At 53.3% G+C, this 115,343-nt stretch carries 103 protein-coding genes, 2 tRNA genes and 3 pseudogenes (1 of these 108 cut by a window edge); 47 read left to right on the top strand and 61 right to left on the bottom strand.

Annotated features, from left to right (window positions below; translation table 11 throughout):
• The 12 genes from JOD55_RS02890 to JOD55_RS02835 all read left to right on the top strand — a co-directional run.
• Window positions 1–250, top strand: the end of a protein-coding gene (locus JOD55_RS02890) for an HSP90 family protein (protein WP_204398480.1). Its footprint begins 1,685 nt before the window's first position; only the last 250 of its 1,935 coding nucleotides appear in the window; its start codon lies beyond the left edge, outside the window; the stop codon is at window positions 248–250.
• Window positions 251–255: 5 nt separating this feature from the next.
• Window positions 256–2,283, top strand: coding sequence for a hypothetical protein (locus tag JOD55_RS02885; RefSeq protein ID WP_204398479.1), 2,028 nt, complete (start codon window positions 256–258; stop codon window positions 2,281–2,283).
• A gap of 149 nt (window positions 2,284–2,432) precedes the next feature.
• Window positions 2,433–3,266 carry an ABC transporter ATP-binding protein gene (locus JOD55_RS02880; protein WP_239538945.1) on the top strand — a complete coding sequence of 278 codons (834 nt, stop codon included), beginning with the start codon at window positions 2,433–2,435 and terminating at the stop codon, window positions 3,264–3,266.
• On the top strand, window positions 3,263–4,018 hold the full coding sequence (locus JOD55_RS02875; protein ID WP_204398477.1) for an ABC transporter permease: 756 nt from the start codon (window positions 3,263–3,265) through the stop codon (window positions 4,016–4,018). The genes JOD55_RS02880 and JOD55_RS02875 overlap by 4 nt, the downstream gene beginning before the upstream one ends.
• 9 nt (window positions 4,019–4,027) lie before the next feature.
• Window positions 4,028–5,170 (top strand): sensor histidine kinase, encoded by a 1,143-nt coding sequence (locus JOD55_RS02870; protein ID WP_204398476.1) that lies wholly within the window; start codon window positions 4,028–4,030, stop codon window positions 5,168–5,170.
• A gap of 16 nt (window positions 5,171–5,186) precedes the next feature.
• Window positions 5,187–5,894 (top strand): response regulator transcription factor, encoded by a 708-nt coding sequence (locus JOD55_RS02865; protein WP_204398475.1) that lies wholly within the window; start codon window positions 5,187–5,189, stop codon window positions 5,892–5,894.
• A gap of 71 nt (window positions 5,895–5,965) precedes the next feature.
• On the top strand, window positions 5,966–6,265 hold the full coding sequence (locus tag JOD55_RS02860) for an ArsR/SmtB family transcription factor (protein WP_204398474.1): 300 nt from the start codon (window positions 5,966–5,968) through the stop codon (window positions 6,263–6,265).
• A complete protein-coding gene (locus JOD55_RS02855) occupies window positions 6,258–6,554 on the top strand; it encodes a hypothetical protein (protein ID WP_204398472.1) in 297 nt (98 codons plus the stop codon). The genes JOD55_RS02860 and JOD55_RS02855 overlap by 8 nt, the downstream gene beginning before the upstream one ends.
• Before the next feature lie 535 nt (window positions 6,555–7,089).
• A complete protein-coding gene (gene ahpC / locus JOD55_RS02850) occupies window positions 7,090–7,653 on the top strand; it encodes an alkyl hydroperoxide reductase subunit C (protein ID WP_131279280.1) in 564 nt (187 codons plus the stop codon).
• Window positions 7,653–9,197, top strand: a complete 1,545-nt coding sequence (gene ahpF / locus JOD55_RS02845) for an alkyl hydroperoxide reductase subunit F (RefSeq protein WP_204398470.1) — start codon at window positions 7,653–7,655, stop codon at window positions 9,195–9,197. Before ahpC ends, ahpF begins: the two co-directional genes overlap by 1 nt.
• A gap of 146 nt (window positions 9,198–9,343) precedes the next feature.
• Complete coding sequence (locus tag JOD55_RS02840) at window positions 9,344–9,706, top strand: TetR/AcrR family transcriptional regulator (protein ID WP_204398468.1); 363 nt, start codon at window positions 9,344–9,346, stop codon at window positions 9,704–9,706.
• A 220-nt stretch (window positions 9,707–9,926) separates the two neighbouring features.
• Window positions 9,927–10,286 carry a hypothetical protein gene (locus tag JOD55_RS02835; protein WP_204398466.1) on the top strand — a complete coding sequence of 120 codons (360 nt, stop codon included), beginning with the start codon at window positions 9,927–9,929 and terminating at the stop codon, window positions 10,284–10,286.
• Between the two features lie 257 nt (window positions 10,287–10,543).
• Here the strand turns inward: JOD55_RS02835 and JOD55_RS09310 are convergent, their stop codons facing one another.
• The gene (locus JOD55_RS09310; RefSeq protein WP_338022182.1) at window positions 10,544–10,873 is read right to left on the bottom strand and encodes an antitoxin; all 330 of its coding nucleotides are present in this window, start codon (window positions 10,871–10,873) and stop codon (window positions 10,544–10,546) included.
• 416 nt (window positions 10,874–11,289) lie between these two features.
• Between JOD55_RS09310 and JOD55_RS02825 the strand changes: the two genes are divergently transcribed.
• Genes JOD55_RS02825 through JOD55_RS02815 form a run of 3 tightly spaced genes read left to right on the top strand, consistent with a single transcriptional unit; the run spans window position 11,290 to window position 14,491 of the window.
• Window positions 11,290–12,861: a PTS transporter subunit EIIC gene (locus JOD55_RS02825; protein WP_204398464.1), complete on the top strand. Its 1,572-nt coding sequence runs from the start codon at window positions 11,290–11,292 to the stop codon at window positions 12,859–12,861.
• Between the two features lie 11 nt (window positions 12,862–12,872).
• Complete coding sequence (locus tag JOD55_RS02820) at window positions 12,873–13,358, top strand: glucose PTS transporter subunit IIA (protein WP_204398462.1); 486 nt, start codon at window positions 12,873–12,875, stop codon at window positions 13,356–13,358.
• A 5-nt stretch (window positions 13,359–13,363) separates the two neighbouring features.
• On the top strand, window positions 13,364–14,491 hold the full coding sequence (locus JOD55_RS02815) for a PRD domain-containing protein (protein ID WP_204398460.1): 1,128 nt from the start codon (window positions 13,364–13,366) through the stop codon (window positions 14,489–14,491).
• 209 nt (window positions 14,492–14,700) lie between these two features.
• On the opposite strand, the gene JOD55_RS02810 is transcribed toward JOD55_RS02815, so the two are convergent.
• The 5 genes from JOD55_RS02810 to JOD55_RS02790 all read right to left on the bottom strand — a co-directional run bounded on the left by JOD55_RS02810 (window position 14,701) and on the right by JOD55_RS02790 (window position 20,374).
• Window positions 14,701–15,708 carry an Abi family protein gene (locus JOD55_RS02810; protein ID WP_204398454.1) on the bottom strand — a complete coding sequence of 336 codons (1,008 nt, stop codon included), beginning with the start codon at window positions 15,706–15,708 and terminating at the stop codon, window positions 14,701–14,703.
• 273 nt (window positions 15,709–15,981) lie between these two features.
• Window positions 15,982–17,091 (bottom strand): GIY-YIG nuclease family protein, encoded by a 1,110-nt coding sequence (locus tag JOD55_RS02805; protein ID WP_204398453.1) that lies wholly within the window; start codon window positions 17,089–17,091, stop codon window positions 15,982–15,984.
• Window positions 17,092–17,155: 64 nt separating this feature from the next.
• On the bottom strand, window positions 17,156–18,112 hold the full coding sequence (locus tag JOD55_RS02800) for an Abi family protein (RefSeq protein ID WP_204398452.1): 957 nt from the start codon (window positions 18,110–18,112) through the stop codon (window positions 17,156–17,158).
• 109 nt (window positions 18,113–18,221) lie between these two features.
• Window positions 18,222–19,397 carry an ADP-ribosylglycohydrolase family protein gene (locus tag JOD55_RS02795; RefSeq protein WP_204398451.1) on the bottom strand — a complete coding sequence of 392 codons (1,176 nt, stop codon included), beginning with the start codon at window positions 19,395–19,397 and terminating at the stop codon, window positions 18,222–18,224.
• A gap of 239 nt (window positions 19,398–19,636) precedes the next feature.
• Window positions 19,637–20,374, bottom strand: coding sequence for a hypothetical protein (locus tag JOD55_RS02790; protein WP_204398450.1), 738 nt, complete (start codon window positions 20,372–20,374; stop codon window positions 19,637–19,639).
• A gap of 165 nt (window positions 20,375–20,539) precedes the next feature.
• On the opposite strand from JOD55_RS02790, the gene JOD55_RS02785 reads away from it, so the two are divergent.
• Complete coding sequence (locus tag JOD55_RS02785) at window positions 20,540–21,082, top strand: hypothetical protein (protein ID WP_204398449.1); 543 nt, start codon at window positions 20,540–20,542, stop codon at window positions 21,080–21,082.
• A 47-nt stretch (window positions 21,083–21,129) separates the two neighbouring features.
• Here the strand turns inward: JOD55_RS02785 and JOD55_RS02780 are convergent, their stop codons facing one another.
• From JOD55_RS02780 to JOD55_RS02770, 3 genes are read right to left on the bottom strand one after another with little or no spacing between them, the layout of a single operon-like run.
• Window positions 21,130–23,394, bottom strand: a complete 2,265-nt coding sequence (locus tag JOD55_RS02780; RefSeq protein ID WP_204398447.1) for a phage/plasmid primase, P4 family — start codon at window positions 23,392–23,394, stop codon at window positions 21,130–21,132.
• Window positions 23,391–23,834: a DUF7768 domain-containing protein gene (locus JOD55_RS02775; protein ID WP_204398445.1), complete on the bottom strand. Its 444-nt coding sequence runs from the start codon at window positions 23,832–23,834 to the stop codon at window positions 23,391–23,393. Before JOD55_RS02775 ends, JOD55_RS02780 begins: the two co-directional genes overlap by 4 nt.
• A complete protein-coding gene (locus tag JOD55_RS02770) occupies window positions 23,831–24,598 on the bottom strand; it encodes a phage antirepressor (protein WP_204398444.1) in 768 nt (255 codons plus the stop codon). Before JOD55_RS02770 ends, JOD55_RS02775 begins: the two co-directional genes overlap by 4 nt.
• A gap of 259 nt (window positions 24,599–24,857) precedes the next feature.
• Here JOD55_RS02770 and JOD55_RS02765 point away from each other — a divergent pair, with 259 nt between their 5' ends.
• Entirely contained in the window at window positions 24,858–25,613 is a 756-nt protein-coding gene (locus tag JOD55_RS02765) for a uracil-DNA glycosylase family protein (RefSeq protein WP_204398443.1), read from the top strand.
• Here JOD55_RS02765 and JOD55_RS09415 read toward each other — a convergent pair.
• The 8 genes from JOD55_RS09415 to JOD55_RS02730 all read right to left on the bottom strand — a co-directional run bounded on the left by JOD55_RS09415 (window position 25,598) and on the right by JOD55_RS02730 (window position 30,915).
• The gene (locus tag JOD55_RS09415) at window positions 25,598–26,662 is read right to left on the bottom strand and encodes a DNA polymerase (protein WP_476693086.1); all 1,065 of its coding nucleotides are present in this window, start codon (window positions 26,660–26,662) and stop codon (window positions 25,598–25,600) included. The two genes, JOD55_RS02765 and JOD55_RS09415, sit on opposite strands and share 16 nt — an antisense overlap.
• On the bottom strand, window positions 26,659–27,558 hold the full coding sequence (locus JOD55_RS09410) for a hypothetical protein (RefSeq protein ID WP_476693085.1): 900 nt from the start codon (window positions 27,556–27,558) through the stop codon (window positions 26,659–26,661). The genes JOD55_RS09415 and JOD55_RS09410 overlap by 4 nt, the downstream gene beginning before the upstream one ends.
• Before the next feature lie 76 nt (window positions 27,559–27,634).
• Window positions 27,635–27,844: a DUF1049 domain-containing protein gene (locus tag JOD55_RS02755; protein WP_204398442.1), complete on the bottom strand. Its 210-nt coding sequence runs from the start codon at window positions 27,842–27,844 to the stop codon at window positions 27,635–27,637.
• Window positions 27,845–27,861: 17 nt separating this feature from the next.
• The gene (locus JOD55_RS02750) at window positions 27,862–28,419 is read right to left on the bottom strand and encodes a DUF2815 family protein (protein WP_204398441.1); all 558 of its coding nucleotides are present in this window, start codon (window positions 28,417–28,419) and stop codon (window positions 27,862–27,864) included.
• A gap of 18 nt (window positions 28,420–28,437) precedes the next feature.
• A complete protein-coding gene (locus tag JOD55_RS02745; protein ID WP_476693084.1) occupies window positions 28,438–29,583 on the bottom strand; it encodes a DUF2800 domain-containing protein in 1,146 nt (381 codons plus the stop codon).
• On the bottom strand, window positions 29,576–29,986 hold the full coding sequence (locus tag JOD55_RS02740; protein WP_204398439.1) for a hypothetical protein: 411 nt from the start codon (window positions 29,984–29,986) through the stop codon (window positions 29,576–29,578). Before JOD55_RS02740 ends, JOD55_RS02745 begins: the two co-directional genes overlap by 8 nt.
• A complete protein-coding gene (locus tag JOD55_RS02735; protein ID WP_204398437.1) occupies window positions 29,983–30,225 on the bottom strand; it encodes a hypothetical protein in 243 nt (80 codons plus the stop codon). The genes JOD55_RS02740 and JOD55_RS02735 overlap by 4 nt, the downstream gene beginning before the upstream one ends.
• Window positions 30,226–30,288: 63 nt before the next feature.
• The gene (locus JOD55_RS02730) at window positions 30,289–30,915 is read right to left on the bottom strand and encodes an RNA polymerase sigma factor (protein WP_204398435.1); all 627 of its coding nucleotides are present in this window, start codon (window positions 30,913–30,915) and stop codon (window positions 30,289–30,291) included.
• A gap of 403 nt (window positions 30,916–31,318) precedes the next feature.
• On the opposite strand from JOD55_RS02730, the gene JOD55_RS02725 reads away from it, so the two are divergent.
• The 12 genes from JOD55_RS02725 to JOD55_RS02675 all read left to right on the top strand — a co-directional run bounded on the left by JOD55_RS02725 (window position 31,319) and on the right by JOD55_RS02675 (window position 45,349).
• Complete coding sequence (locus tag JOD55_RS02725; RefSeq protein WP_338022249.1) at window positions 31,319–32,560, top strand: ABC-three component system protein; 1,242 nt, start codon at window positions 31,319–31,321, stop codon at window positions 32,558–32,560.
• Window positions 32,547–32,780: an ABC-three component system middle component 7 gene (locus JOD55_RS02720; RefSeq protein ID WP_204398431.1), complete on the top strand. Its 234-nt coding sequence runs from the start codon at window positions 32,547–32,549 to the stop codon at window positions 32,778–32,780. Before JOD55_RS02725 ends, JOD55_RS02720 begins: the two co-directional genes overlap by 14 nt.
• Entirely contained in the window at window positions 32,764–34,422 is a 1,659-nt protein-coding gene (locus tag JOD55_RS02715) for a DUF2326 domain-containing protein (protein WP_204398429.1), read from the top strand. Before JOD55_RS02720 ends, JOD55_RS02715 begins: the two co-directional genes overlap by 17 nt.
• Window positions 34,415–34,657, top strand: coding sequence for a helix-turn-helix domain-containing protein (locus tag JOD55_RS02710; RefSeq protein WP_338022181.1), 243 nt, complete (start codon window positions 34,415–34,417; stop codon window positions 34,655–34,657). The genes JOD55_RS02715 and JOD55_RS02710 overlap by 8 nt, the downstream gene beginning before the upstream one ends.
• Before the next feature lie 12 nt (window positions 34,658–34,669).
• Entirely contained in the window at window positions 34,670–36,754 is a 2,085-nt protein-coding gene (locus JOD55_RS02705; protein WP_204398427.1) for a type I restriction-modification system subunit M, read from the top strand.
• Complete coding sequence (locus tag JOD55_RS02700; protein ID WP_204398425.1) at window positions 36,751–37,671, top strand: restriction endonuclease subunit S domain-containing protein; 921 nt, start codon at window positions 36,751–36,753, stop codon at window positions 37,669–37,671. Before JOD55_RS02705 ends, JOD55_RS02700 begins: the two co-directional genes overlap by 4 nt.
• A gap of 32 nt (window positions 37,672–37,703) precedes the next feature.
• On the top strand, window positions 37,704–38,087 hold the full coding sequence (locus JOD55_RS09395; RefSeq protein ID WP_204398423.1) for a restriction endonuclease subunit S: 384 nt from the start codon (window positions 37,704–37,706) through the stop codon (window positions 38,085–38,087).
• On the top strand, window positions 38,084–41,098 hold the full coding sequence (locus JOD55_RS02690) for a type I restriction endonuclease subunit R (protein ID WP_204398421.1): 3,015 nt from the start codon (window positions 38,084–38,086) through the stop codon (window positions 41,096–41,098). The genes JOD55_RS09395 and JOD55_RS02690 overlap by 4 nt, the downstream gene beginning before the upstream one ends.
• 199 nt (window positions 41,099–41,297) lie before the next feature.
• Window positions 41,298–41,609: a hypothetical protein gene (locus JOD55_RS09050; RefSeq protein WP_239538944.1), complete on the top strand. Its 312-nt coding sequence runs from the start codon at window positions 41,298–41,300 to the stop codon at window positions 41,607–41,609.
• 51 nt (window positions 41,610–41,660) lie between these two features.
• On the top strand, window positions 41,661–43,577 hold the full coding sequence (locus JOD55_RS02685) for a type ISP restriction/modification enzyme (protein WP_239538943.1): 1,917 nt from the start codon (window positions 41,661–41,663) through the stop codon (window positions 43,575–43,577).
• A complete protein-coding gene (locus JOD55_RS02680; protein ID WP_204398419.1) occupies window positions 43,577–44,530 on the top strand; it encodes a toll/interleukin-1 receptor domain-containing protein in 954 nt (317 codons plus the stop codon). The genes JOD55_RS02685 and JOD55_RS02680 overlap by 1 nt, the downstream gene beginning before the upstream one ends.
• 144 nt (window positions 44,531–44,674) lie before the next feature.
• A complete protein-coding gene (locus JOD55_RS02675) occupies window positions 44,675–45,349 on the top strand; it encodes a GIY-YIG nuclease family protein (protein WP_204398418.1) in 675 nt (224 codons plus the stop codon).
• Window positions 45,350–45,425: 76 nt separating this feature from the next.
• Here the strand turns inward: JOD55_RS02675 and JOD55_RS02670 are convergent, their stop codons facing one another.
• The 3 genes from JOD55_RS02670 to JOD55_RS02660 all read right to left on the bottom strand — a co-directional run bounded on the left by JOD55_RS02670 (window position 45,426) and on the right by JOD55_RS02660 (window position 50,581).
• On the bottom strand, window positions 45,426–45,752 hold the full coding sequence (locus tag JOD55_RS02670) for a hypothetical protein (RefSeq protein WP_204398417.1): 327 nt from the start codon (window positions 45,750–45,752) through the stop codon (window positions 45,426–45,428).
• Between the two features lie 208 nt (window positions 45,753–45,960).
• Entirely contained in the window at window positions 45,961–47,559 is a 1,599-nt protein-coding gene (locus tag JOD55_RS02665; protein ID WP_204398416.1) for an ATP-binding protein, read from the bottom strand.
• A gap of 250 nt (window positions 47,560–47,809) precedes the next feature.
• Window positions 47,810–50,581: a TIGR03773 family transporter-associated surface protein gene (locus tag JOD55_RS02660; RefSeq protein WP_204398415.1), complete on the bottom strand. Its 2,772-nt coding sequence runs from the start codon at window positions 50,579–50,581 to the stop codon at window positions 47,810–47,812.
• A 185-nt stretch (window positions 50,582–50,766) separates the two neighbouring features.
• Here JOD55_RS02660 and JOD55_RS02655 point away from each other — a divergent pair, with 185 nt between their 5' ends.
• Window positions 50,767–51,999: a S66 family peptidase gene (locus JOD55_RS02655; RefSeq protein WP_204398414.1), complete on the top strand. Its 1,233-nt coding sequence runs from the start codon at window positions 50,767–50,769 to the stop codon at window positions 51,997–51,999.
• 265 nt (window positions 52,000–52,264) lie between these two features.
• Here the strand turns inward: JOD55_RS02655 and JOD55_RS02650 are convergent, their stop codons facing one another.
• The 3 genes from JOD55_RS02650 to JOD55_RS02640 form a co-directional block, all read right to left on the bottom strand.
• Window positions 52,265–52,813, bottom strand: coding sequence for a YagU family protein (locus JOD55_RS02650; protein ID WP_420827020.1), 549 nt, complete (start codon window positions 52,811–52,813; stop codon window positions 52,265–52,267).
• Window positions 52,814–52,964: 151 nt separating this feature from the next.
• Window positions 52,965–53,837, bottom strand: coding sequence for a patatin-like phospholipase family protein (locus JOD55_RS02645; protein WP_204398411.1), 873 nt, complete (start codon window positions 53,835–53,837; stop codon window positions 52,965–52,967).
• Between the two features lie 96 nt (window positions 53,838–53,933).
• Window positions 53,934–54,674, bottom strand: coding sequence for a S1 family peptidase (locus JOD55_RS02640; protein WP_204398405.1), 741 nt, complete (start codon window positions 54,672–54,674; stop codon window positions 53,934–53,936).
• A gap of 327 nt (window positions 54,675–55,001) precedes the next feature.
• Here JOD55_RS02640 and JOD55_RS02635 point away from each other — a divergent pair, with 327 nt between their 5' ends.
• Complete coding sequence (locus JOD55_RS02635) at window positions 55,002–55,238, top strand: hypothetical protein (RefSeq protein ID WP_204398404.1); 237 nt, start codon at window positions 55,002–55,004, stop codon at window positions 55,236–55,238.
• A gap of 126 nt (window positions 55,239–55,364) precedes the next feature.
• Here the strand turns inward: JOD55_RS02635 and JOD55_RS02630 are convergent, their stop codons facing one another.
• From JOD55_RS02630 to iolC, 7 genes are all read right to left on the bottom strand, one after another.
• A complete protein-coding gene (locus JOD55_RS02630; RefSeq protein WP_204399686.1) occupies window positions 55,365–56,474 on the bottom strand; it encodes a zinc-binding dehydrogenase in 1,110 nt (369 codons plus the stop codon).
• A 461-nt stretch (window positions 56,475–56,935) separates the two neighbouring features.
• Complete coding sequence (locus tag JOD55_RS02625; protein ID WP_204398403.1) at window positions 56,936–58,555, bottom strand: MFS transporter; 1,620 nt, start codon at window positions 58,553–58,555, stop codon at window positions 56,936–56,938.
• Window positions 58,556–58,811: 256 nt separating this feature from the next.
• Window positions 58,812–60,305, bottom strand: a complete 1,494-nt coding sequence (locus JOD55_RS02620; RefSeq protein WP_204398402.1) for a CoA-acylating methylmalonate-semialdehyde dehydrogenase — start codon at window positions 60,303–60,305, stop codon at window positions 58,812–58,814.
• A gap of 159 nt (window positions 60,306–60,464) precedes the next feature.
• Window positions 60,465–62,360: a 3D-(3,5/4)-trihydroxycyclohexane-1,2-dione acylhydrolase (decyclizing) gene (gene iolD, locus JOD55_RS02615; RefSeq protein WP_204398400.1), complete on the bottom strand. Its 1,896-nt coding sequence runs from the start codon at window positions 62,358–62,360 to the stop codon at window positions 60,465–60,467.
• 1 nt (window position 62,361) lies between these two features.
• The gene (gene iolB / locus JOD55_RS02610) at window positions 62,362–63,294 is read right to left on the bottom strand and encodes a 5-deoxy-glucuronate isomerase (RefSeq protein ID WP_204398398.1); all 933 of its coding nucleotides are present in this window, start codon (window positions 63,292–63,294) and stop codon (window positions 62,362–62,364) included.
• A complete protein-coding gene (locus JOD55_RS02605) occupies window positions 63,291–64,160 on the bottom strand; it encodes a Cgl0159 family (beta/alpha)8-fold protein (RefSeq protein WP_204398389.1) in 870 nt (289 codons plus the stop codon). Before JOD55_RS02605 ends, iolB begins: the two co-directional genes overlap by 4 nt.
• 22 nt (window positions 64,161–64,182) lie before the next feature.
• Window positions 64,183–65,166 (bottom strand): 5-dehydro-2-deoxygluconokinase, encoded by a 984-nt coding sequence (iolC, locus tag JOD55_RS02600; RefSeq protein ID WP_204398387.1) that lies wholly within the window; start codon window positions 65,164–65,166, stop codon window positions 64,183–64,185.
• A 217-nt stretch (window positions 65,167–65,383) separates the two neighbouring features.
• On the opposite strand from iolC, the gene JOD55_RS02595 reads away from it, so the two are divergent.
• From JOD55_RS02595 to JOD55_RS02580, 4 genes are all read left to right on the top strand, one after another.
• Window positions 65,384–66,157: a GntR family transcriptional regulator gene (locus tag JOD55_RS02595; protein WP_204398385.1), complete on the top strand. Its 774-nt coding sequence runs from the start codon at window positions 65,384–65,386 to the stop codon at window positions 66,155–66,157.
• A gap of 115 nt (window positions 66,158–66,272) precedes the next feature.
• A complete protein-coding gene (locus JOD55_RS02590; RefSeq protein WP_204398383.1) occupies window positions 66,273–67,352 on the top strand; it encodes a transaldolase family protein in 1,080 nt (359 codons plus the stop codon).
• A 47-nt stretch (window positions 67,353–67,399) separates the two neighbouring features.
• Window positions 67,400–68,386 carry an inositol 2-dehydrogenase gene (gene iolG / locus JOD55_RS02585; protein WP_204398381.1) on the top strand — a complete coding sequence of 329 codons (987 nt, stop codon included), beginning with the start codon at window positions 67,400–67,402 and terminating at the stop codon, window positions 68,384–68,386.
• A 152-nt stretch (window positions 68,387–68,538) separates the two neighbouring features.
• Window positions 68,539–69,399 (top strand): sugar phosphate isomerase/epimerase family protein, encoded by an 861-nt coding sequence (locus tag JOD55_RS02580; protein WP_204398379.1) that lies wholly within the window; start codon window positions 68,539–68,541, stop codon window positions 69,397–69,399.
• Between the two features lie 207 nt (window positions 69,400–69,606).
• Here JOD55_RS02580 and JOD55_RS02575 read toward each other — a convergent pair whose 3' ends face one another.
• From JOD55_RS02575 to JOD55_RS02525, 11 genes and pseudogenes are all read right to left on the bottom strand, one after another.
• Complete coding sequence (locus tag JOD55_RS02575; RefSeq protein ID WP_204398377.1) at window positions 69,607–70,386, bottom strand: N-acetylmuramoyl-L-alanine amidase; 780 nt, start codon at window positions 70,384–70,386, stop codon at window positions 69,607–69,609.
• 37 nt (window positions 70,387–70,423) lie between these two features.
• Window positions 70,424–71,776 carry an anaerobic C4-dicarboxylate transporter family protein gene (locus JOD55_RS02570; protein WP_204398375.1) on the bottom strand — a complete coding sequence of 451 codons (1,353 nt, stop codon included), beginning with the start codon at window positions 71,774–71,776 and terminating at the stop codon, window positions 70,424–70,426.
• A 289-nt stretch (window positions 71,777–72,065) separates the two neighbouring features.
• Window positions 72,066–72,974, bottom strand: a complete 909-nt coding sequence (locus JOD55_RS02565) for a recombinase family protein (RefSeq protein WP_239538941.1) — start codon at window positions 72,972–72,974, stop codon at window positions 72,066–72,068.
• A gap of 54 nt (window positions 72,975–73,028) precedes the next feature.
• Window positions 73,029–73,262, bottom strand: a pseudogene (locus tag JOD55_RS02560) (hypothetical protein); the annotation flags it as partial.
• A gap of 33 nt (window positions 73,263–73,295) precedes the next feature.
• A pseudogene (locus JOD55_RS02555) lies at window positions 73,296–73,693 on the bottom strand (transposase); the annotation flags it as partial.
• Window positions 73,694–73,966: 273 nt separating this feature from the next.
• A complete protein-coding gene (locus JOD55_RS02550) occupies window positions 73,967–74,680 on the bottom strand; it encodes a TorD/DmsD family molecular chaperone (RefSeq protein ID WP_204398373.1) in 714 nt (237 codons plus the stop codon).
• A 25-nt stretch (window positions 74,681–74,705) separates the two neighbouring features.
• The gene (locus JOD55_RS09390; protein ID WP_239539063.1) at window positions 74,706–75,314 is read right to left on the bottom strand and encodes a 4Fe-4S dicluster domain-containing protein; all 609 of its coding nucleotides are present in this window, start codon (window positions 75,312–75,314) and stop codon (window positions 74,706–74,708) included.
• Between the two features lie 13 nt (window positions 75,315–75,327).
• Complete coding sequence (locus tag JOD55_RS02540) at window positions 75,328–77,670, bottom strand: molybdopterin-containing oxidoreductase family protein (RefSeq protein ID WP_204398369.1); 2,343 nt, start codon at window positions 77,668–77,670, stop codon at window positions 75,328–75,330.
• Entirely contained in the window at window positions 77,663–78,790 is a 1,128-nt protein-coding gene (locus JOD55_RS02535) for a polysulfide reductase NrfD family protein (protein ID WP_204398362.1), read from the bottom strand. The genes JOD55_RS02540 and JOD55_RS02535 overlap by 8 nt, the downstream gene beginning before the upstream one ends.
• 2 nt (window positions 78,791–78,792) lie before the next feature.
• Window positions 78,793–78,957, bottom strand: a complete 165-nt coding sequence (locus JOD55_RS02530) for a hypothetical protein (protein WP_204398353.1) — start codon at window positions 78,955–78,957, stop codon at window positions 78,793–78,795.
• Window positions 78,958–79,222: 265 nt separating this feature from the next.
• A pseudogene (locus JOD55_RS02525) lies at window positions 79,223–79,514 on the bottom strand (integrase core domain-containing protein); the annotation flags it as partial.
• Between JOD55_RS02525 and JOD55_RS02520 the strand changes: the two are divergent.
• Window positions 79,495–79,878 carry a type I restriction enzyme endonuclease domain-containing protein gene (locus tag JOD55_RS02520; protein ID WP_338022180.1) on the top strand — a complete coding sequence of 128 codons (384 nt, stop codon included), beginning with the start codon at window positions 79,495–79,497 and terminating at the stop codon, window positions 79,876–79,878. The pseudogene JOD55_RS02525 and the gene JOD55_RS02520 overlap by 20 nt on opposite strands.
• Before the next feature lie 38 nt (window positions 79,879–79,916).
• Window positions 79,917–80,555 (top strand): abortive infection family protein, encoded by a 639-nt coding sequence (locus tag JOD55_RS02515; RefSeq protein ID WP_204398345.1) that lies wholly within the window; start codon window positions 79,917–79,919, stop codon window positions 80,553–80,555.
• 225 nt (window positions 80,556–80,780) lie between these two features.
• On the opposite strand, the gene JOD55_RS02510 is transcribed toward JOD55_RS02515, so the two are convergent.
• The 3 genes from JOD55_RS02510 to JOD55_RS02500 all read right to left on the bottom strand — a co-directional run bounded on the left by JOD55_RS02510 (window position 80,781) and on the right by JOD55_RS02500 (window position 83,699).
• Window positions 80,781–80,856, bottom strand: a tRNA-Ala gene (locus JOD55_RS02510).
• Between the two features lie 159 nt (window positions 80,857–81,015).
• Complete coding sequence (locus tag JOD55_RS02505) at window positions 81,016–82,203, bottom strand: hypothetical protein (protein ID WP_204398343.1); 1,188 nt, start codon at window positions 82,201–82,203, stop codon at window positions 81,016–81,018.
• A 284-nt stretch (window positions 82,204–82,487) separates the two neighbouring features.
• Complete coding sequence (locus JOD55_RS02500; protein WP_204398341.1) at window positions 82,488–83,699, bottom strand: molybdopterin molybdotransferase MoeA; 1,212 nt, start codon at window positions 83,697–83,699, stop codon at window positions 82,488–82,490.
• Between the two features lie 97 nt (window positions 83,700–83,796).
• On the opposite strand from JOD55_RS02500, the gene JOD55_RS02495 reads away from it, so the two are divergent.
• The 3 genes from JOD55_RS02495 to mscL all read left to right on the top strand — a co-directional run bounded on the left by JOD55_RS02495 (window position 83,797) and on the right by mscL (window position 85,995).
• Entirely contained in the window at window positions 83,797–84,426 is a 630-nt protein-coding gene (locus JOD55_RS02495) for a 5-formyltetrahydrofolate cyclo-ligase (RefSeq protein ID WP_204398339.1), read from the top strand.
• Between the two features lie 306 nt (window positions 84,427–84,732).
• Window positions 84,733–85,485, top strand: coding sequence for an SAF domain-containing protein (locus tag JOD55_RS02490; protein ID WP_204398337.1), 753 nt, complete (start codon window positions 84,733–84,735; stop codon window positions 85,483–85,485).
• Between the two features lie 102 nt (window positions 85,486–85,587).
• On the top strand, window positions 85,588–85,995 hold the full coding sequence (gene mscL / locus JOD55_RS02485; protein ID WP_204398335.1) for a large conductance mechanosensitive channel protein MscL: 408 nt from the start codon (window positions 85,588–85,590) through the stop codon (window positions 85,993–85,995).
• Window positions 85,996–86,026: 31 nt separating this feature from the next.
• Here the strand turns inward: mscL and JOD55_RS02480 are convergent, their stop codons facing one another.
• The 7 genes from JOD55_RS02480 to JOD55_RS02450 all read right to left on the bottom strand — a co-directional run bounded on the left by JOD55_RS02480 (window position 86,027) and on the right by JOD55_RS02450 (window position 95,801).
• The gene (locus tag JOD55_RS02480) at window positions 86,027–86,293 is read right to left on the bottom strand and encodes a hypothetical protein (protein WP_204398333.1); all 267 of its coding nucleotides are present in this window, start codon (window positions 86,291–86,293) and stop codon (window positions 86,027–86,029) included.
• Entirely contained in the window at window positions 86,271–90,962 is a 4,692-nt protein-coding gene (locus JOD55_RS02475; protein ID WP_204398331.1) for a hypothetical protein, read from the bottom strand. Before JOD55_RS02475 ends, JOD55_RS02480 begins: the two co-directional genes overlap by 23 nt.
• 123 nt (window positions 90,963–91,085) lie before the next feature.
• Window positions 91,086–92,354: an ATP-binding protein gene (locus JOD55_RS02470; RefSeq protein ID WP_338022179.1), complete on the bottom strand. Its 1,269-nt coding sequence runs from the start codon at window positions 92,352–92,354 to the stop codon at window positions 91,086–91,088.
• 429 nt (window positions 92,355–92,783) lie between these two features.
• Window positions 92,784–92,856, bottom strand: a tRNA-Arg gene (locus tag JOD55_RS02465).
• Window positions 92,857–92,941: 85 nt separating this feature from the next.
• A complete protein-coding gene (locus JOD55_RS02460) occupies window positions 92,942–93,862 on the bottom strand; it encodes a universal stress protein (protein ID WP_204398327.1) in 921 nt (306 codons plus the stop codon).
• Between the two features lie 188 nt (window positions 93,863–94,050).
• A complete protein-coding gene (locus JOD55_RS02455; protein WP_204398325.1) occupies window positions 94,051–94,809 on the bottom strand; it encodes a C40 family peptidase in 759 nt (252 codons plus the stop codon).
• 305 nt (window positions 94,810–95,114) lie between these two features.
• A complete protein-coding gene (locus tag JOD55_RS02450; protein ID WP_204398323.1) occupies window positions 95,115–95,801 on the bottom strand; it encodes an iron dependent repressor, metal binding and dimerization domain protein in 687 nt (228 codons plus the stop codon).
• Between the two features lie 247 nt (window positions 95,802–96,048).
• Between JOD55_RS02450 and serC the strand changes: the two genes are divergently transcribed.
• The gene (gene serC / locus JOD55_RS02445; protein WP_204398322.1) at window positions 96,049–97,140 is read left to right on the top strand and encodes a phosphoserine transaminase; all 1,092 of its coding nucleotides are present in this window, start codon (window positions 96,049–96,051) and stop codon (window positions 97,138–97,140) included.
• A 250-nt stretch (window positions 97,141–97,390) separates the two neighbouring features.
• Here the strand turns inward: serC and JOD55_RS02440 are convergent, their stop codons facing one another.
• The 4 genes from JOD55_RS02440 to JOD55_RS02425 form a co-directional block, all read right to left on the bottom strand.
• On the bottom strand, window positions 97,391–98,884 hold the full coding sequence (locus JOD55_RS02440; protein ID WP_204398321.1) for a solute carrier family 23 protein: 1,494 nt from the start codon (window positions 98,882–98,884) through the stop codon (window positions 97,391–97,393).
• A 179-nt stretch (window positions 98,885–99,063) separates the two neighbouring features.
• Complete coding sequence (gene manA / locus JOD55_RS02435) at window positions 99,064–100,347, bottom strand: mannose-6-phosphate isomerase, class I (RefSeq protein WP_204398320.1); 1,284 nt, start codon at window positions 100,345–100,347, stop codon at window positions 99,064–99,066.
• Window positions 100,348–100,417: 70 nt separating this feature from the next.
• A complete protein-coding gene (locus tag JOD55_RS02430) occupies window positions 100,418–101,209 on the bottom strand; it encodes a DUF3027 domain-containing protein (RefSeq protein ID WP_204398319.1) in 792 nt (263 codons plus the stop codon).
• On the bottom strand, window positions 101,202–101,576 hold the full coding sequence (locus tag JOD55_RS02425; protein ID WP_204398318.1) for a cold shock domain-containing protein: 375 nt from the start codon (window positions 101,574–101,576) through the stop codon (window positions 101,202–101,204). The genes JOD55_RS02430 and JOD55_RS02425 overlap by 8 nt, the downstream gene beginning before the upstream one ends.
• A 315-nt stretch (window positions 101,577–101,891) precedes the next feature.
• Here JOD55_RS02425 and JOD55_RS02420 point away from each other — a divergent pair, with 315 nt between their 5' ends.
• The 5 genes from JOD55_RS02420 (at window position 101,892) to JOD55_RS09305 (ending at window position 107,947) form a co-directional block, all read left to right on the top strand.
• Window positions 101,892–103,829: a TPM domain-containing protein gene (locus tag JOD55_RS02420; protein WP_204398317.1), complete on the top strand. Its 1,938-nt coding sequence runs from the start codon at window positions 101,892–101,894 to the stop codon at window positions 103,827–103,829.
• A gap of 118 nt (window positions 103,830–103,947) precedes the next feature.
• Window positions 103,948–104,703 carry a PspA/IM30 family protein gene (locus tag JOD55_RS02415; RefSeq protein ID WP_204398311.1) on the top strand — a complete coding sequence of 252 codons (756 nt, stop codon included), beginning with the start codon at window positions 103,948–103,950 and terminating at the stop codon, window positions 104,701–104,703.
• Between the two features lie 83 nt (window positions 104,704–104,786).
• Window positions 104,787–105,596 carry a hypothetical protein gene (locus JOD55_RS09385; protein ID WP_204398309.1) on the top strand — a complete coding sequence of 270 codons (810 nt, stop codon included), beginning with the start codon at window positions 104,787–104,789 and terminating at the stop codon, window positions 105,594–105,596.
• Between the two features lie 110 nt (window positions 105,597–105,706).
• Complete coding sequence (locus JOD55_RS02405; protein WP_204398307.1) at window positions 105,707–106,447, top strand: response regulator transcription factor; 741 nt, start codon at window positions 105,707–105,709, stop codon at window positions 106,445–106,447.
• Window positions 106,448–106,474: 27 nt separating this feature from the next.
• Window positions 106,475–107,947, top strand: a complete 1,473-nt coding sequence (locus JOD55_RS09305; protein ID WP_204398306.1) for an ATP-binding protein — start codon at window positions 106,475–106,477, stop codon at window positions 107,945–107,947.
• Window positions 107,948–108,039: 92 nt separating this feature from the next.
• Here JOD55_RS09305 and JOD55_RS02395 read toward each other — a convergent pair whose 3' ends face one another.
• From JOD55_RS02395 to JOD55_RS02375, 5 genes are all read right to left on the bottom strand, one after another.
• Complete coding sequence (locus tag JOD55_RS02395; RefSeq protein WP_204398305.1) at window positions 108,040–108,759, bottom strand: lysophospholipid acyltransferase family protein; 720 nt, start codon at window positions 108,757–108,759, stop codon at window positions 108,040–108,042.
• On the bottom strand, window positions 108,756–109,571 hold the full coding sequence (locus JOD55_RS02390; RefSeq protein ID WP_204398304.1) for an SDR family NAD(P)-dependent oxidoreductase: 816 nt from the start codon (window positions 109,569–109,571) through the stop codon (window positions 108,756–108,758). Before JOD55_RS02390 ends, JOD55_RS02395 begins: the two co-directional genes overlap by 4 nt.
• 247 nt (window positions 109,572–109,818) lie before the next feature.
• The gene (gene groL, locus JOD55_RS02385; RefSeq protein WP_204398303.1) at window positions 109,819–111,444 is read right to left on the bottom strand and encodes a chaperonin GroEL; all 1,626 of its coding nucleotides are present in this window, start codon (window positions 111,442–111,444) and stop codon (window positions 109,819–109,821) included.
• A 349-nt stretch (window positions 111,445–111,793) separates the two neighbouring features.
• The gene (locus tag JOD55_RS02380; protein WP_204398302.1) at window positions 111,794–112,447 is read right to left on the bottom strand and encodes a LytR C-terminal domain-containing protein; all 654 of its coding nucleotides are present in this window, start codon (window positions 112,445–112,447) and stop codon (window positions 111,794–111,796) included.
• Window positions 112,448–112,451: 4 nt separating this feature from the next.
• Window positions 112,452–112,931 (bottom strand): DUF3263 domain-containing protein, encoded by a 480-nt coding sequence (locus JOD55_RS02375; protein WP_204398301.1) that lies wholly within the window; start codon window positions 112,929–112,931, stop codon window positions 112,452–112,454.
• A gap of 62 nt (window positions 112,932–112,993) precedes the next feature.
• Between JOD55_RS02375 and JOD55_RS02370 the strand changes: the two genes are divergently transcribed.
• Window positions 112,994–113,668 carry a uracil-DNA glycosylase gene (locus tag JOD55_RS02370; RefSeq protein WP_204398300.1) on the top strand — a complete coding sequence of 225 codons (675 nt, stop codon included), beginning with the start codon at window positions 112,994–112,996 and terminating at the stop codon, window positions 113,666–113,668.
• An 85-nt stretch (window positions 113,669–113,753) separates the two neighbouring features.
• Here JOD55_RS02370 and JOD55_RS02365 read toward each other — a convergent pair whose 3' ends face one another.
• Window positions 113,754–115,175, bottom strand: coding sequence for an amino acid carrier protein (locus JOD55_RS02365; protein WP_204398298.1), 1,422 nt, complete (start codon window positions 115,173–115,175; stop codon window positions 113,754–113,756).
• Window positions 115,176–115,343: the final 168 nt, after the last annotated feature.

The following is a 115,343-nucleotide window of genomic DNA, read 5'->3' as shown; positions in this document are numbered from 1 at the left end:
CAGTGACCCCACCGGCGTCGTGCCACCTGCTGCCAAACAGCACACGCGAACGGTTGTGTTTAACGATGCGAACGCAACCGTGCGTCGTCTCTTTGAGGCGCCACACCACGAATCCTTTGCTTCGGGCGTATTCGCACTGTATTTAACTGCGGTGATGCAATCCGGCGAAGGACTCAACGGGGTCGAAACGGGATTACTCAACGACTCACTCAATGCGTTACTCAATTCCGCACTTAAAGAAGGGCACTGAAAGCTATGTGGACTGAGGAAGAAACCTCACGACGACTGTGGCAAATACGCCAACTCCCTTACGGATTAGCACGTACGACTGCCACTGAATGGGTCGTGCGTACGCTATCTAATGATGGGCCAGAGCAAAAACTACCTGAGGCATTGCTGGACCTCGTGGAAGCATACACCTTCGGGCCGGCTTCTCATCATGGCTTCGCCGCTTTTTCGCGCCTGCTTCGCCTGTGGGATGAGCACCCAGAATACTTCGATGAACAGGATCAACAAAATCTGTTTTGGGAGTTCAAATGGGTCATCACAGACTTGACGTCCTACCCACAGATCTCGAAAACACAGGCACGGGCAATGCTCGATGATATGCGCGCGCGTTTTGCCATCGCCGGGCACAGCAGCGTTGCGGTAGATAAAGCCGAATTCCAATGGGCAAATCATATTGGAGACGCCGCCGCAGCTAAACGTTGGCGCAGCGCTTGGCTGGCACACGGGGAAGACCCTATGGATTGTGCAGCCTGCCGCTACGGCTCGTCGCTGGCATATTTGGTGAATCAAGAACGCTTCACGGAAGCCATCGAAGTTGGTGTACCGACGAGTTCTCACTGCAATCGTGAGCCTGCCACTTCTTTGCGTTATCGCGCATTGGCTTTTCTTGAACTTGGCGACGGAGCGCAAGCAGCGCTTCACCTGCTCAATGCCCAAGCCACGCGCGATCCTAGTTTATTTGACGCAAGTGATGTTGGCATTGAATTCGAGATTCTTGCGCGCGGTGGCGCACTTGAGCGGGGGCTACGGCTCCTGCGCGATCGCAGCCAGCCAGCTTTCACGCAGCAGGTAGATCCTGGCACTCGTTTTGACTGGCTCATTTCGCTGATCAAGGGTTTGGCAGCAAATACAGATCAGGGGCAAACTCCCACTTTCATTCGCGAGGGAGAAACCGTGGCTGAGCTGCTCGCATGGGCGGTTGACCAGGCGACGCCGCTCGCACAGGCTTTCGATCGACGCGCGCAGAACACTCGTTTTACTGAAATTCTCGAACGAGCACAGACAGCGAAGCAAGCTGCTGAGTTGGACTTTTCTACTGAACGACTCGAACAGGCAGCTGCGCAGGCGACTACTAGCGACGACTCTGCGGGCAATGAGCCACCAGCAGTGCAGACGCAGGACGTCGCTGATGAGGAGTCTGAAAAGGCTCCCGAAACGCCCGAAGCTAGTTACGCACGCGCAGATCAACTAGCAGCACGCAAAGATTTCGCGCGAGCGGCACAGGAGTATCGGCGTGCCGCGCAGCTTCGCGAAGAGGCAGGAGAATTAGGCGCTGCCGGCACTGCTTTGGCGGACGCAGCACAGTGTTATTCCATTATGCAGGAGTATTCACAGTCTTTTGAACTCTTCTATGCGGCGTGGAAGCTGCTTGCAGTTGGCGGTATTCACGCATCTGCACTGCTTGACATTTTGGCTGCTTGGTGTGGGTGTGCTGAGAAAATTGGTACTGTTCACCAGCTTGCAGACGCTGCTACAGCCGTTGAGCAGCATCTACAAGAACCAGACACTACCGAAATGCTTGGAGAGTATGCAGAACGCCGTGTAAAAGAATACGCATGGAACAAGGCTCGCCTTGTCGATATGCAGGCGCGGATCGGTGCAGCATCAGCTGTGGAAGCTGAACATGCGCAGCGCAAGAGTGCAAATGGAGAAGGTGATACTGATTCTTCGCACCACACCTCACGCATTTTTGAAATCTCTGGAGATGAACAGCGCAGGCGAGCAGTTGAATTGGCGCATGAGGCAGCTCAGGCATTTACAGATGCGGGAGACCTCAACTCTGCAGGTTCTTCCTATGCGTTGATCGGAAAGCTCGAAGCAGAAGCACAGCAGCACGATGCAGCTCAACGCGCTTATGAATCGGCACTCGAAGCATTTACTACTACTCGTAACTCAAAGCTCTTCGAAAAGACGATTGACGAATATGTAACTTATCTTCGCTCAATTGGTCTAGAAGCTAAAGCAACTGAGCTCATGACGCGCCTATTTTCCTAAGCAAATTCTTTGGAATCGGCTAGTTCACTGATCGGTAGATCTATGTGACATGTGCAAAAGCGACTCAGGAGGTGGGCATGACATCTGTCATGCCCACCTCCTTACACCTAACACTTTTGCCAAAACTATTATTCAGCCACAATAAATACATGAGCATTAAATTATCCAATGTGGTCAAGTCTTTTGGACTTGGTGGAAAAGTCAAGGCAGTAAATGGGATCAACCTTAATATCCAGCCTGGAGAAGTAGTTGCACTCCTTGGCCCGAACGGCGCCGGCAAAACTACCACTATCGATATGATTCTCGGCCTAACCGAACCGACCGAGGGAAAAATCGAGGTTTTGGGTGCGAGTCCGCGCAGCGCCGTCGTCGATGGAAAAATAAGTGCCCTGCTCCAAACTGGTGGCCTCCTGCGTGACATGCGCGTTGGGGAAGCCGTAGACTACATCGCCGCAACCTACCACAAGGAAACTCTGAGCCGTGCTGCGCTCGAGCGCGCCGGCATCTCTCACCTCGCACAGCGCAAAATTGCCAAATGCTCTGGCGGTGAGCAACAACGCCTCAAATTCGCCCTCGCCCTGCTCCCCAACCCTGAACTACTCATTCTCGACGAGCCTACTACCGGCATGGACATCACCGGACGTCGCGAGTTTTGGGCAAGTATGCGAGAAGAAGCCACCGCTGGCCGCACGGTCGTATTCGCCACCCACTACCTAGAAGAAGCACAAGACTTTGCCGATCGCATCGTGCTCATGAATCACGGCAAAATAATTTCGGACGGATCGGTGAGCGAAATCCGTAATATCACTGGTCAAAGGCGCGTCACTTGGATTCAAGACGGCGAGAGCCACACGGCGCTGAGTCCCGATTCAGATGCCTTCGCGCGCGAACTACTCGCAACGCCAGGCGTGCACAGTCTCGAAATTGCAGCTCCTTCGCTTGACGACGCATTCGTTTCACTCACCTCGGAGAACGCATCATGAAACTATCCACTTTGATCACAATTGACTTCAAACGCGCGCTGCGCGATTCCGGCACGGTGTTCGTGCTAGGAATTCCGCTGCTCATGTTCATTATTTTTGGTACCACGACGTCGTATGCCGAATACCCGTTTGGAAACGGAAACGTGGCGATGATGACCATGATCAATATGGCCTTGTATGGTGCAACATCGGTGACGGTGGCACTCGCTTCTAACGCGGCGGTCGAGCGCATGCAAGGCTGGGGTCGGCAAATCGCGCTCACTCCCCTGCGCGATTCGCAATATATTTTAGTGAAAGTGGTGGTAGCGGGAGCGTTCGCACTGCTGCCGATGCTCGCAATCTACTTCACTGGATTCGTTACCACCTCCGAGGCTCCCGCGCGAGTTTGGGCGCTCAGCTTCGCACTCATCCTGGCGGGCGCGCTGGTGATGGCTTTATATGGTCTGTTTTTCGGTCTGGCATTAAAATCGGACAGCGGCACGACGATCGCAACCGGCACGCTCGTCGTCTTAAGCTTCCTCGGCAATCTTTTCGTGCCACTCTCTGGCACGATGCTCACGATCTCGAAGTTCACGCCACTCTATGGCTTGGGCGTTATTGCCCGCTGGCCGCTGGCTGAGGGCGCGAATGTGGGCATGGACGGAAAAGCCGTCCAAGAGTCGCTCACTCTCGCCATTGCAAACTTGAGCGTCTGGACGCTCGTGTTAGCTGCGGCGTCGCTCTGGGCGTTCAAGCGTTCGCGGTCGCGTTAAAATAGAGTCATGCACTCCGGTCGATTTTCAAACCGCGGTGAGCGCGCAAACCGAGTGAGCGGCGCAAAAACGCAGGCCATTGACGCCAACAATATTGAGCGACGCGGCACGCTTGCTGGATACGTCAGCGGTCTCGTGTGGCTCGGCTTCCTGTTCTACCCGATCTATGCTGCTTTACATCGCGATCCGCTGATCAAATACACAGCTCTAGGCTTCACAGGTCTGTTTATTCTCACGTATATTGGCTCGCTGGCCGTGGCGTTCAAGAATGAAATTTTTCTTCGCGGGCAGTTCATGCCGCGCGTGATTGCGTTGATCTTTACGGCGATCAGCATCACAGCGATAGAGTTTTTCCTGCTAGGCGATATTGCCGTGACGTACGTCGTGTACTTAGTGCCAATTTGTATATTTTTGTTACCTATGCCGTGGAATTTCTATATTTCCGGTTTGCCGGTGATCTACACCTTTATCTTGGCATTTACGAGGAACTTTGAGATTTTATCGATTGCAATTGGCTCAATCGGAACGTATATCGCGGTGACTGCCTCAGTATTCTTCCAGGTCCTGGGGAATAAAAAGACGGCGCTCGTCACGCAAATGGCGACTCTCGAAGAACGCGAGCGAGTGGCACGAGACGTGCACGATGTGCTCGGTCACTCACTCACCGCTATTGCCCTTAAATCGGAGCTGGCTCGTGAGCTGGTAGAGCGCGATCCGCAGCAGGCGCGCGCGGAGATCGACGCGATTTATGAGTTGTCTCGCGGAGCTATTGCAGAAGTTCGCGCCACTGTCTCAGGTTTGCGCGTGCGTCAGCTTGTGCACGAACTGGACGCGGTGCGCGCTATCGTACACGACGCCGGAATCGAATTTTCGCTGGTAGGAAGCCCAGATGAGGTTACGCCCAGTGCACGCATCCTGTTTGCTTGGGCGTTGCGCGAAGCCGTCACCAATACGGTAAGACATGCAAAAGCGCAGCATATTTGGGTTACGCTTCGTGAGGACGCCATTTCGATTCGCGACGACGGCGTTGGGATGGGTTCGCGCAGTTTCGGTAATGGTTTGTCTGGTTTGCGGCATCGGGTGGAAGACGCCGGCGCCAAGCTGAGCGTTTCGAGCCCCGATCCAGGTACTGAGGTTAAAATTGAGCTATGAATCGAGTGATCAGAGCATGATTAAGGTGTTACTCGCAGACGACCAAGCGATGATCCGCGGCGCGCTCTCGGCACTACTTTCACTAGAAGGCGATATTGACGTCGTGGCAGAGGTAGGCACTGGTGATGCGGTGATTCCCGCCCTGGATCGAGCCTTTGGAGGATGCGATGGCGCTGATGGGCACGATGGTGCTGGTGCGAACGAAAGTGCTAGTCCCTACGAAAGTACTGGTGCGCACGAGAGCACTCGTGGAACCGGCGTCGACGTCGCTATTTTGGATATTGAAATGCCGGGCTGCTCCGGAATTGAAGCTGCGAAACTCGTACACGAAAAGTATCCGCAGGTGAAATGCCTCGTCTTGACCACATTTGGGCGGCCTGGCTATATGCGACGTGCACTCGATGCGGGCGCGCTCGGATTTATGGTCAAAGAGACTCCTGCGCGCGAGCTCGCCACCGCGATCCGTCGTCTCAATCAAGGAGAACGCGTTATTGATCCAAGCCTGGCTGCGGCGGCACTGGTCGAGGGTGCCAATCCCCTGAGCGAGCGCGAAAGCGAGCTGTTGCGATTGACGCTAAGCGGGGATCGGATTTCAGATATTGCGCGGCGAGTTTTCCTCTCGGAGGGCACCGTTCGCAATCATTTAAGCGCGGCGATGGCCAAGACTCACACCGAAACACGGATGCAAGCTGCATTATTAGCTCAAGACAACGGTTGGCTCTAAACTCTTATTGAGAACATATGTCGTTACATAAACATATTGCAATATTCTTATATGTGTGATTGGATGGATTCATGAGAACATTGGACGGCCAAGCCGAGGTTGCGAGAATCTTCAAGGCGCTCGGAAACGAAGGGCGACTGGTCGTACTATGGGCTCTCAGTCAAAAAGACTGCACAGTTAGCGAGTTAGCAGCGATTACGGAACTATCCCAACCGCTCGTCTCGCAACACTTGCGGTCACTAAAACAGGTGAAACTCGTGAACGGCACCCGCCAAGGCAAAGAAGTTATTTACTCCCTTGCCGACCACCACGTTGCACACATCGTGGAGGATGCGTTCATTCACGTTACCGAAGGAGAGAATCATGACTAACCTCGACATTCACGCAGAGCACACCGTTGCCGAGCACGAGCACGGCGAAAACTGCGGACACGAAGCAGTACAGCACGGCGATCACATCGACTACGTACACGGCACGCACCATCACGCTCTTCATGGCGACCACTACGACGAGCACGAAGCGGTTGCAGAGCACACCGTTGCCGAGCATGAGCACGGCGAAAACTGCGGGCATGAAGCTGTTGAGCACGGCGATCACGTGGACTACATTCACGATGGACACCGCCACGCAGCACACGGCGAGCATTACGACGAGCACTGAGTTTAGCTCAATACCCGTACTCCAAATAGGCGATTTTGCAGGCAATTCGCACAGTGCGTTTCTCGGCAGGTTTTTGATTCCTCCGCAGATTCTCATTGACGCGCGGAGCTTGTGAAGTCGCCTATTTGAGTTTTCGAGAAGCCAGTTGCGGCTTTGGATTATCGGTCAACAGTAGAGACGTAATCACCCAAGACAAAGGTGCTCGAATCCAAGAAATCTCCCGATGCACTCCACGATTCACGGACCGCGAACAAACAATAGCACTGCACACCTTGGCAATTTCCGCACGCCACGGTAGAGTAATACATGCTATTTGGAATCATTCCAGTTTGGAAGAGCTGGGGGGGTTACGCAACGCAGAAACAACACAAGGCGAGTGCGCACGTAAGGCGGATCCGGCGTCGTCGGTATAAAACACCGGCAAAACTGGACAAGCCTACGCGAGCAAACACTCACCAACGCGTGGTAAGCGCTGCACAAACATCTCCCCAGCCCAATAGCAACCCAATCACGATACTCAAATAAGGAGAAAAAGATGTCGCTTATCAACACCAAAGCAGCCGAATGGGCAGGAACCGCTTACCACAACGGTGATTTCGTTGACCTTTCTAGCGAGGACCACAAAGGCTCATGGGCAATTCTTTTCTTCTACCCAGCTGATTTCACTTTCGTGTGCCCAACCGAGCTCGAGGACATGGCCGACCACTACGCAGAATTCGAGAAGATGGGCGTCAAGGTGTACGCATTCTCAACCGACAAGCACTTCTCCCACAAGGCATGGCACGATTCCTCCGAGCGTATCGGCAAGATCACTTTCCCAATGGTTGGCGATCCTACCTGCAAGATCGCTGAAGATTTCGAGACGCTTCGCCCAGGCGAAGGCGCTGCGGATCGCTCCACTATCGTGATCGACCCAGACGGCGTGATCCAGTACGTTGAGACCACCTCCGAGGGCGTCGGCCGCAATGCCGCCGAACTTCTGCGCAAGGTTAAGGCAGCTCAGTACATCTACAACCACCCAGGCGAAGTTTGCCCAGCTAAGTGGGAAGAGGGCGAAGAAACGCTCGCTCCTTCATTCGATCTTTCCGGAAAGCTCTGATGTTTCTCGACGACAACACAATCAACCAGCTCAAAAGCTTAGTTACCAATATTAAGCTGCCGATTCGTTTCGAGGCTTCGCTTGACGATACAAAGCGCTCTGCGCAGATGCGTGAGATGCTCGAACAGGTTGCGCAACTCTCGGATCTCATCGAGTTTACTGAGGTAGCTCACGAGCGCACGCCGTCGTTCGCTATTTCACGCGTGGACTCGGACGTGTCGGTGCGAATCGCCGGCCTGCCGATGGGCGAAGAGTTTTCGAGCTTTGTATTGGCGATGGTTCAGGTAGGCGGACACCCCGTGCGTGCGGATGAGGACGTTATCGAGGCGATCAAAGCCATCGACGAGCCTCATGAGTTCGTCACATACATGTCTCTCACCTGCCAAAACTGCCCGACCGTGGTGCAGTCGCTCAACTCGATTTCGATCCTCAATCCGCTGATCAAGCACACCGCAGTTGAGGGCGGCGCTTTCCAAGACGAAGTGAACGCGCGCGGCATCAAAGCGGTGCCCGCCGTCTTCATGGACGGAGAGCCGTTTGGCCAGGGACGCATGGGCTTCCAGGAAATCTTGGCAAAGCTCGATACCGGATCGAACGCCAAGCGCGCCGAGAAGCTCAACGCTTCCGAACCGTTCGACGTGCTCATCGTAGGTGGCGGACCGGCGGGTGCGACGGCGGCCGTCTACGCTGCCCGAAAAGGCCTGCGTGTTGGCGTGGCCACAGAAAATGTGGGTGGTCAGGTACTCGATACGGCCTCGATTGAAAACCTCACGGTGATCGACAAGATCGGCGGCACAGCGCTCGGCAGCGAGCTTGAACAGTCGATGCGCAGCTACGGCGTAGAGATCATGACCGGCCTGCTCGCCGAGAAGCTGCACAACAAGGACGACGCTGGGTTGTTCGCGATCGATTTTTCCGGCGGCGTTACGCTGCGCGGCAAGAGCGTGATCGTGACGACGGGCGCGCGTTTCCGCACTACAGGCGTACCGGGCGAAAGCGAGTACCGCAATAACGGCGTAAGTTTCTGCCCGCATTGCGACGGACCGCTGTTCAAGGGCAAGCCGCTCGCTGTAATTGGTGGAGGCAACTCCGCGATTGAGGCAGCGATCGACTTGGCTGGGATTGCCGAGCACGTGACCGTTGTGGAGCTAATGCCCGAGCTCAAGGCAGACGATGTGCTGCTGAAGAAGCTCGATTCGCTGAGCAATACCAGCGTGATTACGTCCGCTGCGTTGCAAAGCGTTGAGGGGGACGAATCCGGCGTTACCGGCATTACCTACAAGGACGCCGATGGCGAGCTACACGAAGTGCCCGTTAACGGTATCTTTGTACAGATCGGTCTAATTCCGAATGCCGAGTGGCTCGATGGCACGCTTGAGCTCAAGCGCGGCGCCGTGGTGGTTGACGAGCATAACGCAACGTCGATACCGGGCGTTTTCGCTGCTGGCGACGTTACCGACATCCCATACAAGCAGGTAGTGATTTCGCTTGGCGCTGGGGCGAACGCCTCGCTCGGAGCGTTTGATTACTTGATTAGGCAGTGATCTAGCGCAGGCTAGCTGGGCGTAGCACCGCTTTTTGGGGCGATTCTCGCAACATCTCGAAATATTTTCAGATGTTGCGAGAATCGCCCCAAAATTTTACCAAGACCATTCTTGACTAGTCGTTCTTGAATGGATATTCTTAAAACATGGGCAGAAATAGATCATTCAACACAGACGATGCGCTTGCCGCGAGCGCACGTTTGTTTCGCACAAAAGGCTTCGAGGCGGCGTCGATAGACGACGTCGTCGCAGCAACCGGCATACACCGCGGCAGCTTGTACAACACGTTCGGCAGCAAACACGGGCTGTTTTTGAAAGTGCTAGAACAAGCCCTATCGGATCTCACCAAAGCCGAGAACCTGGAAATACTGCTCGTTGCACTATTTGATATCGCCCCGGAAAACCAGGCAGTTCAAGAACTTATCGCCAAAGCGATGAGCGGCGAAAAAGGCATTGACGCAGCACTCGGGCGCGCACTTTTACAGCGAGCCGGTCTGCGCAGCACGTAGCGAGTTGGTTTACCCAGCAAAAGCGCCGGCCTACGCCGCACAAAACAGTCCCTTGTACAGCGGCAAACTTACGCCGCGCAAAACAGTCCCGCTTGCACAGCGCAAACCTGTATAGCGAAAACTTGCACAGCACAAAAACAGCCCCACTCACACAGCTCAAAGCAAACCCGCTTGGCGCAACCACGAACGGGCTTTCACTAACACCTAGAAATGAGAAAAAATGACTACCACCAAAATCTTCATCACCCCTACCGAGCTGGTCGTACGCCCGTGCGGAATCAACAAATTGTGGAGCTTGAAAAAAGAAGTGCGAGTGCCACTGCGTAACGTACGCGGAGCCACGCACGATCCAGGTATGCGCCATGAGCCAAAAGGGATGCGCGCACCTGGTTTGCGCTGCGGCAATAAACTTGCAGGCACATTCCACGTGGATGGCACTCGCAACTTTTGGAATGTGAGCGGATACGAGAACGCAATCGTGATTCAGCTAGCGCCGGGCGAGCATTTCAACCAGCTCATCGTAAGTGTGGATCACCCGAACGAGAGCGTCGCTCTGATCAATAACGCCATCACGAAATAAGCCGCTTAAGCCGCATAAGGCGCTCGATAGGCGGCGCAGCACACGGCAGAGTACGCCGCACTGCAGGTGGCGCAGTTAGCAATCAATTAACTGGCGCACAAAAACTTGCCCGCGAGCAACACCGCAAGCAACACGGCACGCAGCGCAGTACCCAGCAGACCATTTAGCGAACCATTCAGCACGGCAGGCAACGCAGCGTACAGCGCAGCAACTCACCCAGTAAGTTACCTGCTGAGAAGCGAATACTTAGTGCATATCTATTCTGAGCCGAGCTTGTCGTCAGCTGCGTCGCGTGCCGAATCAAGTTTGTCGGTAAATTTGCCGCCAGTGAGCTTATCTGCGGCGTCGTGAATCGCGTCGAGCGCCTGATCCGTTTTCTCTTCGTCGTCCTTGATGTCGTCGAAGGCTTGGGCAGCTTTGTTTTTGAGGTCATCGAAATTCATGGCTTTCCCTTCCATATGAGCAGTGGAGAACACAACCTTACCTGCCGCAATAGCTGCGCCTCGTGTGGAGCGCGCGGGCAGGGCAAATCGAGCAATGTTCGCTATACGTGCGTCACGGTCAAAATCTGCACATTTAACGCGCACACCTCAACAATCAGCGCGCGCATTTATTCTATATTTTTCGCCTGCAAATTCCGAGCGCAAATGCAACCACACCCGTCGTCGCCACCCTTTGCCGTTTACAAACCTGCGTGTTACTCTTGACTCACGAGTTTCAGGATTGTGACGAAAGGCAAGACCTGATCACCCGAGATTCCCACGTGAATTCCTGCTGTTCACGCACGGGTCTCAGTGTCCACGCATGGGTGTTGTGCGCTTTCGTCTCCTGTTTTCCGCTCGTTCCTCTCTGATTTGGCGACTCGAAGATTTGCCAGTGGCAGATTCTCACTCTCACTACCGCCATCATCATTCCGAGTTGCATTACTGACGACGACGGCGAGCAGCGCCGCATGTCCACGTAATACGTTGCATCGTCGCGACGTTGAGTGAAAAGCGGAAAAATGTTCAAAACTCTTCAAAAACTCGGCAAGTCGTTCATGTTGCCGATTGCTATTCTTCCAGCAGCTGGTTTGCTGCTCGGTATCGGTGGAGCGCTGTCTAATGCCAACACCGTCAAGGCATACCCGGTGCTCGATAACGCATTTTTGCAGGCGATTTTCTCAGTCATGAGCGCCGCCGGTAACACGATCTTTGCGAACCTCGCTCTCCTACTCTCGATCGGTCTGTGTATTGGCCTGGCCAAGCGAGACAAGGGCACCGCCGCACTTGCCGGTATCGCCGGATACTTGGTGATGGTAGGGACGATGAACGCCCTGATGCTTCTTCGCGACCCCGAAGGAAAAATCGACACCGGCGTCGTAGGCTCGCTCGCAATCGGTGCCATCGCCGTCTGGCTTCACAATCGCTACCACAATATTCAGCTCCCGCCGTTCCTTGGATTCTTCGGCGGCTCACGCTTCGTGCCAATCGCGTCTACTCTGGCAGGTATGCTCGTGGGATGCATGTTCTTCCTGATCTGGCCACCAATCCAGAGCGCTATGGTTTCCGCCGGTGAGGCAATCGCTGGCTGGGGTGCGATCGGCACATTCTTCTACGGCTTCCTCATGCGCCTCTCGGGTGCGGTAGGTTTGCACCACATGATTTATCCGATGTTCTGGTACACACCACTCGGCGGAACCGAAGTTGTTGCTGGTCAGACCATCGAAGGTGCTCAGAAGATCTTCTTCGCCCAACTCGCCGACCCAAGCCACGTGGGTTTGTTCACCGAAGGAACTCGCTTTTTCGCTGGTCGTTTCGCTACCATGATGTTCGGTCTCCCCGGCGCCTGCTTGGCGATGTGGCATGTGCTCCCTAAGGATCGCCGCGCGAAGTACACCGGTCTGTTCGCTTCGGTAGCGCTCACCTCGTTCATCACCGGCATCACCGAACCGATTGAGTTCATGTTCCTCTTCGTGGCACCGTGGTTGTACGTCATTCACGCTTTCCTCGACGGCGTATCGTTCTTTATCGCTGATATCTTGAACATTTCGATCGGAAACACTTTCTCGGGCGGCGTGATCGACTTCCTCCTGTTCGGCGTGCTCCAAGGCGAATCTAAGACCCACTGGCTTTACGTGATTCCAGTCGGTTTGCTATGGTTTGGCCTGTACTACGTGGTGTTCCGATTCCTGATCACCCGTTTCAACGTGCCTACTCCTGGCCGTTTCGACGACGCTGAGGCACCGGCGTCGTCCGACCCAACAGCCATCGACGCAACTGAAGGTGTTGCAGGTGCTGGAAGTGCAGCGGAGGCCGCAACAGGTGGCGCAAACGACAAGAACGCCCAGCTCAAAGCCGAATCCGAGATGATCGTCAAGGCGCTTGGCGGCCCGGAAAACCTCGAGGACGTGGACGCATGCATCACCCGACTGCGCGTTGCCGTTAAAGATGGCTCGAAGGTAGACAAAGCCGAGCTCAAACGACTTGGCGCGGCGGACGTGTTCGAGGTCCGGGGCGGCGTGCAAGCGGTGTATGGTGCAAAGGCGATATTGTACAAGAACGTGATTAACGAATCGCTGGGTATCGACGACTGAAAGGCTAGAACGTGGGACTGTTTGATTGGATGAAAAAGACGGCGGAGGTCGAGGTTTTCGCGCCCGTACCTGGGGATTTGCTCGAGCTTTCTGAGGTTCCCGATCCGGTGTTCGCTGGTGAAATCCTGGGTAAAGGCTTCGCTGTGGCGCCCACAGGATGCGTCTTTGCTTCACCAATCGCGGGCGAAATAACGATGCTCGCACCGACCCTGCACGCATTCGGAGTGCGTTCCCCCGAGGGAGCTGAAATTTTAGTTCACATCGGCATCGACACCGTTGCGCTCAAAGGCGAAGGTTTCGAAGCGCTTGCGCAGATGGGCGACGTCGTTGAGGCCGGCGATCCAGTGGTGCGGGTGGCGGACAACGTCGCTCAAAAAGTACCGTCAATGGTATCGCCTGTAGTGAACACGTCGAAAGCAAAATTTGAAATCGCACAGCTCAACCTGGCCGCCAAGCCCGGTGAGCCTGTGGCAATTTTGCGTGCGTTGGGGGCGTGAGTTCCATGTACGTTCGGATTGTGCGCATTTATAACAACAATGTGGTGCTGGCCGAACGTGAAGGCGATCAAGTGGTGCTCCTCGGGAGGGGAATCGGTTTTCAGCGCAAGGCTGGGGATTTGATCGACTCCCGAGGGGCGCGCACTTTTGTGCCCGACTCGCTTCACAAAGCCGCGCAGGTGGCCGGATTGTTGAGCGAGGCCACGCTTGAGCAGGTTGAGGTCACGCGTCGGATGGTGGAGTTGGCGACGCCGGAGGGTGTGGGTGGTACGGCGCGAGGTGCAGCGGCTGATGGTCCGGTTGTGGATGGTCCGGCGGCGGGTGGCAGCGGCGTCGGTGCTGGTACGGGCGTTGTTGGTTCGGCTGGGGCTGCAGGTGTGGTGGCATCGGGTGCGGCGCGAGCTGGGGCGCGAGGTGCGACTGAGGCTGCGGCTGAGACTCGGGCGGCGGCGGCGTCGGGAGGTGCTGCGGCGTCGTCAGAAAGGACGCGAGGTGCAGCGCGCGGTGCTGCGGCGTCGTCGTCGGGAAATACTGGCGCGGACGCATCCCGCCCCGGCAAACAAATATTGTTTATGGCGCTCTTGGATCACTTGGCGGCCGCCGTGCGGCGAGCAGAGCAGGGCATAACCGTAGATTTTGCTCTGAAATGGGAGGTCATGGCGCTGTTTCCGAGCGAAGCGGGCTTAGGAAAAGAAGCGCAGAGGCTGGCAGAAACTGAACTGGGTGTGCGGTTCCAAGAAGACGAGTGGGTGGCGTTTGCGCTGCATTATGTGAATTTCCGGTGGGCGAACGGGAATTTGCTGAAAACAGTTGCGATGACCAGCGTCATAAAGGACGTGTTTGCGCTGCTTGAGGAGAAATGGGACGTGAAGATTGATCAGGAGTCGGTGAATGCTTCGCGTTTTGTGACGCATTTGCGGTATTTGATTGTGCGGACGGTGCGGCACAGTCGCACCCCGCATGGCGTGGATGTTTACGACGCCGTGCAGCGTTCTACCCCTGGCGCTGCCACTACCGCGCAGCAGGTAGCCGAGCTTATCGGGAAAGCCCTGGGGGATGAACTGTCCCGCGAAGAAGTGGGATATTTGGGGCTACACTTGGCAAGGCTCTATGAGTCGGAGCTGGGGGCGTAGGTTGAAAAGTTGTGGCGTGGGCGAGTTGGGGTGTTCGTTGAGGCGGAGCTGGCAGCAGAGGTGAATTTGGCCATGGGCGGGTAGGTGCGTCGTAAGCAATTTACACCCTAGGCAGGGTTTGGGAGTTAATTACGCGCGCTCCTACTCCGTTTCGACGACGGCGTCCTCCACAACGATTGCGGAGATGATGCGCTCTCGGCACTTCCAAACTAACTCTTTTGGGGGTCGTACTTCCACAAAGCTTCTTGATCCCAATTTGGCGGGAATCCCATCGCGGCGAGGACATCAATTGAGCTTGGCAGTTTTGCCTTTTTAACGAGCGTAGCGAACGATCTTGGCCAGTTCGTAGCTGGATCCACAACAGTTACGCAGTGTACAATCAAGGCACACAAAAAATAGAGCCGCTCATTGGAAACCGATTTGAGATGTAGCAACGTATCGGGAATTTGACCTGCATCCTTGACAATGGGCGGAGCAAATACAGTTTTGCGATTCCAAATTCTTCCACCATGAGCACAATGATTGCGCAATACTGTTAACGGATGGAGATATTTCCATAGTAGACGTGAATTGGGGATTGCGAACTCCTTGGCAATTTTCTGAGCGTCGTTACGTCTTAAAAGTTCAAATAGCCTTACCAAGGCACCAAAACTGAGTACTTCAGTGACTACCCAAATTGGAAGTGGATCCAAGTATCTGTGGTTAAAATGCTTTACAAAATCCTCATGTCTTGCATCGGAAATTGATTTCTCACAAGTTTCCTTCCATAAGTCAAACTTCGTTTTCTCACATTTGTCGTCGCTTCTTTGGATGACCTCATTCGCCCGGTGGTCATCAAGAAACTCAACATTAAGATGCGCCCACGGATTCGTCTTCCCTAATTGATAGCCGATCCGAACACGAAGTCCGATTTCAAGAGCGAGGAGTCCTTCAAATATTTTTGACCGAAGCTTTTCATCGAATCGATATAACAAGAGTGCGTCACTAAAGCAAGATCCGTCAACAAATTCATCGAGACGTCGACCAATAGAAAGTTCCGACGTGGTTGGATCATGTTTTCTGAACACGTATGTGTATGCAGAAAACCGATAATACCCAATACCTTTAAGGGCTTGGATGGCTTCCTTTCGATTATTGACCAGAAGCCCTCGACTTTCCATAAGAGAAAGCTGTTGGTCATAATAACGATGAGGTTTATCGTATGGAATTTTTCCCATTGGACACCTCGATTTCAGATGAAAGATATGGAAAACCGAACCATATCTAGCGCTGGCACACAGCCGATACTAGATAGCGGGTTCGGTATTTATGCTCCACATCCTAGCCACTTCCGGCATAAGACTCAATCATTTTCAAGAAGTGATAGCTACTCCATAGCTAAAGCACTCCCCTACCTGTTCTACTGGTTCGGGAATCTCACTGACCAATAAACCTATATAACAACAATCGAAGCGAAAAACGCAGATCGTCATGTCGTCGTCATCAGCTTGTTAACGATACTGGTCAACTGCTTGTGCATAGGCCTCTTTTGCCAAGATCGAGGAGTGAAATCTCCGAAACATGGACACTTGCCCGTCGCGCATCAGATCAATAACGAACTGCCGAAGTGGCTCTCGGAAAATCGGGTTTTCAAGCACCATATTCGCACAGCCAGCCGGAATAATGAGCACGTCTGCGGAGGTCAAAGCATAATTTGCAGTGTAATAATCATATGGAATCTCTTCTAGCGCATGTTCAAATTTCTTATACAGACCTCTGCCATTCTTCAAGATGATTGAATTGGGCGGAAAGTTAATGCATGTTGACGGCGTCACGTAGCAATCGTCGTCACCATCGTCTCGCCCGCTGCCGTCGTCGACAAACAAATACACGTCCTCTTGACGGGGCGTGTAAAGGACTTCAAGCTTACCGACGTTCAGCGTGTAGTACCGACCACCGGAAGTTGAGGGCATATCGGTGATCGACCAGTAGATCGTCTCAAGCTCAACGGTATTGGGGATGACGTGCACAAGGTAAGCGGCGATATCATGGAGGAGTCCTTCATAAAGACTGAGCTGCCGATCTTCGTGGTACACCTCGATCAACCGATCTATTTTCTTCACTTGCGAAAGTTTCGACGACGACGCGGTTTCGATTCGTTGCATGGCGCGTACGATAGGGTCAATGCGATATTCAGCCTGGCCAGTTGCCCAATGCGACTGGTCGATGGGTGCCATGACGCCGTCAAATACACTTGGCCCAGTAAACGCGAAGTTGTAAGTTTTGTTTCTGAGCTTTATTCCTGCGGATTTGAGCTCCTGAATCGTTGTTTGTTCGTAGAAATTCAGTTCGTCTGCGGGAAGGTCGAGAATCTGGACAGCGACAATATCTTTCCAAGGAAGATGGTGTTTGCCGCCATGAACGTGCTGCGCGAATCGTCGTCCAAGATTGAGTGCTTGTCCTACATACTGTGTTCCATCAGCAAACTCGAGCACATAGATACCGCTTGCGTGCTCACGAAAAATCGGCGCAAAGCGGTGATTGACTGCCAGTTTACGACTGTCTCGGGTTAAGAAATCACTCGGGCTGCTAGGCAGAACGAAACGTTGGAATGTGAGCATTCTCGTTTTCCCTATACCCATTGCAATCGCCCACTCCATCTCATACCTGGCATCCTTCCGGTATCTATAAGGTCAACCGGTTCCACTCTTCCGGGATTCCCATTGCTTCCAGAGTTACGAAAGGATTAGGGAGAAAACACTCTACAAGTAAAGAAATTGCTTTTTCGGGCCAAGTGGTTCCCGGAGAAATAGTCTGAAGCAAATATGCCATAAACACTAACGCTCCAAAGACTCTCTCACTTTGAGAATTAGGTAAAAGAGCAAGCGATTCGTTGGTTAGCATCGCAGTGGTACTTGCGGGAACGAAAGACCTGTTCCACACGCGCCCATGATGAGCACATGTATTTCGAATGATTGTTATTTGTTCAAGCCAACTCGCCAGAGGGTGTGATTTCTTAACTTTCGATTGTTGATTATTGCTAAGTTTATTTAGGTCTATCCGAATGCCCCAATGCTCGGCGATCTCTCGTTGATCTGTGCTTTTGAGACCCGCGTATAACTTTGAGATATCTGAGAAATCCATCGTTTCTGCGATTACCCATAAGGGAAACTGTCCACTATATTCTCCCAGATAGTGTTTCACAGACTCGCTTCGTTTGCGTGCCCGATTTAAACGTCGGTAGGCAGTTTCAATCCAGTCAAGGTAATCGAAATTTGGGCGGAATATTTCGGAATTTGTATACGCGAGAGGATCTAAAGAATTATTAATACAGATCAGGTTCGTTACGTGCGAGCGACACGCAATCTCAATCCGCTCGATACCGTCATATATCAGGGTACGTAGCTTTCGATCTGCTTCGTAAAGCGCAACGACATCGGCAAAAGAAGTTTCGGGAACAAATTGGTCGGAACGTTCATTGTTCTTTGTTATTTGACGAGCTGGATACCAGTACGCGCTAAGGCGGTAATAACCGACGTGAGACAACCACTGTTGGGCAAGTTGTGGGTCAACATCCATTCCACGTTCCCGAAGAATACTGATCTGTTCAGGAATGGTAGTTACAGGTTTGAGTGTTTTCATTGTGCACTACTTTTGCTAATAAGTAGAGATCCAGCCCACTCTCTACCCCGAAACGGAGATGAGGCGGGCTGAACTATTACCATCAATTTAACAAGGAATCGAGCGATATTCAAACGAAAGTGGAAGTTCCGAATCCTTCCGCAGCGGCAAAGCGCTTCGCCAGGTCTTCTAGGTAGGGACGGCGTTTGACGGCGTCAAGCCATTTGCGTGGAATCGATTCGGTGCCATACGCAATGCCCGCGGCCGCGCCCACGATCGCCGCGTAAGTATCGGTGTCGCCACCGAAGCGGACGGCGGTGCGGATCGCTTCGGGGTACAACGTCGTATGCAACAGCGAGTATAACGCGATTTCGAGGGTATCGACCACGTACGCCGACGCCGTGAAGTCCGCAGGAGTGAGCGAAACAAACTCGGGACTGAAGATTTTTGAATGTGCCGCGAGCGCCTCCTGCCATTGTGGATCGTCTGGGCGCCAGTCGCTGTATGGGAGGGCGACGGCGTGCTGATATGCCCGTGTGACGTCAAGACCAGCGAGTAGTCCCCAGAGAAATTCGCAGAATATTATGCACGAGAGTTGGGAGATCGCGTGTCCGTGCGTAATTTGCGAAGCTTGGGAGACGACGTTCCATCTGTGTTCGCGGGAATGAGGCGGTTCATGGGAATGGATTTGTTCGCGAGAGGGGTTGGACGCGGTGACTTCGGTGCGCACGCTCGTTGGCACATGTTCACCTGTTGCTGTGTGCCCACAGCTTGCCTCGTAGCCACCGGCAGATGCATGCCCACCGGCTGCTAGGTGAAGAGGGATCGGGAAAATGCGCATGAGGGCGCCGTTGCCGTTGTCGCGCACACGGGTTGCACCGGATTCAAGGGCGGGCGTGCCTCCCTGGAAGCGACCGAGTGCCATCATCACCGTCATTCCCAATCCGAATGGGCGCTCGATGGAGCAGTATTTTCTTTCCTCCCACCAGGCTAAGAATTGATGCATGACATCGGTGAGGTCGAGGCGGCCTTGGTGGGAAATAATCGATTCCATTGTGGCGACGGCCATGGAAGTGTCGTCACTCCAGGCGCCAGCAGGTATCGCACGGCTCGGCCGAGAATTGGCTGAATCAACGTCACTCGCAGCATACATGGCGTCGAGTGGGTGTTGGGCGACTTGATCCGCGTTTAGAAACTCGAACGGAACGCCAAAGGCATCACCGACTGCCGCACCGAGCAGGGCGGACGTTATCTGGGAAGCAGTGAGTGGTCCGCCGCCGGACGCGCTGGTTGTGTTTATACCCATGAGAACCTGCTTTCAGTGGACTAGTTGCGCCAGGACGTTGGAGCAAAGCTGCCAACTCCAGTATATGTGCGAGGGTTCAGAAGCTGGGGAATATGTTTTGCGGTTTATGACCCGGCGAAGGAGCCCTTCGCCAGGGAACGTTAGCCAATTTCTGATGCTACCGCGCAAGAAGAAGAATCCTCTATATTGAGGAAAAATCCTAATTTTAGTTAGCCCCACTCAAGCTAGGCAAGCCTAAATCAATTGGTAGCATCTCCCTCAACTTGACGCTCTGCTAATTTGAGATCACAGCCCAAGGTTTTTGCACGATCTCCCAATACTCCTTGTTTTGCCGCAACTGCAATCAACTCGCGCCAAGTCTCCAAACTTTCAGCTATTTTGGCGGTCAGAGTTTGGATATACTCCTCACGACGACACTCACGCGAGATGTACCGATGTAAGAGATCCTGCAAACTTGGATCCATTTCTATCACCTTATTCTCAACCTTCTCCCAATAGTCTTTCGGACTTTCCTGTGTTTGAGGGTTGTCACCAAGCGCATCAAGATAATAAAAACGTCCAGATTTCCCATAACGGTCAAGCGTGTCGAGAATCAAGGGCCACAAAGGATCCCTTTCGAGCTCGTGTAAGGCATCTTTAACGTACTGAGGATGCGTTGCTTTGTTTATCCCTTCCTCAATTACTCGTCGTAGTGCGGCATCCATCTTTTTTAGATCATGACCATAATCTTTTTTGAGAATTTTGGCAGGTATCCATTCACGATTCTTATCCAGATAGACATAACCAAGCGCCAACTTCAATAATTTTTCAACACCTATCGAGAGCAACGTCAGTACAGGCTCACGCGTAGTGTCAATAAATACAGCCGATCCGAGCGTGTGTATACCATACTGCACTAAGCGCTTCGCGGAATCGATCTCTTGCATCAGATATGATTCCTGTAGCTGTGTCAAGGCATCATTGTATTGATTCACCATTTCCAAAATTCTCCCCGTTGCTTAAAGTTTGTTTCAAATCATCTCACACGACGGGCACACGTATATTAAATGCTTATGTTGACATGAAGCTCGTCGTGGTCTACTCCAACGCGCCACGACGGAAATAATCACTAAACGCTTTGAATTCATTGCAATAATTGCAGTATGGCTAATTGGACACTTGATTTTGGTGACTCAATAAGTGGTCTTCTCGTAGACGGAGTCACCGAAACTCCATACGTCGGAGCAACACTCAAGCTTACACGTGAACGTGGAATTATTGTTGAAGTTCCATATTTGATTTTTAATGATAACGAGCAGTTCAAACATGTGCACCCATGGTTTCATGACCAAACACCGCCTCCGTCGATGCAGTTATTAACCAATCAGGGAACTGTGACTTTGTGTGGCGTTAAATGGAGCGGATCCCGCATATCCGGCGGAGGAGGGCGTATTCCATTGGGTATTTTACGCCCCGAAGATGCACTCTTTAGCGAAGTCGATGATGGATTACAACCGACACTCAGAGTGCAATCCTTGCGCAGTAACATTGATGGTCTCCACCATTGGACCGGATTGTCAACCGTCACTGAGGAGATTCACACTGACTCAGACGGGCGTTGTATCGGAATTACGAACCGTGTTAAGTCGTCTGAAACTTTCGAATGGATCCAAGGTTTCCTAAGGGCTATATTTTCTGCCCTATAGCAAACTCACATATGGGTCGTCATAGGTCGTCATAAGGCCCGTCTGGCTTAGTTGTCGAACTCGTTCTTCAAGGCCAAACCGTGGACGAACATGCCGTGCATCGTCCTTTTACGTGTGAAGCCGTGATGTTCAACAGTCGCGTTGAAATCGACCATGGGACGCGCCCACCCAGAGGTCGACATCGCCCACGCCCGATAGGCCTGATACAAATCCCTGGCCCGTTCCGACAGCCCAGGGTCGACGTCGCAGTTGGCGTCAAGGAACTGGGCGAACCAGTTGTTCTCGTCCCGATACGCCGCTGATGCCTCCACAACTCGGGCCGGGGCCTTGAGGTGGTAGTCCTCGGCGTGGATGAGGCGCACACCCTCCATAATCCAGGCCAGGATCGCCCCTCCTGCCTGCGTGTAGAGGAAGTCGGTGTAGTTTTTGATGTCGCTGTCGCCTTCGATCTTCGCTTCGAAGGGGATGACGATGAGCCTGCGCCAGATACCCGTATCCATCGCACCCACCCTCGGCAGGTGATTCGTGTAGAGGATGAGCGTGTGCGACGGAGTGAAAGCAAACGGTGCCTTGTACTTCTTCTCCGCGTAGATCTGGTCGGTGGAGGCCAGCTGCTTGACCACCGAGGTGGACATGCGCACGCCATCTTCGGACTCGACGGAAATGATGAGGCGTTTGCCTTTGGCCTCCGCCAGCTCAGGCTTGACGTTGCGCATCCCACCGATCGTGAGCACATCAGCGCTCATGTTGCCCGCGTAGGTGCCCAGCACTCGGGCGATGGTGTTCCAGAACGTCGATTTTCCGTTGCGACCATCCCCATAGGCGATAACGAGGGCCTCGACGAAGACCTGCCCTATCGCAGCCAGGCCGACGATGTGCTGCACGTAGGAGATGAGCTCAGTGTCGCCCTGGAAGAACACCTCGAGGGCTTCCTGCCACAGGTGCGCGCCGTCGGTGCCCGGGTCGAGGCTGGTCTGCTTGGTCACCAGATCCGCCGGGTCATGGTCACGGCGAGACATGACTCCGTGGCGCAGATCGTAAGTACCTGATGGGGTGTTGAGCAGATACGGGTCGGCATCGAGCTGCTCAGGTGTGGTCAGCAGTATGGGGCGGGCTTCTTTCAGGCAGTTGGTGATCCCGTGTGATTCTCGGCGTTTGAGCGCGTAGACCGCATAGGTTTTCGCGTCCTGGAACGCGGCGAACGCCTCCTGTTGGGCGGCGTTGAACATGACCTGGGCTTTCGCCTTCGACATCGACGCCAACAACATGGCAGCCCCCGTGGCGGCGAGCTGGTCTTTGGCGTCTCCGAGCAGCTCGTGGGCCTCGGCCAGTTGGCGCTCGGTGAGCTCCTGGGCGACGGCTTGGGCCACAGGGGCGGATTCGTACCAGACACCGTCGTAATAGACGAGCCAGTCGGTGACCTCCGAGTAGCGCAGTGAGTCCGGATAGGCCTTGACAGGTATGTGGGCTTGGCCGACGTCGCTGTAATCGGCGGGGCGTACCGAATCCAGGCTCGCCTCGAAATCCGATGGTGGCACATACCCAGGCTGGTTCTCGACCGTCTTGGCGAACCGGGTGGCCGACCGCCAGATCGACTCCACCTCAGCCTCGGGCAGCGGCGGGTTGCAGCGGGCGGCTTTGCGGTCGAACAAGGCGCGTGCCTCATCGGTCGTGCCGAGGCGAATCAGCAGCCTGCCAGCAAACCTCGACAAGGTCGCACTACGGGAGCCTTCCTCGATGGACTGGGTGGCGTCATCCCACTGGGCGAACACGTCTTCATCGACCGCGTCGGCAAGCCAAGCGTCGATGGTACGCTCACCCTCGACCACCGTGATCTGCGGAGCATTGTGGCCGTAAATGAAGCGTCCTGCGTCGATCGCGTTCGGGTCGAAAAACTCAAACCTGGAAGCAAGCTGCTTCTTCAGCCCCGCGTAGGCCTCAGCATCAGCCACGGGGTCAATTGGGAAGTAGACGTGGAAACGGGGCCTTGCCGGCTGGGCACCTTTGGCCTTTTGGTGGTTGCGGGAGGTAGCGGTCATAAACGCTACGTCTGGTAGCTGCTCGGCGAGGCTTTCTGGGGTGACCCATTCGGCCGTTTCTTCGGTGTGGGAGTTGTCGACATCCATGACCAGGCAGTTCGAGGTCACGAAACTGCCAGCCGAGCGCCTGCCACCCACGTACTCGGCAACCACATGATCAAACCTGGCAACCGCCTCCAGGTCGGCTGCCGTGGTCACGGCGTGCGGGTTCGGGTAGTGGGCGTTGTTTTGCTGGCCCGCCACCTGCGCGGTGAACATCGTCATCGCCTTCATAGGGTGACCTCCTCAAAGTCAGCGTCGAAATAGGTGATCGGCAGCTCGAGGTGATGGGCCCATTCAATCTCGGCGCGCATCCCTGCCGAGACGCGGGCCGTGTAGACCCAGATCGCCTCGCACTTGCTAAGAAGAATTCGGTTGAAAAACATCGCCAGCTCACGCTCGCTCGCGTCGTTATCGTCCATGAACTGCGGAAACAGCAAGTGTGGTGCGAGCGGGATCTTGTGACGTGCCACCGCGTGAGCACACAAAGCGCGAGCCAACTCGACGTTGCTGTCAATGTCTCCGGAGTACGGGGAGCAGATGTAGACCAAGGGCCGGTAGCCGTACTCGGCGCGCTGGAGATTCTTTAGCGCTGTGAACGCTGTGGGGTCCGGGTAGCCTTCCGTGTTGTGGGGCGAGAAACCCAGGTCGATGCCGGGAGCGGTCGTCGTCATGCCGCACCGCCGTCCTGCTCGATGACCGGCAGCAGGCCGAACTGGTTCTTCAACAGGTCATAGACAAAGAGCCGACCTTTCTGGGTCCAGTACATGTGCGTGCGGGTCTTGCCCTCGTCGTACTCATGGGTCTTGGACTGCGTGTAGCCCTGCTCGGCGAACCGGGCGTAGAGGAACCAGCGGCCGGACTGCCTGAACTGCACCCCCGCGTTGTGCAACAGCAAGTTCAGCTTCTTTGCCGACAGCCCGTAGTCCTTGGCAATTTCCGTGATGGTCAGCAGCGATTCCGACTGGAGCACCACGTCATAGTACGACACCTTCGGTGCCGCTTCCAATAAAGCTTGCTCGGCTGCCAGTCGCTTGACTCGCTCGGAGCGAAGCTGAATGATGGCATGCTCGAGGAACTCATCATTGCCCAAGAGCTCGTCGATGGCGTAGACACCGTGGCGGCGGATGGTGGGGAGAACCTCGTCGACCACCCAGGCTTCGAACTGTTGGACTGCGGGGAGCTTGGAGGAGAAGATAAGACGGTACAGGTCACCTTCGGTGATGAACCGGGCTTCTTGAGTGCGCCCGAGCGAATCGGTGATGGGGTAACGAATCGGAACCCCACGGCAATGATCCTGAATCGCCTTGCTGGTATTGGTGTACCCAAGCGCCGTGGCCACATCACGAGCGCAGAAATACACCTTGTCCTCATACTCGACGGTTCGGATAGTTCCAAAGGCATCATTCGTGAATGCCTGCAAATCGGTGGTGGCCATTGCTGGCTCCTGTCTGAGAGCCAAATCGACGCGTGACCCGCCAGCCACCGAGTGTGGCTGGTTTCGTGCTCTCAGACATCCGCCGATGAGCACCCGCGAAACCGGTCACTGTCAATCGAACTTTTTCGCTGATGTCCGTTGCGCATATTGGCGCCGAGTTTGTAGCCCGTGAAGGCGCGGGTAATATTCGTAATGAGTGCTATTGACGCGCCATTGCGCAGCATCTTTGGATGGCGACATTCAACATGGGAGGTGAAGCATGCCAGCAACGACTGTGACCTGGGATATCTACAAGGAGCTACGGAGCCTTGATATCAGCGACTCCTCGATTCCCGACGCCGACATTGCGGGGCGGACATTCCGCCTGGGACAGGCAGTCTCATGGGCTCGCTGGGGCGCCACCCGCAATGACCTCACGCCGATTACGGCAAACACCGAGGCGGAGTTCTGTGAGCTTGCACCGCTCACGACAGCTGTTGTCTTGTTCGGGGTGAACTGGGGCGGTAGCGAAGCAGCCAGCGATATTGAGGATTGGCGGAACTTTCACACCAAAGGCCACGCTGGCGACCTCCGGTTGTCGAAGTCCCTGCCGCCTGCGCTCGAGGCCATCCCGCACGAGACGGGTTCGTTGGCTCCGGCTCCGTATATGACGGACGTGTTCAAACTCGTCCGCACCCGTGACGGCGCCGCGCTCCAAAAGCAGATCAAAGCAGACAAGCCCATGCACGACCATGTGGCGCGCTGCGCGGCCCTGCTGAGGGTCGAGCTCGAGATCTGCACGCGAGGCAATAACGGGACGCCTCCGCTGCTTGTTGCTCTCGGTGGTCACGCCTACGACTGGTTAACTGGGGAGAAGCCCGGTAGTCGCCCCCTCATGGATGCGGTGGCGAGCGTGTTCGGCTCAGAAGTGCCACGGATCGCGAAGATCAACCATGCCTCTGCTTCCAGGCCTGATCCCGAGCGGACAGCGCAGTTGATCAAGATCGTGACAGCTAACGCTCAGTCCTTCATGTAAAAGGCGCACTCGTAGCCGTCAGTATCGAGCGGCAGCCCCTCAGCCCAGTCGGGCGCGGTAGCCATCAGCTCACAGATCTCATCCACAGTGGCCGTCGTGGTTTCCACGACGATCTCGTCATGGACATGCAGGACGATGCGATGCGCAGCCTCAGCGACCTGGTGCATGCCGAACGTGAGCAGATCTCGGGCGACGGCTTGGACGATGTTCTCGGTGAGTTTCCCACCGTAGGTTTCCAACTGGCCCCACTTGCGTCCCGTCGTGATGCCCTCGTGGGTGATGCTGGTGCCACCGAACCTGTTCTCACCCAGCTTGGGTTTGACATAAGCCAGGCGACGCCCGGAGGGAAGGGCGATGAACATGATCCCGGACTCTACGGAGAAAGTCAGAGGACCGACACGGGTCGGCTGGCGGGTTGAGATCGTTTCGATGGCAGCGGCGTTGATGTCAGCCCACAGCTGGACGACATTCGGGTTCGCCGCACGCCACGTATCGACCAGCGGTTGGAGTTCAGACTCAACCAGTCCCATGCGGAGTGCTCCCATAGCTTTCAGGGCACCGACGCCGCCTTGATAGCCACAGGCGAGCACCGCGATCTTGCCTTTCTGGCGCAGCTCGGCGTTGGCTCCGTGCTTGTCGACGGGGACGCCGAACATGCGGCTTGCGGTCTCGCAGTACAATCCCTTCCCGTCTCGGAAGGCCTCAAGCGTTGTGGTCTCGCCTGCAAGCCAGGCGATGACCCGCGCCTCGATCGCGGAGAAATCGGCCACCACGAACCGGTGCCCATCGGCGGGAATGAAAGCGGTACGGATGAGTTGGCTGAGCGTGTCGGGTACGGAGTCGTAGAGCAGATCGAGGGCCTCGAAGTTTCCGGTCCACACGAGGTCTCTGGCTTCACGGAGGTCTGGTAGGTAGTTGCGGGTCAAGTTCTGGACTTGGACGAGGCGGCCAGCGAAACGCCCGGTGCGCCCTGCCCTGCAGAACTGGAGGAACCCGCGCCCGCGCCCATCACGACCTGCCACATGCTGCATCGCCTCGTACTTCTTCACCGACGACTTCGCGAGCTCACAGCGCAGCTGGAGGACCTCGCGCCCTCACCTGTGGTGGTGTCGAGCGCGGCGGCGACCTCGGCTTTTGTGAGTGACTGCAGGGGCGTGCCGTGAGCGGAGAGCCACTCTTTCAGCTGGATCGGCGAGTTCGGGTTCTCTAGTCCCGTGAGTTCTTGAGCCCGTGCCAGCGTGGCAGCGCGGTGCTGCCGGTCGCATGCCACCGCGTGATCCACGAGCACCCGGCCGAGCCGGATGCCGGTGTCGTTGATGTTCTGGTCGAGGGCGTAGGTGTCCCACTCGGACACTGGGACCGGGAATGCGGCTAGCCGGTCATGGATCGCGAGCTCCACTTCGACGTCGCGGCGGTTATAGGCGGTGAATGCTTCCCACCCGGCAGGATCCGATGATGGCGGGTTCCGTGTCGTCCCGTGGTTGAGGACGGTGGGTTTGGCTGGGGTGCAGAATTGGGTGATGAGCTTCTTACCGCTGGAGTTCTTCTGCACGGGAAGGTTCAGCACGGTCGCGACTTGTTCGAGGCTCATCGGCAGCCCCAAGTAAGCCGACCACACCATGGTGCAACGCCACTGGGCAGGGTCAAGAAACCGACGGGCCGACATCAATTCTGGGTGGTGACGGTGGAGCCAGGCTGAGAGACAGACGCGCTCAAAGGCCGCGTCGAACGCCCACTTTGTCACGCCCGGATCCACCAGATCCTCCATAACCTCGCCCGGCAGCGACTCGCCTGAAGCCAGGTCAACCACCCGAACCGGGTTGCCTTCGATCGAGTAGCCAAACAGCAGAACGTCGAAGTCTGGATGTTCGGCGTAGGGGTAGACTCCAGATTTGCTGAGATTGACGGGCGAAAATGTTTCAAGATCGACGAAAAGCTCATGCACAGTGTCGGCTCCACGAGAGGTAAGGACCGGGAAAACACCCACCGTGGTGGATGCTCTCCCGGCCAAGGGTTGATGATTACGGGTTGGTGCGCGTGCGGTACTGCTCGCGCTGCACTTCGGCGTCAGCCATGAGCTTGTCGATGCGCTTGCGATCCCTGCGGATCGCCCGCCGTTCGGCAATCACAGAGGTGACCTTCATGACAATGAGTCCGAGGACAGTGCCCACGAACAGTGACACGAGCGTGGTGGTGTTTGCCGACAGTGCTGCCGCATAACACTCGTTCATGATGGTTTTCCTTTCTGTTAGTTGAGGAAGCCGTCTGTGGTGGCGGTGAAGGCTCCGAAGTCGTCCTCAGCGCTGATGCGGTTACCGCCAAGCGGTTCGCCGTCGCGGAGCTTTTGGATGTTGCCCAGCCCACAGGCGATCCCCTTGTTCCCGTTCGTGTTGAACGCATAAAACGACACGCTCACTCGGGCGTAGCAGCCCGAATACACCTCGGTGGTGTCGAGAATCGGCTGCAGATCAGTACCGACGACCTGGGGTGGCGTGGTGGAGTTGGCGTTGACGAACATCGCGTTCGCATACGCCGCATCGTCACGATCAATATCGCCGTCACGCAGCGGCAGCTTGAGCGCAGCCTTGTTCGGGCGCTTGCCACCAAACTTCCCAATACCAGCGTCGATCGCTGCGTCGATGGCGCGTTCGATCGTGGCCAGGATCTCGGTGTCGGACTTCGGGATAATCAAGGAGACCGAGTATTTGGGTTTGCCGCCCTGGATGGACTTCGCCTCGAAAATGTTGGCATACGACAGGCGGACCTCGCCGGTGACCACACGGGTCGGATTGTTGATGCTAGACATGCTTGTCTTACCTTCTTTCTATTGGTTACTTCGTTGAAATTGGAGTGAATTCGCCTGCCGCTTACTGGATTTCCAGTGCTGGCCGTTTGTCTGATTCAGGAACGAGGGTGGGCTTACCGGCAGGTTTGGCCACCAGATCCCCGAGCAGTTCGGCGAACCGTTTCTTACCCAGCTGCTTCTCCAGCGCGGTGATGGTCTTGAGCTTGCGATCCCACACGTCGACACCGGCTGCCTCAGCCGCCTGGACGACAGCGGACTCGTCGGAGTATTGCGGACCGAGCGGCCTTCGACGAGCTTGAACCTGGGCCAGGTCTTGCCCTGGTTCACCGCCAGCGACAGCGCGTGTGCTTCCACATCGGCAGCCCACGCTTTCAGGTCCGGCAGCTGGGCCAGCACCTGTGCGATCTCGGCATCGGTGAGCTCGGCAGGTGGCGCTAACTCATGCTGGGCAAGCACTAGGTTCGTCTCAGCGCGCGTGCGGCAGGTGGGTACGAGTTTGCAGAACCGGCACCACTCACCGGGTGCGAACTCGCCATCCCCACGAGCTGCTAACGCGGCACGAGGCTTCACCACCTGTTCTGTCCACGCCTCCAGCTTGGCCACCGGGATCGTCCACGTCGAGACGTTCGAGCGCCTGGGCTGGAAGATCGTCACCGCCACTTCGCTTATGTCGTACAGCGACCCGAACGCGTTCAACGCTCCGAGCGCATACAGCATGAGCTGCGGATTGTGCTCGGCTTCGACCATGACACCCTGGCCGTACTTCAAATCGATGATCTGAAGCCTGAGCTCAGCGATGATCACGCAGTTGCCGGTGCCGAAGCCACCCGGCACCACGTGGGAGAAGTCCAGGCGCTGCTCGATGAGCACCTGCGGATCAGCACACTCCTGGTGCACATCGCGCAGCCGCTCCTGAACGAAGGCCGCATAGTCGTCCGTGAGCGCATCCATTTCGGCATCGATCCAGCCCGAGACCGGCTTCGTAGTCGGGGAATCATGCAGGGCGCGGCGCAGTTTCCATTCCGCCAAGGAATGAGCAGCGGTTCCTTGCTCGGCAGCGGACGAGGAGGACTCGGGTAACCTGGCCTCCAGCGTCGCCGACGGCGGGCAGGAAAGCCACCGGTGAGCACCGGACGCGCTCAAAAGTGCGTGCTGGTCAGGCATCGGTGATAGCCTCCGCCTGCTCCAACAGCTGCCCGAACTTGGAGGGGTCAACCTCGGAGAGCTTGTTCGCACCAGCGGCCTGGATCAGCTCACGCACCTGCGCGGTGTGACCTGCCTGCGACAGGCGCGCCAACACCGTGCGGATCTGCTCCAACGACACCGGCACAACCTCCGGAGCAGGTGCCGGGGCGGGCGGCTGGTGGGTCGCTTCGTACTCTTCGGCTGCAGCTTCCAGCGCTGGCTGGGCGAGCTGGGCTGCGGTGATCGGGCGAGCCCCCGACATGCCCGGGTGGTCCTCGAACGATTCCCACGCGGCCTCTTCGATCGCAGATGCCAACATCATGACCCCTTCTGCGATCCGGTTCAGCGCGCTGATGTAGCGGTTCGCTTCGGTGACGTTCACGCGGCATCACCACCGCTCCGGGTAACGCCGACGGCACGGGCCAAGGCCATGAGATCGTCGTCTGGGCGGATGATTTCTACTGATCGGACCTGGTTGCCCGGCACGAGAACGGTGAGCTGCCGGGGGTTGCCGAGCAGCTTGCGGGCGATCTTGCTTCGGATGCTGACCTTGCGGGTAGAGACCGCAGCGTCAGGTTCGGGATGGTCAGTTAACGTGACCTTGAGACGATGTTTGGCCATCGTTTCCTCCTTTATGAATCAGATGAGCGTCGGTTTGTGCTGGCCTTCGTGTGGGCCGGGCACTCATATGCCCGTGACAGGACACAGATCCGGACACTCCTGCTCGATGAATTCCCGAAGCTTTTTCAAGGCCCGCTTAACCGAACGCCCAATGCTGTTCGCGCGCCGCGCGATCTCGGCATCATCAGCACTAGGCAGCTCCTTACGAGCGATCTCGACGAACGAGAGCCGCTCGAACACATGCAGACGGATCTGCTCGGCCTGCACGTCGCTGACCTGGGAAAGCAGCCAATCGACAACCAGCTCACTGTCGATCTGGTCTTCGTGAACCGAGACGTTCACGTATTGCGGTCCGTCATGGACCTCGACTTCCCAGTCGCTATAGGAGAGGTCGCCACGGTTTCGAGCGTTCTCAGCGGCACGAAAACTGTGGTAGGCGTTTCGCAGATATGCGATTTTCCACTCCGGCACATATGTCGGGTCGTAGAGCAAGGCAAGCATATCCTCGGCGTTCAGCCCGAGGTCGTCATCTCCGGTCGGCGGGTCGACGAGTTCGATCCACGCATAGTTCTGAGCGCCGTCCTTCGAGATGGTCGAAGGCACATAGATCTGGGTGTAGACCTTGTCGCCGACCTTCTTGGTCCGCACGCAGTACGGCTCGCTGATGTTTCTATTTGGTTGTGTTGTCAAGGGAATCCCTCCTGAGGAGGGAGACCCGCTTAAGTAAGCAAGCTCGGTGTCGACGGTTCAGAAGAGATGGGCAGAGAAACGAGAAGGCAAGCACCCGAATGTCGGGTACCTGCCACTTGCTTCTCTTACGCGTCTCCCTGGTGGTCGACGGCCTTGTGTGATCAGCACGCGGCACTTGTAGGTCACGGAACCGTCGTGGCCACTCAGGTCCCGCAGCCGTCTAGTTCACTCACAGAGTGTCCTAGACTCCTTCGAAGGACATCAGCGGTAGACTTAAGATCACTATCTTTAGGTACTCAGCGGACGCCTCCGGAAGTACTTCGAGACTAAAAATCGGGCGAGAAAAAGTCCTTGCCCCGGTTTTGGTGCTGTTTTGGTCCTCTTTTCCCAAGGGAGGTTTTTGATGAGCCAGCTGTGCTTCGCGACCTTCGCGCGCGCACTGCAAAAGGTGCTCATCCAGCCAGCAGCGAGTTACACCACTCCGACCAGGCAGGGAGCCAAGAAGCCGTCGACAGCGCGACCAAAGATGACCTCAACCGATGCCTACGTCGTGGAGGTGCTCTTACGCTGGATTCAGGACTTCGCTCCCGTTGCGGACAAAGACGGCTGGGACGTTTGGCGCAGCCCGAAAACGGTTAACGGCCTACTCAGCCAGAAAATCGAGTTGCACACCGGATTCGGGCCTATTTTGAACCAACCTGGATTGCGTGGGGCTGCACGTGAAGCGTTCGGAAAGATCACCCAAGATATTGCTCCCATGCGCGAAGTTGACTTCAAAACTGAGCTGATCGAACTGATCAAAGACGATCCCGACATCAGTGTCGACGCCGCCGAAGACCTGCTCTACGCCGCAGACAACGATGACGTGTCGTTCTACGCTGATACGTTTCTATCGGCTATCTCAAGGCCCAACAAGAAGCGAACTGATAACGGCTCCTTGACCGCTACGGATGTCGTGCTTGCAGCCCGCAATGGAGACTTGTGTCCGCTATGCCGCAAAGAACGACTTGTGAAGACCATTAAAGGCGAACGGCGACCATTCTTCGAGATTGTCTCTTTCACCATTGACGACTACACTGCTGAGATCGACCGGGAAGCGGTGTGTGTCAAGTGTGCCAAACTTGTGTCCACCAATGACACGTTGCTTGAAGTGTCTGATGTCGTAAACAAGCTCCGAAGCATTCGAAATCGTAGGATCGCTGCAACGGCCCTTCAGGACACTGCGCTCGATTCGCAACTCCACCCAGCGATCACCTCTGTCATCGAAACTCTTGGGGAACGCATCGTCACCGGAGTCATCCCGGAGCTGACGTTGGACGCGGTGCGAGTCGCTGAAAAGGTCAGGCCCGAGTACTTTGAGCTCGCCGAGCGGATCAAGATCCATGTCTTGCAGTGGTACCGCATCATCGAGCAAGAGTTCCGCGCTCTCGAAGGCGCCAGAGGTCGCAGCAGATTCGACGCGATCGCCGGGCAAGTCGCCGACTTTTACGACCAGGCGTCCCAGCACACCGATGACCAGCAGGCGATGTTCGATCAAGTTGCTGATTGGATCCACACCAACTCCGACTCGGTGAACCTCAGCGCGTCGGTCATAGTGACGTGCTTCTTCGTTCAAAACTGTGAGGTGTTCGATGCGATTGCCTAGCAAAGTCACCCCCTACTCGCAGTCCACGCTGAGCCAGTTACCGCCGATCCTGAAACATCTGTCCGATCGAGATCTCAGCCCCGCCACTTTATACAAGAAGGTCAGATCGAAGTTTGCCGACGTGGACGAGTTCGTCGACACGTTGGACTGTTTATTCGCACTCGGCCAGATCGAGCTGCTCTATCCGGAGGAGGTGCTCCACTATGTTGGTCGAGTTTGACAGTGACGCGTTCTATCACGATGAACAACGCCCAGGCCCATTGCGCTTGAGCGAGGGGCTTAACACGGTGCTCGGTACGGAAAACACCGAGAACTCCATCGGTAAGTCCACCACGCTGCTGGCCCTCGATTTTTGCTTTGGCGGCTCTGACTACATCGACAAAGCCAAGGATGTCGTCAAGAACATCGGTCACCACGAGATCCGCTTCGCGTTCCTCCTCGGAGGTGAGGCCCACTACTTCCGGCGAGCTACTGACACCCCCAACACGGTTACCTTGTGCGACAAGGAATACCGAGCACTGCGCACCATGACACTCGAGGACTTCAAGGGCTTTGTCGGCACCCAGTATGGACTTCAAGATGCTGGCATCACGCTCCGCCAAGCAGTCAGTAACTTCTTCCGCATCTGGCAACGGAAAAACTCCGATGTCGACCACCCACTTCTTGCGCACCCCCGAGATACCCAAGCTGACGGCGTCAAGCGTCTCCTGATGCTGGTTGATGAGTACACCAAGCTTCAAGGCTTCATGGCTGCCAAGGATGAGGCTGTTCGAGAGCTGGATCTGTTCAATGCAGCCGGGCGGTACTACGACTTCCCCCGAGCAAGGAGCATCACCGAGGTCAAAAACAACACTCAGCGAATCGAAGATCTCGAGACCGAACGCGACCAAGCAGGACTCCGCGCAGGATTGACTGCTAAGGACTACACCTCAGCTCAACAGGCAGCCATCAACGAGGTGCAGGTAGAACGCGAGCCCTTGCTGCGGCGCTTCAACCAGCTCGGTCGACAAATCAATGCCATGCGACAGGCAAAGGGCATCTCAACCGACGTCAGCCTGACTAAGAAATTCGATTCCTTGCGCGATTTCTTCCCAGAGGCAAATATCGAACACATCGAGAGCATCGAACACTTCCACCGCAGTATCCGTCAGGTTCTGGACGCCGAGTTCAAAGCAGAAACTAAGCAGTTGGAAGAAGAACGTGGGCGAATTCAGCAGCGTCTTGGACAACTCAACTCCCGGCTCGAGGAACTTTCCGTCGCGCCCACGGCAACGCAGGCCGATATCCGTGCCTACAGCGAACTCGATCGCCAGATCCGATCACTGCGCAACGCCAACAAGGCTTTCCATGACGAGCAGCGACTCGCGGCTGCCAAGAAGCAAGCTTCCGAGGCACTCGACGAAGCATCCGCATCGATCCTGAAGGACATCGAACACAAGCTCAACGGCGCGATGCAGCGTATAGATGGGGAAATCACCCGTGAGGAACGAACCCCACCAAGCATCCAGATTCCATCGGTCGACAAATACTCCTACGAGATTGAGAACGACTCAGGAACGGGCTCTACCCAACGCGGACTGATCTCCTTCGATCTGGCAATGCTGGAAACAACGCTCCTGCCAGCAGTCGCACACGACTCGATGCTCGTCCAGCCCATCGAAGACCAAGCCTTCGACGGCATCGCACAGGTCTATGCGCGCCAGGAAAAGCAGGTCTTCCTCGCGATCGACAAAATCAGCCGCTACTCGAAGGAAACCCAACAGATCTTGACTGAAACAGCATTCATCCACCTTGAGCCTGGAAGGGAACTCTTTGGCCGGTCATGGAGCAAAAAGAAGAGGACGCGAAATAGCGGTGAGTAAGAGAATCGAATTCGACCTCCAGGTCAAAGCCTCCTACAAGCCCCTGTGGAAGCTGCTCGTGGATAAAGACAAGCTCAAGCAGGACCTGCGTGAGGAAGCCAATCTTTCATCCACCACGATGGCCAGGCTCAACAACGGCGACAACGTCACCACCGATGTGCTCCTGCGGATCTGCCAGGTCCTGGGTTGCCAGATCGGCGACATCGTCGAAGTCATCCCCGTAGAAGAAGCTTAAAGGAACCCACCCATGTCTCAGATTGATGTTAAGAAGCAAGTCGACCACGTTTTCAGCATCGCGAATTCCCTTCGTGGCACATACCAGGCGGATAAGTACAAGGACGTCATCATTCCGATGACAATCATCAGAAGGCTCGAGTGTGCTCTGGAAGAGACCAAGGATGCGGTGTGCGTGGTTTTCGAGCAAGATGACACCACTCCTGATGCGATCTTGAAGCAGGTCAGTGGCTACCCGTTCTACAACACAAGCCGCTACACGCTCGAGAAGCTGCTCGCAGAACCTGCGCATCTTCACCGTAACTTGAAAACTTATCTGGAGGCGTTCTCGCCAAATATTCGTATGATCCTCGACAAGGACGAAGGACTCGACTTCTTCAGCCAAATCGACAAAATGCACAAAGGCTCGCGCCTGACCGGTGTCGTCAGGAAATTCGCTGAGCTTGACCTTGCCCCAGAACGTATCAATAACGTGGCCATGGGCTACATGTTCGAAGAGCTCATCCGCCGGTTTTCTGAAAATGCGGAAGCCGGTGACCACTACACGCCACGCGAAGTCGTCCGTCTCCTCGTCCGTCTCGGGCTAGCGGAAGGCAGTCAAGATCTGTTCGAACCAGGCAAAAACATCAACGTCGCTGACGTGGCGTGTGGGACAGGTGGCATGCTTTCTGTGGCTAAGGAAGAACTCGCCGACATGGCTCCTCAAGCCTCGGTGTACCTGTACGGGCAAGAGGTCAACCCGGAATCTCACGCCATCTGCCTAGCTGACATGCTGATCAAGAACCAGGGAGCGAACAGTATCCGGCTCGCTGACACCATGAAAGAGGATTGCTTCCCTGGCGAGTACATGCGGTTGCAGTTCGTGAACCCACCCTTTGGGCAACCGTGGGGCGGTAAAGATGCCGCTACCGGTGTGGAGAAAGCAGTGAAAGCCGAGCACGCCAAACCCACCTCGCTGAGCAGGTTCCCCGCTGGGCTCCCCACCTCGGGCGATATGCAGCTGCTGTTCATGCAGCACATCGTGTACAAAATGGAAAAAGACGCGGGCAGGGCCTGCGTCATCTCCAACGGCAGCCCGCTGTTCTCCGGCGGAACCGCATCAGGTGAGTCACAAGTACGCAGATGGCTACTCGAAAGCGATCTCATTGAGGCCATCATCGGCCTACCCGGCTCACTGTTCTACAACACTGACATCTCGATCTACGTGTGGGTGCTGTCGAACAACAAGCGGCCCGACCGGCGAGGCAAAGTACAACTCATCGACGCCACCGAAATGTGGACCCCGATGCGACGCTCGCTAGGTAAGAAACGGCGATACATCTCCGACGAACAGATTAAGGACATCGTCTCGATCTACACGAACTTCGTAGAGACCGAGAACTGCAAGATTGTGGAGGCAGACGAATTCATCTACCACGAGTACGCCGTCTACCAGCCGCTACAACGCAACTACTGCATCACTGAGGAACGCATCGCAAGGCTTGCTGAAGGCAAGTTCTATGACACCATGCACAACCCCGCCAAACTCGAAGAACTACGCTTGATCGACCCTGCAGACCGGGATGCGAAACAAAACAAGACCCTGGCCGCCCTCGAAATGGCTGAGCCTGTGTTTGAACAAATGCTTGCCATATTGCGAGAGAACATCAGCGATCAGGTCTGGCAAGATTCCAAGGAATTTATCAAACACCTCCGCGTAGTTCTCACAGACTTGCCCGATCATCGCGTCAAGCAGACCGCCGCCCAGACGAAAGCGGTACTGGAAAAGGTCGCAGACCGGCTCTCCGAAATCGACAAGAACGCACCCGTCCAATACGACCGCAAGCGCAACGTCGTACTTGATCCGGCCACCAAAGACACCGAAATCGTTACCTTGACCGAAAACATCGAAGACTATATGGAACGAGAAGTCCTGCCCTACATACCAGACGCGGTATGGGTTGACGAAGAAACCGATAAAGCAATAAAAATCGGGGCAGAAATCCCTTTCAAGCGATACTTCTACAAATACCAGCAGCCCGAATCCTCAGAAATACTCATGGATCGATTTTTCGAACTTGAAGAACAACTTGCTGACGTCCTCGGAGCTCTGCGATGAACTCTGAAATGAAAACAACGGATTCTCCCTGGATGCAGGAAGTCCCAGCCGCATGGCAAGTTCTGCCTGCACGGTATTGTGTAGAATCCCGCCACAATGGCAATTGGGGTCAAACGCCACTAAATGAAGACGAGGGCATATTCTGTCTGCGAGCTGCTGATTTTGATTACGACCGTCTTCGGTTCAAGCCACAAGACAGCTTCACCCGCAGATTATACAATGATTTCGATTTCGAACGTATCAAGGTTCATCCCGGAGATCTATTAGTTGAAAAATCAGGAGGCGGCGATAAGACCCCCGTAGGAAGAGCTATTCTGGTTACCGAGCCCTTAGAAGCGACTTTTTCCAATTTCCTAGAGCGAATAATCGTTCGTCGCGATCGATGCATTCCTGATTTTTTTGCATATTGGTGGACGGCCGGATACCAATCTGGATCCTTTATACCTTTCTATAATCAAACAACTGGTATTCAGAATTTGAACACCACCGAGCTACTAGCTTCTAATGTTATAGCACTCCCCACCCTCGACGAACAGCACGCTATCGTCAAACGCCTTAATGAAGAGCGGACAAAGATCGACCAGGCGATTGACTTCTTACAGCGAGAATTGGACACGCTCGAGCAACTCAAGAAGTCGATGATCCATGAGGCAGTGACAAAGGGGCTAGACCGCACGGTGCTTATGAAGCCCAGCGGCGTGGAGTGGATCGGCGACATCCCAGAACACTGGGAGGCGAAAAAGCTCAAGTTCATTGCGAGCTTTGGAAGCGGCACAACTCCTGACTCGGGCGGTTACTCTTACTACGATGACGGGGAGATCCCGTGGATTCAGTCCGGTGACCTCTATAGAAAACCGAGGATCACTAGGACCGAAAAAACGTCACAGCTAAAGCGATTCGCGAATTGTCCGCACTAACAGTTTATCGAGCACCGTTCGTGGTCGTAGCGATGTACGGTGCATCTGTCGGAAATACGTCCCTATCTGAAATTGACGCCTGCTTGAATCAAGCTTGCTGCTATATTCGCGGCAATCACCGCATGAGAAACGAGTATTCATTCTATGCGATAAGCTCAGCGAGATCAGATTTGATAAGCAAGGCTCAAGGTGGAACCCAGCCCAATATCAGTCAAATTGTTTTAAAGAATCAAGTCATACCCATCCCGCCAATAAGCGAACAAGGTGAGATTATTCGATACTTGCGCACGAAATGTTCTTCGCTTGATCGCGCAGCGAAATTGAAACAAAACCAAATGGACATTCTCGCGAAACAAAGAAAATCCTTGATTTTTGAGTATGTGACGGGCAAACGACGAGTGAATGAGGTGGCATGATGGTCGTGGGCAATCCAATAAATGAAAAGGCGTTTCAACGCTTGATTATCGATGAATTGGTGGAAAACGCTGGTTATGTGGAGCGTTCCCGTGACGTGTTTGATCCGGTGTGGGCACTCGATGAGGAACTGCTCTTTGCGTTCCTCGAGCGCACGCAGAGAGAAAAGCTAGACCTGTTGCGGGCTGCCTATAATGGTGGGGCCGATGCCACCATTCGCAACACGATCATGCACAAGATCGCTGCCGATGGGCTAATCCGTTCGATCTGGAACGGCGTGGACTTCGATGGCGGCATCCAGCTTGACCTGGTGTACCCACGCCCGTCAGCCGGGTTTGACGCGAAGTCCCGAGAGCTATTCGATGCGAACCAACTGTCGATCATGGAAGAGGTCTACCACAAGGACGGTGAGCGCATCGACCTTGTGATCTTCTTGAACGGCCTAGCGTTATTCACCGTCGAGCTCAAGTGCAACACCTCAGCCTCGGGCGACTATCGGAACGCTATCGCCCAGTACCAAACAGAGCGCGACGCCACGACTCGGCTGCTCTCTCCGACAATCGGGGCACTTGCGCATTTTGCAATGGACACGAACGAGGTCTACGTGTGCGCAGAACTCAAAGGCCGCGAGTCGTTCTTCCTCCCGTTCAACCAGGGCCAGCCTGCTGGCGAAGACCCGCATAACGTGACCGGCGGCAACCCGCACAATCCGCAGGGCGTCAACACGTCTTACATGTGGGAGCAGATCTGGACGAAAGCAACCATCTTCGACCTGCTGTACGACTTCATCTATATTGAGACGAAACGTGACAAGCACGGACGAAAAGTCGGCGAGCGCCCCATTTTTCCGCGCTACCAGCAGCTGCGCGCGGTCCGAGCAGTCTCGGCCGACATGCTTCGAAGCCCACTCCTTCTCAACTATTTGGTTGAACATTCGGCGGGATCAGGCAAAACAAAGACTATCTCGTGGCTGGCCCACAAGCTCGCGGGCCTGTACAAGCCGGGAACCGATGAGCTGCTATATGACAAGGTCATTATCGCCACCGATCGAAAAGTCGTGGACAAGCAACTCCAAGACGCGGTCGTTGATATGGCTAAAGACTCCGGCGTCATCCGTGTCATGGACAAGAACAAGACCTCGGCTGATCTCGGGAAGGCACTCGGGCTTGATCCGACGAGGCGCAAGAGCAGCTACCGGATCGTTGCGACCACATTGCAAAAGTTCCTCTACCTGTCCGCTGGTGAGCTGGCTGGTTCCGGCAAGCGCTTCGTGGTGATTATCGACGAGGCGCACGGATCGACCAGCGGCAAGAACATGGCCTCCATCAACGCTGCTCTAGCCAGTGGGGACGAGCCAGACTCTTCTCTTGATGAACTAGCTCAGTTTGTGGCGCAAGGGATGCGTTCGTCGTCTCGGCAGGCTAACATTTCCATGGTTGGTTTCACAGCAACTCCCACCGGTCGGACACTACAGCAGTTTGGCAGGCTTAACGAAGAGGGCAACTACGAAGCCTTCGACCTGTATTGCATGCGCCAAGCTATTGATGAAGGATTCATCCTTGACGTCACAGCGAACTACACCACGTACGACGCGTTTTGCAAGATCGTGAAAGCCGTCGACGATGATCCGGAGCTGGAAAGCAAAGCAGCCAAGCGCAAGCTCGCACACATGATCTCCACTTCGGAGGAGAACATCACCAACAAGCTGCAGCTGATGATCGAACACTTCACCTCCGTCGTCACCCCAACACTTCGCGGTCAAGCTAAAGCAATGATCGTCACTGCCGGACGTGAGCAGGCGGCGAGGTACTTCCTTGCCTACCAGAAGATGAGAGCCGCTGACATGCCCCGTCTCGGCAAGCATCAAGCGCTGGTGGCTTTCACCGGCGAAGTGGACGTCGATGGGAAAACGTGGAGCGAGGCAGGGCTAAACGGCTTCAGCGACGATCTCACTGCCGAAGAATTCGACACCGGTAACTACCGACTGCTTATCGTTGCGGATAAGTATCAGACCGGATTTGATCAACCCAAGCTGTGTGCGATGTACGTTGACAAGACACTGCGGGGTGTCACAGCGGTTCAAACGCTCTCCCGGCTCAATCGCATCGTCTACGATAAGCGCACCTTCATCCTGGACTTTACGAACGACTTCGAGGACATTCAGAGCGCGTTTGCTCCCTACTATGAAACGACGACGCTCACTGATCCGTTGACGATCAGCGACGTGCGGGAAACTCATCGGCGGCTGATGGAACTGCAGATTCTCGACATCGATGATGCCGAGGAATACAACGAGCTGCTCGCTAAAGAGCTATTAACGCACCGAGACAAGCAACGGATGTGGTCGTTGATCGACGCGGCGGCCCGCATAGTGGGAGACATGGAAGAGGAAGAAGCTGACGAGGCACGGCGCGTGGTTCGCAACTTCATCAAGCAATACACCTTCCTGCTCCAGGTGATGCCCTTTGAAGACAAGGCCATGCACATGGACTACAACTTCTGTACCAGCCTCATTCGAGCCATCGATGCTGGGCACGGCGGAGGCCTCGACTTCGACCTCAGCGACAAAGTCACCATCGAGGACTTCGCAGTAAAGAAGAGCGGTAAGCACAAGAACGAGGCACTCGTGGCAGAGCCCGAGGTCAAGATCGCAAAAGGCACCGGTAGTGGGCTCACCGAGACACAGCTAGAGAAGTTGTCAAGAATCATCCAAGAATGGAACGCCCGCTACGGCACTGCCTTCGATACCGATATCGCCGCTGGCTCCCTGGTCGCACTCCAAGCAACCTTGGCGAAAGACCCGAAGGTGCAGCAGAGCGCGAGAGTCAACAGCAAGAACAGCTTCCGGCACACTGTTGAGGAACAAACCCAAGGTGCCCTCATCGCTGGATACTCCCAGAACACCGAGTGGCACAAGTTCCTACTCAACCAGGAAGAAGCCCGAAAGGAGCTCATCCAGGCTTTCTCCGACGACATCTTCGACGCCTTGAAAGCGAAGTTTCAGGAAGAGTAAAGACCATTACTGCGCGCGAAATCCCGACTGGTTCACTCCTCTAGGGTAGTCAGCCGCGGTAGCGATTTGCCGAGCACTCAGCGGTTCAGCAGTCTATTCTCCAATCGACGGCACCGGCACGAATTCCCAGTTCATAGCCGGTATCGACGCTATCCGATGGCACCGCTCCGCACTGGGGTCTTGTATCCATCGTGACCGGTTGTGCGAGCCTTTCCTCGGTACGGGCACATTCGTGACCCGCCTGCTTCAGAGCGGAATCATTCCGCCTGAGAAACTTGAGCATAAGTACTTGGACGAAATTTTTGCGAACGAGATCGTGCTTCTCAGCTACTACATTGCCAGCATTAATATCGAGCAGGTGTACCACGAGATCCGCAAGGAACAGGGATTCGCGGACGAATACGTAGAGTTCCCTGGTATCACACTCACGGATACATTCCAGATGCGCGAGGAAGAAGTTCACGAAGGAGACCAAGCCTCGACTAGCGATATTGCCGGAATCTTCAAATAAAACAGCGAACGCATCGAACGCCAGCGCAAGGCTCCTATTCGCGTAGTTGTGATGAACCCTCCTTATTCGGCTGGACAGAGTTCGGCTAATGACAACAACCAGAACCTCAAATACCCAAAGCTCGACGCACGCATCGAAGCCACGTATGCGAAACGCTCAACTGGCACAAATAAGAATTCGCTCTACGACTCGTATTTCCGCGCGTTACGCTGGGCAACCGATCGAATCGGCGACGAAGGAGTAATCGCGTTCGTCTCGAATTCCAGCTTCATTGACGGCAACACTGCTGATGGAGTACGCCTTACCTGGCACGACGAATTCTCGGATATCTATGTGTACAACCTCAAAGGCAACCAGCGCACACAGGGCGAACGCTCCCGTCAAGAAGGCGGAAAGATCTTCGGTAGCGGTTCACGTACCGGCGTCGCTATTACCCTGCTCGTGAAGATAAGCCGGGAACGCCATCATACCAATGTGATGTACGCCGAAGTAGCAGATTACCTTTCACGCCAGGAAAAACTGGATGTGTTGAAAGCTGAGCATGATGTGCTTGGCACAGGATTCAATAAAATCACGCCGAACGAACAGGGCGATTGGCTCAATCAACGTGATGAAAAGTATCTCGAATATCAAGAGATTGGTGACAAAGCAACGAAAGGAAAAGCTAATACGCCAGCGATTTTTGAGCAGTACTCTCGTGGGTTAGAAACCTCGCGCGATGCCTGGTGCTACAACTTCTCCCGCGAAGCCGTAGCAGAAAACATGCAACGCATGATCGGAAACTACAACGCCGAAGTAGCAACAGCGCATACCAGCAAAGATTCGAATATGTCAGGACGGTCTGTTGCGTGGACGAGAAAGCTCAAGAAGGAGCTTGATCAAAAGAAGCGGCACGATTTCACAGAAACAGCCATCAACCTCAGCTTCTACCGGCCATTCTGCAAACAGTCTGTTTACTTTGAGCGATCCATGAATGAGTATGTGAATCAGCTCCCAAAGATTTTCCCTACACCACAACAGCCAAATCTTGGTATCTGCATTGATTCGGATACAGTGAAAGCCGGTGCAGGTTTAATGGCTGATAGGTTACCTGATCTGCATATGGTCGGTACAAATCAGTGCTTCCCCCTCTACACGTGGCACCCCATCACCAAGGATAACGACGGTTTCGATCTGGAAAGTCTTGCTCAAACTTCCGATGCTCCGGAACAGTTCACTGGCTCCTTTGATTTCAGCCGTACGATCGGCTCGCAGGTGCCGCTGGAAATCGGTGAGTACCGGCGTCGGGAAAATATTACGGATGCAACGCTTGCTTCCTACCGAGCACACTACAAGGACGCTCAAAACCCTAAAGGAGAACGGATCAGTAAGGAAGACATTTTCTTCTACGTCTACGCACTACTGCATCACCCGGAGTATCGCGAGAAGTATGAGGCGGATCTGAAGAAGATGTTGCCACGCATCCCGAAGGCCGCCGATTTCTGGAGCTATGCTAACATCGGGCGCGAGCTGGCTGATCTTCACGTGAATTATGAGAGCGTGGAGGCATATCCTGGCGTCATTCCACAGTGGGCAATGGTTCTCCCAGACGATGAATGGGCCAAATATCACGTGGAGAAACTCGCGTGGGGTAAGCGGGCACGTTCGGCTACTACTGGGCGGCACAAGGATACAAAGGATTACAGTACGCTCGTCTACAACGGTTTCTTGAAGTTCACGGGGATTCCCGTAGAAGCGAACGATTACAAAATCGGGGGGAATAGTCCACTTGAGTGGCTGATTGACCGTTATCAGTTTACGAAAGACACGAGAAAAGGATCAGGAATTGTGAATGATCCGAACGATTACTGCCGCGAGGTTGAAGACCCTGCCTACATCGCGAACCTGGTGCCGCGCCTGGTGACGGTATCCATGCGCACGCAGAGCTTGATTAGAAGCCTGCCAGAGTTAGTGATCGAGGAAGAATAATGCAAGAAATCGACGCAAGTAAACAGCCTAGAGTTTTCCTTTCCTACTCACAAAGTGCTGAGAGTCAGAGATTTGTTCACTTTCTGGCGGACAAACTCGAAAATGACGGCGTTAATGTCCGATGGGATCAGAAAGTTCTGCAACTTGGCGATAGACTCCCACATTTTATGGACGATGAAATAACCAATGCACAGTATGTGCTGATTATTTGTTCGCCAGATTACAAACAGAAAGCAGATAATCGTGCAAAAGGTGTCGGTTACGAAAGCAATATTATTTCTGCCGAACTGTATGCCAAAAACAATGAACGAAAATTTATTCCGATATTGCTTGATGGTACTTTTGAGAGTTCTATGCCCACCTTTTTAGCGGGGAAGATGGGCGTAGACATGAGGCCAGACTCCGATATAGAGCGTGGGTATAACGATCTGATTACCACCTTAAAAAAGAAAAAGGCACAAAGAAAGAAATCGATAAATCGGGATCAGCCTTCAGGTTTGACTACACCACCAGAGTCTAGAAAACCTGAAACTCCGTTATTGGATCAAGATGTAAAGATTATGGGAATTGTGATTGACGAAGTTACCTTGCCAAAATTGGACGGAACTCGCGGTTCGGCTCTCTACAGAGTGCCATTTAAGTTGTCGAGGTGGCCGAGCGCACGCTGGGCTAATTTCTTTCATAGGTATTGGGAATTTCCAAGGAGTTTTTCCACGATGCACAGGCAAGGAATTGCTTCAGTTAATGGTGACAGAATAATTCTCGATGGAACCACTCTAGACGAAGTTCGTGATTATCATCGTGAAACTCTCCTTATCTGCGTAGAGGATGCGAATAAGGATGAACGAGCTTGTGTTGCGCGTGAGAATGCGGAAAAGCAAAGGCGGGAGCAACAAGTAGCGAAACACCGAGAAAGCGTTGCAGAAATCGCAGCGAGTATTCACTGGGATTGAGACAGCACCCCTATGAACAAATAATAGAACGGACTTGAACGCGGCTCAATGATTGATCGTGCTCATAGCAATACTCCATGGTTACGCACAGACACTGACGACCGCTTTCTACTACTATGCCCCAGATACCGATTGATATTTTGGATGATCTATACCAGGATCATCGAACATCGCGAGGAAAAACTTGACTACTGGACCCACGCGATCGCTCTGATCACTTCCAATGATTCGTTCGGCCCCACCGAGATCAGCTACCTCGAACACCGTTTCACACAGATGGCACGCGATGCGGGACGCTACGACGTCGCCAACGGGAACGATCCTTCAATCGGCAAAGTGACAGAAGAAAAGCGCGCTGAGCTGGACGAATTCATCACCAACGCCAAGCTACTAATCGGAGTGCTTGGTTATCGCGTCTTCGATCCGATCAACGAGGCACGTAGCGTCACGCCAGAGGCTCCCCACGAGCTCACCGACGCCGATGCCGAAGCCACTGCCACCGTCGAACCGTTACTAAAACTCACCTGGGGAAGCGCTCAGGCCACTGGCCGGCAGACCTCGGACGGATTCGCCGTGCTCGCCGGCTCAAAACTCCGCCCAGAAACGGAATTCACCAACACGGTTCCTGGTTCTGCGCTCAAACAACGCGAGCGCTACCGCGACGCTATTGATGCCTCTTCTACCCTAGTCAAAGATGTACTACTCGCCAGCCCCTCGGGAGCGGCGGCATTCGTCGTCGGCGCTTCGGTTAGCGGTATGGCGGCGTGGAAAACGGAAGACGACGTCACGCTTGCGGAACTTGAGAGGCGGGAAGAATAGTGTTACTCACGCTCTTCTCGATACTTTACAACCAAGTTATCCCCTCGGTCTCTGGCTCTCAACTTCCGTAATCGGCTTATGTAAAAGTAGATTCGTACCGTCTGCCACTTCCCCTTGAGAACACTGCCTTGCACTCATCCAGAACCACCCGCATTAGCTTCGCAAGATCCTCTTCATTCAACAGAAGCTCAAACACTGTCGGCGCCTGTTCCACCAATGGATCACGCGGCGTCGTACGCTTGCCACCTGGATTTATCTCTACGCTTACCCGATCTACCAGCGCGTGCACATCCCCAGAATTCGGATCCTTGTCAAGCGACTGCAAATTCACCAGCACCTGCACATCGTCCCGCCATGCCTCAACCCATTGCCAGCCGGTGAGGTCAAACGGAGGATCCAGCATCCTGCCCACTTCCATCTTCGCGACAAGATTCCCATCCCCGCAACAAGACTTTCACAGTTGAAAAATCACACCTACAGTGCAACTATTTTTACACTCTGAAACAAAAATTACACTCTCGAGTCGATATTTACACTCTTCGCTCCGAAGTGCAGTTTTGCACCAAAGAGAGCAACTCCCTGCGTCACTTTTTCACTCTCGATTTAGGAATCTACCTATTCCAAAGCCCCTCGCGCACCCAGGGTTCCACGCTGTACTTGGTTGTTTTGACTCCCCACCCTCCGTCACGTTGCACTATTCCCACATCAAGCAGTTTGTTCAATACATACCGCACTTGTCCAACGGACAATCCCGAAGATTCAACAAGCTCAGAAACCGACATGCCGTCAGGTGCATTTCGGAATGCTGCAAGCAACGTGTATGCATTCTTTCTAATTGCACGCCCAAAATTTTCTAGTAATACAACTTCCGATACTCTCTCACCAGACGGCAAGGTGGCGCTTTCCGAAGTAAGTTTCGATATTTCCTCACGTTCTAAGGCTTCAACACCCGATTCGGAACCACGCTTAAAGTCTGATTTTGACGCGTATAAAATCGCTGTAAATTGCACACCTGTATCTTGAAATGAGGGTTCAGGTAATCCCGCATCGCGTACCTGTTTGAATACTTCTCGAACTCCGGCACCTTCACCCTCAATAACATTGTTACCCGAGTCTGAAATTACATGTTTAGCTATATCGTATAAACGTGGATTGACTGCGTTTTTCGTCAAAGTTGCACTCTTCAACTGTTCAGTAGACACGCCGCGCAATCCACCTGGATTTACAATCACCAAGCGATCAGCACGCACACGTACCTCAACCCATTTGCCTTCAGTGTTTGGGCTCAAATCTCGATGTACCAATGCGTTAGCTAAAAGTTCCCGCACTGCAGGCAATGGATACACACTCTCTTCTCGCATATTTCCATCGCTTAAATAGCGATTCTGGCGAGGGGTGTTCTCCTTTACCCATGCGAGTACGTCTTCCAACAGGTCAGGCAACGGCCCATCAAAATCTTGCCTATTTTTAGTCCGAACGCCTTGAGCGTTGTCAGGATTCTCCACTGCGGCTGTAATTCGCAATTGTGGAGCTTTCGCCTGCGGATAGTAACCAAGGGCATATAGACCCGCCAACGTTAACTGCCCATCTTCAGTTTGAACGTTGCACGTGCGGAGCAATACGTCGTCATCCTCTATTTGCGCTAGGCGCTTACTCTTCGCACGCACGTCTTTGAGATACCTATCGACAAGTCCCTGGTCGAGGTCAGCTACTGCCGAATTCGTCACCGGCACAACGTCAAATCTATATTGTTCTGTATGCGATGCTTTCTGAATTTCAATAAGCGCATAGTCAGAATCATTCATCACATAATCGCCATCCGATTGTCGCAGATACGCTTTCCCACCGTAGCGCGCCGGACGTTGTGACAATGGCAGCGGAATTACGTCAATAACGAGCAAACGTTTACCATCAATATCGAAAATCTCATGCGTAAGCTGCGGAGCCGGAGCCACAGCATTTCGAGTCTGATTCACCACCTCGTGAAACATATTATCGGGATCATCAATACCTATAACCGCAAAGTCGTTCTCTTCTGCCACACCCAGAATGATCGTTCCGCCTTCAGGCATATTCGCGAAAGCACACACGGTTTCCGGCAGATTTTTCGGCAAATGCGATGCGCGTTTCACCTCAATATCAGTTGCGTCACGGCCAATCTCGCGAAAATCAGCGAGGCGTTGAAGTATCGCTTCTTTAGTCCACGTCATATTTAGAGTGTAAAAACTTTCACTCTAGAGTGCAAATATTTTTACACTCTACGTCTAGATTTACACTCTTTAAAAAGTTTCACTCATCCCGACGTTCGATCCTCACAAGTTAAACTTGCCTTTGCACTTGATACTAATCAAAACGACGACGGACGCGTGCCACACCTTGCAATGTAACCACGCGTCCGTCGTCGTCCAGATTTATTTACGAATCAGCTGCGCAACCAGGCACCCGAGGGCGACCCAGCCCCTAAACAACCCGGCGCATCTGAACCAGTCGCATCGCCTGTAGCACCGCATTTGCCAGCAGCAACACTACACCCGAAGCAAGCAACGTATTGGTCGTAGACCATCCGCCCGCACCAGACCCAGCACCAGCATCGCCATTAGCACTCACCGTCGCATCGCCCAAGTCGGCGCCACTTAACGACTTCACACTGCCATTTTCGCTCATCGCCACTTCGTCGCCGTTACCCAAGGCATCGGCGCCGTCTGCCAGCCCAGTTTCCACCGACTTCAAAAGGTTCGCGGCCACGTTCGTGCCACCGCCAGCACCAAATCCGCCCGCACCGAAACCGCGCCCGCCAAAACCGCGCCCAGCGCCAGTACCAGCAGACCCGTCGAGCGCCTGCCCAATACTCGCACCAAAATCAAAATGCCCGCTGGTCACCCCACTGCCAGAACCAACGTTAAACGTCAAAACGCCCTGATTCGACACCGTTTTGCCACTCTTAAGCGTCGCCGTCGTCGTGATCCCCACCCGGTACGTACCAGGCTTAGAAAACACCCAGTTCGGATGGGCGTGCACGTTCGGATTGAGCACGATCGAGCCGCCTACCGACCCGTTCACACCCGAGAAAATCCGCTGGCCCGCACCCCCGAAGTTATTCGAATAAAACACTTCCATCGCGCCCGGGCCCGAGAACGAGGTAAGCGCCAGCTTCAAATGCCCCGTCGTCTTGGCAAGAAGCGTCGGATGCTGAGAGTTGATACCGAGCCACGGCACACCCGCCACCTGGCTACTCGAGATCATCCACACCGCGCTACCAGCCGGAATACGTCCAATATTCTCAGACGTCGTGGCACGCCCCGCATTCCCAATTGCAAAGGCGAGCGAACTCGGATTCACCCACTTCGCAGGCTGGGTGCGGTCATCCTTAACCATCGGCAAGATTGCGTCGACGTATTTCGGTTGGTTCACCGCCGGAGTTGCAGTAACGACGCCGCTCGCAGGCGTCGGATACGTTGGCGACGCCGGTTGCGGGCTTAGTTGCGAACCAGGCTGCGGGCCGGGGGCAGGTTGCGAACCAGGCTGCGGCTGCGCGTTTCCTGTATCTGTACCCGATCCGCCCGGCAAGTCGTCGTTTGGCAGTCCATCGCTTGCACCCGGCGTCGGCTGCACGTCACCTGGCGATGGCTGCATCTCGCTCGGATCGCCCGTGTACGTGCCATCAATCAGCCCTTTTGGCACGTCTTTGCCCACGTACCACGTGTAAGTCGCCTCATTAGAGACGACGGAGCCACCCGCGCGCGCATCCTTCGCCCGCATCTTCATCGTGTAGACGCCGGGCTTTGTGAAAACCCAGTTGGTGTGCACGTGTGCCGGATATGCTTGATGAATCTTGTCGCCCGTTTGTAACTCAAACTGACCCGAGGCCAGGGGTGATGCGGGACCGTTGAAACCACCAATTTGATAAGTAAATACTTTTCCTGGCCCCTTAACCTCGAGGAACTCTAAATCAATCGCGTCAAAATCGGGACGCACCGCACTGGTATCCCAACCGGGGAATGGTAGCACTCCCTGTTTATCACCACTTTGGCCAAGGAAGTAACCTGCCGGCACTCCAAATTTGCTTGCGAACTGCGCGGGAAACTTCGTAATGGCCGCCTCCCCCACGTGCACAATAATATCCTCGGCCTTGCGCTGAACTGGGCTTCCACCCGTATCGTCTTTGGCATTCAGGATGAGCTGTCCATCTTTCGCAACCACGTGAAAGAGATCGACATGCCCTTTGCTAAGCACGAGACGGGGTGAAGACGACGCCGCTGGCGCATCAGTTCCGCCAGCAGCACCAGGGGCGTTTGTATCAGGTTGCTCTGTGCCAGGCGTCGCGGGCGTTGGCTGAACTGGGCTGGGATCACCCGGTTTTTCTTTTGCATCATCATTTCCAGGATTTACGCCTGGCTTCTCGCTGCCAGAATCGCCTTGGCCTGGCTCGGACGGCTTAGCGGGCAGCTCAGCGGAGTCTGGAATCTCAGAAAGAACTTTCGGCGTGTAATCAGGGCGCTTGTCCTGATCGTTTTTCAACACGTGTAGCGTGAGCGTAAAAGGATCCGACGCTACTTGCGAACCATCTTTCTTGACGACGATCGCACGGCCAGTGAGCGTGTACACTCCAGCATGCTCAAAGTACCAGTGTCCATGTTGATGACCTGGCACATTCAACACATCACCTGCTTGGATGAAGAAATTTCCGCTTTCCATGAAAGGGACGATGGCGTCCGCACCGTCGTCGGCCACCGAAAGCTCATTATTGTTATAGAAGCTAATTTTTCCTGGACCAGTGACCTTAGTGAACTTAATTTTCACTTTTGCGCCGAGGTTGTCTTGCCCAGGAGCACTCATGCCTGGCTCAGCACCAGGTGCACCGCAGGCGCTGTAATATCCGTCCTTACTTGCCTCACCAAGCTGCGGATAGTATCCACCGTCAAAAAGCTCAAATATTTCAGAGCACTTCTCAGTATTCTTGTATGAATAATCGGCAATCTGGATTTCCGAACTGTCCATATTATGCAGGTCATTATTGATACCATTGCGGATCATCACGGTGGGCTTATCTCGCGTGATATCAATATAAAATGCGTCGGTATGATTTCGGTCGATAACCGTTTGTCCGAACGCTTTTGTGGTTAGCGGGGAAAATACGAGCCCAAATGCTGCTACAAGCGCAAAAATGATCTTTACTCCGAGACCATTTCGGTGTAGCCGTGGCTCGTGTGCCTGCGGGTTTGAGATGCTCATCTGAATCTTCCTAGTATTTCCTGTACTTATTCAGCGATAATGGCTATCACTACTATAGGTATCGACAATTCTACTTTGTTAAGAATCTTTCTCAAGAGCAAAGGGTGTGACACATCTTGCTTATTGAGTTCCGTTCTCATTAGAGATGCCGTTTCCCGGCTGCGTTATCCATTAGAATTCTTGGTATGGCCCCAGACTTTTCCCACGACCACCGCAATTCTCACGGTCACCCAGACGCGCGAACATCTACCAGCTCCACGCCCGCGATACCGTTCAACAACACAGCTTCTCCAGCTACTCCGGCACCCATCACGCCTGAGCGCACTACGCCCGTAGTTACCACGCCGCCCGTTGGTGCGCACACGCCTATCGCTCCCGTCCCCGCCAAGCCGGGCGACGCCGTCGCCCTCCTTTCGCCCGCATGGGCAGCGCCAGGCTACTTTCCACACATTCACGAGCAGGCAATACGCCGTCTTGAAGAACACCTTGGCATTACGATCGTCGAATACCCCACCACCCGCAAGCTCAATGCGAGCCCCGAGGAGCGCGCCGCAGACCTCCAATCTGCGATGAGCGATCCGGAAATTCGTGCGATTTTCACGTCCGTCGGTGGCGACGACGAAATTCAGGTAATTCCCCACCTCGACCCCGCCGCAATCCAAACCGACCCGAAGCCCGTGTTTGGCTACAGCGACAATACCAACCTACTGAACTGGCTGTGGTGCAACGGCGTCGGTTCATACCACGGCGGCGCTACGATGGTGCACTGGGGTGCTGCTGGCGATCCTGCACCTGAACATCTCACCACATTGCGCGCGGCACTTTTTGGCGAGGGGCCTATCGAGCTACCACTGCCCACCATCAGTCAAGACTTCGGCTTGGACTGGTCTGATCCGCGAGCGCTCACTGCACAATCCACTTATGAACCAGCACTTGGGCTAGAGTTTTACGGCACGAGCGACAATCCGGTGCGCGGTATTACCTGGGGCGGCTGCCTAGAAGCCCTTGACCAGCTCGCCTGGGCTGGGCGTTTACCACAACCCGAGGATCTTGCGGGCACGATCCTCATTCTTGAAACGTCAGAAATTATTCCGCCACCCGATTATGTGGGTAGGTGGATTCGCGCCCTTGGCGAGCGTGGCTATTTAGAATCGGCAAAAGCCCTGCTCTTCGCCCGTCCCGTCGTCGCCAATCGTGATGCTCCCGCCGCACCCGAAGTGCTCCACGCGCGCCGCGAAGCATACACCGACTACCTCTTGGCAAATATCGCCCACTATCGCAACGATCTTTTGGTGGGGATCAATCTTCCGTTCGGGCACACAAAACCCCAGCTCATCTTGCCTTATGGTGGCGAGATCACGATAAACCCAGCTCGCGAATGCGTGATCGCACACTATCCAACGCGCGAAAATGCATGATCGCACACTATCCTACAACGGAATGCGTGCCCTAACTTAGGCGCTGGCTTGCTCATCGCGCTGTATACGCGCGATACCTAAAGATTCGCCTAAATTAGGGCAAGCTTCGAGAACAAAAGAACAGCACACAACCATAAAATAGCCAAACAAAAAGGGTGGAGCTCATTCAAGCTCCACCCTTTAGTTCCTAGTCTCGCTCAACTGTGCGCACTCAAAACCAGCCCGCAACAGTGATGCACACATTCGGTCACCTATCAAAGCACGGTCAAGCTACAGATAACTCGACCTCAGGATCAGGACGACCAGTAATACGATTACGCATATCACGCCTAAAGATTTCAATAACCCAGAGCCAAATTGCGTGTCCGAGAATTTCTGAGAAATGCTCCTGCCATGGCTGATTCCAAGGTGCGGGAACGGTACCCATCAAAGGCATCAGCACAACATGGAACACAACCCAGATTCCCACACCAAAAGCGACCCCTTGCCAGAGTTTTATTTGCGGGAAACGCTCAGCTAAAACGCAATATAAAACCGCAAAGAAGATCGCGAACCCAAAATGAATCAAGAACGAGACCCAAGGTAAGCCTGCATTTCCATTAAACGTGTAGCTTAGGTGAGTAGTGTGATCTGAGAATCCTAATTGTTCAAGGAAAGCTTGCGGTGGGTTGGTGGCATTACGCTCGGGAGTGCGTGGTGGAAGTGGAACTTCCCAGCCAAACTTGATGATTGCTGAAACAATTCCAGCGATAATTCCTACGATTACTGCTACGCCGTACTCGCGGCGGTCTTTTGCTGTTTGTTGTATTTTCACACGACAACGATACATCTGATATATCACGACAAATCCGACATATAGCTATATGTGATCTTTTAGCCGGTTTTGGCAGGTCGTTGCTTTGTACCGTCTCAGACTAACTGCTCACCGCGCCGCTCAATCACATTCCGCCATCAAAATTCACTCGTTAAGCACAGGAAAAACTATCCTTCTGTATATGCTTTAGAGCTTGCTTGCCCTGCTCAATACCCCTTTCTACTAGTTCTCGCAACCTATCTGAACGGTATTCAAGCACCCCAACTTGCAATGGTTCTGGTGGAAAGATCAATACTGCTTCCCCACGTTCTTCTAATCGTAGATACCGACGTTTAGTGGCGTTATATCGTTCAACACGTCCACGTAATGCCTTAGCTACCTGCGGAAGAGCTTGTACTCCATTTGTCCATTCGCGCGGAATATCCCCTTCAGTGAGCCATACATCCCGAGGCCTCGTAAAGATCGCTACATGCTTCGAATACTGATGAGTTTCAGCTATACCCAAGCCAAATCCTTCATAAACTGCGCCATCCATGTAACGAACGCCGTTGATCTCGATCGCATCACTCGTGCCCGGCATCGAGCACGACGCCGCCACCACAGGTACATATTCCGCCCACGTTTGGTTCTGGTTCAGTCCTACCCACACATATTCGCCATATTCACTGGTCAAGCCCGAGTATATTTTACTTGGTGCACCGGCTCTGGAGTCACTGTCACCACCAAACGCCATGTCAATATGCAAAGCATTGGCTATCCAAGGGAAAAATACAGTGAGATCAGAAATGTCTAAACCTGTGGATATACACCGTGAAATTTCCTGCGGAATATCCTCAATCCGCTCAATGGTTCGCCGTATTTGCCATGCTTGATAAAGACAAGCACAGACCGCTCCAGCCGAAACTCCATACGCCGTCGGGAAAACTAAACCGTTATCTTCAAAAACAGACAGCACTCCCAAGGTGAAAAAACAACGAGAGCCTCCACCTTCGAGGTGCAAACTAGTAGGTTTTTTACTTTCCACATCTCCAAGGTATATCAATCCAAAACTGCTCGTACAGCAACACCCCACTGCAAAACACTAATGTTCTAATCATTCAACACAGCAGATCAGGAAGCATTAGACCCCAGCTACGTCCTTAACCCATTGGCGGTAATGAGAAAGGTCAACCGCCTCTGAGGGAGCATACGGATCATACCAAGCCGCGTGAGAGCCAAGCACATTAACCCCAATAATTTCCCCAGCAGCATTTACTACTGGGCCACCCGAGTCACCATGGTTAGATGCGCCGGTTATGCCCTTCATTTTAAGAGTTTCGCCAGCAATGTAGGAGAAGTCTTGGCCAACAACTTTCAGTTGCGCGCGGCGCAAGCTCTTCACCTCCGCATCGTGCAGACCTTTTCCATACCCATACAAGGTAACGAATTCGCCAACTCTGAATTGATGAGAATCTGAAAGCACCCCATATTTACTAAGCTTGTGCGGCTTCGAGAGACGCAACAATGCCATGTCGGCTGATGGAGAGATCTGGTAACTGTCGATTGAATACGCCGGACCAGGATTTACTTTGCTATTCGAAAAGTGCACTTTTACCACGTGGGCGGGCACATTGGGATCAGTATGCTTTTCCCCTTCCAAACAATGACCTGCAGTTAGGATCCATTGCTCAGAAATTGCCGTTCCTGTACATTTATGTGCTGTACCGTCAGGTTTGTCCCAGATTTTGACCTGCACCACCTCCGAAGCTTTCACTTCTTCACCCAAGTTGATCGCCTGCGACATAGGTAGCACTGCAAAGAACCCTAAGACGAGAACCATCAAAAACAGTGCTGAACTACGTACTTGCCGAGAAATACTCATTCTCCACCCTCTCTATTGATAACAATTCTCTTTTATCTTAGAGGTTCATTTGGGCAATTTCTAGACCCAAATATCACACCGCAGCCCCACACACCCACCCTCGTAACATCAGTATGTATTAACAATTACATTTCTTACATATTACCTGTTCACAAGGGCATATTTTCCAAATCGCACGCCAAAAATAGCACCCCACACTGGCGTAAAAACATCTTTGTAGCTAACATATAGACTGTTCCGCTATGTGACTACCGCAGCGGGACGAAGTACACAGTGGTGCGGCTCCACTACTGTGGACTGCACCTTGAAATCACACAAGGAATGAAAATGCAGAAAATCGACACTTACGAACTCACACCAGTATTTATCGCAGCAGACCCTGAGCAAGACCCCAAGCTTCCAACTATTCCATTCACATTCATCGCATTCATGGCAGCATTCGCACTTGTAGGCGTTGCCGCAGCGATCCCAACTCTCACGATCGCTGCCGGCCTCACCTCCGTCGTCACCATTCCAGCCTGGATGTTTACCACAGTAACCCACTACACCAACACTCATAAGTGACACAAAACCAATAAACAACTATCCCGCGCTGCATAGCAGCCGACACCCAGGCTTCACATCTCAAGGTCAGGGCTTCATATCCCAAGCTCAGGCTTCACATCTCAAGGTATCGCGACACCCTTGGGTTCATAGCGACATATCCACGACCGCGCGCCCCTGGATCTCCCCCGCTTCAAGCAGCGAATATCCGCTGCTCACTTGCTCAAGAGAGAAGCGCCTGCTCACAATCTCTTGATAACTAATTCTTCCGTGAGCAGCCATATCCACCACGGCGGGCAGATCTTGGCGGGTGCGCGCACCATAGGAGCCGAGAATTGACTGCGAGCGACGCACGGTTCGGTTAATTTCGACGGCCGCTTCTTGAACCCCAGCGCCAAGCCCAATAGGTACCATGCGTCCGCCGTCTTTGAGAGAGTTGAGCGCGCTGCGCCACGTTTCGGGTCGCCCAAGCGCCTCGAAAGCAACGTCCACACCACGCCCGTCGGTGAGTGCGAGCACGCGTTCACGCACGTCGTCACGCATGGAGTTGACGACGCCGGTCGCCCCCAGACGCTGAGCCGCTTCCAGTTTGCTATCCGAGACGTCGATCGCGATGATTTTCTTTGCCCCAAACTCTTTGGCGATTTGGATAATATTCGAGCCCACACCGCCGGTAGCCACAACCGCAACGCTTTCTCCGTAACGCAAATCCGCACCTCGGCGCACTGCGCCATAAGCAGTGAGCGCCGCACATCCCAAGATCGCGGCAGGAACGGGATCTATTTGCGCAGGAAGTGGCGCTACTGACGTGGCCGGAATAACCGTGTACTCCGCCAACGCACCCATGGAATACATCGCTATCGCTTCACCATCTAGCGATTCCAAACGCGTCGAGCCGTCATAGAGCTGCCCTTTGAGCCGGTTAAGGTCAAAGAATGGGGCACACAAGTCGTCGCGCCCCTCTGAGCAGGCTTCACATTGACCACATGGCATGAGGAACGCCCCCGATACCCTCTGCCCAACACACAAGTCGCGCCGGCCAATATTGGGTCCGAGTTCAACAATTTCACCGGTGACTTCATGCCCGAGCACACACGGTAACGGAAAAGCTATTTTCCCGTGAATCACATGCAAATCAGAATGACACAGTCCGCAGGCGATAACTTTGACGAGAACCTCATTATCTTTGGGATGAGGCGTTTTTATCTCTTCAATTTCAAGACCTTTTGTAACATCCCTTAAGACGGCCGCGCGCATTGTGGGTGGGATATTCATATCGATTTTCCTCCAAAGTCCAGCATCATTGCTCGATTAAAACCGTGCCCAAGCACATATCTAGTATAGCTAACAAACACCCGAAACAATAGGTCTTTTGTACTTACAAACAGATTTAGCGGCAAGTGCGTATTCACGACGACGTGCACCTGCGAGGCAAAGCAGCGCGGCTTGCGCAAACGCGGCGCACACTGTCTGGTTAGATTGCGGTTGATGATGGTGGCGGCGTTGGCACGCATGGCGGCCGGACAGTGTCGGCACGTGTAGCGAGTGGCAGTGCAGCTTGGTTGGTGTTGGCTAGTGTGTGGCTTGGTTATGGTGACGATACTGTTGGTGGGGGTGAGTGCCATACGTATGGCACTCACCCCCACCAACACCGACCAGCCCAGTTTTATATGCACACTAAACAGCACAACCGAGCCATAGACAGCCTGCAGCAGCACTTAGGAGAATTTCTTCTCCATCTCAATCTCGATCTCTTCCATTGAAAGACCAGCTGTTTCAGGCATCCACCTCCACAAAGCGATGAACATAATAACGTTAATCACGCCATAGACGCCATAAGTGACTGTGCCACCTAAGCCGTCCATCATCACCGGGAAAGTCCATGTAACCAAAGCATTGACCACCCAAAGGAAGAACACTGCCGAGCCATTGGCTACGCCACGCACATACGATGGGAAAATTTCACCCAACATGGTCCACACCACCGGCCCATTTGAGGATTGCACAATCAGCATGAACACTCCCATAATTGCCAAAATCGCGAAAGATGCCCAGGCTTCAGGCGTTGTTCCAGCCGCAATATGGGGCTGAATCAACGCCCCAAACAACGCCGAAATCGCAAACATACACACTGCAACACCTGCGATACAAAACAACAGAATGGAACGACGTCGGAATTTAAACACCAAGTAAAGACCGCCAGCAGCACCCAGAACAGACATCACACCATTGGCAACCTGAGCTGTGATCGATGCAGATGTGGTCATACCTGCATATTCAAGCACTTTCGGAGCGTAATACATCACCGTATTAACACCCGTGAGCTGGTTAGATGCAGCGAGCAACAATCCAACCAAGAACAGTTTGCGCAGCCAAGGCGTGCGGAACACGTCCTTGAGTGTTCCTTTCTCCTCATTTTGACTGCCACGTGCCCGCTCCACCATCTCAAAAATTTCGTTTTCAACAGGCTCGTCACGATTATCACGAACGCGTTTGAGTGCACCAATCGCTTCAACGTAGCGCTGATTAGAGCCATACCAGCGCGGAGATTCTGGCATAAGCCGCATGCCAAACCACAACAAAATCGCAGGAATAGTGCACAGCACCAGCATCCAGCGCCAGGCACTTCCATTTCCATCAGAAATCACTAGCTGGTTAAACCACGTCTGATATTGTGCCTCGCTCAGATGTGAAGCTTTGGCTACCACCTCAGACCACATATGCGAACCAGGCGCGATCAACCCTGCAGGATCGGCGTCAATAGTTACTTTCGGACCACCCGCAGCACCGTTGATTATGGCGTTAAATGTAAATGCTGCCAACTGCCCTACCACGATCATGAGCTGGTCAATCGCAACAATCGTACCGCGAATACGCTTTGGTGCCGTCTCAGCTAAATAAACAGGCACTGTTGCTGAAGCTCCGCCGACTGCCAATCCAAGTACGAAGCGCGATACGTACATGATCGGCAGATTGGGAGCCACCGAACAAGCCACCGCACCAAGGATAAAAATGGTGGCCAGCAATAATATGTTATGGCGCCGGCCATACCGATCAGAGAGTCTACCTCCAAAAAGTGCACCAAAAGCGGCACCAATCAGCAAACATGCACCAATTAAGCCCTCTTCCGAGGCCGTAAGATGAAAGCCCCCTCCTTGCTGCGCAATGTACATGTAGGGCAAAGCGCCAGAGATAACACCGGTGTCGTATCCAAAAAGGAACGAACCTAAGGTTGCGATTCCGGCCACCCAACCGATTGATCGATGCTTTCCAGATAGTGGCGTTTCTTCTGTTAAAACGCGAATTTCTTCCTTACTAGGAAATTTATTTTCACTCATAATCGAATCTTTCTCATGAACTGAACATCATTGTTCCACTAATTGACGTCTCATTGCGTTAATACTGTTGTTTTATCGCCGAGGTCTCGATCTGGATTTCGACATATCATGCTCCTTTCAAACGTACGCTCCATTACGCTCGATTGAATGAAACTATAGTTTCATATGTGCATACATTTGACAAGCATTTTTATAAAATGACGTTACTAATGCACGAATGTGCGACTATTTGTTTAACACGAATCGCGTTTAGAGCCTATTCCTCGCGCTGGAAAGACATACTCGCCTCATACGACTCTTCAGACGGCCAACGAGAGGTCACCACTTTCGCCCGAGTATAAAAGCGCACGCCCTCCGGCCCGTGAATATGGGTATCGCCCAACAACGAATCTTTCCATCCGCCAAACGAATAGTAAGCCACCGGCGTCGGGATAGGAACATTGACCCCAACCATGCCCGCCTCAACGTCCAACTGGAAACGACGCGCCATACCGCCGTCGTTCGTAAAAATAGCGGAACCGTTACCGAAAGGTTGGGCATTAACTAAAGCAATCGCTTCCTCGTAACTCGAAACCTGCGTGATAGTCAAAACCGGACCAAAAATCTCCTCCCGATACAAATCAGTATCGAGCCCAACATTCGTAACAACCGTCGGACCAACAAAGAATCCATCCTCATAACCAGGCACAACAATATTACGACCGTCAAGAACCACCTGCGCACCACCCGCCTGCGCGTCGTCAATCAACGAAATAATACGCTCCTTAGCACGCGCGGTAATCACCGGCCCCATCTGAACGCCCTCGTCCAAGCCATAGCCGACCTTAATCTGACGTCCTGCCGCAGCTACTTTCTGCGCGAGTTCATCCGCAATATCACCAACAGTGACGACGGCGGGCAACGCCATACACCGTTCACCTGCGGCGCCAAAGGCAGCAGCAGCGATATGCTTAGCCGCAAAATCGAGATCCGCATCCGGAAGCACAATCGCGTGATTGTTCGCACCGCCCAATGCGTGAACGCGTTTGCCATGCGCAGTGGCCGTATCTTGCACAATATGAGCAACCGGAGTTGAACCCACGAAAGAAATCGCGTCAATTCCCGGATGCTTCAAAATGTCACTCACGCGATCACGTGAGCCTGCCACCACGTTAAATACTCCGTCGGGCAAGCCAGCCTCCTGGTACAGGCGCGCAATAATCAACGATGCCGACGGCGTTGCAGTAGCAGGTTTCAAAATAAACGCATTTCCAGCGGCAATAGCGATCGGATGCATCCACATCGGCACCATCACCGGGAAGTTGAATGGGCAAATTCCTGCCACCACACCTACCGGCTGACGCAAAGAATGTACGTCCACACCGCGCGAAACGTCAAAAGAGTACTCCCCTTTCAAAGCCGTGCTGATTCCGCAGGCAAAATCTAGAGTCTCGCGGCCACGTTGGATCTCTCCCAAGGCGTCAGAATAATCTTTTCCATGCTCAGCAACGATGGCTTTTGCGATCTCGTCTTGATGATCAAGCACCAGCTGACGCATCTTAAACATGATTTCAGTGCGCTTGGCAAGGGAGACTTTTGCCCACGCACGCTGGGCTTTCCGGGCTATATCAACCGCATAGTCAAGATCTTCTCGAGAAGCCAAGTGCACCTGCGATTCGACTTTTCCCGTCGCGGGATTCTCCACTGGCGCAATCGAATCAGGATTCCCAGCGTACATGGCGCCGTTGATCCACTGCTGTATCGTTTTCATATGTAACTCCTTGTTATGTGCATCGTTGCACTCCCAGTGGCACGTGTTGGGTGCCTCCAGAAGATTCTTAATATTTAATTCCGCGCTGGGCGCGCTCTGCTCGCTCTGCATATTGGGTGCAATGTTAGTTCCGCATTGGGCGTGCACCTTCCAACGCACCTAAAAATAATGCCGCTGTACAGTCTTGGCTTCGACGTATTCCTCATAGGCCTTTTGCGTCGAATCCAGGCGAGATACCTGCGAAACGGGCACGTCCCACCACGAACAATTAGACGGATTAGGTCCGAGCAAATCTGTTTCGATATAAATCATGCTCGCGCGTGAGGATTGTGTAGCTTCTTTATATGCAGCTTTGAACTCGTCAATCGTTGCTACTCGCAAAACGTTAATCCCCCACGATTGCGCATTCATTGCAATATCTACCGGCAGAATTTCCCCATCTTCGTTATGGGCATGACCATCTCCCATCCGATACCGCGTACCAAATCGCTGCGAACCACGAGACTCAGATAGTGCCCCGATCGAAGCAAAACCGTAATTTTGCAAAAGCACGAATATCACTTTGATGTTTTCTTGCACAATCGTCGCAAGTTCCATCGGAAGCATTTGATAGGTGCCATCCCCAACGATCGCTACCACTTCTGCCTCGGGCATTGCCAACTTAACACCTAGAGCAGCAGGAATCTCATATCCCATCGTGGAAAACGCATACTCCACGTGATATTGCTCGGGCGTGCGCGCCTGCCAAAGTGCTTGCAAATCACCAGGCATCGACCCTGCAGCATTGATGAGCACATCCGTATCGGCCATCAGCTCGTTGAGTGCCCCAAATACTTCTGTTTGGGCAGGCAGTGGGCTATGCCCGCGATGGTAGCAGCGCTGGATTTCTTCCTCCCAAGCGGCTTTTTCTCGCGCAATAACTTGAGCATATTCTTCGCTCACCCGATAATCAGCGAGCGCATCCCTCAGATCCGCTAAAGCCTCGCACGCGTCTGCAACAAGCATTTCGCCACCGTTTTTGACCGCATCAAAAGCTTTAACGTTCACATTCACAAACTTCACATCAGGATTTTTGAACTGCGTACGCGATGCAGTAGTGAAATCTGAATAACGAGTTCCTACGCCGATAACCACGTCTGCTTCATCAGCGAGATGATTAGCCGCATTTGCCCCGGTAGAGCCGACGCCGCCCACCGACTGCGGATGATCAAAATTGATCGCACCCTTTCCAGCCTGCGTATCTGCAACCGGGATGCCAGTCATCTCAGCAAATTTGCGCAGTTCTTCGGAAGCTTGCGAATAAATCACCCCTCCCCCTGCGATCAGCAGAGGACGTTTCGCTGCCCTAATAGAATCCACTGCGCGTTGCAATGCTGCCTTTTCCAATGGTGGACGCCGGATATGCCACACACGTTTCGCAAAGGCAGTAACCGGAAAATCGAATGCCTCCGCTTGTACGTCCTGCGGCAGCGCAATAGTTACAGCCCCTGTTTCAGCAGGATCTGTCAGTGCGCGCATCGCTTGCATGAGCGACGGAAGCAACTGCTCAGGCCGGTTGATTCGATCAAAAAACACTGACACCGGCCGGAATGCGTCATTAACTGACGTATCTAACGTCTGCGCATTCTCAATCTGTTGCAACACCGGATCTGGTGTGCGTGTGGCAAACTGATCTGCTGGAAAAAGGAGCACCGGTAGGCGGTTTGTGGTGGCTAATGCTGCACCCGTAACCATATTAAGAGCTCCTGGACCGATCGACGACGTGCACATCATCGTCTGCATGCGATTAGTTGCCTTAGCATAGGCCGCTGCCGCATTCACCATCCCCTGCTCATTGCGTGGCATACGGTATGGCATCGCACCGCCGTCGGCGTCTGGATCAAGCTCATTTTGCAACAGCGCCTGACCGATTCCCGCAACGTTCCCATGCCCAAAAATACCGAAAGCGCCTGTAACGAAACGTTTTTCTACGCCGTCGCGCTCCACATACTGATTGACGAGGAACCTGATAATAGCCTGCCCAACCGTGAGCCGGATCGTCTCGTGAGCGTTCATATTATTTCTCCTCATCAGAAGTTGAAAATTTGCAAGAAGTGGACTCAGGATTCGGAAGGTCGAAAAAGGGAAGCCGAGGATCGACGTCGTCGCCCTCCCAAGCCTGACGCTGCCAGGTGTGCACCGGATCGTCGGTCATCATCCATACCGAATCTTCGGCAGGACCTGCCATTACGTTGAGGTAATACATGTCATGCCCAGGCGCTGCCACCGAGGGGCCGTGATACCCGAAAGGCACCGCGACGGTATCGCCCGAGCGTACCTCAGCGCAGACGTCAATGAGTTTTCCGGGTGAGGAATACACTCGTTGCAACCCAAAACCTGGCGTCGCCTTATCCGGACCCCCTGCGGCGATCTCAAAGTAGTAAATCTCTTCGAGAATTCTTTCGTTTTCGCTGTGTGCATCGTGTTTATGAGGAGGATAGCTAGACCAATTACCACCAGGAGTAATCACTTCGCACACCAATAAATGCGATGTTTCCACCTCATTGCCAAGCGCGTAATTGGTGACCTGTCGCGAACACACTCCTGCACCACGAATTCCCGACTTCACTTCTGAGCGCGGGCAATAGCGCACCGGTAAATCTTTGGTCGCTTTAGCACCCGGAATTGCGAATCGCCCAGCTGAACGAGCCGTCACGGTGAAAGTGACGCCGCGCGGCACGTAGAGGTAATCAGTCACATCGCTAAAAACGGAATTCCGTCCAGTGAGGCTATATTCCTCCTCATCCACTATCACCTGCGCACTTCCGCTGAGCGGAAGCACCAAAACTTCATCGGTGCCTGTTGAAATCTCTACGCTTTCATTTTCCGCGAGCGCCGCAATTTTGAGCGAAGAAAACTCCCAGCCCACCGCGTCTTGCGTGATACATGTATCAAAGACTCCAGTAGCGGTACTGTGAGCAGGAATTACGTATTTTTCGTTGTCATTCATAAGAGCTCCACTGCTTGATCGACTGCTTGTTCGACGTCATCCCCAATCGGATATAAAAGGGATCGACCAATAACCAGGCCATACACATTGGGCAGATTGAGCGCTTTCGCCCAGCGCGCCAACGCAGCTTGTGAATCTTTCGCCACTTCGCCACCCAAAATCAACGACGGAAGCGTGGTTGCCGCCATCACTTGCTCCATATGCTCCACACATGGAAGTTTGAGCCAGGTATACGCCGACGTGACGCCCAGCCCTGAAGCAATCGCAATCGATTTCATCACTGCTTCTGGACTCAGATCATTTTGCACACGCCCGTTGACCCGTCGCGATATAAATGGCTCCACCATAATCGTCTTTTTCACCTCGGCCATCGAATTAATAGCTCGCGCCGTCGCTTCGAGGGTATCGACGGTTGCCCGATCACTCAGGTCAATGCGCGTGAGCGTTTTCCCACCATCGAGGCCGTGCGCAACGATGCTTTCGGCGTCGTAACAGGTAAATTTATCGTCGATTTCGAATACGGAACCTTGCAAACCTCCGCGGTTCATCGAGCCAAACACGTGCTTTCCGTCTAGTGCCCCTAATAAGGCAAGATCTTCGATGAAATCTGCTGTGCCGAGAAAACCTGTTACTCCGGGTCTAGCGAGTGCCGCGGCACACCGCTCCAGCGCATCTTGTCTATTTGCCATCGCCAAGGATCGCGACCCAGCTCCGAGTGCTCCCCGCGCCGGGTGGTCAAGGGCAATAATCAAGTGTTTTTGCTCCGGCGCTAATGTTTGCGCAGGTACGCGCGAAGCCAAAGCCTGCGCGATTTTTTCGGGAGAATCTGCGCGAATCTGTGCAATCTCCGCAATACTCACCGACATTGAGTTTCCTCCACATTCTCCATCATTGGTTCTTTTCTACGCGTGGTTGCGTGTGCGGATGCTCGTTCATGAGCTGTAAGACTTCATCACTATCAGGCATCGCAGTGGAGCACTCCAGCCGCGAAGCAACGATTGCACCAGCTGTTGAGGCAAATTGAATCGTTTTGGGCAAGTCCCAGCCCGAAATCAAGGCGTGGCACAGTGCTCCCCCAAAGGCGTCACCAGCCCCCAGACCATTGCAAATATCGACTTTGGTAACTGGAACTTCGATGCGCTCACTTCGCGTTTTCGCCAAGGTTCCGCGCGGTCCTTGTTTGACGACGGCGATCTCGACGCCGCGTTCTAGCAGCGCGTCTGCTGCCCGGTCTGGTTCCGTTTCTCCGACGGCGATCCGGCACTCTTCGATATTGCCCACAGCCACGTTCACCTTGCCAAGAACCGCTGATATTTCCTGAACGGCTTTTTCTTCTGACTCCCAAAACATAGGCCGGTAGTCTAAATCCGCCACCGTCCAGGCTTTTTTCGCGCGAGCGTCAAGGGCGGCATGATGTGCTGATCTGCTTGGCTGCACTGTCAAACCAGTTCCTGAAAACAAAAAGACTTTTGCTGTTGTCACTGCTTCTATCGGTATATCTTCAACAGTGATTTCTAAATCTGGCGCCGAGGGCTGACGGTAGAAATAGAGTGGAAAGTCATCGGGTGGAAACACTTCACAAAAGGTTACTGGAGTGTTGAATTTTGGATGAGTTTTTACGAAACAATCATCTACGCCGAGTCGGATCATTTCTTTGCGCACGAATCTGCCAAAAGGATCGTCTCCAACACCAGTGATAGTGGCGCATGTGTGGCCGTATCGTGCGGCGGCCACGGCGACGTTCGTCGGTGAACCGCCTAAATACTTTCCAAATGTTTTGACTTCTTCTAAGCCTAATCCGGTTTGGAGAGGATATATATCTACACCTGAGCGACCAATTGTGATTACGTCTAGAAAATTGTTGACGGACATTACTAGGCCTTCCACGTCTTTGAGGCATCAACAAAATTAATTATCAATGCATAACCCAAAGAGTGTCAAGCTTTGTAATAACATTTGCCACGTTTCAGCATACAAACGTTCACAATGCAGAATATCTGTACCGATTAAATGTAATGTCAGGTACAATTGTGGTATTCGTTGATATTTTTTATATTAGGCCAACGTTAGTGCAGCTAGGAATCTTGTTATGAATTCTCCAGTCAACAACTCTACCTCGTTAGACATACCCTACATAGTGGATATTGAACTTGATAGGTCTTCTGATACCCCGCTTTATCAGCAAATTTCTAAGCCGCTGTCCGAGTTGGTCATGTCAGGAGCGGTTGAGCCAGGCAGACTCATCGAAGATGAAGTTACGATGTCTAACCGACTCAAGATTTCACGCCCTACCGCCCGCCGAGCTTTACAAGAGCTAGTAAATGATGGCCTACTCATTCGCCGACGCGGCACCGGCACACGGGTAACACCCAATCACGTCCACCGCCAAATCGGCCTAACCTCGCTTAATGACGACCTTATGCAGGCCGGTTATAAAACGCAAACAAAAGTTCTCAGCTACACCGTCCATTTTGCCGACGCAGAAAATGCAGCTCGACTCGAGTGTGATGAGGGCAGTGAACTTGTGACGATCGAGCGTCTGCGCAGCGTCAACGACACTCCCTTAGCCATCATGCGCAATACTATTTCCTCAGCTAACGCTCCGTCGCTCACCGATCTATCCACCTACGGACTCTACGAATGTTTCAGCCGCAAGGGCATTAGTCTTGCTTCGGCCACCCAAACGATTGGCGCAAAAGTAGCGAACGACGCCGAAGCCAAACTGCTCAATCTCGAGCCAGGTGCCGCACTGCTCACCATGCAGCGCACGGCATATTCCAGTAGTGGCGAGGTGATTGAGTTTGGTTCGCACGCCTACAATGCCGCTCAATACAACGTCGTCATGCCTCTAGTAGCCGATTAAATCCTTTTGTAAATACAAAGCATTGACACTCCTAACCTTTGTATGTACGATCGTGTATACATAACGCGGAATCCAAGGATGGAATTCGCGTGAGATTCGAAGTACAGGAGCATCAATGGCTGATATTCAGTACACAGATGGCCCATTGCTCGACGCAACACGGGCTTTCCACACAGTGTTATGGAACGACTCGTCCGATCTCAATGAGCTGCGGCAGTCTATTTCTTTCGGCGCCGTAGGCGCCACATGCAATCCTGTGATTGCCTACACCACTATCTCCAAGAATCGCGACGTTTGGGAAGATCGTATCCGCACCATCGCGCGTGAACACCCCACATGGGCCGAATCCACAATCGGCTGGCAAGCTGTCAAAGATATGTCCGTTGAAGCTGCTAAATTACTTGAGCCAATGTTCGAAGAAAGCAAGGGGCGCAACGGCAGGCTTTCAGTACAAACCGATCCACGGCTCCACCGCGATCCACAAGCTCTAGCTGATCAAGCCGAAGAATTCCACAACTTAGCAAAGAATATCGTCGTTAAGATTCCGGCCACCAAAACGGGAATAGAAGCCATCGAAGAGGCCACTGCCCGAGGCGTATCAGTAAACGTCACCGTATCTTTCTCCGTGCCACAAGCTCTCAAAGCTGCGGAAGCTATCGAACGCGGACTCGAAAGGCGTAAAGCTGCTGGTCACGACGTCTCTACGATGGGCCCCGTCGTCACAATTATGGTTGGCCGACTGGACGACTGGCTCAAATACGTCGTCGCCCGCGACAAAATCTTCCTCGACGCATCAGCACTCGAGTGGGCCGGAATCGCAACTGTGAAAAAGGCTTACGCGATTTTCCAAGAGCGCGGATTTACTTCACGCCTGCTCATCGCGGCATTCCGTAACTGCTATCAGTGGTCGGAGTTCCAAGGCGCCGATATGGTGGTATCCCCACCATTCAAGTGGCAGCAAATTATCAACAACTCGGATTACGAGGTTACCGAGCGCATGAGTGAGCCGGTTGACGAACACTACCTTCGTGAGCTGCAAAGAATCCCAGACTTCAACCGCGCATACAACGAAGATGGGATGACCATTGACGAATTCGATGCCTTTGGTCCCACTGCAAAAACACTGCGACAGTTCTTGGCGGCAGACAACGATCTCGATGTGCTCGTTCGCGACATCCTCGTCCCAGCTCCCTAAACACCCTGCGTCACCCCACACAAACCTACTAGAAACGAGACCTTCTCATGGTTAATATTGGAATCATTGGCGCGGGGCGAATCGCCCATGTTCACGCCAAAGCAGTTGCAGCTCATACAAATGCCAAGCTAGTAATGGTTGCTGATCCTTATGCAGACTCAGCAGCGCAATTGGCAGGCGAATACGGCCTCGCGTGGTCAACCGAGCCACAAGACGTATTTGCCTCCAGCGACGTCGATGCCGTGATCATCTGCTCGCCCACGCCTTTCCATGTAGATCATATTTTGGCTGCACACAAAGCTGGGAAGCCAGCCCTTTGTGAGAAACCAATCGCTATGGATATGGCCGAAGTTGAGCGACTCAAAGCAGAACTTGCTGAAGAAAAACCAATGGTCATGATGGGATTCAACCGCAGATTTGACCCATCGTTTAACAAAATGCATCGCATGGTTGAAGATGGGATCGTCGGCGACCTAGAGCAAGTGACCATAATCTCGCGCGATCCCGCTGCACCACCGCGCGAATATATCGCGCAATCAGGTGGAATCTTCAAAGATATGACGATTCATGACTTCGACACCGCTCGTTACTTCCTCGGCGATGTGACATCAGTATTTGCGGTGGGTCAGCACCTCGACCCGAACCTGGCCGATACTGGAGACTATGACGGCGTCGTCATTGTGTTGACAAACTCGGCCGGGAAAACGGCCACTATTACAAATTCGCGCCACTGCGCCTCCGGATACGATCAGCGACTCGAAGTCTTTGGTAACAAAGCCACCTTGAACGCCGAAAATATTCGTCCTACCACAGTGCGCGTATCCAATGGTACGACGACGGACGCACAGGATCCTTACCTCGATTTCTTCCTCACGCGCTACACAGAAGCCTATGCCGAAGAACTCGATGCGTTTTTGCAGGCCATTAACACTGCTACGCTGCCCTCGCCGTCGATCGACGACGCCGTCGAAGCTCTTAAAATCGCCGAGGCAGCTGCCGAATCTGCACGCACAGGACAGCAAGTACGTCTGTGAGCAGTACAAATACACACGACGAAGTTACACAGGTAAACGGTACAAAGTTCGGTAAATGGTATAACGCTATGCAGGTAACGCCAGCAAAGGAATTTTACCTGCCTGACCACCGAAAATTACCACAGAATTGAAATTGAAAGGACACCACATCAATGAAGATAGCCGGAGCCCCAATCTCGTGGGGAGTATGCGAAGTGCCAGGATGGGGTTATCAGATGTCGCCCGATCGAGTACTCAAAGAAATGAAAGAAATTGGTCTCACGGCCACCGAATTCGGTCCACAAGGCTGGCTGCCAATTGAGGCTCAAGAGCGAGCACAAGCCGTGGCAAAATATGGCCTTGAGCCAGTGGGATCATTCTTCCTCGCCGTGATGCACGATCCGAATATCGACCCCATTCCAGCAGTGGAAAAGGAACTCGAAGCTTTCGCAGCAGCAGGGGGCAGCTACCTCATTTTAGCTGCAGATTCGGGGCGTGAGGGCTACGATGCGCGCCCAGTTTTGGACGAAACTGGTTGGCATACACTCTTCACAAACCTAGATCGAATCACGGCCGTATGCGCCGAAAATGGCGTCACAGCATGCGTGCACCCTCATTGGGGAACGATGATTCAAAATCTCGACGAAGTTGAGCGCGTGCTTGATAATTCCAACGTTGGACTATGCCTCGATACCGGGCATCTGGCCTGCGGCGGCGCCGACGTCGTCGCCCTCGTAAAGAAATACGCCCACCGGGTGGACATCGTGCACGCAAAAGACATCCACAAAGACCTCACCGACAAGCTCCTACCAGGAGAAATAGTCTGGGGAGAGGGCGTAAAAGCAGGGATGTTTGCACCGATTGGTGAAGGTGACATCGATTTCAAAGCCATCGTCACGCTCCTGAACGAAGCCGGCTTTGATGGCTACTACGTGCTCGAACAAGACATAATGATCAACGAAGAACCGCCTGCAGGCGGTGGCCCGATTGACAATGCTCGTAAATCATTCGAAGCGCTCAAAGCCTTAGCTTAGCTCAAGCAACGACTCAATTTGTCAATCCCCTGAGTGCCGCTCCCCAGAAAACGCTCCCTCCGTTTAGTTTTCTGGGGAGCGCTTTGTGCACAGCATTTCAAAGCCGCATTGCGCTTATTGCACAGTGCGAACGCTTTATGGCGATTGGCGAGCTGCGACCTGTAGTAACCTGTAGTGACCTGTAGCGATCTTTAATATGTTACAACCTCACGATACGCTCGGAAAATACTTCTCTACCAGCGCATATAAAATAGCGGCAGTTTCACAATCCATCACGCCGTCGTACTTCTCCTGGCGGAAATGTAACTGAAACGCTTGCACGAGATCGCGGTATCCGACGTCGGTGGACGCCGCTTGAACACCGTAGCCGTAGGTTGCGAAATGAGCCAGCAAATCACTGCGCTCTGGCAGCCCGCTCTGCTCGAACTGGCTCAAATACGCGACCTTGGTAGCGTCGTCGTACCACGCACCTATCCCCTCGTCATACAGCAACTTCCATGGGAAAGCTGCACCAGGATCCTTTTTGCGCCCCGGTGCCACATCCGAATGCCCCAGCACGTGCACTGGCTCAATATCTGGGTAACGCTGCATGACGTTGTGCGCCAATTCTTTAACTGCGTCAATCTGTGTGGAGTTGTACGGCGGAAACACGAGCTTTCCGTCTTTTTCGCTCGCAAGATTGACTATCTCCACACCGATTGAGGAGTCGTTAATATTGGTACGGCCCGCCCAGAAACTTACACCCGCATGCCAAGCCCGGTCGTTTTCATCAACAAGATTAAATATGCGCATATCCTTATATCCAGCGTCGATATAGGTCTGCTCAGTTGGATCAGGCACAAGATAATGTGCACTCACTTTCCCGTCACCAGCAAGCAACTTCGCAGATGTCACGAAATTTTCTGCCGTGTAGTGGAGAATTAAGAAACGAACGCGCTTACCGTAACCCTTGACCGAACGGTATGCGTTGTAATCGATCTGATACATAACAATCCTTTCAGTTTGCTGTTGTTTTCTTGACGCACTAGCCGATTAAGCGCCACAGTGCCACGCCAATTGCACACACACTTATTGTGGAAACTAAACCTGCTGGCCAAGCGCGATATTTATTCGTCGTACCGGTAATGTCAATTTCTTCAGCGAAAAGTAAGGTCGGGAGCGCCGGAATCACGTACTGCACATTCACTGCCTGCACAAGCGCTGCCAACAGACCGGCCGGCACACCAACACTGAGCGCAAGCGGGAACATGATCGAGATCGTTGCGGTTTGCGACATCACAATCATCCCCAACACCGCAATCAGCAGCGCCACCAGCCACGGCGCATTCTCAACCATCGGCGCAAGGTTTGTTTTGAGCGCACGCATATTTCCGGCGTCGCCAAAAATAGTGGAACCCAGCAGGCCCGGCCCCAGCACCGACATCATCGCCGTCACGCAGGACGTAAACACTTTCGCCTCGAAAATACTACGCACCGGAATTCGGGTAACAACCAGCGTAAACACAGCTGACATATACAACATGAGCTGCACCATCATCGTCGCAGGCATCCACGTAACCTTGGACGTAACCGCATGATCCACAATCACGTCCCGCATCGCCCCCGGAATAAGCGCGTGCCCCAACGTGTCATAGTTGAGCCCCACAATCATCACGCAGACAATCGCCGATACGAAGCCAATTACTGCAGCGTATTGGGTACGCGAGAAACGTTGCGCCGCATCGTCATCACGCGTTTCTTTGACGACGCCGGTGCGTACGCGTTCCAGATACACCGGATCGCGATCGAGAGGCTTTCCCCAGAAATTCAAAAATAACGAGGTGAGCAGGGTGGACAGCAAAGCAGCTGGAATCACTATCGCCATATAGGAAGCCATCGAGAAGCCGTGACCGGAAAGAAAGCCGACGGCGGTGAGCGCGCTCGATGCCGCTGGGCTGGCAACTAAGGCAGTATTCGAGGCCAATACCGATGCAACAAGCGGTCGCTCGGGGCGCACCCGCGCACGTAACGCCGTTCGGGCAATAACTGGTTCAAGTGACATCACAATATTGCTCGTGCCTACGCCAAAGACGAATAAGAAAGTGATGAGGGGCGCTACGAACGTGATCGCGGCGGGATACTTTTTGATAGCCTGCGACGCCCAGTGAACAAGCAGGTCAAGACCGCCGGCGGCTTCGAGGATACCGGCGCTGATAGCTATGGAGAAAATAATCATGATGGGAACGACGGGAATATTCCCCGGCGGTAAACGAAAGGCGACCACCATAATGACCGTGCCTAACAGGCTAAATAGGCCAACTCCGATAGCGCCACCAAATTTTAAGCCGATGATAATTAAGCCGATCATCACCGTAATCTCGCACAGCAATAAAAACACTAAGAACCTCCACGACGCATAGGTAAAAGTTAGGGGGAATTGTGCGCGCAGGTGAGCTTTGCGCACAAGTACCTGAATTTGAGTACCGAATACTAAACATTCAGCTTAGGAGGAAGCGGGGCAAATAGGAATAATCCCGACATTTTTCCGGGGAGTTTGCACCGATGTGCGTGTGCTTTGGAGATGGAGCGTCGAATTTTGGGGCGATTTTTGCAACATCTCGATATATGTGGAGATGTTTGCGTAGATGCCCCAAAAAGCACACTGAATCATCGCTAAGGCCAACGCTCTACGCCGTACCACGGCTCCCGAGGCCGACCATACATACTGCTGAGCTGCAGGTTGTGCCAGGATCGATTATCGCAGGGTGTGAATCGGTAACTAGATAGCGAGGTAACTGGCCTGTGTTGGTTTGACAGTACGCATCTGCAATCGTTGCCCGGTATTGTTTTTGCAGTATCACCGAGCCCGTATAGGTTTCGTTTTCCAGCATTGCCCGTAACCACCCGCTATGGAATTTTTCACCTCGCCGGGATTGGACACCTTCAGCATTAAGTTGAGTGGCGATGGCCTCTGGTGACACACCTGCCAGGTAACCATCGAATACGCGTTTGACCACGGCAGCTTCGTGCTCCACGATGTGTAGTTCACCGTTGTGATAGCGGTATCCGTAGGGTTGGCGCGAGTGTAGACCACCGTGGGCGTATTTCTTCCTGATTCCCCATTTCACGTTTATCGACGTGGATCGAGATTCTTCTTGCGCAAAAGACGCCAGTAAGGTTAAAAGCAGTTCACCGTCAGCTGTGGCGGTGTCGATGTTTTCCCGTTCGAATCTGACGGCTACACCTAGGGATTTCAGTTCACGTACGGCTTCAAGTAGATCGAGGGTGTTGCGAGCAAACCGGGAGATCGATTTGGTAAGGATGAGATCGATGTGGCCTTCACGGGCGGCTGTCATGAGGTTATTGAACCCGTCACGGTTTTTAGTGGAAGTGCCGGTAATGCCTTCATCAATGAATACACCCGCATAGTCCCAGCCGGGTGTTGTTTGAATCAGTCTTGAATAATGCGACACCTGCGCGGCGATAGACGAAAGCTGGCGTTCCTGCTCGGTGGACACGCGCGCGTAGGCCGCGACTTTTCGCTTTGCCGGGCGCACAGGTTTGGCAGGAATGACACGAAGATTCTTTTCTTCCAACTGGGCCTCCTTTTGTCGCTTTTCTCGCGGTTTTGTGTTGTATCCATACACGCTCTAAACCCGGTGTTTATCAAGTCGAACCCGCAGCAACAATGCCCCTGTTACCGCCTGAGTCTTATCGAGGACGGCAACCAGAACCTGTCGTGCTTCACCGTTGCCGTACTCGCCACGGATCACCGCATCAGCCAAAGCGTCAATATTGACAGCAGGTGCTGGTGCTGGTGTGCGGGGTGTGGCACCGAGTTTTTGGTTGACTCGTGCTTGGACGGCCGCATAGTTGGCTCCGAGGCGGCGTTTGCGTTCGTCTCCGTTGCCGTATTCACCACGATCTGTCCGTGAAAAAACGCGGCAGATGGCCTCGACCCCAAACTGCTCCTTGTAAGCGTCGATGTAGGAGATCATCTGGTCGTGGGTCGACCCGGTTCCGCCGCGAAAAAAGCCGATGCGGTCTTAAGAATTCCATTGGCTCGCTTCAGCTCGCGGTTTTCCCGATGTAGCCGCTTGAGTTCTTCTTCCATTGATTCGCCGCCTGCTGGCTCGGCTGCATCACGAGTTAAGACGCTATCGTGGTACCAGGCGCGCAACGTGTGGTGGGATACCCCGAGGAGTTCTCCGACTTCCTTATATGCGTGTTGCAACGAGCACGATTCCAGGCGAACCATTTCAACGATCTGATGGACCGCCTTCTCCTTGAACTCGACAGAATACTTCTTGGGCATAATGTTCAATCCTTCCTTAGATGAGGTAGGAACTAAACTCAGGACGCTTCATAAACGATGATTTGCTCTTTATCGCGGTCCGTGGTGCCGGGAGGGGTGGCAGGCGACGAAGAACTGCATGACGTTAGCGCTGCTGCGGTTCCGAGGAGCACAGCAGCGCAACGCCTAAATCTCAAAGAGGAGCTCATGAGAATCAAAACTCAATTCTGGTCACTCAAAAACACCACTTATCTCGTGCTTTCGGAGCCGATGGTGAGTCGGCTCCGAAAGCTTTTACAGCGGAAAGATGGGTAGCTTTCGAGCCAATAAGGATGTTTGCGCGTCTTTCCACAGAATATTCGACTCGACGATTTCTGAAGTGAGACCTGCGAAAATTCGATAGTAATCCGTATCAGCGTTCGCAACTACTTTCTGGCTCCACTGATCAACCCACTTCCGCAAATGCTCAGCACCCATTGATTTGCGAAGGCTAGACCACGTGCTCTGCTTATCTGAGCCACTGCGCTCGTGATGAGCACAAAATGCGATGAATTCAAACTCACGGGCAATATGGTCTGGCGGCTCGTGAGCTGGCAGAGTCACACCAGCTTCATCGAATAGGTCTTTGACAGCGACCGCTGAACGACTGATGAAGAACGGAACTGAACGACGATTGCTATCTTGATCGCGCTGTTGCGACTCATATGGCCATGTTCCGTTATTCTGCGGAAAATCAAACATCATCGTATGGTCGGTACGAAGACAATCGTATAGTTCCTGCAGAGATTGGGTACTCTCTCGGCGGGCTTTCACCAAAGCGTCGATATGCTTTTTCAAAGATGCCGGCGCTGAGAGCTCTTTGAAACATGCCACCAAGTCGGCCGTGAAGTCCCCACTGATGATGCCCGAAGCGAGCTTCTCAGTGGGGATATCCCAGCCGATTGACAGCAACGTTGACAGATCTTCAATAGCGTTCAGATTCTTGTCAGTTGTAGCGTGCGCAATCATAGAAATGTCTTATTCTTACTCTCAATCACTTCAAGAAATGAACTGATGGCTTGGTGCCTGCCTCAGGGTGGAGCGTGAAGGAATCACGCTCCTGAAGAATCCGAGAGACCTCGGATTCCGGATCGTCTAGATCACCGAAGAAGCGGGCGCGTGTAGGACAAACTTCGATGCAAGCTGGCAACCGGCCCTCGTCCAAGCGCTGTGTACAGAATGTGCACTTCGAAACCGTTGCGGGTTCTGCCTGTTGGACGTTGATATGACCAACTTGGAATCCGGTGGAGTACTCGAGATCGTCGTCGTTACGCTTGCGTACGCCGTCGTAAGGGCATGCCTCGACGCACGCGCCGCAACCGATGCACTTATCGTAGTCAACAAGAACGACGCCGTCTTCGTCTCGCTTATACGTAGCGCCGGTTGGGCACACGGGTACGCATGGCGGATTATCGCAGTGCTGGCAAGCGACCGTCAAAAAGGTGAGGAAATTATTCGGGAACTCGCCACCTGGAGTATCTCTTTCGGCTCCTCCGACAGTCCAGACACGATTCCACCAGACGCCGTCAGGGAGATTGTTTTCCGTCTTGCAGGCTAGGGCGCAGGTGTCACAGCCGATGCACCTAGTCGTATCGATGAGCATACCTAAGCGCATTTTAGTTCTCCTCCCATTTGCGCATCTCGCAGGTTGCATCAAAGAAACTCTGATTGACGCCCATCGGGTCGGACGCCATCGAATTTAGCTCTGAGAAGACGCCAGCTACGTGCTGATGCTTCTGCCAGCCCTTCGGATATTTGATTACGCCTGGCATAAGCGAATTATCAATAATAAGACGAGCTACAGCGTGACCACGATCGTTGTAGAGCTCTACCAGATCGCGATTTTGTAGTCCTCTCTCCTCAGCGTCCTTAGCATTCACCTTGATAATGGGCTCAGGATCCAGTTCGCGCAGCCACTTTACCTCGGCCCACTGAGAATGTACGCGGTAGCGTGGACGTTCCGACAGCAGAATCAGCGGATACTTCTTTTGTGCTTCCGTGCCTGGCCATGCCTCAGTAGGCTCGTAGAACATCGGCAGATGCTCACGTTCAACTGGAATATCTTGGCCGTAGTTATAGAGAGGTTGCGGCTTTTCGGTATACGTTTGCATGCGCTTGTCAGGCGTTGGGAATGCTTGTTTTCCGCCATAGTCAAGCCATGGTTCGGGGAATACTCTAATTGCGTGCTTTTGCTTGAGAGTCTCAAGAGTTACACCGAGTTTGCGACACGTGTCAGTATCGAGAATCTCCTCAAAGTACTCGTCGTCAGACTTGTTAAAGTACTCGCCCAGACCCATCGCATTTCCGAGGAGTCGAGCAATATGTGCGTCGCCCTTAGCTTCGAAAACTGGATCGATTGCTTTTTCAGCGAACTGAATGAACGGATGCGAGGCAGAAGCCTGGATGAACTCGTCGACCTCGTAGAAGTGCGCGGCTGGAAGAACCAAATCTGAGAGTCGCGCTGTGTCCGTCATTTCGAGGTCAGCGGTGACGATGAACTCCATTTTGTCAAAGACATCGCGCACGAAGGCGTTGCGGTCCTGATGCTGACTCGCCGTATTGGTTTGAAGAACGTACATTGACTTGAACGTTCTTTCCTCACCGTTGTATTTACCGGTGCGCATCGCCTCGGGGAACATGAGCGATGGAATCATGCGCATGTTTCGCCCGGTTGGTGCTTCGTAAGCCCAATTGAATCCGGTGAAGTTGACACTTGCTGCGCCCATATCCGCGCCCGGTGCTCCGATGTAGCCGGTGATACCCGCCAGGCCCATCATGGCTTTACCGACCATGTGTCCGTTGTTGTATGCTTGCCCGCCCCAGCCGCATCGAATAGTTGTTGGACCTTCCATCATGCGTGCAGCTAGTTCTTCGAGCACATCGGTTGGAATATCGGTGAGTTCTTCAACACGCTCAGGCGTGTACTCTGCAGCGCGATCCCGAATGAGCTGCCCCGCTACGGCGCATGAAATACCTTCGACCTCAAAGCGTCCTTCCAAGACAGGCTTTTCGATGTCGTCGACAGTTCCAAAGTTACCGTCTTCATCCATCACCACTGCACGATTGTCGTCGTCGTGACCAAGGTCAGACATTCGCAAGAACAAGCCTGTATCATCACGCACGAGGTACGGAGCGACCGTCTTGGTACGCATAAACTCATCGTTCTGCTTGTTGTCGCGCAAGATGCAATGCATAAGGCCAAGCATCAGTGCTGCGTCAGACGCAGGGCGGATAGGGATGTATTGATCCGCTTGAGCTGCAATGTGCGTGAACACAGGATCGATGACGATGAGCTTAGCGCCTTTTTCTTTAGCATCTAAGAACCAGTGGTGATAGTTGATCTGTGATTCCGTGGAGTTCAGACCCAAAACGATGATTGTATTAGCGTTGAGAAGGTCTTCCGGTCCGTTTCCTGGCCATGGGCCATTCCACCCGATGACTTCTTTCATGCCCTCAGAGACGGCCATATCAACAGCAATCGGCACTTCCGTAACACCTAGCAGATTGCCGAGGCGGCGCATGGCTCCGTGAGCAGCTCCGTGGTAGCTGGTCAGTCGGCCTGAACCGACATGGAATACGATCGAATCGGGACCGTACTTGGCGATGTTTTCTTTCCAATTATCGGTAATCATCGTGATGGCTTCGTCCCAGCTGATTCGCTGCCACTTTCCTCCACCACGTTTACCGACTCGCTTCATCGGATAATGAATACGTCGTGGATCGTAAATTCGCTGCAGGCTGGACAGGCCACGCAGACAAATTCGGTTATACCTTTCATCTGGCATGGGGGCGAGGGTCGTCTGTACAACGCGCCCATCGCGAACAGTCACCGTATGAGGGCAGTATGAAAAACAGTTTGGCTGACACACGCAGTAGTGTGTTGTTTCGCCTTCGTGAGCGATTGTCTTGACGGTGAATTTATTTGGTCGCTCTCCAGTGAGGAAACTCCGCTCACTCATTGGACGACACTCCCTTCGAAACTTCCACGTGGTCAATCGGATTTATGTTGCCGCGAGGCGGATCAATAACTGGTGCGTGGATGCCTGCTTCGAGAATTGCGCGACGAATACCTGCGACGCCCAGGACGGCGAAACCGCTTGCAACTGAACGTGACCAGCGCGATGGGATCAGAGCCATCGCAGCGGCACCTACGCCACCCAGGCCCAGACCAAGTCCGACAAACCGATCTTGTTGGATGCCTTCAAGGAGGTCACGCGCAGATAAGCGTTGAGCGGTCGAGCCTTCAGTAAGGCGGCGTGCGTAGAGAACACCTAGACCGGTTCCGGCCACCGTTGCGATCGAACTAGCCACGTTGACTCGTTTGTCAGTTACCAAAGCGTTGGCAACGTGGACGCCCGCTGCCATACCGTTGACAGCGAAAAGTGCAGGAATCGAGGAGTCTGTCCAGGACGCCACACCCTTTGCGCGCTGCAAGAAAAGACCATCGTATGTGCCAAGCACGGTAGCGCAGACACTAGCGATAACTTTCGCGCTGGTCCGGACGGGCTTAGCTACTGGGAGGAGAGAGAGTCCGCCAGCGACCGTAAATCCAACGTACGCGAGAGCTCCTCGTGAGATCCACGAGCTATTCGGCTTAGCGAAGACGCGGAAGACTCGGTCCGGCCTGCCCAAGTCAGCCCACAGCAAGATGCCTTTACAAATGGTTGATACTGCCCAACCGGTAGCCATTGAGGCCGTGTTGCCTACGGCTGCTCCAGCTAAATAGGTTCCCGAGCCAACTTCGCCGAAGGTCATTTCCCACCACATCTGCGGGACAGCCCAAAGCTTGTCTCGTCGGTACGGAAGTTCGTGGCGGTTCGATTCGAGCCACGATATTTCTTCGGCGTCGACGAAGCGAGACTGGGGGGCAGCCAGGGCTTGTTTGGTTGTGGGCCTGCTGTCCAAGTAAGGTTCACGGTTTTTCGCGTCGAAAGAATTTGCTTCGGATTCAGGTACTAGACGCAATGCGCCACGCACGATGCTTTCTGCAGCTGAAGTCGGCCATGCTGCGATGCCGTGCATTGCTGTGGCTACGACGGACTTACCCCAACGAACCAAGCCTGGAATGTGCGCGCTCACCTTTACTGCTCCTTCTGCACGTCAAGTCGGTTCGCCGATCCGGCTGGCTTCATTTGTGGCACGACGAACCAGACGATTGAAGCTAATCCCAAAGTTAACGAAGCCACCAAGGCTAGCCGGACAGAGCGAATTGCTCGCCCGAATTTGTCATCGGATACCACGCGCATAGTATCAACTCCTTCGTTGTTTTAGCGCTCAACTATTGAATAATCAACGCCCACATCAGAATGGCAAATATCTCCATGCATCTGCTACTAGACGTGCTTCAGTTAGTTCAAGAATTTACTCGTTTCCGCGTGGGCAATCAAATAAAACTGTTGGTCATTACGCAAGAATTCGCTGTTGTATTTCGGCATAATGGGTCGATTGAGGATGTGTAGGAGGGGTTCTAGGGCCACGATGTGAAGCGTCCTGGGTTTAGTTCCGCGTCTTTTACGACCCTGTGTTGATGGGCTCGGTGAGATAGTACTCGGTTTCTACTTCTTGTGGGGTGGCGTAGTCCAATGCTTGATGAAGACGCTTCAGTATTCCACCAGTGAACCCACCGCAAGGTGGCCAGTTCAACTTCTCCTACTGATGTCCACGGGCCTTGCGCGTGGATGAGTTCGGCCTTGTAGGGCCCGTTGACGGTTTCAGCCAGAGCGTTGTCATAAGAATCGCCAACTGTTCCCACACTCGGTCGGATCCCAGATTGCGCCAATGCCGTGGAGTACTTCAACGACAGGGATTCGGGTACTTCACAGCAAGGCGGCAGCAATATTGACTCGGTGCTGGGTCAACTAGTCAACGAAGCGGTGACTGCTGACCAAGTTATCGATGTTTATCAGACAGCAGGAATGGACACGCCAGAGCTTTCCCTGCTGTCAGACGATTTTCTGGACTCGCTTAAAGACACGGACAAGCCGAACCTACAGATGGGTTTGCTGCGCCGTTTACTCAACGATCAGATCAAGACACTGAACAGAACCAACCTCGTTCAATCACGAAAGTTCTCCAAACTTCTGTCAGAGGCAGTCAATCGCTATACCAACCGGACTCTCATCACCGCCGAGACAGAGAAATATGCGCCTCGAAGGGAAAGTCACTGACGAGCTACCTTGAAAAGGCACCTCGACGGGATTCGATCATGCTGCTCAATGCCTTGATGAGAGAATGGGATCGAGTAGCCGCGCATGACGCTAGTGAAGCCGATCTTGAATTAGCTTCTAGATGCAAACGTCAACTCGAGGAGTTGAAAGCTTCTCCTGTGCCAGCAGGATTTCAGGTAGTTGACCCTAAAAAGGTCGGCTTCACCAGCGAATACCTGTCTCAGCAACAGCAAATCCTGACGAGCAATATCACCACGAATCCGACGCTGGTAATCGGGACAGCCAAAGAGCTCATCGAATCCTGCTGCAACACGATTCTTGAACAACACGGAGAAGAGCTAAATCGAAACGACGACTTACCCAAACTAGTAAAGCGGGCAACAGAACTTCTTCACCTGAACCCATCCCAAGTTCCAGAAACCGCTCCGGCAGCTAGAACTCTCAAATCGTTGCTGGGAAGTCTTGCTGCAGCAGCTAAATCGCTAGCAGAGCTTAGAAACCATTACGGCACTGACCATGGGAAAACCGCTTCTTACGTTGGCTTAGATGAACGAGAAGCCCGGCTAGCAGCGGGCACATCTCTAGCACTTGTTCAATACCTATGGGATACCCACAAAGAACTACTCGCTCAGGAAACCAATAGACCAACAAACCAGATTGGAGAAACACAAGTTTGAACTTTTCAGCGCTAAATAACCTTTTAACGGAAAGCACACTATTTAGCAGCATCACAAGATTCGCAGAGGACAAGATACCAACGCGAGAATTTGTAAGTCTCCGGCTGGACGACCCAGACTTTCTTGAACCTAAAGAGAGCCCTTAATACCTCTCTCACAAGGGGAAACATTGCGTACCTAGCCAACAAAAAGGACGCTCACTTTGTATCAAAATGAGCGTCCTAATGGTGGAGCATAGGGGATTCGAACCCCTGACCTTTTCATTGCGAACGAAACGCGCTACCAACTGCGCCAATGCCCCGGACGTAAAGATATTAGCACTGCCCTGCGTCCAATACAAACAATAGCGGGACGCACCTACTCTAGACGAGTCTACGCACGTACGCGCACCTACTCTACGCGAGTCTGCGCACGACGACGGCCAAGCAACCAATACATACCCGATGCGCGCTCACAGTCCTCACGCACGACGACGGTCGAGCAATTTATCGAGCGTCGCACCGCTTCCGAGCAAGTCTTGACGCAATTCCTCGTTACCAGTCATCTGCGGAGCCTCGTGAGCGGCCTCAACAGCACCATCTCCAAGTCGCTCGCCGAGAGTTGCAGGGCGATATGGCACAGCGGCTACCGCACTTTCCGGAGCAACGAACGGCTTAACTTTCCGCTTTTGAATACGCGGTTTCAAGGTGTAACCCGGCGTTGACGCGCCACTTACCTGCTTGCGCACCTCGCCGCCAACCTCGACATTTTGCGTATTTTCTACCACACTGCCAGCACGTTCACGCGCAGCTGCAGATTTTCCGACCCCAGACTTTCCAGCCCCAGCCTTCGCAACGTTCGATCCAGAGTCCGCGACCACGCCCGCCTCAGATGCCACGCCATCAGCGTCATTATTCTTCGACGCCGCATTTCCACGCCGCATGGCCTGCTTATTTGCCACGCGCACAACATGGTCAACAGACATACCTTTTGCCTGCTTACCGGCCGCGCCACTAAGCATAGCCTCGCCACGAGCTACGTCACCATGCTTACCAGCGTCGCCACGAGCTACCTCAGCGTCGGCTAACTCCGCACGATCCTGCCGAGCAACAAATTCGCCGCTTCCAGCACCAGCCAAAATCGCATCGTAATGTGCAACCTTGGCGCGGTCTGCGGCGTCGTACTTTTGCCACACATTGATCATCATCGTCAATGCGCCAAGATAAACCGCGCCCACCGCCGTCGAAATACCTGCAACAACGCTCGAGAGTGAAACCGCTGCAACCAAAATCCAGAAAAGAACCGACAAACCTACCAAAGCGGTACCGGCAACCATGCCGCGAACATGATAGGAATAGCGCTTGGCGATCCGCGCTTTTGCCTGCGCACGCTTGCGGGCGACGGCGCGCACGTCAAGAGTCTTGGGCCGCCGTGCCGCCTTTGCTCTCGTAATAGGTTCCATATTGCGCTCCGTCGTAAAAATTGTTCCGCGTTCGGTGTGTGTTCTTGTAGTTTTATGGGTGCGAGCTTCGATGATACGTAGCTCTTGTGCGTACTTTTCGTCAATTGGCGCTTCGTTCAAAACCGTTCGGCGTCGGAACAAAGCAGGCAATACGTACAGCAGCAAGAGCAGTATCACTAAAGCAATTGCAATACCATCTCCACCCACACTCTTACGGTATTAAATTCAACCACAACAGTGGTTCATTGAGCTGGGTGTGTTGTGTGTCAATTTATGTGAAATGACAGGTCACAGTCACATGAGTAACATCGTTAACACCTGTCACGCCGTTTGCAGCTTTGCCGACGACGCCACACACCGCGGTTCGTTTCTAGCAACAAGGCCGACGACGCACACTCACGTCCGATCCCAACACACCACGTCTCATGCGCACTGTGCCCATACACACTGAGTATGCACCAACTACCCGGCATAATGCGCGTCAGCGCAATTCACCGATCAAGCACAATACAGTCAAGCGTATCGCCAACCGCCACTGAGCGCTGCGAGGCCGGTACCACCGCCAAGCAGTTAGCTTCCGACAATCCCGTGAGCAGCGGCTTTCCTGGCTCAGCCGTAGGCTCTACCTGGTAGCCACGGGTAGGGTTGCCAAGCACTTTCGCCCGCACAAATTCCTCCACACCGAGCGGCGACTCCCAACCACGAATCACGCTCGCCTTGATTGAGCGCCGATGAATATGCGTATGACCAGCCATTTGACGCAAAGCCGGGCGAATGAACACCTCGAAATTCGTCAACGCCGCAACCGGCGAACCCGGCAGGCAGAAAATCGTCGTCTCCCCCAGGCGCCCCACGCCCAATTGACGCCCTGGCGCCATCGCAATATTGTCGAAACGCACCGAGCCAAGCGGCGAAAGCACCTCTTTCAACGTGTCGCCACCACCATAGGAAAGACCTCCCGTAGTGATGATGATGTCGGCACGCACAAGCTGATCCTCAATCATTTCGCGCAGCTCGCGCTTGTCGTCCGAAACTTGCCCGACTCGGTAAACTTCCCCACCGGCGTCGGAAACTGCCATCGCGAGCGCATGCGAATTCGCGTCATAAATTTTTCCTTGACGCGCCGGACGCCCCGGTTCTTGCAGCTCATCGCCAATAGACATGATGACGACGCGCGGTTTCGGATTCACCAGCACCGTTGCGTGACCTGCCGAAGCGAGTAGTGCCACTTGGCGTGAACCAATACGCACGCCCTCTTTCAAAATAACCTCACCAGCAGCCAAATCTTCGGCGCGCGGGCGCACATTAGCTCCGTGCTCAACGGATATTTTTAACGTGACCTCAGCTCGACCGCCGTCGGTAGCCTCAATAGGAACCACAGCGTTCGCCTCTCGCGGCATGGGAGCACCTGAAGAAATCTTCACCGCTGTTCCCGCTACCAGCGTGGACGCTTCCAAAGAATCCGCACGCACTTCCTCAATCACTGGCAACACAATCGGAGAAGTTTCTCCAGCGCCGTAAACGTCTTCGACGCGCACGGCATAACCGTCTCTACCAGCCAAATCAGCTTGCGGAACATCCACTAAAGAGCGCACATCCTGGGCGAGCATACACCCCACTGCGCCGTCGATGGCAACATTGAAGGGAGGTAGCGGGCTCGATACCGCCAAACACTCAGTTAGATGCTCAGCAACCGTTTTCATAATGCTCCTTTGGATTTAGCCCGCCAATACACTTAGCTTACATCTCTCTTCCAGCGTAATAGTACCTATCTGAGGCAACAAGTGGGATAATTGACGCATGCCTAATTTAGTTCTGGATCTTCCTGATATCTCAAATCTTGAGGACGAAGAGGCCAAAGACCTCCTGCGTTCTTGTGTGCGCGAGCACCGTCAACAGCGCTCAGATCAGGCGCGCGCACAACTTGCTGACCTTTGGAAAGATACAGTACTGGACTTTATTGGCGATCGAAAAATTGTGGCAGGCTTCGTTTCGACGCATTTCGAGCCGCCCACGCTTGAGTTGTGTAAAGTGATTGCCGACGCCGGTAAAACGCTTTTACTTCCAAAGCTAGGGCCTGGTTTAACGCGCGCTTGGGGGTATTTTAAGGGTGTGGACGATCTGGTGCAGATGGCGCCAGGCAGACCTCCCGAGCCATCTGGGCCCGCATTTGATAACGACATCCTCCTCGAGGTTGACGCAATCGTTTTACCAGCATTGTTGATGTCTCGTGCCGGTGAACGGTTGGGCCAGGGCGGCGGTTGGTATGATCGCGCGCTCAAAGAAAAGGGCGAGCATACGCTCGTCGGCGCAATGGTTTTCCCCGAGGAACTGGTCGATTCTCATATTCCGCAGACGGAACTCGATGTACCGATTCCTTATGTGCTCCGACCAGCGGAAATCGTAGCGACGGCGGCCGCGCAGCAGTAACGCATCGCAAAGCTGTAACGGTATCGCACAGTCGTAACAGTATCTTGCAGCGGTAACGCATCGCAGAGCTGTAACGGTATCGCGCAGTCGTAACAGTATCTTGCAGCAGTAACTTATCGCGCAGCAATCGTCTGCCGCGGTATTCGATGATGCCCACCTAGCCTTAGGCTAAGCGTCTCGGACGCGCGCTCAATGTTTCGGATGCTTCCTCAGGAGTAGTTGTCCACATTTCCTTGCGACGACGCCGTTATCCACAGTTTTCGTCGAGCACGCGTAGCGTTCTTGCTATTTTGCGATAGTGACTTTATGAAGAGAAGAACTGGACATAAACACGATAATTTTGGCGCTCTCACTTCCCGATCCAGCACGCTGCGTTCATCTCGATCTCGCACAGCGCGAGCATCATCGCAAGAGCGAAATATCGGGCGCGCATCGCCGATTCGCGCCCTGTTATGGCGCTGGAGATGGGTGTCATTTGCCCTGCTCATTGCCGCTATATCTCAAAGCGTGGTGTCGATTTTGGAATCAACGTCGGTCGCGATGGCACACGTTGCCGTGGCAAAATCAGACCTTAGCACCGGCGATACACTCAGTTCGAGCAACGTCGAAGTAGTGAATTTACCTGAAAAACTCCTGCCTGAGCACGCAGTATCAGACCTGACGGAAATTAATGATGAAGTCATCGCGGCTCCACTACCTCGCGGCATGCCAATTATTAAAGAACAACTCCTGAACTCGTCATTTTCCACGCATGCGCCACCAAACACAGTGGTAACTACCGTAACTTTGGCCGACGATGCCACATTGGGTATGCTGCGCGCCGGAAACCGAATCGATCTATACGCCCCTGCACGGGAGACCACGAAAGATCTAGACGCCGAATTGCTGGTAAAAAATGCTGTTGTGCTCTCTACCGTGAATGAATCGAAATCCGCAGGAGGTTTATTTAATGACTTTAGTAACAAATCAACCATCATGGTCGCCATCCCGAACGATGCAGCTAGGCTGGTAATTGGAATAGGAGCAAAGACACCCCTTCGCGCAGTCATCTCGAAATAATCTTTTGCATCAACACAATCGCAAAACATCCCTATTTCGGACTAACTAAGCACGAAAATTTTCGGAGGATGCTCTCTCCCCAACACAAGAAAAGGATCATTCATGCTCAAAGGTTTCAAAGAATTTATTAGCCGCGGAAACGTCGTTGATCTTGCAGTAGGCGTCATCATCGGTGGAGCATTCAGCCCAATCGTTGTTGCACTCACCGACAAGGTGCTCATGCCACTTATCGCTGCTATCTTCGGCAAACCAAACTTCGATCAAGTTGGTGCTTTCACACTCAATGGTGCACAGATTATGCCTGGTACCGTGATTACAGCTCTGATCAACTTCCTCATCGTTGCAGCTGCTATTTACTTCTTCGTGGTTACGCCAATGAACAAACTCAACCGCAAGCGCGATGAAGAGCCAGCAGCTGTGGAAGACGTCCCAGCTGACGACGTAGCGCTGCTCACTGAGATTCGCGATCTGTTGGCACAAAATGCCAATCGTCCAAATACCAACCTCTGAGCACAGGGTTAGTTACACACTCTTTAAGCTGCTAAATCTTCCCGAAATGAGGTGGAAGATTCTCTAGCAACTCACGCTCGTGCGGGCTAAGCGAAGTATTCGCTTGGCCCGCACCGCCATGTGTGCCCCTATTTTGGTTCCCATTCTGTTGAGTGGACATCGCCGGACGCACCGGAGGAGCATCATGAATATGCACAGCTTCTTCCGGAGTGGAAATTTCTCCACGCAAAAGGCGCTCTTGATCCACGCGCGATAATCTCACAACGCGCTTAGGCTTAGGCTTGCTCGTTTTGCTCATAATCCGGTTCGTCTGAAATTTCGAGATGGTCAACAGCTTGCTGAGCAGAGGATTCGCCCACAACAGCTTGAGTTTGCGTTTCAGACTCGACATCACCATGCGAATCATCACGGTGCGAATCATCCACGTTTGAACGGCTCTCATCAGCATTGTGCACGCTAGAGTCTTCAACGTGCTCTACAGTATCGGCCTGTTCCACAGCACCAGTCTGCTCCACAACAGCGACCGCCAAACCAGAACGCCGCACTACATTATGCAGCACCGCATCGTATTGGCCGCCTCGGCGTGCCAAGGCCAACTCATCACGCATCGCTTTGACCAGCTGATCCGCAGTTCGTGGCAGACCGTCTGAAGCGATCCACTCAACCATCTCATCAAGCTGATCATCGGTATAGGCAGCGAGCTGCAATCCTGGAATCACACTCGGCCTTGGGCCGCGCGGCACAGGAGCCACAATCTTCTTGATCGATTGCGTATCGCCAGCTAACGTGCCAAGCTCACCCGTACCAGCACCAAAATCTGCCTGCACCGAAGCATCGCTAGAGACCTCAATCCACTGACTGTTCGAAGTCTCTTGCAAATTCGGCACACTCACAGGAGAATCAGCAGGCTTCCCACGCAACTTCTCCAACTTGGCAATAATCGCATCAGCCTGCCCAACTGGATCAATAAATAACGACGTCGAGAACGTCTGGAACACATCCCAGCCCCGTTTCTCAAAAGCCTCAATCCGGTAGCGATCACGACGCCGCAAAGAGGCTTGCGCAACGTAATCGTCGTCGTCGAGCAAAACAGCAACAGCCCACGTACCAGGGAAATCATGGTGTCCAGCAACCAGAGGAATCCGCACAGACCCCTCGAAACCGTAATTAAACTGCGCTTCCCACCCGGCAGCGCGCAAACGCTCAGCGAGATCATCCAGTAGCGGCGAATCCGTAGCATCTTCGCCACTCGCCTGTGAGACGACGTCGCCATTGGCATATTCGAGCAGGTCAGCAAGCAGCAACGGCCCCGGCGTAGAAACGCGCGACACATCAATATCGCCCGCCCCGAGTGAACTGACCACAGTCATACTCGAGCGAGGAGCCTCAATCGCATCCACCAAGCCAATCAGCCCCTGCGGCTGTGCGAGCTGGCCAAACGAATGCAAAACTCGCCCGTGCACAGTCTTTCCAAAACCAGGAGAGAAAATAATGTGATCGCGACGCATACCGCTAGCTTGAGAAATATCAACAACACTAAACGGTTCAGTATCGCCACGATTCATAAAACGATCAAGCGCGATCGACGAAGTGCGCATCTCCTGCAAAGAGTCCCGAATCCGCTGCGCATGAACAGGTGAAACGGTAATCACTGCCATCGAATCCGGGTTCTGATCCAAAGCGTATTCGACGACGGCGTCCACCACCGCCTCAACCTCAAGTTTCGTTCCCTCAATTGCGCCCTCACCTGCGGCACTTGGCACGCCACGCCCATCAACCACAATCAGACGTGACGCACGTGCACTGGGTCGAACCGGGATTGGATGGTACAAATCCGCATATCCGTGGCTCATCAAGGCGCGTGTGGACAGCTCATCTTGCCGAACTCGGCACGTCGGTAGCTCAATGACCGGCAAAACCTGGGCAAAAGCATCAATAGCACTTGCGTGAAGCAAAGACTCACGCGCGCTTGGAGACTCATCGAGCCGCACGCCGTCGTCGTCATAACCATTCAACAGCGAGGAACGACGCGTATCGCCCACGATAACGGCCTGGCGACCACGCAAAACTGTAGATGCCACGCTAGCCACGCTGGCGGAATCATTCGTATCGGCAATAACCACATCTGCCCACGGCATCGGCGGAATATAATCGGCGACCAACACCGGCGGCACAATCCACACTGGTCGCGCCACCTGCACGAGCCGCGCATAAGTGGCAATCGCATCGCGAAGTGCGCCAATATCGTATTGACCCAGCACAGCGTCGAGTTTGAGCGTGTCGTCGCGATGAGCACGTGCCACTTCGCGCATCACATTGATCGCGGCAAGCTGCACCGGCCCAGCCAAAGCTGCCACATGCTGCGAATCTAACTCGCGCAGCCGCACGAGGAGATTAGAAATATCTCGCGGGCCAAAAGCCGCCAGAACTTCGGATTTCGTAATCAAACGTTCGAAAATCGAAGAAGTATTTGCAAGATCAAGCTCCGCATGGATCATCTCGGGTGACACACTGCGATTGCGCAAATCCTCAAGGAAGCGCGCAAAGCCTTGTTCGATAAGTCTTTGCGTCACCGCATTGCGCTCCGGCAAGGAATCCATATGCGGCGCGTCTGCTACCAGCTCTTTTAGCCGTGCTTCCAGGTCACTAAATGGCAAAGTGAAGAAATCTAGTCCTCCCACCTGGTCAGATAGCAGTTCAAGCTCAGCACACACCTCATCCCGCGTATTGCGGATCTGAGTTAAACCGTCTGGTAGAGTTGGCCAACCGCCGTCGTGCGTATACCTACGCCAAATCTCGCGGCGCTCTTGCACCAGCATCAGCGCCGAATGCAGATCGCGTGGCGTGACGCCCGGACGCACTAAAGCCTCGGCTTCACGCTTAAGAGCGCGCCGCTCCCCAGCTTTCATCGAATGACCATGCCGTTCACGCCACTCTTTCGTAGCCGTAGCAATAGCCATATCCATTGGCGAAGTCTCAAATACGTGCGGTTTGAACGTATCAAGACTCTCCGAAATCCCCTCAAGCACGCCAATTTGCTCAAACCACTCGGCCAAATTGTTCGCCTGCCGCAGACCAGTCTCCCCTGCTGCACGCGCCGCTTGCGAAATCGTCGCAGGCACTGTGATCGTGGACAAACGCCGGGCGCGTTCGAGAGCTTGCGCACCTTCGACGTCGTCGGAAATCGGCGACTTCGCCCACGCCGAAGAAGCCATCACGGCGTCGAAAATCCCCAGCTCAGCGCCGCGATTCAAATCGCGCTCAACCATTTCATAACCCTCACCTTTGAGAGCTTCGATCGCTTCGGCACCCAAGCGCACGCGCGTTTTTGGAGCGTCAGGTCCAGCAGTGAGCCGCGCGAGCTTTTCGAGCATATCGTGAACTGAAACGCCCCATTCGGCGTCCACATCGTGCAAATCGTTGACGAACGCGCTCAGCTTCGCACGCACGTCCACAAGCTCTTCGCGCAGTTCAAGCAGAGCGTCCGCATCGATTTCGGGCTTGCTCAACCGCAGACCAGTGCGCAATCGCAGCGGTGCCGATTCAATATTTGTAAAGTCCAAGACGAGCTCGCCCAAACCAATTTTTTCCAGCTCAGCCCGCAGATTCTTCCCCGCAGAAGCCCGCGATGGAATATAAATGAGCGATTTGCCCGAAGCGGCCGCGTCCGCAGCAATAGAAGCGATAATTCCAGTGCGTTCAGTGCCAGGAGCAGCGTCAATAACTAATGAACGCCCAGATGCCACCGCTTCCACAACGTCCAACTCAGCCACATCGTGATCGCCAGCGCCACGCTCAGCTTCCGGAAGACGGTCACTTGCGAGCCCCGCAGGCAGCGGTATCGAAGAACGACGACGGCGCTCAGCGTCCCCTGCCACAGCAGCCATCACGCCTGAGCTGCGAAGATAAGGAGTCATAGCCTCAAAATCTGCAAGCATCGTCTGCGCCGGACTCGTGAAAAAGCCAATTACTGCCTGATCCTCGTAGGAAAATCCTGGCAGGTAAATCCGGCCAAGCTCAATCAGACGAGCAATGATCTCATCGATATTGCGCGAGTGGGTGGCCATTTGCCGCAGTTGCGCCACATCCTCAGCAGGTATTCCATTGGAACGCAGGGCTTTTTCCAACACCGGATCGATACGCACTTGCGATGATAACTGCAGCTTGGCATCGCCGTCAGCCAAGAACTGCACCCGCATACGCCGCAACAATGCGGAAGAATTTCGTTCCGTAGCAACTCGCGGCTCAGTTGGTTCAGGAGTCTCGGTATTTGCCTTTTCATCTGCGCCGGCGTGGCTTTCACCGAGCACACGCTGCATATCTCCCGGTGCGAGACGCAATTCTCCGGTTAATTCGTAAACGTCAGTCCACTCAGAGGGCGTCTCTTCCGGTTCGGGCAATTCCGTCCACGACACACGGCCAACGCTCAGAGAAATCGGCGCATAGCCATGTTCTTCTTCTATTTTCGCGCAGATCAACCGCAACTGTGCGAGTCTTTTCTTTGCGCGCTCAAGCGCATGCGGTTCACGAATCAAACTGGAAAGACGCGTTTCCATATTGGAGTACAAATTCGCCGATCCAGTTGGATGAGCGTGGGTAATGTTAATCTGACCCGTATCGCGAGCGCCTGCCACCTCTTCGTCCGCTTGGCGAACTTTGGCGATAAGTTCATCGCGCCACGTTGTGCAAGCAATATTCATCAGTTCGTCGCGCGATTGATTTCTTCCAGATATAGTTTCATTCGCCCCGCGTTCAGAGGCGATAGAATTGCGGGCGACGCCGGCGTCGCCAGTGGTTTTAGTAGCTGCGGTGGCAGAGTCAGTTGCTTGGCGTGCATCTGCTGCACCATCAGGCAAAACGGCTCCAGACTCTGCTGTGGTTTGCGCTCCGTGAGCATTTTTCGGCTCAACTTCGCGTTCACGTGCAGAATCTTGCTTTTTAGACTTACGACGAAAGAAAGGACTCACACTTTTACCGTACTTTGTTTCCAGTGAATTCGGGAAACGCGCGCCGTAAAGTTTAGTGAAATATTCACTATGAGGGAACTTAGCACACGAGCTGTGCGGTGACCGTCTGAGTAGAGAAAACGCTTATCGCCGTCCAAGTGCCAACAGCGGGAAAGTTTGTACACCGTTGGGCAGGGTGTAGGTCATACCTGTTCCCGATACCACTGCCATAAAACTCGGTGCTTGATCAGCATCAATTTGTTCCACGGTCTTAAGGAGACGCTCAGCACCAGATTCAATTTGCCCTGATCCTAATTTCACTTCTATAGCTCCCCATCGGCCGTCGTTCAAATGTATGACTGCATCGATTTCATACCCATTCGAATCCCGATAATGGTAAAGATTTCCACCCAGCGATTGCGCGATTACTCGTAAATCGTGGATTGCCGCCGACTCAAAAAGAAAACCGGTAGTTTCCAAATCTTTGCTTAGTTGAACAGTTCCTGCCTGTAGCGCAGCAGCAGCCAATGCCGCATCTGCAAGATGATACTTTTTACGCAAGCGCAATCGCGCTTTTGAACGAAGTTTAGGCACCCAAGCTGGGACAGTCTCAACAATAAATAATCTTTCAAGAATCTCCACCAAATTCGCTACTGTTACTTCAGAAATATTTGGAGCGACTGATTGCAGATCTTGACGCAAAGTCTTAAAAGTTACCTCTGAGGCAGTTGATCTCGCTAAAGCCTTAACGAGCTGGTCCAGCACTTCTGGGCCGTATCGCACATCGGCAATACGGGGAACATCCGTTCTGGTGACCTCGTCCAAATAAGCTCGCAGTACCCGCTGCGCTTGCTCGGGTGGCAGCTCGACTTGCGCGGGAAAACCCGAGGTCAATAATGCGTGTAAATTTTCATCGAGACTATGTTTCTGCCGGTCAATAGCTACGTTCTCACCATCAAAAAGCGATGTTAAAGCAACTTTCTCGGTCGAATGTCCTTTTTCTGCCCATGTCATGGTTCGCTGGGAGATACGTATAAAACGTCCAGCACCACTGTGTCGTGTAACGTCATCGCGCGGCACTGAAGAACCAGTCAAAATATAGTGACCGAAGCCTTCTTTTCGGTCAACACTTCTACGCACTTCATTCCATATTGGCTCGTACAACTGCCACTCATCGATGAGATGCGGGCGTTCACCTACCAGCGGATAACCCGGATCTACATCGATGAGCTGCTGCGTGTCTTGATCATCTAAGAACACGGCCGATTTTGCATGGTGCGCAGCAGTCATCGTCTTGCCACACCCACGTGGCCCCTCAATGAGCACAGCTCCACTCATTTGCAAAACATCGTCAACTAAAGAATCAATGATTCTCGGAGAGTAGGGCTTTCCCAGCAAATCTGCAGTATCCACAACTTCAGAATAACACATACATACATAAATGCAGACAGCCTACATACATAAATGCAGACACCCTACATACATAAATGCAGACACCCTACATACATAAATGCAGACACCCTACATACATAAATGCAGACACCCTACATACATAAATGCAGACACCCTACATACATAAATGCAGACACCCTACATACATAAATGCAGACACCCTACATACATAAATGCAGACACCCTACATACATAAATGCAGACACCCTACATACATAAATGCAGACACCCTACATACATAAATGCAGACACCCTACATACATAAATGCAGAATTTTTGTGGCGCCATAAAGCCCACAACCGTAGTAAACGAATCAATTCAGACAGTTCCGCCACAAAAATCCAGCATGGAACATGCTCCAGCCAGCGCGCAAAGCTCGCACAGATTCAGTGCCCCCGGGCAGAATCGAACTGCCGACACCCGCTTTAGGAGAGCGGTGCTCTATCCACTGAGCTACGAAGGCGGACTTCCCCATTCTAGCTGAATGTGGGCACTCACCCCAATTTACGGCTCGCGCCCACACTCAACTCGAAAAGCACTGTTCAAAGTTACGCAACATCATCGACCTGAACCGGGCCGGCGTCGTCGCCCTCCCGAACTCGCCGCGGCACCACCATCGTTGGGCAGGCAGAATACTCCAAAATCGCTTGCGACGTCGAACCCAACAGCAGTCCCTTAAATCCGCCGCGTCCACGCGTGCCGAGCACCAGCAGATCCGCTTCTTTCGAAAATTCGCTCAGCAGCACCACCGGATTTCCTTGCATCACATGCACTTCGACGTCGATATCCCTACCTTCGTCGACTTCCGCGAGCTGCTCTTCCACATTTGCCGCAACTTCTTCGTAGAAATCGTCGTCAAGCGAAAACTGCGGCACCCAGCTCACAGCATCCACATTGACCGAACAAATAATCGACAGCTTTCCACCCCAGCGGTCCGTCTCCCACACCGCACGCTGCAGCGCTTTCTTCGCATGTTCAGACCCGTCCACACCTACTACCACGTGCTTTATTGGCAGCGAGTCATTGACGGCTTCGTGAGGGACAACGACGGTCGGGCAGCACGCGTACGCAGGCACCGCCGTCGACACTGTGCGCAGCAAACGATCTGCGATACGCCCCGAACGCGATGCTGTACCGCCAACGACGATCAGCGCAACCGTCTTTGACATTTCGACGAGAACCTCGGATGGATCGCCGTCTACCAGCTCCCAACTCACCTTGACGCCCTGCCCCTCAACGGACTTCGCCATCGAGGTAATCATCTTCTCGGCAGCGGCATACAGATGCTGACCCTCTTCAGCGATATGTCCGGTAGCTACCGTATGCGCCGCATATGACGGCAGCTCATATACACACACTAACCGAAGCTCAGCATCACGCTTGCGAGCCTGCTCAAGCGCCCATTTGAGAGCCGAAACTGACGGTTCCGAACCATCAACACCAACCACAACCACATTGTCATGAGCCATAATAGCCTCCTTAGTAGGTGACTCTATTATCGCACGTCACACAGCGTTGGCGCACCCTGTTGTTTCACAATGGTGTTCACACCTGTAGCCTCAAGTTCCACTAAAGACAGAGAAGCTATCAAGCACACAACCCTCCACAAAACAAAATGACCGCCGATAAACGGCGGTCATTTTCGAAGTTTATAAAATCACGGAATACGGATGAAGATCGGATTACCGTAGATTGGACGCTCAACGGTGTCCATACGAGTATTCTCAGCACCGATATGCATACCATTGCCAGTGTAGATCGCTACGTGACCCGGCCAGTACACAATATCGCCTGGCTGAGCTTCAGCGCGCGAAACGCGAACTCCGAAGCTTGCCTGTGCACCTGACTGGTGTGGCAAAGATACGCCGAAGTGTGCGTAAACATAAGAAGTAAATCCAGAGCAGTCCCAACCAGCTGGCGTTGAACCACCTGCGCGGTAAGGAGCGCCGGCAAACTGACGAGCAAAAGCAACCACAGATGCGCCGCGCGAACCTACATTTGGAACGTTTTCATCAAAGACCGGAGCATCCTGTGCAGTTTTAGCTTCTTCAGTGCGAGCGGTGCGCGCAGCAGTACGAGTCGTTGTACGATCAGTCTGCTCAGCCTGAGCTGCAGGAGCTTTCACATCCACCTGCACATCCGAAATCGACCAATCACCTGCTGGCGTTCCGTTTGCGGTGGTTTGCACTTCAACGTCTGGGATATCGAAACGTGGCTGCTCAGAACTTAGCGAGACAGTTGCGGCTACCGCAGTCTGGGTTGTAGTAGCAGCCTGTGTCTGCTGTGGTGCAGCGAATGCCGCAGGAGCTCCAATTCCAAGAAGAGTTCCTGCCGCGGAGGCGGTAATAAAACCTTTCACCCCCTGCTTCCCTAAAAAGCCAGGAGTTGCCTCCACCATTAAGTGACGTCCAGCCATTAACTGTCTCCAATGTTTTTTGATTTGGGTTATGCCCTAACGAATACATAACTTCTTCAACAGGTTTTAGCATAACGACTTCGCAACGGATTGTCACAATTATGTAACAGTGGATTAGGTCACGATTCTATAACGTTTTTGTAACATTCAATTTCTACTCAAAATGTTGGGACTTTTACAACCTTAAGCTGCGGTTTCGCAAAAGCGACAATTTCACGCAAAAATCGACCCCGCATCGCTTCACAACAAAATGTAACGCAGATTACATCTTTTTGTTACGTTTTGTTAACTTAAGAGACACTCACCTATGCCACAAAAATAGACTGGGCTACCAACCTCGAAAGTTCAAGCACGTCATCGCCAATATGCACGACGATCATCGCACTACCAGAAGCCTCAACATCAATCGCCACGCCCGGCGTCAGCCCCGATTCAATCAGCGCAGCCAACTCATCAAAATCGGTTTGCACATTTTCCGCAATTCGCTTCACAGTAAAAGCAGCATGCTCCCCCTCCGGCGGCACTACGTCAGATAGCCGCCGCAATCCCTGGTTAGTAGCGGAATTCTTCACCGGATCAAAAGCGAACCTCGTTGGTATCGGATTGCCAAACGGATCCGTTTCAGGAGAATTGAGCATGTCCTCGATTCGGTTAGCGACGTCGTCGGAGACCACATGCTCCCAACGGCACGCTTCGTCATGAATCTGTTCCCACGGCTGCTTAATAACGTCACGCAACAAGCGCTCAACGAGACGGTGACGACGCATCACCTTAGCCGCGCGTCGTAATCCCGCCTCGGTAAAACGTACGCGACGATCCTCCCCCACAGTCACCAGACCATCACGCTCCATGCGTGCAACCGTTTCCGAAACCGTCGGCCCAGACTGACCCAAGCGTTCAACAATACGTGCGCGCAGCGCAGGAATACCTTCTTCTTCCAGTTCATAGACTGTTTTGAGGTACATCTCTGTGGTATCGATAAGATCGCTCACGTACCGCTCCTTGTTGTTTTATGGCTCTTAGCTGTCTTTATGGACTTTCAGCAGCGACTTGCGCTTCAAAAGACCATCACCTTCGACTTTTCGTGCCATGCACAGAATTTCTAAAATTGAACGTCTCCATTCTAATGCTAAGGTGCGCCATATTTCCTACCGAAGATAGGCCAAATTTCTACACCCAATTGCTTCCACACTCTGACCACGCGCACGCATCACCTCATTTTGGTGCAATGATTAACTTATGGTTGAGATTCGCGCAGATTTACTTCCCGACGACGGGCGCTTTGGTTCCGGACCTTCCAAAGTGCGTATCGCCCAAGTTGAGTCTTTGAAAACTGCTCCATTTGGCACGTCACATCGGCAGCAACCAGTGAAAATGTTAGTGGGCGAAATCCGCAGTGCCCTGAGCGAACTCTTCGCTCTACCCGATGGCTACGAAGTACTTCTTGGCAATGGCGGCGCAAGCGCTCTGTGGGACGCAATTCCATTCAACCTCGTCAATTCACACGCCCACGCTGCAGTTATTGGTGAATTTTCTGGAAAAGCTGCCCGCGCTCTCCAACGCGCACCCTGGCTCAAAGAAACGGATGTGTTGGAGACGGCGCCTGGAAGCGTCGTCGTCAATCAAGAAGCTGAGCATATCGACTCGTATCTCTATGCGCACAACGAAACCTCCACCGGCGCGATGAGCCCCTTGGCTCGTTACGGGAACGAGAATGCGCTGACGATCGTCGACGGCACTTCGATCGCAGGTGGAGCACTATTCGACGCCGCTGCCGTGGACTTTTACTATTTCTCGCCGCAAAAATGTTTTGGAGCCGACGGCGGTCTGTGGTTCGCTTTCGCCTCTCCAGCTGCGATTGAGCGCATTGAACGCCACTGCACTGAACGGTGGGTGCCAGATTTTCTCAACTTGAGCATGGCTTTAGACAATTCTCGAAAAGATCAAACACTCAACACGCCTGCAATCTCAACGCTTGCCCTGATGCAGAATCAGTTGGCGTGGATGTTGGATCAAGGCGGCATTGCGGCAATGGCTCAGCGTTGCCGCAACTCATCGGGATACCTATATAAGTGGGCTGAGGAAAATCCGCTTGCTAACCCTTATATAAGAGAAGAAAAATATCGTTCGCCTGTGGTCGTGACGATCGATTTTGACGACTCGGTAGATACCAAAAAAATCTCGGCCAAGCTGCGCGAACACGGAATAGTCGACATCGACCCCTACCGTTCATTGGGCAGGAATCAATTCCGAATTGCCACATTCCCATCAGTCGAAAAATCCGATATTGAAGCGCTTGTGGCTTGCCTGGAACTCCTGATTAACAATTAGTGTGAAAGGTCTAAATAGGGACTAGCGCGAAAGGTCTAAATAGCGATTCGCACAGAAGGCCTGATTAACACGACAACACAGTACTCAACAACATGCAGTACTCAACAAAACGGTGCTGAAACCATACGCACGCTGGAACAGCACGCCTGCTGAACATACTGGAATTAATGAGGGGTGGCAGTCTTTGACTGCCACCCCCGTGCTGCGGTTAAGGGGATAAAAGCCGCAGCAGCGCCCAATTAGGTCTAATTTATGCGATACCGAGCCAATGCTGGATCGGTCCCATGACGAAGTAGAGCACGAAAAGCAAGCCCACAACATACATGAGTGGATGAACTTTACGCGCCCGCCCGGTCACAGCTTCCATCACGATGTAGGCGATAAAGCCAACGCCGATTCCAACAGTGATTGAGTAACCGAATGGCATGAAAGCGATCGTCAAGAATGCAGGAACTGCAATTCCCAAATCTTTCCACTCAATCTCAGCTACCTGCTGCATCATCAAGACGCCCACCGCAACCAAGGCAGGAGCAGCGGCTTCACTCGGCACAAGCGAAACTAGCGGTGCGAGCAGCGTCGAAAGAATAAACAGCACACCGGTGACAACCGATGCGAAACCGGTGCGAGCGCCGTCGGCAACACCCGACGTCGATTCCACAAAGGAAGTATTAGACGAAACGCCACCCATACCACCAGCAACAGCGGCGATGGAGTCAATGAGCAGGATAGAGCGAGTGCGTGGCGGGTTACCATCGGCATCGAGCAGTTTCGCTTCCGATCCCACGGCCACCATCGTGCCCATCGTGTCGAAAAAGTCTGCAAGCATAACGGTGAAAGCAAGTACTACTACCGCAATAACACCGAGCTTTTGGAATGGACCGGTAATTGAGAACTGCCCGAGCGTCGAGAATTCAGGAATTTGTACAAGCGATCCACCAAAGGTAGGAACTGATCCGCTCCAGCCGCCTGGGTTGGCAACTTTTCCGTCTGCGCTCATCATTGGCCCAAGGTGTGCGATAGCTTCCACCACGAAAGCGAGAATTGTAGAAACCAAAATTCCTACCAAAATCGCACCTGGAATGCGGCGCACCATCAAAATAAACGTGATGAACAGGCCCAAGATGAAGACGACGAGTGGCCAAGTATCGATCGAACCAAAGTTTCCGAAGTTCAACAGGGTTGGTCCGGTCTTATTACCTTTGACCAGGCCAGCATTCGAAAAACCGATCAGGGCAATAAACATTCCGATGCCAACCGAAATAGCGACTCGTAAGAACTTAGGAATCGCACGGAAGATAGCTTCACGCAAGCCGGTGAGCACGAGCAAAATAATGACGATACCCTCGATGACGATAATTCCCATACCGTCGGCCCACGTCATTCCCGGCAATTGCACCAGCGAGAACGCGACGACGGAGTTGAGTCCGAGACCGGCCGCCAATGCCATAGGGAAGTTGGCAACTGAGCCCATCAAGATCGTCATCAAGCCTGCAACCAGCGCGGTTGCGGCCGCAATTGCAGGCACATTCGCCTGTGTGCCTCCACCGAGGAACCCACCCGTTGAATCCGGCCCAGAGAGAATAATGGGATTCAGAACGAGGATATAGACCATCGAAAGGAACGTGACGAAACCGCCGCGGATTTCGCTCCGCACAGAGGAATTACGTGCGGAAATACTAAAGTATGAGTCTAGCCATGAACCGTTATTCTGCTTTGTGGGAGCAGCCCCTTGAGTCTTATTCACTAAATAATTCTCAGGGCAAAACCGTCAATCCCAAAGGCGATTCCAAAATACGGAACTATTTCGTTCACATAGCGATATAATCAGCAAAGTTGCGCTGCGCGCCACACGAAATCGATGCTGCCGGCCGAGCCGAGCCAGTAGGCCGAGCCGGTTGGTTGAACCTAGCCTCTTGGCCAATCCTAGGGAACGTCCGCCATAATCAACCGACCGCCACCGCGAACCGAAACACGACCGTCGTCGGCCCCAATAAAAACCGCCTGACCAGCGCGGAGATCACAGCTTGCTGCGGGCGTCCACAAGGTAACTTCCCCCTCCAGGCACAACATAATCCGCGGCCCTATCCCATGTAGCTGATGCATCCCTTGGTCTGCCCGCGCTTCGATAATCGACAGCTCAAAATCGTCAACTGGCGCATAAAATGTGGACTGAACTGCATTAACTCGCTCTGGGGCAATACGAATTGGGGGTGCGGCCACGGTATCCATCACATTGAGCAGCTCAGCCGTGTCGATATGCTTCGAGGTTAATCCGGCGCGCAGCACATTGTCCGAGTTCGCCATCACTTCAACTCCGAAACCCGACAAATAAGCATGAACTGTACCAACCGGGATAAACAACGCCTCACCAGGATGTAGATTAACCGGGTTGAGCAGCAAAGACGCCACCACGCCTGGATCTTGCGGATAGCTGCGCGCGAGTCGCGCCACGATTGCGTCTGCGCGAGCCGATGGAGATTCTTCCGGACGACGGCGGGCACAGGCTTCAACAACCGCAGCTACTTCATCCGGATCGGGTCGAGTTTCCTCATTGAGCAGGTAGGAAAACGCCTGCCGCACACCCACAGAATTGGGATTATCTGAAATGAGAGTGAACATATGCCGCGTAACGGACGTTCCCAAACCACTCAAAACACCCATGATCCGCCGAGGTGCACGAAATCCTACGAGAGCGTCAAAATCCGTCAAAGCATACACAAGTTCAGGTTTATGACGACGATCCCGATAGCTTCGATTCGCCGCAAACCTGTCGATGCCTGCTGTATTTTCCCGGTCAAAACCGGCGATCGCCTGCACTCGTGAGGGATGGACTTGCAAAGACAACGGCTGCGCGGGCGCAATCAGTTTCAACAAAAACGGCAGGCGCGCACCAAGCTGCTGCACGACGTCGTCGCCCAAAAATCCGTGCGGATCACGCCCTATATAAGTATTGAGAAAAAGATCCGACCGCTCAGTATCTATTGGCTTGCCACGCTCAGTATCTATTTGCTTGGCATACGTGCGGATTTCTTCCACGACGACGCCGGGCGCGCTCGCGTCTGCGGTAATCACCGCCGGAGCACCGACGTGCGCACCCAACCACAGCTCAGCAATCGGCTTGCCCGCCGGCTCAAAACCAAAAAACTCCGGAATCGTGCGTTCGGAACCCCATGAGTAGTCTCGGATTCGACCTTGTAAACGCTCCACTATTCCATCCGTTCCAACTGAGCCGAAATTTCCAGTTATATCGAGGCATACAGGCAAGAATATTACCTGCTCACTGCTGTGATTTTACCTCAATCTCAAGTTCGTCAATAACAGGTTTTGCCTGATCCCAAAGCGAATGAGTCTTTTTGGTATCGGTTTCAGAGTGCGCGCCGCAACCGTGATCGAGCGATACTACCCGCCCGTCAAAAGGCGACCACTCATTAGCACAAACGCCGAAAAGCTGGCGAGCCGATCCGTCCATCTTCATAAAGAAACCACACGAAGAACACTGCGCCTGCGCATCGCGAGTGCCCTGATTGCGCGGCCCAGAATCAGAACGGTACCAACGGCGGAAAGCCGCAGCCCGCCCGGCGTCGGAAAGCACGCGCGCGCGACCCAGCCCAAGTTCCCACTGAACAGCGGCATCCGCATCTACGCCCGTCTCCTCGTAACCTTGCATAAGATCGTGGTCATAAGCTTGCAAACGAGCGTCATCAGGCTTGTAAGGAAGTCGATCGGACGGCCCAATATCAGCAGGTGAGAGGCGATCCGCCCACGGTATCCACTCCGGAGCCAAAAGTGCATCTTCTCCTGGCCGAAGCGAAACCTCACTAACCGTAATGTCGTGCTTGCGTGGCGCACGCGAGAGCGTCACCGTCCAGAACCATCCACGATAACCAGGCATTAAACACACGAAAGCATGAGTAATGACTCGTTCTCCCTCTTGCACAAGACCAGCATGTTCACCAATGTGCTTTTCTTGTGTGATGTCAAAAAGAGCCTCGCGGGCGGCGTCGATCGCCTGAGCGAGAACTTTCTCTTTCGTAAGCTTCTGACGTGGATGGATACGGTTATCAGACATCGAAATCCTCTGCTAAAGCCCGCAGCGCCTGCGCAATGCGCGGACCACCTTCTGGGTAGCGTCCGCGATGTAGCTGCGTCGATGCGTGATCGAGAATCTTGATGAGGTCCTCAATCAATGGCACGATCTCTTCTGGAGAGCGCCGATTCTTTTCGGCCAAGGAAGCTTCCTTGCGAATCACTGATACCTGCAACGCCGCAGCTCCCCGGCGTGTTTCGCCGACGCCGTACTCAACGCGCATCCCCGGACGCAACCGTGTTCCCAAAGGAACAGAGGTTCCAGGTAGGTAAACTTCGTTTCCGTCGTCGCCCATAATGAAACCAAAGCCCTTATTCTCGTCAAAGAACTTCACTTTTCCAGTAGGCACAGTAATTCTCCATTTCCTTGCAGCTTGGCTGCGGAATCTATATTTCATTCACGTATATGGTCTGAACTATTCCCATTATGACATCTTTCGAAGCAAGACCCTAGCTATCAGACCAGTCTCACTAATGTACAGCATCTGTGCCAAAAAGATAAGCGGAGTAATAAACAGCAGACGTGCAGACTGCGGCTTCGATTCTTCGCTATTAACACAATGGGAATCATTTTGATGCATTGGCAAGCATTTTTGGCGGGAGCGATTGGTAGAATGTGAAATGAGTTCAACACTCCGCTACTTTTCCGCAAGGATGTGACTTCTTTGAAGCTATTACAAAAAATTACCGCAGCTACAGGCCTATGTTTGGGAATCCTTTCGGTTCCCGGTTTGGCGTACGCCGAAGATCCCGTGGCATTGGATTCAAATTTCCAAGATTTAGCTGATGTGGCTAAAGACGACGCTGCAATACTCAGCACTTTGAACAAAGTTCCTGGTAAAGACTTGTGGATAGTCGTTGTGAAGGATTTTTCTGGATTAGATGCACAAGATTGGGCTCACCAGACGTTCATTAAATCCAAGTTGCAGAAGTACGATTCCTTGATCGCGATCTCAGTCAATACATCTGAGCTAGGAGCTTTTTCTGGAGGTGCGGGTCTAACTAAAACACAGCTCAAGGAGGCAACCACAAAATCGGTGTTGGCGAGTTTTCACGAGGGCAAATGGGATGATGGCCTGCAAGAGTTAGCAGACAATGGACTCAAATTAGCAAATGGGCAATCACTTGGAAACGGCGGCATGATCGGCGCAGGCGTCCTCATTGGTGGCGCCGCGGTAGTGGGCGGCGGTATTTACGCTTGGTCGCGAAAGAAGCGCAAGCAAAGTGCAGCGGCTCAAGCCCAGGATCTTGCAAAATTATCGCAACACGCTTCGTCTGAGCTCATTAAGACCGACGACGACGTTCGTTCAGCTGTCGCCGAGTTGGAATTTGCTCGGGCTGAGTTTGGTACCGAAGCCACCAAAGACTTTGAAGCCGTACTCGCCCAGGCGCAAACCGCCATGCAAAAGGCGTTTGCAATTCGTACCACGCTCGATGATCCGGATCCGGAAACTCCCGCCGAACAATATGCGATGAACAATGAAATCTTGCAGCTTGTTGAACAGGCGCAAGCAAATCTGGACAGCCAAAAACAAAGTTTTTCCGAATTGCGAAACCTCGCTTCACGAGTTGAAGAAAAACTGAGTGAGATTACCACTCGCGCTCAAGAAATATCTGAGCAACTTCCACTTGTCAACGCAAAATTAGAGCACTTGGCGCTGAGCTTCAACGCATCTTTGCTCAGCTCATTGCGCACTTACCCCGAGCAAATCACGACGCTGCTCACAAGTGTTTCCAAAACTGCTGAGCAAGTCCAAAATCAAATAAACGCTGGCAAGAAAACCTCGGCTGTGCCTTATCTACAGCTCGCTGAAGCTACTGTTAATCAAGCGGCAGCAATGATAAAGCGTATTGACGACGCACCGACGCTACTCGGGCAAGCTCAAGAGCGCTTGCATGCCAATATTGAATCCCTCAGCTCCGATGTTTCTGACGCACAGCGGCTTGGAGCAGGAGATGCGCGCATTGCCGCCGCTAAAGATAGAGCACAAGCAGTATTAGCAAAAGCTCAAAGCAGCGCAGATATTGACGTGCTTGCCATCAATGAGGAGCTTCAAAGCGCCGAAGCGGAAATCGATCTAGCCCTCATGCACGTGCGCGAAGCAGAAGAAAATCGCAATCGTTTAGCCGCGCATGCAGATTCGCTGCGCGCACAAGCTCAAGCAGCAATTGATGAAGCGGAGGATTTCATCAATACCTACCGCAGCGGAGTAGATCATACTGCACGCACGCATCTAGCTCGTGCGAAAGAGATCATGATCCGAAATCAAGGGAGCAATGCCCCGTTAGAACAGCAGCTTTCTGAATTGGAGCAAGCCCGCGATTTAGCAAGTCGCGCACTACGAGTAGCTCAGCAAAGCGTAGAGGCTTTCAATGGCGGCGGAATGGGATCGCCTGTATTTGGTAGAGGAAACTCAATGGGTGGAGGCAATTTCCTCGCCGGAGTCATCCTCGGTTCCATTCTCAACGGGCATTCCAATAACGGTGGCTTTGGCTCAATCAATGGAGGAAATATTGATTTCGGAGGCGATAGCGACATCAGCTTTGGCGGTGGCGGCTTCGACTTCGGAGGTGACGGAGGTGGATTCCGAGAAGGTTTCTAAAGCACGAGCTATGCAATCGCGGTGGGTCAAGCTAGGAGCATATTTGGCCAGCCCACGCACAGACAAGCAATTACTATAGGTATTAGTACTCAAACGTACGCACAGAAAGGCACATCCTATGGCGGAAAAACAGTCGATCCTAGGCCGAATCAGCCAACTCGCGAAAGCAAATATTAACGCATTGCTTGATCGCGCCGAAGATCCCCAAAAGATGCTCGACCAAATGGTTCGTGATTACACCAATTCCATCTCCGAAGCAGAAGACGCCGTGGCAGTTACCGTTGGTAATCTCCGCCTAGCGCAAGCAGATTACAACGAGGACGTAGAATCCGCGCGCGAGTGGGGGCAGAAAGCTGCAGCAGCAGTAGCCAAGGCAAAAGAAATGACTGCTGCGGGCAACACTGAGGGCGCCGAGAAATTCAACAACCTTGCAAAGATCGCACTCGAACGTCAGATCCAATCCGAGCAGGAAGCTCGCTCTGCTGAACCAATGATCGCTTCCCAAGAAGAAGTCGTGGCCAAGCTCAAAGATGGCTTGAATGTGATGCGTTCGAAACTTGACCAGCTCAAGTCGAAGCGAGATCAACTCGTTGCTCGGCAAAAGACGGTTGATGCGCAGAACCAAGTTCACGACGCGCTTGGATCAATTAATGTTCTCGATCCAACATCTGAGCTAGGCCGCTTTGAAGACAAGATCCGACGCGAAGAAGCTCTCGCAGCTGGCCGCGCAGAAGTATCGGCATCCTCTCTCGAAGATCAGTTCGCTGAGCTCGAAGATTCTTCACACAATGCCGAGATTGAAGCTCGTCTTGCCGCATTGCAGGCAGGCGAGAGCAAGCCACAGCTAGAAGGTAAAGAATTCACCGCATACTAGAATTTGAGCAATTCTTAGCCTTTTGTGGGAGTGCCGATGAGATCGGCACTCCCACAAATCTATTTACCACTACAATAGAAGCTATGAATCCAATTTATTTTCTTATTGATGGTGAAAACATTGATGCCACACTTGGCGTAAATATTCTCAAGCATTTTCCACGAGCCGATGAGCGCCCTCGTTGGGATCGCGTGTTGCGATTCCATCCTTGGTCTGCTCAGCGTTGTCCCGCACTTTCTCAGTGCCCAGCGTTCACTGATCCAGACGAAGAAAACTCCACGTCAGAGCCTGTTGCTGAGTCCAATTCAGGAGAAAATACTTGCTCAAGCAGCTCACAACAGGTAAACCGGCCTGTTCCCCACCCTGGAACTTTTAGTGCCACAAGCACGAGCAGTGAAAATGCACAGTTTGGCCACACCAATGCATCAGCTGCTCGCGTTAACGATGCTTCCCAAAATGAAGAGCAAACTCCACGACCAAACGGTCTATTCTTCCTCAACGCTTCACAGCGCACAGCGATGACCTTCGTGCAAGCGCTACTTGCTATCGGCTGGAATCCAGTACTGCTCACCTCCGAAAACCCCGAGCTCAAAATCGTCGATATGGGAATCCAGCGCACACTCGAGGCGATTGCGAAAGATCGCCCAGGCGCCGACGTCGTCCTTGCTTCACACGACGTGGACTACCTGCCACAGATTGAAAAGCTTCTCGACCTTGGGCATCGTGTAGCAATCATCTGTTTCCGAGAGTACCTGGCAACTTCGCTGGCAGAACTCGAAGATCGCGGCCTAGAAATCGTTGATCTTGAATATGATGTTCAGGCATTCAATGTTCCACTTTCACGAGTATCGCCAATCGAAATCGACGAATTCGATCCTTACCAGTTCATCTAACCCGGCGGTTGGGTGTGCCGGCCAAACGACGCCGGCACACCCAACCCAGCCCAAGCTCTTTTCCGTGAAACTCCCAGCAAGCTCTCAGGAATAGAAAGGATACTGGTAACATGACCGGAAATAAAGAACCTGAAGCACGTATCCTCGTTGTCGACGACGAGCGCAATATTCGCGAGCTCCTTTCGGTCTCCTTACGTTTTGCTGGATTCGCAGTTGAAGTAGCACAAAACGGACACGAGGCCTTAACAGTTGAATCCTCATTTGGAGCAGATCTCGTCGTTCTCGACATCATGCTGCCAGATATGGACGGTTTCGAAGTCTTGCGTCGGCTAAGAGAGCGCGAACCAGAACTACCCGTCCTCTTCCTCACTGCAAAAGACGACGTACAAGACAAAATCCAAGGCTTAACAGTAGGTGGAGACGACTACATCACCAAGCCGTTCTCCCTCGAGGAAGTCGTGGCACGTATCCGCGCCGTTCTTCGCCGCACCCACCCAACGGATATGGGCGAGTCAATTATTCGTTACCTTGACCTCGAACTCAACGAAGATTCCTATGAGGTGAAGCGAGCAGGGCGCGAAATCGAACTATCGCCAACAGAGTTCAAACTCCTGCGCTACCTTATGATCAACAAGGAACGCGTCGTGTCCAAAATTCAAATTCTCGACCACGTGTGGGAATACGATTGGCAAGGCGAAGTCTCCATCGTTGAATCCTACATCTCATATTTGCGACGCAAGATCGACTCAGCAGAATCACTAGGTATCACCGATCCCGATGAAGCAGAAAAACTCGTTCCACTCATTCACACGAAGCGTGGAATCGGATATGTGCTTCGTAGCGGGAAATAACCCAACCCTAAGAAACAGTGGTATCAAGTGCGCGGTGAGCTAAAACTCAGATTCTACAAGACGCTGTCTTGGCGACTCGTCATCATCACAGTGGCGCTCATTAGCGCCGTTTTAGCAGCAGTTCTGTTTCTTGTGGCGATGACTTTGCGCACCTACCTCATTGACGAAGTCGATAAATCCCTGACGTCGTCGGGAAAACTGATTGCAAGCCAAACCGTTGAACAGCTCGTCAATGGTTCACAAACGCAGGTTCTGCCATCAAATTTTTATTTCTACGTGCACCTCAATGGCACGAATCCGGTAGAAGTGATCCACTCCCAGGTTCGTGAAGATTCTGGAGTCCCAGAACACCCTGAACAGCTCGCCAAAACGGCGAGTAGCCAGCCACAAACAGTACATGGAACGCGCCACGACATCGAATGGCGCACCATCACTGTAGAACTACGATCACAACTCACGGCGCAATCAGCGGGCACTGTTGTGATTGCCCATCCGCTCACCTCGGTCCACATGGCGGTCGACAATCTCATTCACATGATGACGCTGATGTCGCTCGCGATCATCTTACTTGGTGCGCTGCTGTCTTACCTGCTCGTCCAACGCTCACTGCGCCACTTACGCACCATTGAACAGGCTACTCACGCCGTTGCTGCTGGCGATCTCTCTACCCGTATACCACCAGCAGCTGAAGGCACTGAAATCGGCCTTTTGGGCGATTCCATCAATGACATGCTGGGTAAAATCGAACGCGCTTTCAAAATACAACAAAAATCTGAACAAAATATGCGGCGCTTCGTCTCCGATGCTTCACATGAGCTGCGCACCCCGCTAGCCACAGTCCGCGGCTACGCTGAACTCTACCGACTCGGCGGCGTGCCAGAAAACGAAGTAAGCCGCGCATTTGAACGAGTCGAATCTGAAGCAAGTCGCATGGGTGACCTCGTCGAAGACCTCCTACAGCTCGCGCGGCTTGATGAGGGCCGACCGCTGAACCTCACAAAAATCGAGCTCGCAAGCATCGCTGAAAATGCAATTAGCGACTTCCATGCACGCGCACCGGAACGTGCTGCTAAAGTCGTGGCACTCAACGGAGCCGATGTTGAACCCGTGGTTGTGCTTGCCGATCAAAACCGCATCACCCAAGTGATTGCGAATCTGCTCAACAATGCGCTCACTCACACCCCTGAGGGAACGCCGGTTGAAGTGGCTGTGGGAATCTCCGAAGAAACCTCACACGCTATCATCGAAGTTCGCGATCATGGCAATGGCATCGACGAGGAAAATCGTGAACGCATCTTCGAGCGGTTCTTCCGAATCGACGATTCGCGCTGCCGCGATTCGGGTGGTTCCGGGCTTGGCCTCGCCATCGTTTCTGCGATCACTCAAGCTCACGGCGGCACTGCGAGCGTACACGAAACACCTGGTGGCGGGCTTACCGTGCGGATCACTCTTCCACATGTGGACGACGACGCGACGGCCAGAGCGCGCCTGAGCAGCTGATTAGTTACATCCGAGCTATCTTCCCAACACGAGCTGACGAGCCACGTAAGAATTCACTACCCAAGCATGAGCTGACTAGCCAAATACTGCGCTCAAACCTCGTCGGAAAATTCTGGATAAGCAGTGTGTTGCTCGAGCATAGCCGCAATATAGCTGCGTACTCGCGCGATAAAATCTTGTGCACTCTCCTGCGGCTTTGCTTTCATTGGTTCACCAATATACAAAGCCACATCAGGATGCCCAAGATGCGGCAGCACATTGCCAACCGGCATTGCCTCGTGGCCGCCTTCAAGCGCCAAGGGAACGATAGGCACATCCGTCTTGATCGACAGCGCAGCTGCTCCAGGCTTGAACTCCCCCAGTTGGCCATCACGAGCGCGCGTACCCTCGGGGAATATTAAAATCGGGATGCCGTCTCGCAGCAATCTGCCCGTCATTCCAGCTGCTGCGCCAGTGTGCGGACCACTGACTTTGCCTTTGCGTTCAATCGGATACGTATTAAAGAACAGCGACGTGAGTTTAGAGATCATCCGTCGTCGATAGAAATAATCGGCTGCAGCACCCGTAGCCAAATTCTCGGTCATATGTTTTGGCAAGAGCGAAAAAACCATCGGCGCATCGAGGTGCGATGAATGATTGCCCACCACGATATAGGCGCCAGACAGATTCTCGACATGATCGAAGCCCTCCACACGAGGCTTCACGAATGCTTTCACCACCGGGCGAGTCACAGCTTTGCGCACAAAATTGCGCATTTTCCGCTTTCCGTCGTCATGATAATCGTCCAGCGGATGCAGGTTAGATTCAGTCATCGCCGACCCTTATTCAGCTTCTTCACCGCTTTACGAACAGCTGCTTGTGGAGCGTGCTTCGCAAGAAAAGAAATTACTTTGAAGCGTTTCGACGGCGTTGCAGTCGTTTTTCCTGCAACCGCAGCTTGGAGCGCTTCTTCCACGACGGCGTCTGCCTCCATCCACACCCAGTTCGGCAAGGACTTGTTGGACACGCCCGTACGCTGGTGAAACTCGGTGTGCACCCATCCCGGCATAAACGTCACTACTCGCACGCCACTGCCTTGCAATTCCACTGCGAGAGAGTCGGACCACGTCTTAACCAAGGCTTTTATTGCCGAATACGCTCCCATCGGCACTAGCGCAGATACCGACACCGTGGTGAGAATGAGTCCGCTGCCGCGCTCTTTCATCGTGGCGGCTGCGGCACCACCGATTTCCATCGGAGCCAGTCCCATTACTTGGGCGCCACGCAAAATATCGGAATAATCCGTGCTTGCCAGCTTGGAATACAAACCTGAGCCAGCATTATTAATGAGGATATTGACTGGATCAACCTCGCTCATAAGGCGCTCTTTCACGCGGGCCACACCCTCGGCTTGTGCTAAATCCGCAACAATCGTCTGGGTTTTCACGCCAAAAGATTGGGCAAGTTCTTGAGCAGTGTTTTCAAGACGAGCCGCATCTCGCGCCACCAAGACGATATCAACACCCTTGCTTGCAAGTGCTTTGGCGAAAGCCAATCCCATTCCAGAAGTACCTCCGGTAATGAGCGCCCGCCCCGTCAAGAGCTGTTCGTCTGCACCGCTTTTATGTGAAAGATTCGTATGCACATATCTAACTTAGAACATTTCTGCGCATAACACGAAGATTTAGCCCTGTGAAATTTCTAAATGGCATAGCTTACGCAGCCCGGCAACAAACTTTAGCCGTTTCAGCAGGGAAAAATTAAGGCAAAACCAGGACAAAACTAGAGCAAAACCATGGTAAAAGCAGAGTATAAGCAGGACGAATAAGAGTTAATAAGCAAGGGGCCGGCTACTCAAGCAGCCGGCCCCTCACAATGAAGAAATCGCAGAATTAGTACATTCCGCCCATGTCTTCGCCTGCATGTCCAGCAGCTGGGGCTGGTGGCTCAGGCTTGTCTGCCACGATGGCCTCGGTGGTGAGGAAGAGACCGGCAATCGAAGCAGCGTTCTGGAGAGCCGAACGGGTCACCTTAACTGGGTCGTTAACGCCAGCAGCGAGCAGATCTTCGTATTCGCCGGTTGCCGCGTTCAAACCCTGACCAACTGGCAGCGAGCGAACCTTTTCAGCCACAACTCCGCCCTCAAGACCAGCGTTGATAGCAATCTGCTTGAGAGGAGCAGAAACTGCAACATGAACGATGTTTGCGCCAGTAGCTTCGTCGCCCTCGAGGTTCAGACCAGCAAGTGCTTCATCAGCCGCCTGAATCAAAGCCACGCCACCACCTGCTACGATACCTTCTTCAACTGCAGCCTTTGCATTGCGAACGGCGTCCTCAATGCGGTGCTTGCGCTCTTTAAGCTCAACTTCAGTTGCTGCACCAGACTTGATCACTGCAACACCGCCAGCGAGCTTTGCCAAACGCTCTTGCAGCTTCTCACGGTCGTAATCCGATGTGGACTTCTCGATCTGCGACTTGATCGTTGCCACGCGAGCAGCGATATCCTCAGCAGCGCCTGCACCCTCAACGATAGTGGTCGAATCCTTGGTGAGCACGATCTTGCGAGCCTGACCAAGCAAGTCGATGTCCGCCGTCTCAAGCTTGAGACCAACAGTCTCGGAGATAACCTGTCCACCAGTGAGGATAGCCATATCCTGCAAGGTTTCCTTGCGACGATCGCCGAAGCCAGGAGCCTTAACAGCAGCGGACTTGAAAGTACCGCGAATCTTGTTCACAACGAGCGTTGCAAGTGCTTCACCCTCGATGTCCTCAGCAATAATCACGAGTGGCTTGCCAGTCTGCATAACCTTCTCGAGGATTGGCAGCATGTCCTTGACGTTCGAAATCTTGGACTCAACCAAGAGAACGTAAGCGTCTTCAAGCACAGCTTCCTGACGCTCTGGATCGGTCACGAAGTATGGCGAGAGGTAGCCCTTGTCAAACGACATACCCTCAGTGAGTTCGAGTTCGGTGCCGAAAGTATTGGACTCTTCAACGGTCACAACACCTTCCTTGCCAACCTTGTCCAGAGCCTCAGCGATAAGTTCACCGATCTCACGATCGCCTGCCGAAATAGCAGCGGTAGCAGCAATTTCGTCCTTGGTCTCGATTTCCTTAGCATTCTTGAGCAGCTGCTTAACAACTGCGTCTACTGCAATATCGATACCCTTGCGAAGTGCGATTGGGTTCGCACCTGCTACAACATTGCGCAAGCCTTCCTTAACAAGTGCCTGAGCGAGAACGGTAGCTGTGGTGGTGCCGTCGCCTGCGACGTCGTCCGTCTTCTTGGCAACTTCTTTAACGAGCTCAGCACCGATCTTCTCGAATGGCTCTTCAAGATCGATTTCTTTTGCGATGGAAACGCCGTCGTTGGTGATAGTTGGGGCGCCCCACTTCTTCTCCAGCACAACGTTGCGGCCTTTAGGTCCAAGCGTGACCTTTACAGTATTTGCGAGGATATCGAGTCCACGCTCCATGCCACGACGGGCTTCTTCGTCGAATGCAATAATCTTTGCCATTGGTAGTTAATTCCTCCCAATAATGGGTTTTTGTTCAGCCAATGCCCGCGACGGACGATTCGCGCACCAACGTTCATTTCCCGTTGGCTTGCGCACCTCATCGGCTGTGAAACTGTCACTCTCAATATTCGAGTGCTAATACGATTCTGGCACTCTCACTCACCGAGTGCAAGATGGATACCCCAAGAAGTGGACATGTTCACCACAGGCAAATTCCCATGCAGTTCCCATTAGTTTTCATGCGGCACAACACCAGAGCGCAGCGCAACGGACCTTGGCAACGCACCTTCGCAGCGCAACACCAAATGCCATCGCCAGGCGCACGAATAAACAAACCTGACAAATAAATCTATCGCAAGATGACGACGATCTGATTCGGAGCTTTAACAGCCTCCGGAGCTTTGAAAACCTGCGAAATTCCAAGCTTCGACGCCACGTCTTTAGCAGTCACCTCAAGCACATCATCTGCAAAATACACTGTGGCTGCGCGCGGAGCTGACTTGGTGTAGTTGTCCGCACCAACTGAAGAATATCCGCCGTTCGTGAGAATTTTTGCCTGCTCAGCCGCGTATCCCTTCACGCCCTTACCGTTGAGCACTTGGATCTTCGCAGTTAAATTAGGCTGTGGCGTTGCCGGAGCAGCCGGAGCCACTGGAGCAGCCTGCTGAGCTGGTGCATTAGCCGAACTTCCATCAGTATTTGCACCCGAATCTTGAGATTTTGTGGCGTCTTTCTGCGCGTCTGTTCCAGAGTCAGACTTAGTCGAATCGGATTTTGCTGCGCTGCTATCCGCAGACGTAGTCTCAGACGACGTCTCCGAGCTGCTCGAACGCGTCGAGGCATACAACTGACCGGCACCAATGCCGATCAAAGGCGCAAACACCAGCACCGCAACTAGCGCAATCCACCAACCGCGATTATTTCGCGGCACACGATGCGCACCATGCGTCTGACGCTCTTGAGCTAAACGGTCAAATTCATCTTCTGGATAATTTTCAGCCACGAGGTCAGTCTACCCCCTCAGTCAAGAAATCATCAGCATCGATTTGCGTTTCGCGTATATCGCGCCTTAACTCACTCGCGCCCAGCTTCGATTCCTCCTCGCTGTTCTGGCGCTGCGCAAGCATTCCACGTTCCTCCAGACGACGATCCCTCAAGCTGCGCAAACGATCCACAAGCACCGGATCCAGTTCCCAAAACTTTCTATTATCGAGCAACTGCGACAACAGCAGGTAATACCGCATCGGACTAATACCCAAAACGGTATTAATCGCATCCTCGCGGGTTCGAGCGATGGTCCACCAGCCTTTTTCGATCCGCAAGACGTCTCGATAAAGTTGCAGGCGCGCGTCGTCACGAGCAGCGTCGTCGGAGACGGCGTCACCACGGACGACGTCGTCAGCAACCGTAGCGTCATCCGAAACTGCCACAACGTCGTCGTCTAGAACAGCGGCGGCGTCTACATTCTTCTCCGGTATCTCTCGCATGTGTACAGCCTAACGCCTTAACCCTCTATATGCCTGAGTCGATGTGGCGTTAGTCTTGTACTATGAGCACACTTCCTCTCAACGAGTTAATGGCGCCAGACTGGGCACAGGCGATGGCTCCTGTAGAGCGCGAAATACGCGCTATGGGCGATTTTTTGCGCGCCGAAATCCAAGCTGGACGCGGCTATCTACCTCATGGAAACAGCGTATTTCGGGCTTTCACCTATCCATTGCAGAATGTGAAAGTTCTCATTGTGGGTCAAGATCCTTATCCGACGCCTGGGCATCCCATGGGACTGTCTTTTTCCGTTCACCCCAACGTGCGTCCGCTCCCGCGCTCACTTTCCAATATCTATCGGGAGCTTCACGACGACGTCGGCGTCACCCCTGCGCAACACGGCGACCTCAGCGCTTGGTGCGAGAACGGCGTCATGCTTTTGAACAGGGCACTTACTGTAGAACCTGGCAAACCGGCGTCGCACCGTGCGAAAGGCTGGGAAGCAATCACCGACCACGCCATCAAGCAGCTCGTTGCACGCAATAAACCGCTTGTAGCGATCCTATGGGGACGGCAAGCGCAAGAACTCAAACCACTGTTGGGAAATACTCCAACTATTGAGTCGGCACACCCATCACCACTATCAGCTTCGCGTGGGTTCTTTGGATCCCGACCATTTTCAAGAGCAAACGAACTGCTCATCGCCCAAGGTGCCGAACCAGTCAACTGGGCAGTTTAGGATTTATCTGTATCGAGAGACTGCGTAGAGAAACAGAGAAACTGTGTGTTGAGTCGGCTCACACCGACTCAACACACACAAATTCTCAGTCTTTCCACACGTGTTCAGCAGGCATTGGAGGCAAGTCCTCACAGTTTGCTGCAACAAAATGCGGCTCAACGACTCCCGCTTTGCGCTGCTTCTCATAGTCACGCAATGCAGCAATTCCCCACTTTGACAGCATAATCAGTGCCACCAAATTAGTGATCGTCATGATCGCCATTGCAATATCTACCGTGGCCCACACGATATTTAGGCTCATGAGAGCGCCTACGACGATTGACGACACCGAGGCTATCCGCACAATCCACATGCCCACCTTGGAATTCGTTACAAAGTACATATTCACTTCTGAGTACACGTAGGCGCCGATAATCGAAGAAAATGCCAGCACAAAAATCATGACCGCCATCGGAATGATCGTCCAATTTCCAAGCTGATGCGCAACCGCTAAAGTGGTGAGGTTTGCCGGGTTCACGCCATCGGCAGACCAGACCTCTGGACCTGCGTCCAAGATAATAAAAGCGGTGCCAGTACACACTAAAACGGTGTCTACAAAAACTCCGAGCGACTGAATCAGACCTTGTGAAACCGGATGCGCCACGGTTGCGGTGGCTGCAGCGTTTGGCGCGGTTCCCTGACCTGCCTCATTGGAGAACAGGCCTCGCTTCGTTCCGTTGATAACAGCGGCCAAAATTCCGCCGCCAAGCCCGCCAACGAGCGGTTCTGGTGCAAAAGCCGAATTGACGATCATACCGATGATGTGCGGGAACTGCTTAATATTGATCAGCACAATCGCGAAAACCATCACGATATAGACCAATGCCATCACCGGCGCCATGATTTCACTCACCCGAGCAACCGAGCGAATACCACCAAAAATGATCGGTGCTCCCAGGACAAAGAGGATCAAGGCAGTGACCGGAGCGCTCGTACTAGCAGTGGCCGAGAGCGTCGATGCAATTGCGTTAGACTGCACCGAAGTAATCACAACACCGCAGGTAATCACTGTGATTATCGCGAATACCGCACCCATGATTTTCGAGTTCATGCCATAACGCATGTAGTACGCTGGACCGCCACGGAATGTTCCGTCTCCGGCGTCGATCTTAAAAATCTGCGCGAGCACAGCTTCAAAGAACGCGGTGGCCATACCGACCAGCGCGACGATCCACATCCAGAAGACGGCGCCCGGGCCGCCCATCAGCAGAGCCGCCGCCACGCCAAAGACGTTCCCAATTCCCACGCGGGCAGCTAAGGAGATCGTGAAAGCTTGGAAGGATGAAATTCCATCTTTCGAACCGCCGCGAGAACCGAGTACCACCTTCACCATATGCCAGAAAAGACGGATTTGAACTGCGCGAGTACGCCAAGTGAGAAACAAGCCCGTTCCAATGAGAATCCACATCGTTCCATAAACGGTGATGGCATTGGCTACTTGTTCGATCTGCTTGGCGAGTTCGTCCACAATTCCTCCCTTTGAGTTATAACTTGTGACACAACATTTTGTGAATGTCTTATGACATTGCTTGAAGCCTACCTTGCTCTGGCGCACTATTCCCAAATCAGTTCTTATTTTGGGACGAATCCAATGATTCTCATATTTAGGTGCTATATCAACGGATGCGCCTACAGA

It is taken from the genome of Arcanobacterium pluranimalium (assembly GCF_016907845.1).
In the GTDB taxonomy this organism is placed as follows: Bacteria; Actinomycetota; Actinomycetes; order Actinomycetales; family Actinomycetaceae; genus Arcanobacterium_A; species Arcanobacterium_A pluranimalium.
The sequence above is the reverse complement of the archived record's forward strand: the minus strand, read 5'-3'. Positions and strand labels throughout refer to the sequence as shown.

What these genes read in the sequence shown, in the direction of transcription:
- JOD55_RS02885 (WP_204398479.1), top strand. Translation starts at nt 256, where the DNA reads ATGTGGACTGAGGAAGAAACCTCACGACGACTGTGGCAAATACGCCAA.
- JOD55_RS02880 (WP_239538945.1), top strand. Translation starts at nt 2,433, where the DNA reads ATGAGCATTAAATTATCCAATGTGGTCAAGTCTTTTGGACTTGGTGGA.
- JOD55_RS02875 (WP_204398477.1), top strand. Translation starts at nt 3,263, where the DNA reads ATGAAACTATCCACTTTGATCACAATTGACTTCAAACGCGCGCTGCGC.
- JOD55_RS02870 (WP_204398476.1), top strand. Translation starts at nt 4,028, where the DNA reads ATGCACTCCGGTCGATTTTCAAACCGCGGTGAGCGCGCAAACCGAGTG.
- JOD55_RS02865 (WP_204398475.1), top strand. Translation starts at nt 5,187, where the DNA reads ATGATTAAGGTGTTACTCGCAGACGACCAAGCGATGATCCGCGGCGCG.
- JOD55_RS02860 (WP_204398474.1), top strand. Translation starts at nt 5,966, where the DNA reads ATGAGAACATTGGACGGCCAAGCCGAGGTTGCGAGAATCTTCAAGGCG.
- JOD55_RS02855 (WP_204398472.1), top strand. Translation starts at nt 6,258, where the DNA reads ATGACTAACCTCGACATTCACGCAGAGCACACCGTTGCCGAGCACGAG.
- ahpC (WP_131279280.1), top strand. Translation starts at nt 7,090, where the DNA reads ATGTCGCTTATCAACACCAAAGCAGCCGAATGGGCAGGAACCGCTTAC.
- ahpF (WP_204398470.1), top strand. Translation starts at nt 7,653, where the DNA reads ATGTTTCTCGACGACAACACAATCAACCAGCTCAAAAGCTTAGTTACC.
- JOD55_RS02840 (WP_204398468.1), top strand. Translation starts at nt 9,344, where the DNA reads ATGGGCAGAAATAGATCATTCAACACAGACGATGCGCTTGCCGCGAGC.
- JOD55_RS02835 (WP_204398466.1), top strand. Translation starts at nt 9,927, where the DNA reads ATGACTACCACCAAAATCTTCATCACCCCTACCGAGCTGGTCGTACGC.
- JOD55_RS02825 (WP_204398464.1), top strand. Translation starts at nt 11,290, where the DNA reads ATGTTCAAAACTCTTCAAAAACTCGGCAAGTCGTTCATGTTGCCGATT.
- JOD55_RS02815 (WP_204398460.1), top strand. Translation starts at nt 13,364, where the DNA reads ATGTACGTTCGGATTGTGCGCATTTATAACAACAATGTGGTGCTGGCC.
- JOD55_RS02810 (WP_204398454.1), bottom strand. Translation starts at nt 15,708, where the DNA reads ATGGGAAAAATTCCATACGATAAACCTCATCGTTATTATGACCAACAG.
- JOD55_RS02805 (WP_204398453.1), bottom strand. Translation starts at nt 17,091, where the DNA reads ATGCTCACATTCCAACGTTTCGTTCTGCCTAGCAGCCCGAGTGATTTC.
- JOD55_RS02800 (WP_204398452.1), bottom strand. Translation starts at nt 18,112, where the DNA reads ATGAAAACACTCAAACCTGTAACTACCATTCCTGAACAGATCAGTATT.
- JOD55_RS02795 (WP_204398451.1), bottom strand. Translation starts at nt 19,397, where the DNA reads ATGGGTATAAACACAACCAGCGCGTCCGGCGGCGGACCACTCACTGCT.
- JOD55_RS02790 (WP_204398450.1), bottom strand. Translation starts at nt 20,374, where the DNA reads ATGGTGAATCAATACAATGATGCCTTGACACAGCTACAGGAATCATAT.
- JOD55_RS02785 (WP_204398449.1), top strand. Translation starts at nt 20,540, where the DNA reads ATGGCTAATTGGACACTTGATTTTGGTGACTCAATAAGTGGTCTTCTC.
- JOD55_RS02780 (WP_204398447.1), bottom strand. Translation starts at nt 23,394, where the DNA reads ATGAAGGCGATGACGATGTTCACCGCGCAGGTGGCGGGCCAGCAAAAC.
- JOD55_RS02775 (WP_204398445.1), bottom strand. Translation starts at nt 23,834, where the DNA reads ATGACGACGACCGCTCCCGGCATCGACCTGGGTTTCTCGCCCCACAAC.
- JOD55_RS02770 (WP_204398444.1), bottom strand. Translation starts at nt 24,598, where the DNA reads ATGGCCACCACCGATTTGCAGGCATTCACGAATGATGCCTTTGGAACT.
- JOD55_RS02765 (WP_204398443.1), top strand. Translation starts at nt 24,858, where the DNA reads ATGCCAGCAACGACTGTGACCTGGGATATCTACAAGGAGCTACGGAGC.
- JOD55_RS02755 (WP_204398442.1), bottom strand. Translation starts at nt 27,844, where the DNA reads ATGAACGAGTGTTATGCGGCAGCACTGTCGGCAAACACCACCACGCTC.
- JOD55_RS02750 (WP_204398441.1), bottom strand. Translation starts at nt 28,419, where the DNA reads ATGTCTAGCATCAACAATCCGACCCGTGTGGTCACCGGCGAGGTCCGC.
- JOD55_RS02745 (WP_476693084.1), bottom strand. Translation starts at nt 29,583, where the DNA reads ATGCCTGACCAGCACGCACTTTTGAGCGCGTCCGGTGCTCACCGGTGG.
- JOD55_RS02735 (WP_204398437.1), bottom strand. Translation starts at nt 30,225, where the DNA reads ATGGCCAAACATCGTCTCAAGGTCACGTTAACTGACCATCCCGAACCT.
- JOD55_RS02725 (WP_338022249.1), top strand. Translation starts at nt 31,319, where the DNA reads ATGAGCCAGCTGTGCTTCGCGACCTTCGCGCGCGCACTGCAAAAGGTG.
- JOD55_RS02720 (WP_204398431.1), top strand. Translation starts at nt 32,547, where the DNA reads ATGCGATTGCCTAGCAAAGTCACCCCCTACTCGCAGTCCACGCTGAGC.
- JOD55_RS02715 (WP_204398429.1), top strand. Translation starts at nt 32,764, where the DNA reads ATGTTGGTCGAGTTTGACAGTGACGCGTTCTATCACGATGAACAACGC.
- JOD55_RS02705 (WP_204398427.1), top strand. Translation starts at nt 34,670, where the DNA reads ATGTCTCAGATTGATGTTAAGAAGCAAGTCGACCACGTTTTCAGCATC.
- JOD55_RS02700 (WP_204398425.1), top strand. Translation starts at nt 36,751, where the DNA reads ATGAACTCTGAAATGAAAACAACGGATTCTCCCTGGATGCAGGAAGTC.
- JOD55_RS09395 (WP_204398423.1), top strand. Translation starts at nt 37,704, where the DNA reads ATGTACGGTGCATCTGTCGGAAATACGTCCCTATCTGAAATTGACGCC.
- JOD55_RS02690 (WP_204398421.1), top strand. Translation starts at nt 38,084, where the DNA reads ATGATGGTCGTGGGCAATCCAATAAATGAAAAGGCGTTTCAACGCTTG.
- JOD55_RS02685 (WP_239538943.1), top strand. Translation starts at nt 41,661, where the DNA reads ATGAACCCTCCTTATTCGGCTGGACAGAGTTCGGCTAATGACAACAAC.
- JOD55_RS02680 (WP_204398419.1), top strand. Translation starts at nt 43,577, where the DNA reads ATGCAAGAAATCGACGCAAGTAAACAGCCTAGAGTTTTCCTTTCCTAC.
- JOD55_RS02675 (WP_204398418.1), top strand. Translation starts at nt 44,675, where the DNA reads ATGATCTATACCAGGATCATCGAACATCGCGAGGAAAAACTTGACTAC.
- JOD55_RS02670 (WP_204398417.1), bottom strand. Translation starts at nt 45,752, where the DNA reads ATGCTGGATCCTCCGTTTGACCTCACCGGCTGGCAATGGGTTGAGGCA.
- JOD55_RS02665 (WP_204398416.1), bottom strand. Translation starts at nt 47,559, where the DNA reads ATGACGTGGACTAAAGAAGCGATACTTCAACGCCTCGCTGATTTTCGC.
- JOD55_RS02660 (WP_204398415.1), bottom strand. Translation starts at nt 50,581, where the DNA reads ATGAGCATCTCAAACCCGCAGGCACACGAGCCACGGCTACACCGAAAT.
- JOD55_RS02655 (WP_204398414.1), top strand. Translation starts at nt 50,767, where the DNA reads ATGGCCCCAGACTTTTCCCACGACCACCGCAATTCTCACGGTCACCCA.
- JOD55_RS02640 (WP_204398405.1), bottom strand. Translation starts at nt 54,674, where the DNA reads ATGAGTATTTCTCGGCAAGTACGTAGTTCAGCACTGTTTTTGATGGTT.
- JOD55_RS02635 (WP_204398404.1), top strand. Translation starts at nt 55,002, where the DNA reads ATGCAGAAAATCGACACTTACGAACTCACACCAGTATTTATCGCAGCA.
- JOD55_RS02630 (WP_204399686.1), bottom strand. Translation starts at nt 56,474, where the DNA reads ATGCGCGCGGCCGTCTTAAGGGATGTTACAAAAGGTCTTGAAATTGAA.
- JOD55_RS02625 (WP_204398403.1), bottom strand. Translation starts at nt 58,555, where the DNA reads ATGAGTGAAAATAAATTTCCTAGTAAGGAAGAAATTCGCGTTTTAACA.
- JOD55_RS02620 (WP_204398402.1), bottom strand. Translation starts at nt 60,305, where the DNA reads ATGAAAACGATACAGCAGTGGATCAACGGCGCCATGTACGCTGGGAAT.
- iolD (WP_204398400.1), bottom strand. Translation starts at nt 62,360, where the DNA reads ATGAACGCTCACGAGACGATCCGGCTCACGGTTGGGCAGGCTATTATC.
- iolB (WP_204398398.1), bottom strand. Translation starts at nt 63,294, where the DNA reads ATGAATGACAACGAAAAATACGTAATTCCTGCTCACAGTACCGCTACT.
- JOD55_RS02605 (WP_204398389.1), bottom strand. Translation starts at nt 64,160, where the DNA reads ATGTCGGTGAGTATTGCGGAGATTGCACAGATTCGCGCAGATTCTCCC.
- iolC (WP_204398387.1), bottom strand. Translation starts at nt 65,166, where the DNA reads ATGTCCGTCAACAATTTTCTAGACGTAATCACAATTGGTCGCTCAGGT.
- JOD55_RS02595 (WP_204398385.1), top strand. Translation starts at nt 65,384, where the DNA reads ATGAATTCTCCAGTCAACAACTCTACCTCGTTAGACATACCCTACATA.
- JOD55_RS02590 (WP_204398383.1), top strand. Translation starts at nt 66,273, where the DNA reads ATGGCTGATATTCAGTACACAGATGGCCCATTGCTCGACGCAACACGG.
- iolG (WP_204398381.1), top strand. Translation starts at nt 67,400, where the DNA reads ATGGTTAATATTGGAATCATTGGCGCGGGGCGAATCGCCCATGTTCAC.
- JOD55_RS02580 (WP_204398379.1), top strand. Translation starts at nt 68,539, where the DNA reads ATGAAGATAGCCGGAGCCCCAATCTCGTGGGGAGTATGCGAAGTGCCA.
- JOD55_RS02575 (WP_204398377.1), bottom strand. Translation starts at nt 70,386, where the DNA reads ATGTATCAGATCGATTACAACGCATACCGTTCGGTCAAGGGTTACGGT.
- JOD55_RS02550 (WP_204398373.1), bottom strand. Translation starts at nt 74,680, where the DNA reads ATGATTGCGCACGCTACAACTGACAAGAATCTGAACGCTATTGAAGAT.
- JOD55_RS09390 (WP_239539063.1), bottom strand. Translation starts at nt 75,314, where the DNA reads ATGCTCATCGATACGACTAGGTGCATCGGCTGTGACACCTGCGCCCTA.
- JOD55_RS02540 (WP_204398369.1), bottom strand. Translation starts at nt 77,670, where the DNA reads ATGAGTGAGCGGAGTTTCCTCACTGGAGAGCGACCAAATAAATTCACC.
- JOD55_RS02530 (WP_204398353.1), bottom strand. Translation starts at nt 78,957, where the DNA reads ATGCGCGTGGTATCCGATGACAAATTCGGGCGAGCAATTCGCTCTGTC.
- JOD55_RS02515 (WP_204398345.1), top strand. Translation starts at nt 79,917, where the DNA reads ATGCTGCTCAATGCCTTGATGAGAGAATGGGATCGAGTAGCCGCGCAT.
- JOD55_RS02500 (WP_204398341.1), bottom strand. Translation starts at nt 83,699, where the DNA reads ATGAAAACGGTTGCTGAGCATCTAACTGAGTGTTTGGCGGTATCGAGC.
- JOD55_RS02495 (WP_204398339.1), top strand. Translation starts at nt 83,797, where the DNA reads ATGCCTAATTTAGTTCTGGATCTTCCTGATATCTCAAATCTTGAGGAC.
- JOD55_RS02490 (WP_204398337.1), top strand. Translation starts at nt 84,733, where the DNA reads ATGAAGAGAAGAACTGGACATAAACACGATAATTTTGGCGCTCTCACT.
- mscL (WP_204398335.1), top strand. Translation starts at nt 85,588, where the DNA reads ATGCTCAAAGGTTTCAAAGAATTTATTAGCCGCGGAAACGTCGTTGAT.
- JOD55_RS02480 (WP_204398333.1), bottom strand. Translation starts at nt 86,293, where the DNA reads ATGAGCAAAACGAGCAAGCCTAAGCCTAAGCGCGTTGTGAGATTATCG.
- JOD55_RS02460 (WP_204398327.1), bottom strand. Translation starts at nt 93,862, where the DNA reads ATGGCTCATGACAATGTGGTTGTGGTTGGTGTTGATGGTTCGGAACCG.
- JOD55_RS02455 (WP_204398325.1), bottom strand. Translation starts at nt 94,809, where the DNA reads ATGGCTGGACGTCACTTAATGGTGGAGGCAACTCCTGGCTTTTTAGGG.
- serC (WP_204398322.1), top strand. Translation starts at nt 96,049, where the DNA reads ATGGTTGAGATTCGCGCAGATTTACTTCCCGACGACGGGCGCTTTGGT.
- JOD55_RS02430 (WP_204398319.1), bottom strand. Translation starts at nt 101,209, where the DNA reads ATGTCTGATAACCGTATCCATCCACGTCAGAAGCTTACGAAAGAGAAA.
- JOD55_RS02415 (WP_204398311.1), top strand. Translation starts at nt 103,948, where the DNA reads ATGGCGGAAAAACAGTCGATCCTAGGCCGAATCAGCCAACTCGCGAAA.
- JOD55_RS09385 (WP_204398309.1), top strand. Translation starts at nt 104,787, where the DNA reads ATGAATCCAATTTATTTTCTTATTGATGGTGAAAACATTGATGCCACA.
- JOD55_RS02405 (WP_204398307.1), top strand. Translation starts at nt 105,707, where the DNA reads ATGACCGGAAATAAAGAACCTGAAGCACGTATCCTCGTTGTCGACGAC.
- JOD55_RS02395 (WP_204398305.1), bottom strand. Translation starts at nt 108,759, where the DNA reads ATGACTGAATCTAACCTGCATCCGCTGGACGATTATCATGACGACGGA.
- groL (WP_204398303.1), bottom strand. Translation starts at nt 111,444, where the DNA reads ATGGCAAAGATTATTGCATTCGACGAAGAAGCCCGTCGTGGCATGGAG.
- JOD55_RS02375 (WP_204398301.1), bottom strand. Translation starts at nt 112,931, where the DNA reads ATGCGAGAGATACCGGAGAAGAATGTAGACGCCGCCGCTGTTCTAGAC.
- JOD55_RS02370 (WP_204398300.1), top strand. Translation starts at nt 112,994, where the DNA reads ATGAGCACACTTCCTCTCAACGAGTTAATGGCGCCAGACTGGGCACAG.